105 protein-coding genes (2 of these 105 cut by a window edge) are annotated in these 113,819 nt (G+C 50.8%); 77 read left to right on the plus strand and 28 right to left on the minus strand.

Features of this window, described 5'->3' with window-relative positions; genetic code table 11:
* From C508_RS0100890 to C508_RS0100990, 21 genes are all read left to right on the plus strand, one after another.
* Nucleotides 1–489, plus strand: partial view of a GGDEF domain-containing protein gene (locus tag C508_RS0100890; protein ID WP_018701639.1) — the 3' portion only. 441 nt of this gene lie to the left of the window's left edge; 489 of the gene's 930 nt are visible here — the last part of the coding sequence; its start codon lies off the left edge, out of view; the stop codon is at nucleotides 487–489.
* 24 nt (nucleotides 490–513) lie between these two features.
* Complete coding sequence (locus C508_RS0100895; RefSeq protein WP_018701640.1) at nucleotides 514–942, plus strand: pyridoxamine 5'-phosphate oxidase family protein; 429 nt, start codon at nucleotides 514–516, stop codon at nucleotides 940–942.
* Nucleotides 943–979: 37 nt separating this feature from the next.
* A complete protein-coding gene (locus C508_RS0100900; RefSeq protein WP_018701641.1) occupies nucleotides 980–1,447 on the plus strand; it encodes a TspO/MBR family protein in 468 nt (155 codons plus the stop codon).
* A 21-nt stretch (nucleotides 1,448–1,468) separates the two neighbouring features.
* Nucleotides 1,469–4,072, plus strand: coding sequence for a cation-translocating P-type ATPase (locus C508_RS0100905; protein ID WP_018701642.1), 2,604 nt, complete (start codon nucleotides 1,469–1,471; stop codon nucleotides 4,070–4,072).
* A 319-nt stretch (nucleotides 4,073–4,391) separates the two neighbouring features.
* Entirely contained in the window at nucleotides 4,392–5,639 is a 1,248-nt protein-coding gene (locus C508_RS0100910; RefSeq protein WP_215731940.1) for an MFS transporter, read from the plus strand.
* The gene (locus C508_RS0100915; RefSeq protein ID WP_018701644.1) at nucleotides 5,639–6,781 is read left to right on the plus strand and encodes a metallo-dependent hydrolase; all 1,143 of its coding nucleotides are present in this window, start codon (nucleotides 5,639–5,641) and stop codon (nucleotides 6,779–6,781) included. The genes C508_RS0100910 and C508_RS0100915 overlap by 1 nt, the downstream gene beginning before the upstream one ends.
* Nucleotides 6,782–6,811: 30 nt before the next feature.
* On the plus strand, nucleotides 6,812–7,315 hold the full coding sequence (locus tag C508_RS17470) for an HD domain-containing protein (RefSeq protein WP_018701645.1): 504 nt from the start codon (nucleotides 6,812–6,814) through the stop codon (nucleotides 7,313–7,315).
* Between the two features lie 55 nt (nucleotides 7,316–7,370).
* Nucleotides 7,371–8,801, plus strand: coding sequence for a DASS family sodium-coupled anion symporter (locus C508_RS0100925; protein ID WP_018701646.1), 1,431 nt, complete (start codon nucleotides 7,371–7,373; stop codon nucleotides 8,799–8,801).
* A 29-nt stretch (nucleotides 8,802–8,830) separates the two neighbouring features.
* Nucleotides 8,831–9,703: an NAD(P)-dependent oxidoreductase gene (locus C508_RS0100930; protein ID WP_018701647.1), complete on the plus strand. Its 873-nt coding sequence runs from the start codon at nucleotides 8,831–8,833 to the stop codon at nucleotides 9,701–9,703.
* Nucleotides 9,704–9,739: 36 nt separating this feature from the next.
* On the plus strand, nucleotides 9,740–11,197 hold the full coding sequence (locus C508_RS0100935; protein ID WP_018701648.1) for an SLC13 family permease: 1,458 nt from the start codon (nucleotides 9,740–9,742) through the stop codon (nucleotides 11,195–11,197).
* A 16-nt stretch (nucleotides 11,198–11,213) separates the two neighbouring features.
* Complete coding sequence (locus C508_RS0100940; protein WP_018701649.1) at nucleotides 11,214–12,185, plus strand: 2-hydroxyacid dehydrogenase; 972 nt, start codon at nucleotides 11,214–11,216, stop codon at nucleotides 12,183–12,185.
* A 54-nt stretch (nucleotides 12,186–12,239) separates the two neighbouring features.
* A complete protein-coding gene (locus tag C508_RS0100945; RefSeq protein WP_018701650.1) occupies nucleotides 12,240–12,932 on the plus strand; it encodes an RraA family protein in 693 nt (230 codons plus the stop codon).
* Nucleotides 12,933–12,970: 38 nt separating this feature from the next.
* Nucleotides 12,971–13,942 carry an amidohydrolase family protein gene (locus C508_RS0100950; protein ID WP_018701651.1) on the plus strand — a complete coding sequence of 324 codons (972 nt, stop codon included), beginning with the start codon at nucleotides 12,971–12,973 and terminating at the stop codon, nucleotides 13,940–13,942.
* 42 nt (nucleotides 13,943–13,984) lie between these two features.
* Entirely contained in the window at nucleotides 13,985–14,185 is a 201-nt protein-coding gene (locus C508_RS0100955) for a 4Fe-4S binding protein (protein ID WP_018701652.1), read from the plus strand.
* A complete protein-coding gene (locus C508_RS0100960; protein ID WP_018701653.1) occupies nucleotides 14,182–15,330 on the plus strand; it encodes a 2-oxoacid:acceptor oxidoreductase subunit alpha in 1,149 nt (382 codons plus the stop codon). Before C508_RS0100955 ends, C508_RS0100960 begins: the two co-directional genes overlap by 4 nt.
* Nucleotides 15,327–16,142, plus strand: coding sequence for a 2-oxoacid:ferredoxin oxidoreductase subunit beta (locus C508_RS0100965; RefSeq protein WP_018701654.1), 816 nt, complete (start codon nucleotides 15,327–15,329; stop codon nucleotides 16,140–16,142). Before C508_RS0100960 ends, C508_RS0100965 begins: the two co-directional genes overlap by 4 nt.
* Nucleotides 16,142–16,660: a 2-oxoacid:acceptor oxidoreductase family protein gene (locus C508_RS0100970; protein WP_018701655.1), complete on the plus strand. Its 519-nt coding sequence runs from the start codon at nucleotides 16,142–16,144 to the stop codon at nucleotides 16,658–16,660. The genes C508_RS0100965 and C508_RS0100970 overlap by 1 nt, the downstream gene beginning before the upstream one ends.
* A gap of 141 nt (nucleotides 16,661–16,801) precedes the next feature.
* Nucleotides 16,802–17,656, plus strand: a complete 855-nt coding sequence (locus tag C508_RS0100975; protein ID WP_018701656.1) for a MurR/RpiR family transcriptional regulator — start codon at nucleotides 16,802–16,804, stop codon at nucleotides 17,654–17,656.
* Nucleotides 17,657–17,880: 224 nt separating this feature from the next.
* The gene (locus tag C508_RS0100980) at nucleotides 17,881–18,615 is read left to right on the plus strand and encodes a DUF6282 family protein (protein ID WP_018701657.1); all 735 of its coding nucleotides are present in this window, start codon (nucleotides 17,881–17,883) and stop codon (nucleotides 18,613–18,615) included.
* Nucleotide 18,616: 1 nt separating this feature from the next.
* Nucleotides 18,617–18,964 (plus strand): response regulator, encoded by a 348-nt coding sequence (locus C508_RS0100985; RefSeq protein ID WP_018701658.1) that lies wholly within the window; start codon nucleotides 18,617–18,619, stop codon nucleotides 18,962–18,964.
* 254 nt (nucleotides 18,965–19,218) lie between these two features.
* On the plus strand, nucleotides 19,219–20,127 hold the full coding sequence (locus C508_RS0100990) for a 5'-nucleotidase (protein WP_018701659.1): 909 nt from the start codon (nucleotides 19,219–19,221) through the stop codon (nucleotides 20,125–20,127).
* 37 nt (nucleotides 20,128–20,164) lie between these two features.
* On the opposite strand, the gene C508_RS19245 is transcribed toward C508_RS0100990, so the two are convergent.
* A complete protein-coding gene (locus C508_RS19245) occupies nucleotides 20,165–22,162 on the minus strand; it encodes a sensor domain-containing diguanylate cyclase (RefSeq protein WP_018701660.1) in 1,998 nt (665 codons plus the stop codon).
* A gap of 194 nt (nucleotides 22,163–22,356) precedes the next feature.
* Between C508_RS19245 and C508_RS0101000 the strand changes: the two genes are divergently transcribed.
* A complete protein-coding gene (locus C508_RS0101000; protein ID WP_018701661.1) occupies nucleotides 22,357–22,827 on the plus strand; it encodes a M41 family metallopeptidase in 471 nt (156 codons plus the stop codon).
* A 31-nt stretch (nucleotides 22,828–22,858) separates the two neighbouring features.
* Here C508_RS0101000 and C508_RS0101005 read toward each other — a convergent pair whose 3' ends face one another.
* The 3 genes from C508_RS0101005 to C508_RS0101015 are packed head-to-tail and all read right to left on the minus strand — an operon-like array spanning nucleotide 22,859 to nucleotide 25,973.
* The gene (locus C508_RS0101005) at nucleotides 22,859–23,839 is read right to left on the minus strand and encodes a hypothetical protein (protein ID WP_018701662.1); all 981 of its coding nucleotides are present in this window, start codon (nucleotides 23,837–23,839) and stop codon (nucleotides 22,859–22,861) included.
* Between the two features lie 12 nt (nucleotides 23,840–23,851).
* Nucleotides 23,852–25,300 carry a dipeptidase gene (locus C508_RS0101010; protein ID WP_018701663.1) on the minus strand — a complete coding sequence of 483 codons (1,449 nt, stop codon included), beginning with the start codon at nucleotides 25,298–25,300 and terminating at the stop codon, nucleotides 23,852–23,854.
* A 22-nt stretch (nucleotides 25,301–25,322) separates the two neighbouring features.
* Nucleotides 25,323–25,973, minus strand: coding sequence for a C39 family peptidase (locus C508_RS0101015; RefSeq protein WP_018701664.1), 651 nt, complete (start codon nucleotides 25,971–25,973; stop codon nucleotides 25,323–25,325).
* A gap of 120 nt (nucleotides 25,974–26,093) precedes the next feature.
* Between C508_RS0101015 and C508_RS20625 the strand changes: the two genes are divergently transcribed.
* Nucleotides 26,094–27,230: a peptidoglycan recognition protein family protein gene (locus tag C508_RS20625; protein ID WP_169342513.1), complete on the plus strand. Its 1,137-nt coding sequence runs from the start codon at nucleotides 26,094–26,096 to the stop codon at nucleotides 27,228–27,230.
* A gap of 55 nt (nucleotides 27,231–27,285) precedes the next feature.
* Here the strand turns inward: C508_RS20625 and C508_RS0101025 are convergent, their stop codons facing one another.
* The 4 genes from C508_RS0101025 to C508_RS17485 all read right to left on the minus strand — a co-directional run bounded on the left by C508_RS0101025 (nucleotide 27,286) and on the right by C508_RS17485 (nucleotide 29,353).
* Nucleotides 27,286–27,708 carry a hypothetical protein gene (locus tag C508_RS0101025; RefSeq protein WP_018701666.1) on the minus strand — a complete coding sequence of 141 codons (423 nt, stop codon included), beginning with the start codon at nucleotides 27,706–27,708 and terminating at the stop codon, nucleotides 27,286–27,288.
* Nucleotides 27,709–27,763: 55 nt separating this feature from the next.
* Complete coding sequence (locus C508_RS0101030; RefSeq protein ID WP_018701667.1) at nucleotides 27,764–28,198, minus strand: universal stress protein; 435 nt, start codon at nucleotides 28,196–28,198, stop codon at nucleotides 27,764–27,766.
* 243 nt (nucleotides 28,199–28,441) lie between these two features.
* Nucleotides 28,442–28,846 carry a DUF2680 domain-containing protein gene (locus tag C508_RS0101035; RefSeq protein WP_018701668.1) on the minus strand — a complete coding sequence of 135 codons (405 nt, stop codon included), beginning with the start codon at nucleotides 28,844–28,846 and terminating at the stop codon, nucleotides 28,442–28,444.
* A 171-nt stretch (nucleotides 28,847–29,017) separates the two neighbouring features.
* Nucleotides 29,018–29,353 carry a hypothetical protein gene (locus C508_RS17485; RefSeq protein WP_018701669.1) on the minus strand — a complete coding sequence of 112 codons (336 nt, stop codon included), beginning with the start codon at nucleotides 29,351–29,353 and terminating at the stop codon, nucleotides 29,018–29,020.
* 258 nt (nucleotides 29,354–29,611) lie between these two features.
* Here C508_RS17485 and C508_RS0101045 point away from each other — a divergent pair, with 258 nt between their 5' ends.
* From C508_RS0101045 to pseB, 14 genes are all read left to right on the plus strand, one after another.
* Nucleotides 29,612–29,848: a hypothetical protein gene (locus C508_RS0101045; protein WP_018701670.1), complete on the plus strand. Its 237-nt coding sequence runs from the start codon at nucleotides 29,612–29,614 to the stop codon at nucleotides 29,846–29,848.
* Nucleotides 29,849–29,970: 122 nt separating this feature from the next.
* Entirely contained in the window at nucleotides 29,971–30,960 is a 990-nt protein-coding gene (moaA, locus tag C508_RS0101055; protein ID WP_245553707.1) for a GTP 3',8-cyclase MoaA, read from the plus strand.
* Between the two features lie 104 nt (nucleotides 30,961–31,064).
* Nucleotides 31,065–32,786 (plus strand): aldehyde ferredoxin oxidoreductase family protein, encoded by a 1,722-nt coding sequence (locus C508_RS0101060; protein ID WP_018701673.1) that lies wholly within the window; start codon nucleotides 31,065–31,067, stop codon nucleotides 32,784–32,786.
* A gap of 83 nt (nucleotides 32,787–32,869) precedes the next feature.
* Nucleotides 32,870–34,123 carry a molybdopterin molybdotransferase MoeA gene (locus C508_RS0101065; RefSeq protein ID WP_018701674.1) on the plus strand — a complete coding sequence of 418 codons (1,254 nt, stop codon included), beginning with the start codon at nucleotides 32,870–32,872 and terminating at the stop codon, nucleotides 34,121–34,123.
* Nucleotides 34,124–34,126: 3 nt separating this feature from the next.
* Nucleotides 34,127–36,073: a molybdopterin biosynthesis protein gene (locus tag C508_RS0101070; protein WP_018701675.1), complete on the plus strand. Its 1,947-nt coding sequence runs from the start codon at nucleotides 34,127–34,129 to the stop codon at nucleotides 36,071–36,073.
* 45 nt (nucleotides 36,074–36,118) lie between these two features.
* Nucleotides 36,119–36,433 carry a MoaD/ThiS family protein gene (locus tag C508_RS0101075; protein WP_018701676.1) on the plus strand — a complete coding sequence of 105 codons (315 nt, stop codon included), beginning with the start codon at nucleotides 36,119–36,121 and terminating at the stop codon, nucleotides 36,431–36,433.
* On the plus strand, nucleotides 36,424–36,663 hold the full coding sequence (locus tag C508_RS0101080) for a MoaD/ThiS family protein (protein WP_018701677.1): 240 nt from the start codon (nucleotides 36,424–36,426) through the stop codon (nucleotides 36,661–36,663). Before C508_RS0101075 ends, C508_RS0101080 begins: the two co-directional genes overlap by 10 nt.
* Nucleotides 36,664–37,407: a HesA/MoeB/ThiF family protein gene (locus tag C508_RS0101085; RefSeq protein ID WP_018701678.1), complete on the plus strand. Its 744-nt coding sequence runs from the start codon at nucleotides 36,664–36,666 to the stop codon at nucleotides 37,405–37,407. It abuts the gene before it with no gap.
* Nucleotides 37,407–38,279 carry an ABC transporter substrate-binding protein gene (locus C508_RS0101090; RefSeq protein ID WP_018701679.1) on the plus strand — a complete coding sequence of 291 codons (873 nt, stop codon included), beginning with the start codon at nucleotides 37,407–37,409 and terminating at the stop codon, nucleotides 38,277–38,279. Before C508_RS0101085 ends, C508_RS0101090 begins: the two co-directional genes overlap by 1 nt.
* Nucleotides 38,280–38,288: 9 nt before the next feature.
* Nucleotides 38,289–38,987, plus strand: coding sequence for an ABC transporter permease (locus C508_RS0101095; protein WP_018701680.1), 699 nt, complete (start codon nucleotides 38,289–38,291; stop codon nucleotides 38,985–38,987).
* Complete coding sequence (locus C508_RS17490; protein ID WP_018701681.1) at nucleotides 38,984–40,054, plus strand: ABC transporter ATP-binding protein; 1,071 nt, start codon at nucleotides 38,984–38,986, stop codon at nucleotides 40,052–40,054. Before C508_RS0101095 ends, C508_RS17490 begins: the two co-directional genes overlap by 4 nt.
* A 215-nt stretch (nucleotides 40,055–40,269) precedes the next feature.
* Nucleotides 40,270–41,382, plus strand: a complete 1,113-nt coding sequence (locus C508_RS17495; RefSeq protein WP_018701682.1) for an LCP family protein — start codon at nucleotides 40,270–40,272, stop codon at nucleotides 41,380–41,382.
* A 155-nt stretch (nucleotides 41,383–41,537) separates the two neighbouring features.
* The gene (locus C508_RS0101110; RefSeq protein WP_018701683.1) at nucleotides 41,538–42,632 is read left to right on the plus strand and encodes an HD domain-containing phosphohydrolase; all 1,095 of its coding nucleotides are present in this window, start codon (nucleotides 41,538–41,540) and stop codon (nucleotides 42,630–42,632) included.
* A gap of 48 nt (nucleotides 42,633–42,680) precedes the next feature.
* Nucleotides 42,681–43,676, plus strand: coding sequence for a UDP-N-acetylglucosamine 4,6-dehydratase (inverting) (gene pseB, locus C508_RS0101115; protein ID WP_018701684.1), 996 nt, complete (start codon nucleotides 42,681–42,683; stop codon nucleotides 43,674–43,676).
* Nucleotides 43,677–43,746: 70 nt separating this feature from the next.
* Here the strand turns inward: pseB and C508_RS0101120 are convergent, their stop codons facing one another.
* Nucleotides 43,747–44,280 carry an N-acetylmuramoyl-L-alanine amidase family protein gene (locus C508_RS0101120; protein WP_018701685.1) on the minus strand — a complete coding sequence of 178 codons (534 nt, stop codon included), beginning with the start codon at nucleotides 44,278–44,280 and terminating at the stop codon, nucleotides 43,747–43,749.
* Between the two features lie 120 nt (nucleotides 44,281–44,400).
* On the opposite strand from C508_RS0101120, the gene C508_RS17500 reads away from it, so the two are divergent.
* From C508_RS17500 to C508_RS0101135, 3 genes are all read left to right on the plus strand, one after another.
* Nucleotides 44,401–44,892 carry a thermonuclease family protein gene (locus C508_RS17500; RefSeq protein ID WP_018701686.1) on the plus strand — a complete coding sequence of 164 codons (492 nt, stop codon included), beginning with the start codon at nucleotides 44,401–44,403 and terminating at the stop codon, nucleotides 44,890–44,892.
* A 151-nt stretch (nucleotides 44,893–45,043) separates the two neighbouring features.
* A complete protein-coding gene (gene lysA, locus C508_RS0101130) occupies nucleotides 45,044–46,294 on the plus strand; it encodes a diaminopimelate decarboxylase (protein ID WP_018701687.1) in 1,251 nt (416 codons plus the stop codon).
* Between the two features lie 64 nt (nucleotides 46,295–46,358).
* Nucleotides 46,359–48,689 (plus strand): flagellar hook-length control protein FliK, encoded by a 2,331-nt coding sequence (locus C508_RS0101135; RefSeq protein ID WP_156817550.1) that lies wholly within the window; start codon nucleotides 46,359–46,361, stop codon nucleotides 48,687–48,689.
* 150 nt (nucleotides 48,690–48,839) lie between these two features.
* Here C508_RS0101135 and C508_RS0101140 read toward each other — a convergent pair whose 3' ends face one another.
* Nucleotides 48,840–49,502 (minus strand): ferredoxin-like domain-containing protein, encoded by a 663-nt coding sequence (locus tag C508_RS0101140; protein WP_018701689.1) that lies wholly within the window; start codon nucleotides 49,500–49,502, stop codon nucleotides 48,840–48,842.
* Nucleotides 49,503–49,647: 145 nt separating this feature from the next.
* Between C508_RS0101140 and gndA the strand changes: the two genes are divergently transcribed.
* From gndA to C508_RS0101180, 8 genes are all read left to right on the plus strand, one after another.
* Nucleotides 49,648–51,048 carry an NADP-dependent phosphogluconate dehydrogenase gene (gene gndA / locus C508_RS0101145; RefSeq protein WP_018701690.1) on the plus strand — a complete coding sequence of 467 codons (1,401 nt, stop codon included), beginning with the start codon at nucleotides 49,648–49,650 and terminating at the stop codon, nucleotides 51,046–51,048.
* Nucleotides 51,049–51,128: 80 nt separating this feature from the next.
* Nucleotides 51,129–51,944 carry an NYN domain-containing protein gene (locus C508_RS0101150; protein WP_018701691.1) on the plus strand — a complete coding sequence of 272 codons (816 nt, stop codon included), beginning with the start codon at nucleotides 51,129–51,131 and terminating at the stop codon, nucleotides 51,942–51,944.
* Between the two features lie 245 nt (nucleotides 51,945–52,189).
* Complete coding sequence (locus C508_RS0101155; protein ID WP_018701692.1) at nucleotides 52,190–54,106, plus strand: sigma 54-interacting transcriptional regulator; 1,917 nt, start codon at nucleotides 52,190–52,192, stop codon at nucleotides 54,104–54,106.
* 95 nt (nucleotides 54,107–54,201) lie between these two features.
* Nucleotides 54,202–54,846: a tRNA (guanosine(46)-N7)-methyltransferase TrmB gene (gene trmB, locus C508_RS0101160; protein WP_018701693.1), complete on the plus strand. Its 645-nt coding sequence runs from the start codon at nucleotides 54,202–54,204 to the stop codon at nucleotides 54,844–54,846.
* A 281-nt stretch (nucleotides 54,847–55,127) separates the two neighbouring features.
* Nucleotides 55,128–56,333 (plus strand): FtsW/RodA/SpoVE family cell cycle protein, encoded by a 1,206-nt coding sequence (locus C508_RS0101165; protein WP_018701694.1) that lies wholly within the window; start codon nucleotides 55,128–55,130, stop codon nucleotides 56,331–56,333.
* Nucleotides 56,334–56,360: 27 nt separating this feature from the next.
* Nucleotides 56,361–57,704 (plus strand): right-handed parallel beta-helix repeat-containing protein, encoded by a 1,344-nt coding sequence (locus tag C508_RS0101170; RefSeq protein WP_018701695.1) that lies wholly within the window; start codon nucleotides 56,361–56,363, stop codon nucleotides 57,702–57,704.
* A gap of 10 nt (nucleotides 57,705–57,714) precedes the next feature.
* Nucleotides 57,715–58,104, plus strand: a complete 390-nt coding sequence (locus C508_RS0101175) for a secondary thiamine-phosphate synthase enzyme YjbQ (protein ID WP_018701696.1) — start codon at nucleotides 57,715–57,717, stop codon at nucleotides 58,102–58,104.
* A gap of 2 nt (nucleotides 58,105–58,106) precedes the next feature.
* Nucleotides 58,107–58,388: a DUF503 domain-containing protein gene (locus C508_RS0101180; protein ID WP_018701697.1), complete on the plus strand. Its 282-nt coding sequence runs from the start codon at nucleotides 58,107–58,109 to the stop codon at nucleotides 58,386–58,388.
* Nucleotides 58,389–58,480: 92 nt separating this feature from the next.
* On the opposite strand, the gene C508_RS0101185 is transcribed toward C508_RS0101180, so the two are convergent.
* Nucleotides 58,481–59,131 carry a flavodoxin family protein gene (locus C508_RS0101185; RefSeq protein ID WP_018701698.1) on the minus strand — a complete coding sequence of 217 codons (651 nt, stop codon included), beginning with the start codon at nucleotides 59,129–59,131 and terminating at the stop codon, nucleotides 58,481–58,483.
* 122 nt (nucleotides 59,132–59,253) lie between these two features.
* Between C508_RS0101185 and C508_RS0101190 the strand changes: the two genes are divergently transcribed.
* Nucleotides 59,254–59,664 carry a winged helix-turn-helix transcriptional regulator gene (locus tag C508_RS0101190; RefSeq protein ID WP_018701699.1) on the plus strand — a complete coding sequence of 137 codons (411 nt, stop codon included), beginning with the start codon at nucleotides 59,254–59,256 and terminating at the stop codon, nucleotides 59,662–59,664.
* A gap of 76 nt (nucleotides 59,665–59,740) precedes the next feature.
* Here C508_RS0101190 and sdaAA read toward each other — a convergent pair whose 3' ends face one another.
* From sdaAA to C508_RS0101205, 3 genes are all read right to left on the minus strand, one after another.
* A complete protein-coding gene (sdaAA, locus tag C508_RS0101195; protein WP_018701700.1) occupies nucleotides 59,741–60,613 on the minus strand; it encodes an L-serine ammonia-lyase, iron-sulfur-dependent, subunit alpha in 873 nt (290 codons plus the stop codon).
* 10 nt (nucleotides 60,614–60,623) lie between these two features.
* A complete protein-coding gene (sdaAB, locus tag C508_RS0101200) occupies nucleotides 60,624–61,289 on the minus strand; it encodes an L-serine ammonia-lyase, iron-sulfur-dependent subunit beta (RefSeq protein WP_018701701.1) in 666 nt (221 codons plus the stop codon).
* Between the two features lie 142 nt (nucleotides 61,290–61,431).
* Nucleotides 61,432–62,097, minus strand: coding sequence for a heparan-alpha-glucosaminide N-acetyltransferase (locus tag C508_RS0101205; protein ID WP_018701702.1), 666 nt, complete (start codon nucleotides 62,095–62,097; stop codon nucleotides 61,432–61,434).
* Nucleotides 62,098–62,269: 172 nt separating this feature from the next.
* Here C508_RS0101205 and C508_RS20220 point away from each other — a divergent pair, with 172 nt between their 5' ends.
* The 5 genes from C508_RS20220 (at nucleotide 62,270) to C508_RS0101230 (ending at nucleotide 69,321) form a co-directional block, all read left to right on the plus strand.
* Nucleotides 62,270–62,443, plus strand: a complete 174-nt coding sequence (locus C508_RS20220) for a hypothetical protein (RefSeq protein WP_018701703.1) — start codon at nucleotides 62,270–62,272, stop codon at nucleotides 62,441–62,443.
* A 159-nt stretch (nucleotides 62,444–62,602) separates the two neighbouring features.
* A complete protein-coding gene (locus C508_RS0101215) occupies nucleotides 62,603–63,364 on the plus strand; it encodes a polysaccharide deacetylase family protein (RefSeq protein ID WP_018701704.1) in 762 nt (253 codons plus the stop codon).
* Nucleotides 63,365–63,423: 59 nt separating this feature from the next.
* Nucleotides 63,424–65,154, plus strand: a complete 1,731-nt coding sequence (ade, locus tag C508_RS0101220) for an adenine deaminase (RefSeq protein ID WP_018701705.1) — start codon at nucleotides 63,424–63,426, stop codon at nucleotides 65,152–65,154.
* Nucleotides 65,155–65,311: 157 nt separating this feature from the next.
* Entirely contained in the window at nucleotides 65,312–68,374 is a 3,063-nt protein-coding gene (locus C508_RS19255; RefSeq protein ID WP_018701706.1) for a bifunctional diguanylate cyclase/phosphodiesterase, read from the plus strand.
* A gap of 98 nt (nucleotides 68,375–68,472) precedes the next feature.
* Entirely contained in the window at nucleotides 68,473–69,321 is an 849-nt protein-coding gene (locus tag C508_RS0101230; RefSeq protein ID WP_018701707.1) for a hypothetical protein, read from the plus strand.
* A 285-nt stretch (nucleotides 69,322–69,606) separates the two neighbouring features.
* Here C508_RS0101230 and C508_RS0101235 read toward each other — a convergent pair whose 3' ends face one another.
* The gene (locus C508_RS0101235) at nucleotides 69,607–71,223 is read right to left on the minus strand and encodes a putative polysaccharide biosynthesis protein (protein WP_018701708.1); all 1,617 of its coding nucleotides are present in this window, start codon (nucleotides 71,221–71,223) and stop codon (nucleotides 69,607–69,609) included.
* A gap of 266 nt (nucleotides 71,224–71,489) precedes the next feature.
* Between C508_RS0101235 and C508_RS0101240 the strand changes: the two genes are divergently transcribed.
* The 5 genes from C508_RS0101240 (at nucleotide 71,490) to C508_RS19260 (ending at nucleotide 75,402) form a co-directional block, all read left to right on the plus strand.
* Nucleotides 71,490–71,795: a DUF2325 domain-containing protein gene (locus C508_RS0101240; protein WP_018701709.1), complete on the plus strand. Its 306-nt coding sequence runs from the start codon at nucleotides 71,490–71,492 to the stop codon at nucleotides 71,793–71,795.
* Nucleotides 71,796–71,815: 20 nt separating this feature from the next.
* Nucleotides 71,816–72,067: a hypothetical protein gene (locus C508_RS0101245; RefSeq protein WP_018701710.1), complete on the plus strand. Its 252-nt coding sequence runs from the start codon at nucleotides 71,816–71,818 to the stop codon at nucleotides 72,065–72,067.
* Nucleotides 72,068–72,169: 102 nt separating this feature from the next.
* Complete coding sequence (locus tag C508_RS0101250; protein WP_018701711.1) at nucleotides 72,170–72,592, plus strand: flavodoxin; 423 nt, start codon at nucleotides 72,170–72,172, stop codon at nucleotides 72,590–72,592.
* A 107-nt stretch (nucleotides 72,593–72,699) separates the two neighbouring features.
* Complete coding sequence (locus tag C508_RS0101255) at nucleotides 72,700–73,542, plus strand: DMT family transporter (RefSeq protein ID WP_018701712.1); 843 nt, start codon at nucleotides 72,700–72,702, stop codon at nucleotides 73,540–73,542.
* Nucleotides 73,543–73,707: 165 nt separating this feature from the next.
* A complete protein-coding gene (locus tag C508_RS19260; RefSeq protein ID WP_018701713.1) occupies nucleotides 73,708–75,402 on the plus strand; it encodes a sensor domain-containing diguanylate cyclase in 1,695 nt (564 codons plus the stop codon).
* Here the strand turns inward: C508_RS19260 and C508_RS20475 are convergent.
* The 8 genes from C508_RS20475 to C508_RS0101300 all read right to left on the minus strand — a co-directional run bounded on the left by C508_RS20475 (nucleotide 75,399) and on the right by C508_RS0101300 (nucleotide 86,392).
* The gene (locus C508_RS20475) at nucleotides 75,399–75,548 is read right to left on the minus strand and encodes a hypothetical protein (protein ID WP_018701714.1); all 150 of its coding nucleotides are present in this window, start codon (nucleotides 75,546–75,548) and stop codon (nucleotides 75,399–75,401) included. The genes C508_RS19260 and C508_RS20475 overlap by 4 nt on opposite strands.
* A 213-nt stretch (nucleotides 75,549–75,761) precedes the next feature.
* Nucleotides 75,762–78,926 carry an efflux RND transporter permease subunit gene (locus C508_RS0101270; RefSeq protein WP_018701715.1) on the minus strand — a complete coding sequence of 1,055 codons (3,165 nt, stop codon included), beginning with the start codon at nucleotides 78,924–78,926 and terminating at the stop codon, nucleotides 75,762–75,764.
* Nucleotides 78,923–80,200 carry an efflux RND transporter periplasmic adaptor subunit gene (locus C508_RS0101275; protein WP_018701716.1) on the minus strand — a complete coding sequence of 426 codons (1,278 nt, stop codon included), beginning with the start codon at nucleotides 80,198–80,200 and terminating at the stop codon, nucleotides 78,923–78,925. Before C508_RS0101275 ends, C508_RS0101270 begins: the two co-directional genes overlap by 4 nt.
* 257 nt (nucleotides 80,201–80,457) lie before the next feature.
* Complete coding sequence (locus C508_RS0101280) at nucleotides 80,458–82,176, minus strand: methyl-accepting chemotaxis protein (protein WP_018701717.1); 1,719 nt, start codon at nucleotides 82,174–82,176, stop codon at nucleotides 80,458–80,460.
* 29 nt (nucleotides 82,177–82,205) lie between these two features.
* Nucleotides 82,206–83,159, minus strand: coding sequence for an HD-GYP domain-containing protein (locus tag C508_RS19265; protein WP_018701718.1), 954 nt, complete (start codon nucleotides 83,157–83,159; stop codon nucleotides 82,206–82,208).
* Nucleotides 83,160–83,365: 206 nt separating this feature from the next.
* Nucleotides 83,366–84,586 (minus strand): ABC transporter permease, encoded by a 1,221-nt coding sequence (locus tag C508_RS0101290; RefSeq protein ID WP_018701719.1) that lies wholly within the window; start codon nucleotides 84,584–84,586, stop codon nucleotides 83,366–83,368.
* 2 nt (nucleotides 84,587–84,588) lie between these two features.
* A complete protein-coding gene (locus tag C508_RS0101295; protein WP_018701720.1) occupies nucleotides 84,589–85,281 on the minus strand; it encodes an ABC transporter ATP-binding protein in 693 nt (230 codons plus the stop codon).
* Nucleotides 85,282–85,291: 10 nt separating this feature from the next.
* Nucleotides 85,292–86,392 carry an efflux RND transporter periplasmic adaptor subunit gene (locus tag C508_RS0101300; RefSeq protein WP_018701721.1) on the minus strand — a complete coding sequence of 367 codons (1,101 nt, stop codon included), beginning with the start codon at nucleotides 86,390–86,392 and terminating at the stop codon, nucleotides 85,292–85,294.
* 169 nt (nucleotides 86,393–86,561) lie between these two features.
* On the opposite strand from C508_RS0101300, the gene C508_RS0101305 reads away from it, so the two are divergent.
* Entirely contained in the window at nucleotides 86,562–87,230 is a 669-nt protein-coding gene (locus C508_RS0101305; protein WP_018701722.1) for a response regulator transcription factor, read from the plus strand.
* The gene (locus C508_RS17520; protein ID WP_018701723.1) at nucleotides 87,230–88,753 is read left to right on the plus strand and encodes a sensor histidine kinase; all 1,524 of its coding nucleotides are present in this window, start codon (nucleotides 87,230–87,232) and stop codon (nucleotides 88,751–88,753) included. The genes C508_RS0101305 and C508_RS17520 overlap by 1 nt, the downstream gene beginning before the upstream one ends.
* A 102-nt stretch (nucleotides 88,754–88,855) precedes the next feature.
* Here the strand turns inward: C508_RS17520 and C508_RS0101315 are convergent, their stop codons facing one another.
* Nucleotides 88,856–89,491, minus strand: a complete 636-nt coding sequence (locus tag C508_RS0101315) for a flavodoxin family protein (RefSeq protein ID WP_018701724.1) — start codon at nucleotides 89,489–89,491, stop codon at nucleotides 88,856–88,858.
* A 128-nt stretch (nucleotides 89,492–89,619) separates the two neighbouring features.
* On the opposite strand from C508_RS0101315, the gene C508_RS0101320 reads away from it, so the two are divergent.
* The 4 genes from C508_RS0101320 (at nucleotide 89,620) to C508_RS0101335 (ending at nucleotide 94,857) form a co-directional block, all read left to right on the plus strand.
* A complete protein-coding gene (locus C508_RS0101320) occupies nucleotides 89,620–90,078 on the plus strand; it encodes a hypothetical protein (RefSeq protein WP_018701725.1) in 459 nt (152 codons plus the stop codon).
* Between the two features lie 162 nt (nucleotides 90,079–90,240).
* The gene (locus C508_RS0101325) at nucleotides 90,241–91,404 is read left to right on the plus strand and encodes an MFS transporter (RefSeq protein ID WP_018701726.1); all 1,164 of its coding nucleotides are present in this window, start codon (nucleotides 90,241–90,243) and stop codon (nucleotides 91,402–91,404) included.
* A gap of 1 nt (nucleotide 91,405) precedes the next feature.
* On the plus strand, nucleotides 91,406–93,409 hold the full coding sequence (locus C508_RS0101330) for a molybdopterin-dependent oxidoreductase (protein ID WP_039796486.1): 2,004 nt from the start codon (nucleotides 91,406–91,408) through the stop codon (nucleotides 93,407–93,409).
* Nucleotides 93,410–93,525: 116 nt separating this feature from the next.
* On the plus strand, nucleotides 93,526–94,857 hold the full coding sequence (locus C508_RS0101335; RefSeq protein ID WP_018701728.1) for an NAD(P)-dependent oxidoreductase: 1,332 nt from the start codon (nucleotides 93,526–93,528) through the stop codon (nucleotides 94,855–94,857).
* A gap of 72 nt (nucleotides 94,858–94,929) precedes the next feature.
* Here the strand turns inward: C508_RS0101335 and C508_RS0101340 are convergent, their stop codons facing one another.
* The 3 genes from C508_RS0101340 to C508_RS0101350 form a co-directional block, all read right to left on the minus strand.
* Nucleotides 94,930–96,171 carry an Nramp family divalent metal transporter gene (locus tag C508_RS0101340; protein ID WP_018701729.1) on the minus strand — a complete coding sequence of 414 codons (1,242 nt, stop codon included), beginning with the start codon at nucleotides 96,169–96,171 and terminating at the stop codon, nucleotides 94,930–94,932.
* Between the two features lie 17 nt (nucleotides 96,172–96,188).
* The gene (locus C508_RS0101345; RefSeq protein WP_018701730.1) at nucleotides 96,189–97,100 is read right to left on the minus strand and encodes an FHA domain-containing protein; all 912 of its coding nucleotides are present in this window, start codon (nucleotides 97,098–97,100) and stop codon (nucleotides 96,189–96,191) included.
* Between the two features lie 179 nt (nucleotides 97,101–97,279).
* Nucleotides 97,280–98,485: an MFS transporter gene (locus C508_RS0101350; RefSeq protein ID WP_018701731.1), complete on the minus strand. Its 1,206-nt coding sequence runs from the start codon at nucleotides 98,483–98,485 to the stop codon at nucleotides 97,280–97,282.
* 160 nt (nucleotides 98,486–98,645) lie between these two features.
* Between C508_RS0101350 and C508_RS0101355 the strand changes: the two genes are divergently transcribed.
* The 8 genes from C508_RS0101355 (at nucleotide 98,646) to C508_RS19270 (ending at nucleotide 108,494) form a co-directional block, all read left to right on the plus strand.
* Nucleotides 98,646–100,706, plus strand: coding sequence for a penicillin-binding protein (locus tag C508_RS0101355; protein WP_018701732.1), 2,061 nt, complete (start codon nucleotides 98,646–98,648; stop codon nucleotides 100,704–100,706).
* A 93-nt stretch (nucleotides 100,707–100,799) separates the two neighbouring features.
* Nucleotides 100,800–101,144, plus strand: coding sequence for a hydrogenase maturation nickel metallochaperone HypA/HybF (locus C508_RS0101360; protein WP_018701733.1), 345 nt, complete (start codon nucleotides 100,800–100,802; stop codon nucleotides 101,142–101,144).
* Between the two features lies 1 nt (nucleotide 101,145).
* Entirely contained in the window at nucleotides 101,146–101,823 is a 678-nt protein-coding gene (gene hypB / locus C508_RS0101365) for a hydrogenase nickel incorporation protein HypB (protein WP_018701734.1), read from the plus strand.
* Between the two features lie 2 nt (nucleotides 101,824–101,825).
* Entirely contained in the window at nucleotides 101,826–102,935 is a 1,110-nt protein-coding gene (gene alr, locus C508_RS0101370) for an alanine racemase (protein WP_018701735.1), read from the plus strand.
* Between the two features lie 72 nt (nucleotides 102,936–103,007).
* Nucleotides 103,008–103,793 (plus strand): CheR family methyltransferase, encoded by a 786-nt coding sequence (locus tag C508_RS0101375; RefSeq protein WP_018701736.1) that lies wholly within the window; start codon nucleotides 103,008–103,010, stop codon nucleotides 103,791–103,793.
* A 609-nt stretch (nucleotides 103,794–104,402) separates the two neighbouring features.
* Nucleotides 104,403–107,375, plus strand: coding sequence for a helicase-related protein (locus C508_RS0101380; protein ID WP_018701737.1), 2,973 nt, complete (start codon nucleotides 104,403–104,405; stop codon nucleotides 107,373–107,375).
* Nucleotides 107,376–107,432: 57 nt separating this feature from the next.
* Nucleotides 107,433–107,576, plus strand: a complete 144-nt coding sequence (locus tag C508_RS20225; protein WP_018701738.1) for a hypothetical protein — start codon at nucleotides 107,433–107,435, stop codon at nucleotides 107,574–107,576.
* Between the two features lie 285 nt (nucleotides 107,577–107,861).
* Nucleotides 107,862–108,494 carry a hypothetical protein gene (locus C508_RS19270; protein WP_018701739.1) on the plus strand — a complete coding sequence of 211 codons (633 nt, stop codon included), beginning with the start codon at nucleotides 107,862–107,864 and terminating at the stop codon, nucleotides 108,492–108,494.
* 245 nt (nucleotides 108,495–108,739) lie between these two features.
* Here C508_RS19270 and lexA read toward each other — a convergent pair whose 3' ends face one another.
* Nucleotides 108,740–109,360: a transcriptional repressor LexA gene (gene lexA, locus C508_RS0101395; RefSeq protein WP_018701740.1), complete on the minus strand. Its 621-nt coding sequence runs from the start codon at nucleotides 109,358–109,360 to the stop codon at nucleotides 108,740–108,742.
* Between the two features lie 147 nt (nucleotides 109,361–109,507).
* On the opposite strand from lexA, the gene C508_RS0101400 reads away from it, so the two are divergent.
* The 4 genes from C508_RS0101400 to C508_RS0101415 form a co-directional block, all read left to right on the plus strand.
* Entirely contained in the window at nucleotides 109,508–110,281 is a 774-nt protein-coding gene (locus C508_RS0101400; protein WP_018701741.1) for a DUF4931 domain-containing protein, read from the plus strand.
* A 230-nt stretch (nucleotides 110,282–110,511) separates the two neighbouring features.
* Nucleotides 110,512–111,768, plus strand: a complete 1,257-nt coding sequence (locus tag C508_RS0101405) for a dicarboxylate/amino acid:cation symporter (RefSeq protein WP_018701742.1) — start codon at nucleotides 110,512–110,514, stop codon at nucleotides 111,766–111,768.
* Nucleotides 111,769–111,968: 200 nt separating this feature from the next.
* Entirely contained in the window at nucleotides 111,969–113,258 is a 1,290-nt protein-coding gene (locus tag C508_RS17530; protein WP_018701743.1) for an ATP-binding protein, read from the plus strand.
* Between the two features lie 34 nt (nucleotides 113,259–113,292).
* Nucleotides 113,293–113,819, plus strand: partial view of a response regulator gene (locus tag C508_RS0101415; RefSeq protein WP_018701744.1) — the 5' portion only. It continues 340 nt past the right edge of the window; only the first 527 of its 867 coding nucleotides appear in the window; its start codon is at nucleotides 113,293–113,295; its stop codon lies beyond the right edge, outside the window.

Genomic DNA, 113,819 nt, shown 5'->3' on the forward strand with positions numbered 1-113,819 from the left:
GGGCTAACCGGATTATATAATCGACGGTATCTAAATGAAAAATTGCCGGTTGAAATACTGCGAGCCCAAAATAGTAGAAAAGAATTATCATTAATTATGTTTGATATTGATCATTTCAAAAAAGTGAATGATGTATACGGTCATTCTGCCGGGGATATCGTTATACAATGGGTTGCGGATGAATTAGTTCAGCAAATTGCACATAACGGGTGGGTTTCTCGTTACGGCGGCGAAGAATTTACGGTCTGCTTGCCAAACTTTAACTTAGAGCAAGCTAGTGAATTGGCGGAAGCCGTACGCCTTTCAGTGGAAAAAGCCAGCATTCCTATTAGTAATGGCGAAGAGTTAAACGTCACGATCAGTGCTGGTGTCAGCTCTAGTGTGGAATCTCCGCAGGAGGCGCTACTGAAAGTGGCGGATAAACGCTTATATGCTGCGAAAAGAAATGGGAGAAACCAAGTTGTTTCAGCCTGCAATTTGTATTCATAAGAATTCGTTAAAAAGGAGGAAACTATGCTTGATTCTGCGATTATTTCGATATTGAAGACCCAGGTATGTTTCTTGGGTACTGTGCATAAAAACGTGCCACGCGTCAGGCCGATGCGTCCATTTGTTAGCGAAGAAGGAACGGTCTGGCTTGTGAGCTATAAAGACACTGAAAAAACAAGAGAAATAGAAGCTAATAATGTAGTTGAGTTATGTGCGGTTGATGAAAATAGCAATGTTCTTCGGCTGCAGGGGAAGTTACTGGGGGAAGAGGCAGTTTCTTCAGAAGAGAGGGAACGGGTGCGGCGGAAAATTTTTGAAGAGCTTGCGAGTGTTGTGGAGTTTTTTTCGGGAGCTGAAGATCCTCATATGGCGATTTATAAATTTGAGATTTCCAATGTGATCTTTCGCAGCCTGGAGAATGTTGCTCGCGCGGAACTTCACTTCCGCAGGTAAGCGCAGAGACGTTTGTTTTAAGGCAGGAGGGATTCTGGTGAAGAGCATTTCTAAATTTATAATTTCCCTGCTCAGCTGCTTTGGCGCTGGGGCGCTGGGTGGCTTGTTTACGCAAAGCTCCCTAACTACGTGGTATGCGCAGCTAGTTAAACCGGAGCTCTCGCCGCCAAATTGGGTATTTGCGCCGGTGTGGAATGTTCTATATTTCTTAATGGCCATCGCCTTGTATCGTCTTTTAATAAGCGAGGAGCGCCAAGTCCGGCGACTGGCGCTGACGCTGTTTGTTGTGCAACTGCTGTTCAATATAATCTGGTCGGCGGTGTTTTTTGGACTTCACTCGCCAGGGGGCGGGCTTGTGGTAATTGCTATGTTAGCCTTGGCCATAGGGGCGACTATGTTTTGGGGCCGTCGTGTTTCTAAAGTGGCGGCGTTGCTGTTAGTTCCTTATCTGGGGTGGGTTTGTTTTGCGGCGTATTTGAATTATCAATTCTGGCGGTTGAATTGACGCTGTGAGGAGGCGCTCAAAATGGATCGTTACTATCAAAAATCTGTGGAAGATACGCTAGCTAGCTTGAGCGTAAGCGATCAGGGGCTGACAGACGCGGAAGCAACCAGGCGGCGGCAGGAGCAAGGCTTTAATGAGCTACTGGAAACGGATAAAAAGAGCTTTGTAGAGGTGCTTTTGGAGCAGTTCAAAGACGTCTTGGTTCTGATTCTTATAGTGGCAGCGGGACTTTCTCTTTTGCTGGGGAAATGGGAGAGTTCGATTGTCATTATGATTGTGGTCTTGCTGAACGCGCTGCTGGGCGCGGTCCAATATGTTAAAACCGAACAATCCTTGCAGAGTTTAAAAGCCTTGTCATCTCCTAAGGCGAAAGTAATGCGGAACGGCGTGAAAGTCGAAATTGCCTCGCGCGAACTGTTGGCGGGAGATATTTTGTTTTTAGACGCAGGAGATTATGTAAGCGCGGATGGCCGAATCTTGGAATGCTTCAGTCTGCAAGTTAATGAAAGTTCTTTGACGGGAGAATCGGAGAGCGTTTTAAAAACGAACCAAGCAATTGCCGGAGAGCATGTTGCCTTGGGAGATCGAAAAAACATGGTTTTCTCCGGCAGCTTTGTTACTTATGGCAGAGCGGTGGTTGCCGTTACGGCAATCGGCATGGCTACGGAGATTGGTTTAATCGCTAATTTGCTGGGCGCAACGGAACGAAAAAAGACGCCGCTCCAAGTTAGCCTGGACGAGTTCGGCAAGAAGCTTGCCGTTGTGATTCTTCTTATTTCTGCTGTTATTTTGGGCTTGAATACCTTTGTGCGCGGCCACGATTTTATTGAATCTCTTATGTTTGCGGTATCACTTGCGGTTGCGGCCATTCCAGAAGCGCTAAGCGCGATTGTTACTATTGTGCTGGCTATTGGTACGCAAAAAATGGCCAAGGAAAAGGCGATTATTCGTAATCTCCATGCCGTAGAAAGCTTGGGCAGCATTAGCGTGATTTGCTCGGATAAAACAGGCACGCTTACGCAAAACAAGATGTCGGTGCAAAAGGTATTTGTCGATGAAACGATTCGTTCCTTTGATAAACTAGATCTAGGACAGCCGCTAGAAAAGAAGCTGGTTCTTATGGCGATGATTTGCAACGACGCGGTAACGATGAAGGACAAGGAAATCGGAGACCCGACGGAAGTGGCGTTGGTCAGCTTGGGAGAAATCTATGGTTTGGATGAATTGGAGGCCCGCGAGGAGTTCCCACGCGTGGGCGAGGCGCCCTTTGATTCCGAGCGCAAGCTGATGAGTACGGCCCATGATTTTGCGGGCAAACCTCTTATGATTACGAAAGGCGCTCCCGACGTGCTGCTCTCGAAAATTACGAGTATTGCCGTCTCTACTGGCGAGAGGCCCGTAAGTGAGGCGGACTTAGAAAAAATACGCGATGCGATCTATGGTTTTTCCTCGAACGGTTTGCGCGTGCTGGCGCTGGGGTATAAAGAGCTTGATGAAGGACAAGTCATTACCGCGGCAGATGAAAACGGATTGACCTTTTTAGGCCTCCTTGCGATGATGGATCCTCCAAGAGAAGAGACGTTAGGCGCAGTTGAGGAATGTGTAAGGGCCGGAGTCAAACCGGTAATGATCACAGGGGACCACAAGGGTACTGCTATGGCTATAGCGAGGCAGGTCGGTATTTTGCGGGGGAACGAGGAAGCGTTAGAGGGCGTTGAGCTGGACGGCATGAGCGAAGCGGAGCTTAAAGAGCGAGTAGAGCACGCAGCGGTTTATGCGAGGGTATCGCCGGAACATAAAATAAGAATTGTACGCGCCTGGCAAAGCCGCGGGGATGTGGTTGCCATGACGGGGGACGGCGTAAATGACGCTCCGGCTCTTAAACAGGCTGATATTGGCATTGCGATGGGGATTGCAGGCACCGAAGTAGCCAAGGATTCGGCGGCCATGGTGCTGGCGGATGATAACTTTTCTACGATTGTGAAAGCCATTGCCAATGGCAGAGCCATTTACGCCAACATAAAGAACTCGATTCGGTTTTTATTGTCCGGCAATACCGCAGGAATTCTTTCGGTCCTATATGCCTCGGTAGCGGCGCTGCCCGTGCCTTTCGCGCCCGTACACCTCTTGTTTATCAACCTTCTTACGGATAGCTTGCCGGCGATAGCCATTGGTCTTGAAGCCCATAATGAACGAATTATGGATGAAAAGCCAAGGCAGGCGCGTGAATCGATGATTAACAAAGCGTTTGCAGTTCATATTTTCGGGGAGGGCTTGCTGATTGCTATTTGCACCATGGCTGCATTTTATATAGGGCTGACGGACGGAAACGCTGCGGTTGCCAGTACGATGGCCTTTGCCACCTTGTGTCTCGCTAGGCTGTTTCACGGCTTCAACTGCAGAGGTAAAGAATCCCTTTGGGCGCTGGGCGTTTTTCGTAACCTTTATGTTTGGCTGGCTGCGGCTTGCGGTTGTTTGCTTTTGGAAATCGTATTGAACTATGCTCCGTTGGCCAGAGCCTTTGAAATTGCAGCCCTGACTTCGTCTCAACATGCTGCGATCTATGCGTTGGCGCTGACGCCGCTCGTGGTTATCCAAAGTTATCGCTTGTTTTTGCAAAGATAGGGAGTACGAGTAAGTGAGTGTACAATATCATATGGGAGCGCTATTGAATGGCTCAAATGTTGACCGCCTTGTTAGGCGGTCTTTTTTATTTGCCAATAATTAACTAATATGTTGCTTTTGAGCATTGTCGTTTATATTTTTTGATTTTAAAGAATGGTCTTGAAATTAGGAGTATGCATAAGGAATTGCATGGTATTTATCTGAAAAACTGATTATTTGAAACTTTGCATTGACAGATAATTTGTTACAATTAAAGAAATAATTTTTACAAAAAAGAAAAGAAGTAAAAATTACTACAGCGAAAAAGGGGCGAAGTGCAGTGGCTAATTCAAAAGGGCAACAGATGAAATTGGTCGGGGTTCTCTTTCTTTGTATGTTTGTAATGGGGATTGATCGAAGTGGTCTAGGAATAGCAGCTCCGGTCATCATGAAAGACTTGAACATTGATCCTGGGACGATGGGGCTTGCATTATCTGCGTTTTTTTGGACATATACCTTATTCAACCTTCCAGCGGGGAATCTGGCAGACAAATATGGGGCTAAACCGGTTCTAGGTTGGGCGGCGGCTATTTGGTCCCTTGCTTCGGCAGCAACCGGAGTTGTAACAGGCTTGTTTGGCATTATCGCGGCCCGTTTGGGGGTTGGTGTTGGCGAGGCGGCGGTATTTCCGGTGATGGCGAAAGTGGCGGCCGATAAAATTCCCTCGAAAGAGCGTGGCGCAGCCATTGGCATGTATTTGTCCGGCGCTCGCCTTGGGTATGCGGCGACGCCAATAATCATGGGTTTCTTGATTTCACAGTACAGTTGGCGCTGGGCTTTTATTATTACCGGTTTAGGAAGTTTGCTTTGGTGTGCGCTCTGGTATTTCTGGTATAAAGAAGAACGCGTACAAGTCGCTGGAGAGCAAACCGCCAGTGTTAAAACGAAGCAAAAGACACCATGGCGGCAGCTTTTAACGAATCGCTGTACTTTAGGGATTTTTATGACGAAGTTCTGCGGTGACTATCTCTACTATATGTTTTTGACCTGGGTGCCTTCGTATCTGGTTATGGAGCGCGGCTTTTCCATTCTTAAAATGGGTATTTACGCATCGCTTCCTTTCTTTACGGCTTTTCTGGTCCAGCCGCTTGCAGGCTATGCGTCGGACTGGCTGCTGCGGCGCGGCGCCAGCTTAACGGTAGCGCGAAAAGGAGTACTTGTTTTTGCGCAGCTTTGCGCCTCTACGATTATGATTGTCGGCTTTGTAGATGATCCGATGATTGCCGTTGCTATTCTTACGTTAAATGTAGCAGCTGGCTCGACGATTGGCGGTATGATGTTCACGTTAGCGACGGAGGTTTCGCCTCCAGGCATGACCGGTACGGTTGTGGGCAGTATGAATACCGTAGGCGCTGTTGCCGGCATTTTGGCCCCGTCGATAACTGGATTCATTGTTCAAGCTACAGGTAGCTTTCAGTTGGCATTGGGAGTCAGCGGCATTTTGCTTCTTTTTGCGGCGTTTGCCGTCCTTGTAATTGTCCCGGCTATTAAGCCTATGGATCTAAATCAAAGCGAAAGCAAGGTGTAATGATGCAGATTGATTTGCTGATTAAAGGCGGGAAGATCGTAGAACCGACGCGAGATGAGCTGGTAGACGGCGATGTGCTTATCAAAAACAACATTATCGTCGAGCCGATTCCGGGGGAAGAGATTATTCCTAAGAGCGTACTGGACGCCAAGGGTTGTCTTGTTATGCCTGGCTTAATTGATTACCATACGCATGTTTTTCCCGGGGGCACTCATATTGGCATTCATGCTGATTCGACGATGCTGTGCCAAGGGGTAACGGCGGTTGTCGACCAAGGCAGTGCCGGCCCTAATAATTTTGAAAGCTTCATGCAAGTGATAGCGGCGAATCAAGTGAGGACCTTTGCGTATCTTCATGTATCGCCAGCAGGCCTAGCAACCTTGCCGAAGGCCCTAGAGCCCATTGCACCGCAACTATATGACAAAGAAGCGCTGGGGCGGCTCTTGCAAAAATACAGTTCGCATCTGTTAGGTCTTAAGCTGCGGCAAAGTAAAGAAGTTGTTGGAGAGTGGGGCGTTAAGCCGTTAGCGGCAACGGTGGAAATAGCGGAAGAGTTTCGGTGTCCTGTTGTTGTGCATACGACAAACCCTCCTTGTGAAGTAGCGGAACTTCTTGCGTTGTTGCGCAAAGGCGATACGTATACTCATGTTTTCCAGGGCAAAGGACCAACTATTCTAAATGCGCAAAAGCGAGTAGAACCTAGTGTGCAGGCTGCGCGAACGCGCGGCGTTGTCTTTGACACGGCCGATGGCAGAGGGCACTACGCTTTTGCCGTAATCAAAGCGGCTTTGCAGGATGGCTTTTTTCCGGACGTGGTCAGCACGGATGTGGTGCGCAGCAGCGTTTTTGAACACTCTGTCTATGGACTTCCTTATATTATGACCAAATATTTAAATTTAGGAATGTCGTTGGCGCAAGTAGTGAGAGCCTGTACGCAGACCCCGGCACAGTTAATGGGCATGGCGGGAAAACTAGGAACTTTAAAACCTGGAGCCTTTGGGGATGTAGCTATATTCAAACTTAAAGAGACCAACTTGCAAATGGAAGATGTGTTTGGTGAAATTTTACCCTGTACTCAGATTTTGGTTCCGCAAGCCACCATTTTAAACGGGAACATTGCCTACAGAAGTCTGGATTTCTAAATGGTCCTAATTTAGCAAGGAGGAGAAAAAATGAGAGAGAAGTTGCTGGAAGTATTCCCGGAAATCAACTGGATCAAAGACGAAACAATTAAACAAGGTGTTATTGCTTGCCATGAGTATGTCATGAAGAAAAGCGGTTGGACCGTTGAGGATTACGACAAAATGCCTTTTATTAAATCCTTCACTGGTTGTCCTGTATCCTGTTTGCAGCACAATCGCATTGTAACGCGCATGTGCAAAATGCTGCTGGAAGAATACAACGCAGCCTATAAAGGAAATGGCGATTATGTACTAGATCATGACGTCGTCATTGCCAGCGCTATTTTGCATGATATTGGAAAGTTTTTAGAATGGGAGAAAGTCGAAGGCGGCCCGTCGATAAAATCGAAACAAGGAGCGCTTTTGAGGCACCCTGTTTCCGGCGCTATTGTCGCGGCTATACACGGACTGCCTGATGAAATTGTGCATTGCATCTTTGTGCATTCCACCGAAGGCAATACAGCTAAACGCAGTCCTGAAGCGGTACTGGTATGAAAAGCGGACGAGTTGAATTTTGACTGCATTCGTTCGGCCATGGGGAAACTCTAGGATGGCAGCGCAGACGATAACCGGCAAACTTGATTCTTCGTTGGGGCGGTTTCTCATTTGCATAGGCGTCGCCGTTATTCTGTTGCTGTGTCCGACGCCGCAGGGATTATCACATGAAGCCTGGACCATGTTTGCGGTATATTTGGCGACGATTATCGGCTTGGTCTTAAAGCCCTATCCGGAACCAGTCATTTTATTGATTGCCTTAGGTTCCATCGGCATTTTACTGCAGAAACAAGCTATTTTTATGACTGGTTTTTCCATTTCGGCTTCTTGGTTGATTTTGACGGCCTTTATGATTGGTTCCACCTTTCATAAGACTGGCTTAGGGGCAAGAATTGCTTATTTTTTGATTCGCAAAATGGGGCGGACGGTTTTAGGGCTAGGGTATGTGGCGGCCTTTACCGACCTGATACTGTCTCCGGCCATCCCTTCTAATATTGCGCGGACTGGCGCGATCATCACGCCGATCTATGAAAACATCGCGACGTCGCTGGGGTCGTTGCCTGGTGAAACCCGCAGACGCTGCGGCGCTTACTTTATGGTATTGCTATTTGCAATTACCAACACAACCGGGTGCATCTTTCTGACGGGAACTTCGATGAATCCGCTCCTTGTCAGCTTTGCCAATCAAATTTTAAAAGTAGATATTACCTGGCTTAGCTGGTTTCAGGCGGCCGTTGTGCCGGGAATGCTGGTCTTGCTGATTATTCCTTGGCTTTTCAATAAGCTGTATCCTTCGGAAATCAAAACAATCGACAATGTGACGTTGGCGGATGAAGCGTTGGCGAAGCTGGGGCCTATGAGCAAACAGGAAAAAATTCTTGCAGCTTTGTTTGTCATGGCTGTTTTGGGCTGGCTTACAGGCAGCATTACTAAAATTGAGGCGTCTACAGTGGCCTTGGCTTTTTTAGGGGGCAGCATACTTACAGGACTTCTTACATGGGATGATTGTTTAAATGCAAAAAGCGGCTGGAGTACCTTCTTTTGGTATAGCGGCATTATGGGGATTAGTGCGGCGCTGGCTAAAGCGAAATTTTTTGATTGGCTTGCAGCACTTGTTATGCAAAATGTCAGCTTTGAGGGCGTAAGCCCGCTGGTTCTTATGGGGGGCATGCTGCTCTTTAGTATTGTGATTCGTTATGTCTTTGCCTCAGGAGGCTCGTTTGTAGCCTCAATGATTCCGGTTTTGTTTACGATTGCGGCGGCGGCCAATTTGCCAGCGCTGCCTATTGCTTTCTTGCTGTTCTTTTCGGCGTCCTTTGCCTCGAATCTTACTCATTACACAGGCGCGGTGGGCGTGGTTCTCTTCGGGTTTGGGTATAACGAGAAAAAAGAATTTTGGGGTCTGGGAGCGGTCTTTGCGAGCCTATGTTTTGCTCTTCATATGACCGTAAGCCTGGGATATTGGAAACTAATCGGATTATGGTAAGCCGTGAAAATTCAAAGGAGGATATAATAATGAAACTAGGATTTATTGGTTTTGGCGAAGTTGGTTTTGAAATGGCCACTGGCTTTAAGGGAGAAGGCTTGGAAGGCATTTTGGCGTATGACGTTATGCAAGGACATCCGCAGTTTGGGGCGCTTTTGCAAGAGCGAGTGGCAAAGTCAGGGGTAACCCTTGTGGCGGCTCCGGAAGACGTTTTGAGCCAAGTGGATGTAGTCATTGTGGCAGTTCCTGGCGATAAGGCTCTTGAGACGGCGAAAGGACTGAAAAAAGATTTGAAAGCCGGCTTATTGTATGTGGATGTGTCGGCCTCGTCCCCGGATGTCAAAAAGAAGATTGATGCCGAAGTAAAGGATTTGGGCGTGGACTTTGTTGACGGGGCCATGCTGGGTTCGCTGCCGCTGTACAAGCATAAAGTGCCGACCTTGATTAGCGGTCAAGGCAAAGATCGCTTGGCGGAAGTGATGGCGCCATACCATATGAAGCTGGAAAAAATCAGCGACGTACCTGGTGAGGCGACGGCGATCAAGTTGATTCGCAGCATCTTTATGAAAGGGCTGCCGGCTTTGTTTGTCGAGGTGTTGGAAGCGGCGTCGCAAATGAAGGTGGATCACTTGGTGCTTCAATCGCTGGCGGGAACCATGAACGCTTGTCCCTTTGAAGAAACCTTTAACCGTTTGGTTACAGGCAGCGCGGTTCATGCGGCAAGACGGGCCCATGAAATGCTCAACGTAATGGAAATGCTTAACGGTCTTCATATTAAACCGACGATGGCTCAAGCTACTCATGAAAGATTAAATTGGCTAGCTTCGAAAAATATCAAAGAAAAATTTAACGGCAAAACGCCTGCAACTTGGCAAGAGGTAGTTACAGCTTGGCAGGAGTAAGATAAACGGGTTGGCGGAAGCGAGCGGGAGGTATCTATGGCGGAAGTTGTTCAAAAGAAATCAGGAATTGGTTATTGGCGCAAGCAAATTGGCATGCCTTTGACAATTGTGCTGTTTACGGCGGTTCTTCTTATGCCGACGCCCGAAGGCTTGACAGAGGCGGGGCAAAATGCGCTGGCCATTTTAGTAGGGCTCATGACCTTGTATCTAACAGAACCGGTGGAATTAACAGTGGCAAGCTTAATGGTACTGCCGGCGGCTGTATTGTTGAAGCTGGGGTCCACTACGCAGGTGTTGGCCGACTTTGCAACATCACCCATTTTTCTGCTCATTGGAGCGACGATGCTGGCGGCGGCCATGGAAAAGACCCGCTTAGCGGAACGCTTTACGTATTGGCTGCTGGACCGTATTGGCTGTTCGGCGCGCAATATTACGCTGGGCGTTACGATTGCCAATATTGCCTTGGCCTTTATGGTTCCGTCGACAACGGCTCGTACGGCGATACTGCTGCCGATTTGCTTGGCGATTATCGCTTTGTACAAAAAAGCAAATGAAGGGGATCTAAAGGAAGGTCGCTCTGTTTTTGCGGTCAATTTGTTGCTGACCTTGGCCTTTACGAATTCAAGTATTTCTCCGGGAATTCTCACGGCGACCGTGCCCAATCCCATTACTGTCGATTTTATCGCTAAAGCCAGCGGCGTAACCATTGGTTACATGGATTGGCTGATGTACGGCTTGCCGCCTGCACTTGTTATGACGTTTTTTACCTGGTGGTTTTTGCGTAAGGTGTTCAAGCCGGAGCATGAGACCATCCCAGGCGGTGTAGAGCACATCCGCTCCAGTTTGAAAGCGATGGGGCCAATATCCAGCGCCGAATGGCGAACCTTAAGCGTATTTGTTCTGGTAGTGGCTTTGTGGGCTACAGGCGATATTACCAAGATTGATACAACCATTGCCTGTTATCTGGGGGTTTGCCTGCTCTTTATGCCGAAGTTCGGCGTAATCACTTGGAAGGACACTAACCGAGATTCTGCTTATCACATTTTGATGATGAGCGGCGGAGCCTTGGCGATGGGGCACTTTCTGATGAAGACCGGCGCTGCGAAATGGCTGGCCTTTAAGGTCTTCAGCTCGTTGGGATTGGTTGGCGCCTCCTCGTTTGTGGTGATTGCCTTTGTAATGTTTATTGTACAGTACTCGCGTTTTGGCTTCTTTGGTACCACTGGCCTAACGGTGCTGTTTATGCCCATTATTGTCGCCTTGGCGGCAGAAGCAGGCTTGCCGGCAGCGGCGTTGGCCATGCCTACCGGTATGCTGATTGGCGGCTTTCCCTTCTTGATGTTTTACAATACCTTATCGAATATTTTGGTTTTGGGAACTGGCATGGTTACGGTAGGCGACTTTCCCAAGATTGGCGGCATGCTTTGCTTTGTAGGCGTCGTTCTCTATACCGTAGTTGCGGCAACCTACTGGCGCTGGCTGGGACTTTTTTGAGTAAGGAGGATTCAGGATGGAAATCATTGCTTTAACGGGAACCTATGACGCTGAAATACAGGATATGCTGAAGCAATTAACACCCGCAGGCTTTCAGTTGAAACTAATTTCTTCAGCCAATGAGTATGATCAATTAGCCGATGCAAACTATGTTATTCTGCGCATCTTGAGCTTGGGAGAAACCGATATAGAGCGTATTCCTAATCTGAAGTTGATTCAAAGATGGGGCGTAGGTTTTGACAAAGTAGATGTAAAAGCGGCCGGAGCGCATAACGTCCAAGTGGCAATCACGCCGGGCATGAACGCGGCTTCCGTGTCGGAGATGGCGGTACTCTTGATGCTGGCGGTATATCGGCAGTTGGTCGGGCTGCATCAAAATGTAGTGGCAGGCAAATGGCAGGAAGGCGCCTGGGGCAGCAGCTCCTATACCTTGGAAAACAAGCGCGTAGGCTTGGTAGGATTAGGGGCCATCGGCAAATTAGTGGCTAAAAAAGTACAAGGTTTTGGAGCGCAAGTGTACTATTATGATGTGTTCCGTTTGCCGGCAGAGGAAGAGAAAAAACTGGATTTGGTGTATCTGGAAAAGGAGGAGCTTCTTAAAACCTCGGATGTTATCAGCTTGCACGTGCCTTTAAATGAAGGAACGCGGCATATGATTGATAAAGCCGCCTTGGCGTTGATGAAACCGACGGCCATTTTGATTAATACAGCTCGCGGCGCCCTTATCAATGAAGCGGACTTGGTAGAAGCCCTGCAAAGCGGGGAGATTTTGGGCGCTGGCTTGGATTGTTTGGAAAAAGAACCGGCCGGGACTGATAATCCGTTGTTTTGGCAAGAGCGTGTGATTGTTACGCCTCATATGGGGGGCAGCACGAGAGATATCAATTTGGCCATGGCTAAACGCTGCATGGAAAACATCGTTAAAGTCAGCCGGGGAATTACCTTAGAGAAACCGGATTTGGTGAATGCAGAGTATTTGGCGAGATAGCTTACCGTCAATACGATAAAAACTTTTAATTTATCAAAGAAAAGAGGAATTACTATGTCAAACGTTGGTTGCAGAGTGTATTTGAAAGTAAATCGTCCGGATGCAAAGTTGGTTCGTGAATTTCAGGGCTTGCCGGTGGCGAATATTGCAGATGAAATGAACCGCTTTTTCTGCATGGACCAAAGAATCAAGCCCTTTAATACGAAACCTCTTTTAGGTACTGCCTTTACGGTAAAAGCGCGAATTGGTGATAATCTGATGCTGCATAAAGCCTTAGAATTAGCCCAACCCGGGGATGTCATTATTGTCGACGCCCAAGGTGATATTGCCAACGCCATTACCGGGGAAATCATGATGACCCAAGCGGCTGTGAATGGTTTAGCCGGCGTAGTCATTGACGGCGCTATTCGCGACTCGGAAGCCATGCAGGATCTGGACATGCCAGTCTATGCGGCAGGAGTTCAGCCCAAAGGCCCATATAAAGACGGCCCGGGAGAAATCAATGTTCCTGTCAGCTGCGGCGGCGTAGTCGTAAATCCGGGAGATATTATTGTCGGAGACCAAGACGGTATTGTTGTGATTAGCCCGGCTGATGCGCCGGTAGTATTGGAAAAAGCCAAAGCGAAACTGGCCAAAGAACAGGCGATCATTCAAGGCATTAAAGACCGCGTCCCGCGCGACAAGTCTTGGGTAGGCAAATCGCTGGAAAAAATCAGCTGTGAAATTATTGACGATTATTGCAACTAAGCGATCCTGCTGATGGAAAATAGCTGGGAGGGTGAGAAATGACTGGCAAAACGATTTCGCGAAGGTCTTTTCTGGGCGGTATGGTGGGCTGCGCCGTAGGCACGGTTTTGGGAGCGCAGGTTCCGGTGCAAGCGGCACAGCTTTTGGCTGCGGGACAAAAGGTGCCCCATTCCGCCGGTACGGCGGGGCCGAATTTTAAAATGCCCCTGCATGCCACCGATTGTCATCATCATATCTATGACGCGCGCTATCCGTTGGCGCCGGGAGCCGTACTCACGCCTCCCGATGCGACGGTAGCCGAGTATCGATTGCTGCAGCAGCGGTTGGGGATCATGCGCCACGTGATTGTGCAGCCTTCTACCTATGGCGTTGATAATAGCTTGCTGGTGGATTCTTTGAAAGAGTTTGGCCTAGAAACCGCGCGGGGCATTGCGGTGGTTGACACCAAGGTAAAGGATCAAGAACTGCATAAACTCAATGCAGCTGGAGTTAGAGGGATTCGTTTCAATTTCTCCATTGCCAAAGGGGTCACCGATGTTGGCATGGTGCTTCCTTTAGCGCGCAGAATCCATGAGTTGGGCTGGCATGTGCAAGTGGTTGCCAAAGCCGATCAAATTGTCAAAGAGCAGGCGATTTGGGAAAAGATACCTTGTCCTATTGTCTTTGATCATTTAGGACATGTCCCGCGCGTGACGCATGCTGCCTTCAATGTTATTTTGGCGATGCTGCAGCAGAAAAAATGCTGGGTCAAATTGTCAGGCGCGTATATTTTGTCGAAAACAGGGGCTCCTTCCTATATGGATCGCTACGCCGTAGCCAAGGCGTATGTAGATACGGCTCCAGATCAGGTGGTTTGGGGCAGCGATTGGCCGCACCCTACGGCAGCGGCGGACAAGAAGCCGGATGATGCTGTTTTGCTGAATTTGCTGGCGGATTGGGCTCCTGAGAAAAGCGTGAGAAAACGCATTTTAGTGGACAATCCAGCTCGGTTATATGGCTTTTCGAAATAGATGCTTTTGTAAATTGGACGTGTAGTATGTGAGGAGGATATGATGGCTGCAAATATAACCATTTTGAATGAGCGCTGCAAGGGATGTAATATTTGTGCTTCCTTTTGCCCAAAACATATCTTAGAACTTGATAGTCTGGGGAAAATATCAGTGAAAAACGAAGCTGACTGCATTCTGTGCGGTCAATGCGAACTTCGGTGCCCCGACTATGCAATTTACGTGGAAAAGAAGGTGGAAGCATGAGTAAGGCTCAGCTTATTCAAGGAAATGAAGCGTGCGCCTTAGGCGCTTTGGCGGCAGGCGTACGTTTCTTTGGCGGCTATCCCATTACTCCGTCAACGGAAATTGCGGAAAAAATGGCCAAAGACTTGCCTGCAGTAGGCGGGACTTTTATTCAGATGGAAGATGAAATTGCCGGGATGGCAGTGGTCCTCGGGGCCGCCTTGGCCGGGAAGAAAGTGCTTACGGCCACCTCGGGCCCCGGTTTTTCTTTGAAACAGGAATTGATTGGCTATGGCGTGCTGGCGGAAGTGCCGGCAGTTATTGTGAATGTGCAGCGCGTGGGCCCGTCGACAGGACAGCCGACGGCTCCCTCGCAGGGGGATGTAATGCAGGCGCGCTGGGGAACCCATGGGGATCATCCAATGATTGCCCTGTCTCCTTGGACGGTTCATGAAGCCTTTACGGTTACTGTGAAAGCGGTAAATTATGCGGAACGCTTTCGCACGCCTGTCATCGTGCTGCTTGATGAAGTGGTGGGACATATGCGGGAACGCGTGGAATTGCCGACAGAAGATGAAATTGAAATCTATCCGCGCCGCAAGCCGTCTTGCACGCGAGAGCAAGGATATCAGCCCTATCGTCCCATGGAGGATCTGGTGCCGAATCCGGCTGACTTTGGCACGGGAAATCGCATTCATGTAACCGGCTTGGTGCATGATGAGACAGGCTTTCCTTCGGGCAATGCCAAGCTGACCGAAGAAGTAACGAACCGTTTGCATCAAAAAATTATGCAGGTCCAAGACGAGATTACGCATTATGACTCGTTCTTTATGGATGATGCGGAGATCGCGGTTGTCGCCTACGGCGGCACGGCCAGAACGGCGTATGCGGCGGTAGAAGCGGCCCGTCAAAAAGGCGTAAAAGTGGGTATGGTTCGCTTGATGACAATCTGGCCTTTTGCCGATAAAATTATTCGCGAAGTCGGCGCAAACGTAAAAGCTATTCTGGTACCGGAAATGAATTACGGACAGCTTGTGCATGAAGTAGAGCGTGCTGTAGCGGGGCAAGCGCAAGTCGTATCCTTGCCAAAATATAATACGGAAATTTTCACCCCTGGCGAAATTGGCCAGGCCATTGAAAAATTGCATCAGGAGGTGGCGAAATGAGAAGCTACGAAAAATATTTTCGTGTAAACAGGCTGCCGCATATCTGGTGCCCTGGCTGTGGCAACGGCATTGCGATGAAAGCCATTGCGCGCGCCATTGAAGAAAAAGGGCTGGAACAAGACAAAACAGTCATTGTCTCGGGGATCGGCTGCTCGTCACGGGCTTCCGGCTATATGAATTTTGATACGCTGCATACGGCTCATGGCCGGGCGATTCCTTTTGCCACAGGCATTAAGCTGGCCAATCCGGAACTGAATGTCATTGTGATTACCGGCGACGGCGATTGCACGGCTATCGGAGGAAACCATTTTATTCATGGTATGCGGCGCAACATTGATTTGACGGTAGTTCTTTTCAACAATAACATCTACGGCATGACCGGAGGGCAGGCCTCGCCCTTGACTCCTTTAGACAAGAAAGCGACGACCGCGCCCTATGGCACGATCGACAAACCCTTTGATCCGTGCCTGTTGGCCCAAGCGGCTGGCGCCAGTTATGTAGCGCGGAGTACCGCGTATCATGTAAAACATTTAACAGATATGATCGGTAAAGGCATTGAAAATAAAGGTTTTTCTTTAGTTGAGGCCATAGTGCAGTGTCCTATCGGTTACGGACGACGCAATAAGCTGGGAGATGCCTCGGCGATGCTGCGCTGGATGAATGAAAAAGCACTCATGATTGGGGCTTACGAAAAAATGAAACCCGAAGAACGCGAAGATCGCTTTCCGATCGGCGTACTTCATGAAGCGCCCCGCGCAGAGTATGCAGAAGAGTATGGAAAAGTAATTTCCCGTGCAGGAGGTGTACGGTAATGCAGCAGATTCGATTATCAGGCTCCGGCGGACAAGGCGTTATCACGGCCGCCATCATATTGGCGGAAGCCGCTGTTATGGAAGGAAAAGAAGCCGTACAATCCCAGTCCTATGGTCCGGAAGCCCGCGGCGGCGCTTCGAAAGCAGAAGTGATTTTAGCGGAATCCTTTATCTATCACCCGAAAGTAACCACGCCGGACATTGTGCTGGCCATGACACAGCAAGCGGCGGATAAATATGCCGCCGATATTGAAAAGGATGGCTTGTTGATTATTGATGAGGATTTAGTACCTCAAGCGCCGAACCATCCTCGTCTCGTAAAAGTGCCGATAACCAGGCTGGCTGTCGACGAGTTGGGGAAGGACTTGTTTGCTAATATTATTGCTCTCGGCTTGCTTGTTAAAGCCTCGGGGCTGGTTTCGATGGAAACGGTGAAAGAAGCGGTTGCTAAACGCGTACCGCCGGCAACCATTGAGAAAAACATGAAAGCCTTACAAATCGGCTTTGACGGTATTTGAAAATAGGCATAGATTCTTTCTGCCGTAAGGAAATGGCAATGCACAGGCCTTGCTGTGCAGCTGTAAATGAAATAAATTTTACATTGCTAGCCATGATGCGTATAATTAAGCCAAATAGATACGTGAAATGGTGGGGTTACTATGCAGAAAAATGTGTTGAATTTACTGGAAGATCAAATAGATTCGTTTACTGCTGCACAGCGCAAGGTTGGCGATTATATTTTAAAAAATCCAACCGAAGTGGCTTTTTTAACGGTTGAGCAATTAGCTGGGGCAACCAAAGTGAGCGTGGCGACAATCATGCGTTTGGCTTATGCCTTGCAATATACAGGATACTCTCAATTTCAGAAAGATTTGCAAGAGCTGGTTCGTGATAAAGTTGCTCCTTCAAGGAGATTTGAGAAGAATTTGGAACGTGTAGGAGATAACCAGTTACTTCTTGAGTGTGCCGCGATGCAAGTGAAAAACATTAATAAAACCGCCGAGTTCTTATCGGATGAAGCTTTGGAAAAGACGGTTTCTTTCTTGCTTGCAGCAAAAAACATCTATGTCATCGGTGTGCGTGGCAGCTTTCCCATGGCGCATTATCTAAGTGACGGCTTAACTCGCTTAGGTACGGAATGCGAACTGATTTACCCTGAGTCGGTGCGGACGCAGTCCATTATGTCTAAATTGAACTCTGAGGATGTTGTGGTTGCCATTAGTCTGCCGCGCTATGCTAAACGGACCAATGAAATTAGTCGTATCGCCAGAGAAAAAGGCGCTAAAATCATCGCCATTACAGATGGCTATTCTTCGCCGCTGGTGAGTCTGGCGGATGTCTTTTTGCCTTGCTCTTTCGAAAGTTTATCGTTTCAAAACTCACATATGGGTATTATGTTTGTCGTAGAATATTTAATTACGCGCTTGGGTATTCAACGCGGGGCCGCTGCTAAACGCGGCTTGGAAGAGATTGAAAAAATTATGCCTGAACTAGATTCGAATGTATATAAATAAGCCGTTGTTGCCCAAGCCTAATCGATATTTGTGAATGATTCCCCTCAACACGAGCATGCCTGGGCTTGGCTAGGGTATTCTATGTGTTTATGATAGTGCAGTGTTTGCTGGTATCTTTTGGAAGGGAACTGGCATTTGGATTGATACACCCATGGCAACATGGGTGTCCTTTTTTTATATATGTTTTAAGAATAAATGGTGCGGTAGGTGAAGGGGATGATTTTATGCATAGATACTTAGACATGATCGAGGAAGTTGCCACTAGTGGCGAATTTGAAAAAAAATCAGATATTGAAATGCTGACGCAAGTTGTGGAGCACGCTAAAAAAATAGGCTTTGCGGGAATTGTTTTGCGAGATGAAACCGCTTCAACCGCATTCATGTTGGAGTTTTTACATCATAAAAATGCTCTTCTTCATGATGTAAAAGGAATCACGATAAATCAAAACCTAAGTGTAGAGTTTGTTAGAAAAGCTATTCTCAAGGGAGCTCAATGTGTTTGGATGGCGCCCTGCAGTGATGAGTTTCAGATTACCAATGAGATGGGAACGGTACTCCCTGAAATATATCAGCTTTTAGAGTTTATGGCCAATGCTGGCTGCATGTTGGGAATTGATTATCTTGACCCTGTAGAGGCGGAACAAATGGTGAGCTTCAGCAAAGCTAGAGGGGTGAAGCAAATCATTGTTAATGCGCATCCGCAATGTGCAGTCAAGATGCCTCTTGCTATGCAAAATCGGCTGGCTGAAGAAGGTGTGTATTTTGAACGAGATTGTTATTTTTGTGGCGATGCTGCGGAGAATGAGATCGTGGAAGAGATAATGGCTACAGGATTAGCCAACAATTTACTGCGCATAGAAGTCCGTCGAAGCCTTGACAAGGAGTTTAACAATAGCGCAGTTCTAAGTGCAATAGAAGCAATGAATAAAAGAATATCAGGCGAAAGCTGGAGGAGATGAAATGAAAAAAGCACAAGAAAAAATAGCGATGATTGATAATCTTATAGGATGCTATCAGCAGTTTCAGTTTCCTAAAGGCATTAATAAAGACACGGTTGTTGTCATTTTGCGCACTCTTGCACAATACCCTGAGAACGAGAGCGGGTCAGCAAAAGATATTAGTGATGCTTTGGGAATATCACAATCAACATTACGTAAATACTTTTCTTTTTTGGTATATGAAAAGTTTCTTGATTATGAATTGCACTATGTGAAAGTGGGACCGCCAATCAAAAAATATAGCTTGAATCTTACTTGCAATCTTTTTCTGGAGAGGCAGTCTAAGACAGTAGATAGAGCCTATTACTAATGGCCCGAAGTGCTTAGCGGAGATAGGGCGCTGTTTGTTCTCTTGTAAATCAGGGGGTATTTTAGTGTTCGACACTCCAAGGGGCGATGGTACCATCTGGACGAAGGTAGCCAAAGTCTTCGTTTTGGTTAAAAAAATACGCTGCCAAAAGATTAAACTTTTGCAGCGTGTTTTTTGTTGTCTGCAAAGGAATTGTTCAGTAGTATCTAGAAAAGCAAAGCATAGTTTTTAATAAAGAAATACGGAGGCGGAAGATGGCCGTTTCATTAGAAGGAAAATTAGTTATTGCTATATCTTCACGGGCGCTCTTTGATTTGGATGAGAGCAACCTGGTTTTTGAGAACGAGGGCGAAGCCGCTTATACGGAGTATCAAATTCAGCATGAGAACGAAGCCCTTGCTGAAGGGGTAGCTTTTCCCTTAATCAAGCGTCTATTGGATCTGCGGCATCCGAAAACAAACGAGGCGCTGGTAGAAATTATTCTGATCTCTAAAAACGATCCTAATACAGGGTTGCGCGTATTCAATGCGATTGAGACGTACGGCATGGGGATTACGCGCGCCGCCTTTACACGCGGCAGAACGCCTTATAAATACTTGCAATCCTTTGGAGCTGACTTGTTCTTATCCGCCAACGCAGAGGATGTAAAGCTGGCTCTTGAAAACGGTCATGCCAGTGCGGCGATTTACAAAGGTTCCTACCTCGAACAGCTGGATGACGCAGGGGAAATCCGGATTGCCTTTGACGGGGATGCGGTGCTCTTCAGCGATGAAGCGGAGCGGGTATTTCAAGCGGACGGTCTAGCGGCTTTTAAGCGGCACGAAACGGAAAAAAGCGAAGAGCCTTTAGGGGCGGGGCCGTTTAAGTCCTTTTTGGCGGCGTTGAACAATTTGCAAAAAATATTTGCGGACCAGAGAGAAAAACCCATTCGGACGGCTTTGGTGACGGCGAGGGACGCCCCGGCGCATAAGCGGGCCATTAAAACATTGCGCGCCTGGGGCGTCAGCGTCGATGAGGCGTTCTTTTTAGGCGGGCTGGATAAGGCGGCTGTCTTGGAAAGCTTTCGACCGCACATCTTTTTTGATGATCAACAAACGTATTGTCTCAGCGCCTCGAAGGTAGTGCCTACAGGACATGTGCCAAGCGGCGTGAAAAACGGATGAAATCTGTTTTCAAAGATAGGAATAAGGTATTGAGCCTTTATTGAGGGGCCTTGCAAACCCGGTTGCGACCATTGCTTTTAGCGACGTATAAAGCGGCGTCGGCCCGAGACAGCAGTGCTTCAAAAGTGTCGTCCGTGTCGAGCTTTTGTGCGGCTCCAATGCTGCAGGTGATGGTTGTTGTTGCATCTGAGGATACGGCGAATTGAGCGTGCTCCAATGATTTTCTGATGCGTTCTCCTAAAATCCAAGCTTGCTCTAGCGTTGTTTCCGGAAGAAGCAGGGCAAATTCTTCTCCCCCTAAGCGGCTCAAGCAATCTTGAGGACGAATGAGAGATAAGCAGTGCTGCGCAAATTTTTGCAGCAGCAAATCGCCGGCCGCATGTCCGGCAGTATCGTTTACCTGTTTGAAATAATCGATGTCAAGCATTAAAACGGAAATGGGCTTGGTGTAGCGAGCGGCGCGAGCCAATTCTTTTTTTGCAATTTCAAAAAAGTGACGGCGATTAGTAAGCCCGGTTAGCTCATCTGTTGTAGCAAGTGCGTGCAGTTTTTCTTGCAATGATTTTCTCTCGGTTATATCTTCCATGACAACAATAAAAAAACGGTTGGTATGCTTGCTGGTAACCGGAGAAATTAATATGCTTGCCCAATAAAGAGTTCCGTCTTTTTTGCGGTTTAGCAGTTCGTTTCTCCAACTTTCACCCGCTAAAACCGTGCTCCATAAATGGCGGTAGGTTGTTTGCGGCGTTTGTCCTGACTTTAAAAGGCTGATTTTTTTACCTGCAACCTCTTGAGAAGAATACCCTGTCATGGTGGTAAAACTGTCATTTGCATATTGAATTCGGCTTTGTATATCGGTAATGATGATTGCGGCTATGCTGCTGTCTACAGCGGCTTTAAACATAAGCAAATTTTGAGATAAACGATAGCGTTGGTCTACTCCGCCTAAGACTGTTAATAACAGGAAAAGCGCGAGCGCTTCAACCCACATGCTGGAAAGCGTTTGCCACCAGAGGCTGCTTAGATCTACTATGAAAATAAGGCGCCACGGCGTATCTTCAATGTCCATCGCAAAAACTTTCCAACCGGCTATATCATGGTATTGATTAGCAGGCAGTGTTAGAAGCGTACTTGCACTTGCCTGCAATGGAGGCGGCAGCAAATCTTGCAATTGAGGAACTTTCGTTTCTGCTAACCTGTCCTGAACTGGATCAGCCAAAACATTTCCGTGATTATCAACTAATAAGGGAGTGCCTATTTCTAAGCCTGGGCCGCTCAAATATTGGCGTAAGCTGCCAAGGGTGAAGTCAATGCCAACCATAGCCCTAAAGTGATCCTGTTTATCAAACACAGGGGCGACAAGGGAGGTCATCAATCCTTTGCCGGCTTCGTCTACATAAACTTCATGCCAACGCAGCAAGCGCTGGGGGTTTTTATCTGGTTTGGTTTCGGTAAACAGCGGGTGGGTCATCCAAACGTCAGACCACAAGAGAGCTTGAGGTTCAAAGGGGTACATATTAATAAAATAATTTGCGGAATAGTAGTAGATCCAAGTGGCGCTTGGCACTTGTTGCTTAATATCCTTTAATAAGGGATTAAGCCGCAAGGCAAGCTCTATTTCGTTTGCTTTGGAGCTTGCCGCCTCGGGAAGCGTACCGCCGCCAACCAAATAGCTGCAGTCTTCTTTTTTTAGTTGCGCAGGGAGCGTTTGTAGGGAGTAGCTTTTTTTATCTGGATTTTCTTTTAAAGCCAAGAATAAGGGATGCAGGGAAGAAGGTCGGTTTTCAGAAAAATTTTCCTGAGCTACATGTTGTAAAATGCGCAGATGATTGGCGGCATTCGTAGAAGCGTCGCCAATGGACGTTTGCACCGTCAGCAGGTTTCTTTCCGCAATATCCAAAGAGGAATTTATACGGAAGGCTAATAGATTATCAAAGCTAGCCACTGCTATCAAAAATAGAAGGAGGTAGACAAACAGTAACAGGCGGCGGGATATGAGCATGTACAAATCGTCTGCCATTTTCGTTGCTTTCATAGCCATACTCCTCCTGATGGTCTTTTTGCTAATGTAATACCTAGTTCGAGCCGATGCGGGGATTTTCCTTGCATAGACAATACTTATCTTTATAAAGTTACAAACACCTAAAACAGAAAGCTTGCGAAAGGAATTGCCTGGTTGTATCTAGAAGATCAATTTCCTAGACTAATGCGTGAAAGGAGCGCTGGAGCGTGGATTTATATACTATAGCTGTTCATGAAGCAGGGCATGCAGTGGCGTCAATACTATGGGGGAGGCAGGTTGAATATGTGACAATCGCGCCGAGGGGCGACCTTCTCAGTGAGTGTAATAACGGCGGGCTGCTTTTTTCTTTAGAGGATTCTCAAGAGGTAAACGGGCAGCGTTTGTTTCGGGAAGGCGTAATCTTGTTAGCTGGCCTAGCGGCGGAAAACTTGATTTTGGGGATTCAGCCAGAAGAGTCGCGCGCCCTGGAGGATATGAAGAAGTTCGAACGCCTTCTGGGTCGAATGAGCGAGCGGCAAAAAGATGAAATGCATGACAGTGTCTGTCGCATGGCTTTTAGCACGATTGGCGCGCCCATGACGCAGCGGCATATTATAGCCGTTGCGGAGGAATTGTTGAAGGTGAAAACACTTTCGGAGGAACAAATAAAAAACGTCATGGAAACCGCTTCTTGGTAAAGCGGTTTTTTCATGACGCATAGGGAGGTCTTTAAAAGGTATGGCTAAGGGTGGCGACAAGTTTGCGCTTTTTTTGTCCGGTGCTTAAATACGTTTGATTGGCATACAAAATATCCAGGGAATCGCGGTTTGTAATTTTGCGGGTGAGGGCATAGTATACGCCGCGGCAGTCGTTGTCGAATCCGGTCTGTTTGCCCATATCACCGTTTTGTTCCACGTGAAAAGTAGTAAGACAGAGTGTGTTTTTGTCATCAAGGTCATAGGCCCAGCTAGCCGCTAAGGCTTTGTTATCAGAAGCGGCATTGGACTGGGTATGCTCGGCGGAAAAGGTGCTTTTGCCAAGCTGCCAAGCGGCGTCAATCGCCCAGTGGCGGGTGCGCTCACCACTGCTGTACTGGTATTGCGCTAGGGTGCAGCCGTAGTTCAAGCCGGTGGCGGGGTGGTAGCCTGTGCGCAGGGCGTATAGTTTATTGGTTTGTCTGCCGGGGTTGTCTTCCCGCGCCGCTATGAAGTCGAATTCCCACTTTCCCGCAGAAGCGGCGGCCGTGACGCCATCGACAAAATAAGTGCGTCCGATATAGGTGGCGGGACGGCTGTAGAGTAATTCGGTCTTGCCGATGCTGGCTTCTTGACGGCCAATTTTACAGGTGAGATTCGGTGTTTTATAAAGAAGACCGAATTGATCCAACGTTGTCACGGCCTGACGGTCCGGGCCGTAGGCGTCATTGGCGGTATTGAAGTCAGCCAGGGCGGGCTGCGACGTGTACTCCCAGCCAAGACGCGTATACGCTGACCAATTTGACGACAGGTCTTTTTCGAACATAAGCCGCAAGGTATGCGTGATGCCGGAGATTGTTGGCTGGTCGCTATAGGAGTCTTTTTCATAGGTAGTGGAAACGTCCCCCGTAACTCGGAGCGGCGAAGCTTCTGCCGAGGCCAGAAGCAGGAAGCTGGCTGCCAATATTGGCAGCCAGGCTGTTTTTTTGTAGCGGTGTTTGTCGAAATATATCATAGAGTATCGCGGTTATTGACGCCGCATCGCATCGCCCAACTGTACGGACTGCGTGGCTAAGTTGTTGGTAGTTTCTGCGAGGAAGCGAATGGCTTGCTGTTTATCTTTTCCATAGAGGCGCAGGGCTTCTTGTTCCCATTGGGGCTGGGCGGCAAATTCTTTTTGCTCAAAGAGCGCTATGCGCTTATGAATGGCGCTGCTCACGCTTTGGTAACGCACATCGGCGTAACGGGAAAGATCGCGGAAAGTCCAGTAGGCGGAGTTTTCGGTATAGAGATTGGTGCCGTTTTTAAATGCTTCCGGAATGGTTGGATTTCCGTAATACCAGGGTGTAAAGACGCTGGTGCAAGGCGTGGCCATGGCTCGCCAGGTGATAGCGCCGATTTCCGCCGGCAGCCAGGAGCGTGTTTGGCAAACGACGCTGACTTCGGTGTTGGCGCTGCAAAGGGTTCGCTCGTCGGTTTGATGGGGGGATCCTTTTTTGTAGCCGTTGGTCAAGTCGTAAGGGGTTCCTTCGTAATGATCGCGCAAGACGGCGATGATCGAGGCGGGGGTCAGCTGTCTCGGCTGCTGCGCCAGCATTTCTTCCGCCCTCCATTGACGTCGGGTATTGTAGGGGTCGTTCAGTTTTTCCGGTGCGGCATAGGTTTTGGCAAAATGAAACGGCTCTCCTTCTTTGTACCAGCCCATGCTTTGGGCATAACTTACGACATCGGAGGAATACTTGAAGTTTTCGGAGTCTGCAAAATCAATTTCGCCGATGCGGAAGATGTTGGCTCTGACGCCAAAGGAATTATCCGGCACTCGCTGGGCGGCCCATTGTCCTTCCAAGGTTACTTCCACCCACCAGCCCTCATTGACGTCGGTGACGGCAAACATGGCGCCTGAATCTCCCCCTAGCTTATAGGTATGTACCAGGTCGCCGATGATTTCCACCGCTTCCCGGGCGGTTTTAGCCCGTTCCAGGGCCAACTGCGTCAACTCCGTCCAGATGATACGGCCTTCTATTGGCAATACAACTGGAGCGTCGCGGCGATAGGACATATTGTTGGCGATGGCTACTTGATGCTCGTTGACGCCGCTAGTAATATCTCCAGGAGAATAGGCTTTGTCGAAAATTTTGGTGGCGGAGTAGCCGTAGGTTTCGGCAGGCTGGGGGATGATGGTTCCGCCAAAGAGAGTTACGGTTTCGCCGGGCAGGTGTTTGGAGTGAGGCGCATACACGTAGTGGTGCGCGCAATAGTTTGCCAGGTCTTCGTTGTGGGCTAGGAGTACGGAGCCGTCCTTGGTGGCTTCTTTGCCGACGATGATAGAAGAACAACGTTCTACGACAGCCGATGGACGATCTGTTTTATCGGCTGTCGCCGCCGGATTGGCTAACACATCGGCAGGTGCAAGAAACAGGGCCAAGAGAATGGCGAACCAAAGCGCTTGGACCTGAGATAGTTTAAACTTTGGCATGGGTGGTCAGCTCCTTTTGAAATTAATCAAGCGGTGTAATTATTTCGGGATTATAGGGGGCTGTCTGCGGTTTGGTCAAAATCAGGCCGAAGCGATTGATAGGTGTATGTTCGAAGGAATCGTAATCATGCCAACGGGTGATGAATTCCGCTATAGGAATATAGGTGTAATGCCCTAGGGTAGAAGGGTCCATAAAATAGACGTTGTTTTCGTCATAGCCAACGGCGACAACATAATGACCGTCTTCACTCTGGTAAGAACCATAGCTGCCTTTGGTGTCGGACCAAGCTTGAATGGCCAGCAGTACCGGTTCTTTTTGGTCAATATGTTTTTTGAGTTCTTCTAAGGTCATTCCTGTACGCATGGAAACTTTCAAGCCCAAAGAGGCGGCATAGTTAGCCATATTTAGGTAACTTGTGCCATCTTGGGAAGTCGGTTTAATTTCCGCAGCCAGCATATCCAAACGTTTGTCAATTTGGTAGTAACCAAGAACGGATTGTAAGGCGGTGATGCCGCAGGTATAGTCGGTGTCTTGGCGCGTCAGCGGAACGCGAATCAGGTTTTTAACATTCGATAGGGATGGGGCGGAACTTGCATAAGCTAGATTGCTTGCTAAAGGTACTAGACTTAGAGATAGCAGCAGAAAAATAGTAAAAAGATAGCGTTTTTTCATGGGGGCCTCCTTTGTCGAATGAAGAATCCTTGTTTTTCCAAATATAATACATATTCTCTGGTTTCCAATAAATACCTCCAAGAAGAATTTTTTTATGATAAACTGTATGAGGAAATAGCAATGGATACTAGAGAACACGAACGGCATAGTTATAAGGAAAGGTTGGCGAGGGCAGTGATACAGGGGCTGATTCGGGGCAAAAAAATATTAGGGGTCGTGCTGATGCTCTGGACATTAATTGTTGCAGGGGTGAACAGCGCAGAAGCGGCCGCGCTGCCGCACCTTGGAGATGCTAAGGCGGCAGTAGAGGCGCAGTATGGCGCAGCCTATGTGGTGCAAGAAGATACACTCCATTTTCGGAGCGGCGAAGAGTGGCGAGAAAGCCTAAAAACCAAGCCTTCTCAGGCTAAAGCCTATGGGTATGCTATCTTGGCGCAAGATAAAAAGGGAACTCTGTGGGTGGAGTATAATGCAGATGAGCGCGTAAAAAAAGAGACGTTGCTGTTGGAAGAGAATTTGAAGATTCGCCATTTGGGAAAATATTTTCAGGAGCTGCAGGCGGCTCTCACTGTAAAAGACAGCCTGGCGGCTCTTCTTGAGAGCTATCCGCGGCCGCAGTTGGCCGTTCGGATTGGTAAAACCGCGGAGGCGGAGAGGTGGGTTCGCTTTTTTGTCGCTGGCGATGGGAAAACGCATATTAATATGCACACGGAAGTGAAAGGTTTTGAAATTACTGATATTCCTTGCGAACCGGGCGAAGTGAAAGCGCCGACCGAAGGAGCGTGGGTTAAAAGCGACAATTACTTTTTGCCGCAGCTCTATTTTTCGGAGCCTCTGGCGCCGCGCAAGAAAACGGAGTTGATTGTCATACATCATGCGGCGATGCCGCTCACGACTACGCGTGAGGATATTCAAGATTTGCATTTGACCAACGGCTGGGCTGGCATTGGCTATCATAAGCTGGTCTTTGGCGATGGGAAAATAGCCGAGGGGCGGCCAGAGAATGTAGTCGGCGCGCATGCTCTCGGCGTAAACCAGCGCAGTCTGGGCATTGTGTTGGTGGGGGATTTCAGCAAAGAACGTCCGCCCATGGCGCAGCTCCAGGGCGCGGCGGCTTTGACCCGGGAGTTGATGAAAAAGTATCATATTTCCCTGGAAAACGTGAAGCCCCATCGGGCGGTGACGGAAGGAACAGACTGCCCAGGGGCGGCGTTTCCCTGGCAGGAATTTAGAGAGCGAGTTGCCGCCGACGTATGATGCGGGTAACGATAAAAGGAGCCGCTAAAGTGCGGCTCCTTTTGCTTAGAAGAGGCTATTGGTGTTGAGAATGATCTTCTTGTGCTTGATGCTGAGAATGATCTTCTTGTGCTTGATGCTGAGAATGATCTTCTTGCACTACAGAGGCTTGCTGGGGCGGTGCTTCATGCATCATGGCCCGCATCATTTCTTTCATTTCCGGCTTGCTCATCATTTCTTTCATCATATCCATCATAAGGGGCTTCATTTCCGGCGAGGTCATCATTTCCTTCATCATCGTCATCATCATGGTTTTCATTTCCGGCGAACTCATCATTTCATGCATCATATGGGTGCGGTGTTCGGCTGTCATCATAGGACAGGCGGGAGGAGTTTCTTTAGCAGTAGTAGCAGGTGCTGCAGAAGCAGACATTGTAAATCCGATCAATAATCCAGAAATAATCAGGGAACGGGTTAGCGAAGTCCATTTTTTTCTCATCATACGCCTCCTATCATATAGTTGCTGTCTATCGAAACAGCAGAAAAACCAATGGCTACTTAACTACAACTACAGGCATTTTGGCATGGGTCACAAGCTCATGCGCTACGCTGCCCAAAAGCAGGCCTTTAAAGCCTCCGGCGCCGCGCGTGCCAGTAACCAGCAAGTCGGCCTTGCTTTCCATACTGTAATCAAGCAGGGTTTCGACGATATTGCCATTGAGAACATGAGTGGTAAATTCCTTGCCGCAGGCCGCCCACTCTTGGCGCAGCTCTTTCAATTTTTCCTCCCTCATGGCTTGCTGGTCTTGGTGAAAGGCGGTTACTTCCAACGGGAATGCTTCAGGAATCGAATAGTTTGCAATAGGTTCCACCACGGTAACAACTTCAATGGAGGCAGTTCCGGCTTCGTAGGAATATAACGCCCACTCCAGAGCTTTGCGGCTATGCTTGGAACCGTCAAAAGCAACCAGGATTTTTTTTACCGGCATAGTTAGACCCTCCTTGTAAATTATTTCCTATATTATAAATTATATGACATTTTTCAGAGTAAGAAAAGGTGAAAAGAGCTAACTTGCTGCAAACAAGGCTATGGAGAAAACTTCTTGTATTTTCCAAGGAGAAGGAGTTATTGTACTGTCGCTGAAAACGGTGCGCATGGACAGTTTATATAGGCCTTTGAATGAAAAAAGAAGTCTCAACAATAGTTGAGACTTCTTTTTTTGCCTTGTATATTAACGGCCTTGTTCCGGCGGCGCTTCGCGCGGTCCGTCCGGGATCATGCCGCGATGTTGAAAACCAGGATGCTCGCCGGGATGGGCTTTTTGCCAGTCCATGCGCTCTTGCATCCGCTTGAGATGTTGGTCCGCCCAGTCTTGGGAGATGAGGCCTTTGGCCACTTCTTCTTTAATGAATTCTTTTTGCAGTTCCATCATTTTTTCATGGTGTTTTTGCATATCTTGCTGAAACTGTGCACGCTGTTCGGCGGTCCAGTTGACGCTGTCCATCATGCAGGGGCGTTCCATGCGGGGGCCTGGGCCGGCACCTGGAACCGGTTCTGCGGGGGAAGCCGAAACCAAAGCGGCTGAGGCTAAAATGGCTCCCGTGGCCAAAGTGGCAATTAAACGTTTCTTGATCATCTGAATCCCTCCTGTTTGCTTGATGTCTTTAGTATAAGCGGCGAACATGACAGGAGATTGGCGGTTTTGTGTACGAATGGTTAAAGAAATGTGAAAAATCCGTGACAACCTTCTAGAAGAAGGAGTCACGGATTTTTATTAGGAAACGAGCTTTTTATAAGCATTCTCAGATTAATGTACAACCTCATCTGGGAACAACTGTTGTACGTCGTCGGCCAGCAGATCAAAGAAGACCAGCATAAATTTACCTTCACGGTCCTTGACTTGTTTGCCATGGGTAAAGAGCTCAAAATCTTCTACTTGGATCAAATCAGGCTCAAAAGTTTCCTCGATGAAGGAAAGAACGGCTTCTTCTCTGGCTACCGCTTGGGCTCTGTCGGCTGCGCCCTCATCATAGCCGCAGTGAAAGCTGTAGCTGTCGTAGGCGCCCTCTACAGGAGGTTTGCCTTGAGCGCCGGCATTGTATCCGGCTGCCCAGGCTTGCAGGTCCATTTCCAAACGAGTCATAGTGTCAGCCTCCCTTCTAAGTACTTATATTGTGCATGAGGGGAACTACTACCTGGCTCATTGGGCTTTTGTTTTTACATCGTTGTAATTCGACAAAAAGATAAGCACATCCTTTCAAGGAGAACGGAAAATTTACAGGAGAAAGGAATAAAAAAACGAGAAGCGAATTTTCAGTAAATTAAAGGTGTAAAACGAGGTTTTCTATTTTATAATGAAGAGTAGGGAAGGGAGGCAGGCTGTGATTGCAAGGAAATAGAAATGCTGTCGTTACAATCGCAGATACAGCGAATGAAGCGAGAATTCGGTTTGCCGGAATATAGCTGTATGGGCATTCTACTGGCCTGGATGATTACCTATGACCCAATGGATGTTACATGGCATTCGCTTTTTGCGTTTGCGGCGGCGTTGGCCTATGCGGCCTATAAAGTGGGGCAACGGTTGTGGCGAGTCATTCGAAGACCGCAGGAGGATGCTAAGAAGCGAAATGGAAAATAACAGATTTCATTTCTGGCTTTTTGGGAGAGCGGAGATGTTTGTTGCAAGGCAACTTTGGAGAAGGAATCTACCGCGGTGGCCGCGAAATAGGCAGCAACAGAGTATAAAAGAGAAGAAGAGAGGTGAGGAGCCTGCTTGATCCATATGGAAGAAACATTCACTACTTGCGTATTTCTGTCACGGACCGCTGCAATTTGCGCTGCCAATATTGCATGCCTGCCAGCGGCGTTCCTGACCTCGGTCATGCTAATATTTTGACGCTGGAAGAAATGCACCAGGTCGTGCAGGCGGCGGCAACAGTAGGTGTTGACAGTGTGCGCCTGACCGGAGGGGAACCGCTGGTACGCAAAAACGTGGTGCAGCTGATCCGGCAGATAGCGGCTACGCCCCATATTGAAGACGTGGCTCTTACCACAAATGGCATGCTATTTGCCGAACTGGCGCGAGAACTCAAACAAGCAGGCTTGCGGCGGGTTAACTTCAGTTTGGATACGTTGAACGCAGCTGTTTTTAAAGAACTTACCGGCACGGATGGCTTGCAGCGTATTTTGCAAGCTATTTCTGCGGCGCTGGATGTGGGCTTTGGACCGGTGAAAATCAACACCGTTGTCTTAAGGGGCATTAACGACCAGGAAGTGACGGAGCTGGCGTATTTGGCGAAAACCATGCCGGTCCATGTGCGCTTTATTGAATGCATGCCTGTGGGAAATTTGGAATTTTATCGGGAAGAACGTTTCGTGCCTATGCAGGAAGTAAAAGAAAGACTGGAGACTCGTTATAAGCTGGTTGCAGGGGAGGCTCCTAGGGGGAACGGTCCGGCGAAGAGTTATCAACTGCAGGGCGGCATGGGGACGATTGGTTTTATCAGCGCCATGAGCGAGCATTTTTGCGGGACGTGCAATCGCCTGCGCTTGACGGCGGACGGCAGACTGCGGAGCTGTTTGTTTGGCAAGGAAGAAGTGAACTTGAAACCGGCCCTTTCCCGCCAGGCAGGGGGCGACGAAATAGCGGCGATCTTTCGCCAGGCGATTTTGGTCAAACAGGAGAAACACTATATGCAGCAGGGATGGGGGGCGGATAATGCGCGAAAAATGTATCAAATTGGCGGTTGAGGGTTAGCCGCTAAGAGGGACGTTGTTAAGGGAAAGAAACAACTGCGAAGAAATGCGGAACTGTTGTAGGCGTAGGTGTAATAAGGAAAGAAGGCGGTGTAAGGATGTTTTATCGAATTAACATGAGTGACTTGTCGGTTAAGGAAGACGCAGGGGAGCAGTATGCGGGGCTGGGCGGGCGCGCCTTGAGTTCGCGCCTGGTGGAAACGGAAGTGGAACCGACGGCGCATCCTTTGGGTGAGAAGAACAAGCTGGTTTTTGTCAGCAGTCTGCTTTCCGGCACGGGCGCTCCTAATGGCGGCCGCATGTCCCTTGGCGGCAAGAGCCCTTTGACCGGCGGTATCAAGGAGAGCAATGTCGGCGGCGCCATGGGCACGAAGTTGGGGCGCTTGGGCGTGAGAGGCATTATTGTGGAAGGCCTGCCGGCTCAGGAAGGAACCTATGTGATTCAAGTTTCCGCCGCCGGCGTGTCTTTGGTGGAGATGCCGGAGCTCAAAGGCTTGAATATTTATGATACCGTGGCGAAGCTGCAAGGTAAGTATGGCCCGAAAACGGCTATCGGCTGTATCGGGACAGCGGGAGAAAAACGGATGGCCGCAGCTTGCGTAGGCTTTACGGATATGGAAGGGGCTCCCACCCGGCAGGCAGGGCGGGGAGGTTTGGGCGCGGTTATGGGCAGCAAAGGCATTAAAGCCATTGTGGCCGATGACAGCGGCGCCGGGAAAATGGCTTATGTTGATGAAGCGGCTTACCGGGCGGGCGCCAAAAAACTGGCTAACGCCTTGCTGACCCATCCTGTCACCAGCCAGGCCCTGCCGGCGTACGGTACTGATGTGCTTGTCAATATTTTGAGCGAAGCCGGGGGCTTGCCTACGCGCAATTTCAGCGAAGGACGCTTTGAAGGCGCCAATGATCTCGGCGGCGAGACCATGGCGGAAACCATTAAGACACGAGGCGGCAAGGTGGGGCATGGCTGTTCCCCTGGCTGCGTCATTCGCTGTTCCCAGATTTATCATGATAAAGAGGGCAAGGTGCTCACAGGCGGTTTTGAGTATGAGAGCGTCTGGTCCATGGGCGCTAATTTGGGGATCAATAATTTGGACGATGTGGCTTTGATGAACCGTTTGTGCGATGATTACGGCCTGGATACCATTGATACCGGCGTAGCCTTAGGCGTGCTGATGGAGGCTGGCCTTTTCACGCCAGGAGACAGCAAAGCGGCGATTTCCCTGATTCACGAAGTGGGGCAGGCGACGCCGTTGGGACGGATTATTGGCGCTGGAGCGGCGGTAACCGGCAAGGTGTTCGGCATGCGCCGCGTGCCTGTGGTTAAGGGGCAGGCTATTCCCGCCTACGATCCGCGCGCGGTAAAAGGCCAAGGGGTAACGTACGCCACGACGCCTATGGGCGCCGACCACACGGCTGGCTATGCGGTAGCTACGAATATCCTGAATGTCGGCGGCAAGCTGGACCCGTTGGCGGCGGAGGGGCAAGTGGATCTGTCGCGGAATTTGCAGATCGCCACGGCCTTTGTAGACAGCACCGGACTGTGTTTGTTTGTGGCCTTTGCCATTTTGGATATTCCTGCCGGTTTGGAAGGCATTGTAGAAATGTGCAACGCCCGCTACGGCTGGAACAAGAGCGTAGAGGACTATCTGGAAATGGGCAAGCAGGTGTTACGGGATGAACGGCATTTCAATAAGCAAGCCGGGATTGCCGAAGGATCCGATGATTTGCCGGATTTCTTCCGTACGGAAAAACTGCCGCCTCATGAGGTGGTTTTTGATGTGCCCAAGGATGAGTTGAACAAGGTTTTTGATTTTTAAATAAAACGAAAAACAGCCTGGCCGGATGGGTTCCGGCCAGGCCTGTTTTCAAGTTTGTCTTGGCAAGGGAAATGAGGGATACGATGGAGTTTTTAGCATGCATGGACTGGCAAAAGGCGCAGGAAATGATTGTCCGAGCGGTGACAACCGTGGCGGAAGAGGAAGGCGTGGAGCTTCTGGCGGCGACAGGGCGCGTTACGGCGGCGGCTATCCTGGCGCAAGAAGATTTGCCTCCCTTTGCCCGTTCTACCGTTGACGGCTATGCCGTGCGCAGCGCCGACACCTTTGGCGCTAGCGAGGCAGCGGCTGCGCTCTTGGAAGTAGTGGGAGACATACATATGGGCCGAGAGGCGGGCTTTTCTCTAGAACCGGGACAAGCGGCGGTCATTCCCACCGGCGGCATGCTGCCGATGGGGGCGGATGCCGTAGTGATGCTGGAATATGCCGAACAGCCCGACGGGCGGACGCTGCTTGTGCAAAAAAAAGCGGCCCCTAATGAGAATGTGCTGACCAAGGGGGAGGACGTGGCTTGCGGCGCGGTGCTTGTGGAAAAAGGCGTTCGTCTTGACGCACGGCATATCGGCCTTTTGGCGGCGTGCGGCTGCCAGGAAGTACTGGTGCGCAAACGTCTTAAGGTGGGGCTGATTTCCAGCGGCGACGAGTTGGTGGAGATGGGGGTGCAACCAACCGGCGGCCAGGTGCGCGATGTGAATTCCTACGCTCTTAGCGCGCTTTTAAGCGGCTGGGGTTGTGAAGTAGAGCGTTTTGGCATTATCAAGGATAGCTATGAACAGTTTTGCGAATGCCTGAATCGGGCGGCGGCAACATGCCAATTGGTGCTCATTTCCGGCGGCAGTTCGGTAGGGGCCAGGGATTTTACCGTGCCTGCTTTACAGGCTGTGGCCAAACCGGGAATTTTATTTCACGGTCTGGCCATTAAGCCGGGGAAGCCGACGATCTTTGCCATGGCCCAGGATGTGCCTGTTTTTGGCCTGCCTGGGCATCCGGTGGCCGCCTTTATGGTATGCGGGCAATTAGTAGCGCCCGCCGTGCGGCGTTTGGGCGGCGAACGCCAAGCCCCCGCTGTCCGCGGCGTGCCGGCGGTGTTATCGCGCAATCTGGCTTCCGCGCCGGGGAGGGATGATTTTATCAGCGTACGACTTCTAGCGCAAGACGGAGGCTATGTGGCGGAGCCCATTTTGGGCAAGTCCGGCCTTATCGGCGTCTTGGCTCAGGCTGACGGGGTGTTGCATATTCCCGCGGCGAAGAGCGGTTTGTATCAAGGAGACCCTGTAATGATCCAGCCGGTAACGGCCGGGACGGAAGGGGGCGCATGAGGCGTGGGGAAAAATAAGGCCTATTTGGACTGCCGTACAAGAGAGCAGGCCCAAGCCTTGTGGCGGGAGCGTCTGAGCGCCTGCGGCTTTTTTGACCAGCTGCCGGCGGAAGAGGTGGCTTTAGACGAGGCCCTGGGGAGAGTGTCGGCGGTTTCGGTATACGCTGCGCAGTCGGTACCGCATTATAACAGCGCCGCGATGGATGGCATTGCCGTGCGGGCGGCGGACACCTTTCGCGCGCAGGAAACGGCGCCGGTAACGCTGACCTTGCTTTCCAAGGAGCAGCCTTTTAGCGAAGGCGGCTGTTATGTGGTTGATACCGGGGATGTGCTGCCGGAAGGAACCAATGCCGTCATTATGGTGGAAGAGGTGCATTTTACCGCAGGGGAAGCGGAAATTATCGCTGCTGCTTCGCCATGGCAGCATGTGCGCATTATCGGGGAGGACATTGTAGCCAATGAGCTTGTTGTAACAGAACAACAGGTTATCTCACCAGTGGACATAGCGGCTTTATGGGCGGCGGGACTGGAAACGGCAACTGTGCTTGCAAAGCCGAAAGTGGCGATTTTACCTACCGGGGATGAACTGGTCGCCAGCCGCCAGGAACTGAAGCCTGGCAATATTTTGGACGTTAATTCTCATATGCTGGCTGCGGCGGTGCGGCAATGGGGCGGCGATCCTAGGCGCTACGACATTATCAAAGATCAGCAGGAGGCGCTGGAGACGGCGGTCCAAGAAGCGCTGCAGGGACACGATATGGTTCTTGTTAATGCAGGCACTTCCGCCGGTACGGAGGATTTTACCTTTGACGTGCTCAGTCGTCTGGGCGAAGTTTTGGTGCATGGAGTGGCCATCAAGCCAGGCAAGCCCGTGGTGCTGGCAATTTGCGCAGGCAAGCCGGTGGTCGGACTGCCTGGCTATCCGGTTTCCGCCATGCTGACGGCGGAGATGTTTGTTAAAGAGGCCCTGCTGGAGCGGCAAAAGCTTCCCTGCGCTGAGACGCCGGAAGAAGAGGCGGTGGTGGTGCGTCCCTTGGCGTCTACGGTGGGGGTGGAAGAATATGTTCGCGTATCCCTGGGGCAGGTGCAAAGCCGCATCGTGGCAGCGCCTCTCGGCAGGGGGGCGGGTTTGATTTCTTCGCTGACGCGGGCGCAGGGGCTGATTCGCGTTCCTGAAGGCAGCGCCGGTCTAAATGCCGGTTCGACGGCGGCAGTGCGCAGGCTGCGGGGCGGCAATGCAGCCCATAGTTTGCTGGCTGTGGGCAGTCATGATTTGTCCCTGGAGCTGCTGGGCATTCACTTGCGGCGGCGCAAAAAAGAGATTCATTTGTCTTGCGCCAATGTAGGCAGCACGGGCGGCTTGCTGGCCATTCGCAACAACGAAGCGCATTTGGCGGGCATTCATTTATTGAGCGAGGCTACCGGACAATACAATCTGGAGCAGGTACGGGCATATTTGTCGGCTCGCCCCTGGATGCTGGTGCATTTGGCTATGCGCCAGCAGGGGCTGATGGTGGCACCGGGAAATCCCAAGGCGATCCAGGACCTCCGCTGTTTGACACGGCCGGGAATTACCTTTGTTAATCGTCAGCGCGGGTCCGGCACGCGCATGCTCCTTGATTATGAATTGAAGAAGCTGGGCCTTTCCGGGACGGATATCGAGGGCTATGAAAAGGAAGTAGGCACTCATATGACGGTGGCCGCTTCGGTGGCCTCCGGCACGGTGGATGTTGGTTTGGGGGTCTTGGCGGCGGCCAAGGCGCTGGGCCTGGAATTTTTGCCGGTGGCGGCGGAGCAATACGACTTGCTGCTCAATTTTGAACCGCACGACGAACGCCTGGCCCTGCTGCTGGAGGTGCTGCGTTCGCAGGATTTCCGGGCGGATGTGGAGGCCTTGGGAGGCTATGACCTGAACGGCTCCGGCGAGATTCTTGGTCAGGGAAACGGTTGAGCAGAGAGCAGTAAGCACGTTGGCTGCGTCGAAGGAGGGAAGCGTATGGAAGGATTGATTGAAGTCCGCTTTTTCATGACGCTGTCCGAATTGGTCAAGAAGCGGCAGTGGGATAATCCGCTGCGCTTGGCCTTGGCGGAGGAGACTACCGGCGTTGCGCTTTTAGCGAAATTGGAAATTGAGGCGGCGCAGGTAGAAGCCTTCATGATTAATGGCAAGGCGGTTTCTCCCGGGGAGGCCCGAATTCGGCCGGGGGATCGGGTGGCCTTGCTGCCGCCGGGGACGCCTGGACCGTATCGGGTGATGCTGGGACTGCGGAAAATGGATAAAGGGGCAAAGGAGGAGGGGCGGTGCAACTAGAAGTTCGGCTGTTTGCCACTTTGCGGGCGTTTGCGCCGGCAGATGCGGTGGCGGGCGTATTTAGCGCCGACTGTCCAGAGGGTGCGACGGTGGACGATTTGGCGGAGCGTCTGGGCATCGAAGCCGCAAAGGTGCATATGCGCATGGTCAACGGCGTCGGCGTAGAGGGAACGCACGTCTTGAAGGAACGGGACCGGGTAGGTTTGTTTCCGCCGGTAGGAGGCGGTTAAATGACGCAAGAGAGAGCGTTGGAGGAACTCAAAGCAGGGCGCATGCCGGAACGGTACTGGCGCAATTTCGGAACCATCGGTCTCGCGGGGCAGCTTCGTCTGTTGCAGGCGAAGGTGGTTGTTGTGGGCGCTGGCGGTCTGGGGGGCTATGTTTTGGAATGTCTGGCTCGACAGGGTGTGGGCCAGTTGGTGGTGATTGACGGCGATCATTTTGCGGCGCACAATTTGAATCGGCAGATTTTATGTACTACTGAAAACTTGGGGTGCAGCAAGGCCCAAGAAGCGGCGCGGCGCCTTGCTGCGGTCAATCCGGAAGTGGAAGTGACGGCAGTGGCGCAGATGCTGACGGCGGACACGGCTCCAGCTTTGTTGGCGGGAGCGGATGTTGTCGTAGACGCCTTAGATAGTCTGCGGGATCGAAGCATGCTCTTTCAGGCGGCTGCTGCGCTGGGCATTCCCGTGGTGCATGGGGCGATTGCCGGTTTTACCGGTCAGGTAGCGGCCCTCTTTCCGGAAGATACGTACTTGGCGTCCTTTCTAACGCAAAAAGCGCCGGAGAAAGGAGTGGAAGCGGAACTGGGCAATCCGGCGGCGACGCCAGCGATGGCGGCGTCCTTGCAAGCCCAAGAGACGGTAAAAATGTTAACAGGTACGGGGAAATGCCTAAGGAATGAAATTCTTTATTTTGATATGGAGCAAATGGAGTTTATAAAAATTCGTATGCCTCAAGGAGGAACGGTGTGATGCGGAAACGTTTATTTTTACTTATGGGATTATTTATGTTGGTACTAGCAGTGGTCGGCTGCAGTGGTAAAGAAGCGGCCAAGTCGCAGGAACCGCCAAAACCGGCGAATCCCAATATCATTTTGGCCACCACTACCAGCACCCAAGACAGCGGCTTGCTGGATGTGCTGCTGCCGGCGTTTGAAAAGAAAACCGGCTACAAAGTAAAAACCGTAGCCGTAGGCACAGGGCAAGCCTTAGCCCTAGGGGAAAAAGGCGAAGCCGATGTATTGCTGGTACATGCTCCGGCTGCTGAAAAAAAGGTAGTGGCCAGCGGCGCGGCGGTGAATCGCCAGTTAGTTATGCACAATGATTTTGTCTTGGTTGGGCCTGCTGCAGATGTTGCTAAGATTAAAGCCAAGACAACCCAAGAGGCGCTGCAGGCGATTGCGGAGGCGAAAGCCGTCTTTGTTTCGCGAGGCGATGATTCGGGAACGCACAAAATGGAAGTGGCGCTTTGGAAAAATGCCGCTCTAAAACCTGTTGCTCCTTGGTATCAAGAAGCTGGCGCCGGAATGGGGCAGACTCTGAAAATTGCCGATGAAAAAGCCGGTTATACCCTTACGGACCGGGCTACGTATCTGGCGCAAAAGAAAAATCTCAAGCTGGAAATCTTGGTGGAAGGCGATGCCAAGCTGCTAAACATTTATCATGTTATGGAAGTCAACAGCGAAAAATTTGCTAAAGCCAACCAGGCTGGCGCGAAAGCTTTCCGCGAATTCTTACTGTCCACGGAAGGCCAGGCTCTAATTGCTGCGTTCGGCAAAGATAAATACGGTCAGCCCCTGTTCTTTGCCGATGGCGGGAAAACCGAAAAAGACTTTGGACTGTAGGCCGGCAGTATGGTTGGCGAGGGAATAACACAGGCGCTTTCCTGGCTGTTGGCGGGGGACCGCGAAGTGGCGGCGGTGGCGGCTATGACCATCCAAGTGTCCGGCGTCGCCACTTTATGTAGCGTGCTTTTAGGCATTCCCCTAGGGGTGTGGATGGCCTTAAAGGATTTTCGCGGCAAGCAGATGTGCAGTGCGCTGGTGAATTTCGGCATGGGGTTGCCGCCAGTGGCGGTGGGCCTGTTTGTCAGTCTCTGTTTATGGCGTTACGGGCCGCTGGGGGAATGGGAGCTGATGTATACGCCGGCGGCGATGATGATTGCCCAGACCATTATTGCTACGCCCATTGTGGGCGGTCTTAGTTTTGCCGCCGTTTTGAGCGTGAATCCCAAGCTGCGGCTGCAACTGCTTTCGTTGGGAGCTACTTCCTGGCAAGCCAGCCGACTGCTCATTAAAGAAGCCCGATTGGGACTCTTGGCGGCGGTAATGGCCGGCTTTGGCCGGGTTATCTCGGAAGTGGGCGCCTCCATGATGGTGGGGGGGAATATCAAGGGGCAAACCCGGGTGTTGACCACGGCTACGGTGATGGAAGTAGGCAAGGGTAACTATGACACGGCAATCGCTTTTAGCTTGATTTTACTGCTGGGAGCGTTTGGGGTGGTTTTCCTATTGACCTGGCTGCAGCATAAGAGGAAGAGTGAGCGGAAATGACGGAAATCTTGGCTTTAAATGAGGTCGCGGTGTATCGAGGAGGCAAGGAACCCGCCCTGCAGATTGACTCCTTTGCTATGAAGCGGGGGGAAATGGCGGCGCTGGTCGGTCCTAATGGCGCCGGAAAAAGCACGCTGCTGCAGGCGATTAATCTCTTGCAGCCTTATAAGGGAGAAATCCGCTTGTTTGGTGAAAAAGCCGAAGCTGACAAGGCTCGTGCGCTGCGGCGGCGCACAGCCATGGTCTTTCAAGAAACGCTGCTGCTGGAGGGCAGTGTTTTTGCGAATGTGGCCATGCCCTTGCGGTTTCGCGGCATGGCGGCCGGAGAAGTAAAAGAAAGAGTAGCGCAGGCTCTGGCTGTATTTGGCTGCGCTCATTTGTCGGAACGGCAGGCCAAACGCCTTTCTGGCGGTGAAGGGCAGCGGGTCTGCTTGGCCCGGGCGCTGGTGTCGGAGCCGGAGCTGCTGCTGCTGGACGAGCCTTTTGCGGCTTTGGATGTGGCGACGCGCAGCGCCTTGTTGGAGGAACTGCGGCAGTTGGCAAAGCAAAAAAACATGGCTGTGCTTTTGGTAAGCCACCATTTTAGTGATGTTTTGTATTTTGCCGAACGTGCGGTGGCTCTATTTGCAGGCCGCATTTTGCAAGACGACGAGCCGGAAAATTTGCTGCGGCGGCCGGTGAACGAGAAGGTGGCCCGCCTGGTCGGTATGGATAATTTGTTTTCCTGTACCTTGGAAACAATTGACGATCGGCAGTTTCTGCGGCTTTCAGAATCCCTTGCCATTCCCTATGAAGGGTTTGCAGGCAAGGTACCGTCTTTTTGCTGTTTGCCCGGAGACGGGCTGTCTCTCGCAGTGGAAGACGAAGCACTGTTGGAGGAAGGCTGGTTTTTGCTTGAAGGAAAGGTGGAACGGGTACTGCCGGGCATTGGCGTCTACTGTGTTCTAGTGCGGGCCGGGGGCTTGCTTTGGAAGGCTCGCCTGCCGCTGGCGCATGGCGGGGCGACTTTTGTGCCAGGAGATACTCTTTGCTTGCGCTTTCGTCCGGAGGAGATGCATCGATTTTAAATTTTCCCTAGGGACAGTAAGTCGTTTCCTTTATGGACTATTTGTTGTTATTGCAACTTTATATTGACGAAACCAATTTTAAAGTACTATCCTAAGCAAAGGCGCTAATTGCTGATAACGTAGTAAGTTTTTCCTAGGAAGGAACTAATTATGGAAATAAATAAACGAGAAGGATTTTCACGGCTTTCCAGGCTTTCTAAAAAAAGAAGAGAAGCATGAGCAAGTTGTGGATTGTTATAGTGGCGGTGTTGTTTTTGGTAGTTTCGGCTGGGGCGGCTTGCTTTGCGTTGTTCAGTGAAAATGATCAACCCGTGGCTAAAGCGCTGCTCCCGTTGAAAGGAAAAGTGAATATTTTGGTCCTGGGCGTTGACGAACGGGAAGACGATGTGGGACGTTCGGATACAAGTTTTGTGGTGACCATTGATAATGATGCTAAAAAAGTGACCATGCTTTCGATTCCCAGGGATTCACGGGTAAAAATTGCCGGACATGGTTGGGATAAGATAAATAATGCCTTTGCCTTTGGCGGAGCGCCTTTATCCAAGAAAACCATAGAAAATTTATTGGGAATTCCAATTGATTACACGGTGAGCGTTAATTTTCGCGGCTTTATGCGTATGGTGGACGCTGTGGGCGGCATTACGGTCGACGTAGATAAGCGGATGCGCTATTCCGATCCCTATGATGACGACGGCGGCCTTGAGATTGATTTATATTCCGGCGTACAGAAATTGAACGGGCGTACAGCAATAGAATATGTGCGCTATCGGGATGAGGAAGGCGATATTGGAAGGGTGGCACGGCAGCAGAAATTTTTGAAGGCGCTTTTCCAAGAGATAGCTACTCCGCAAATGCTCAGCAAGCTGCCTGAATTGGTCAAGGAATTTTCTACTACCGTAAAAACGGATATGCCCACAAGTAAAATGCTGCAGCTACTCCCTACTCTCAATGATGCCGTAAAGGCGGGCTTGGAGACAGAGTGGGTGACGGGTACGCCCATTTGGATACAGGATGTAAGCTATTGGCTGCCTGATATAACGGAATTGCGGGCTAAGGTGGCGCGCATTCAAGGGATTTCTATGGATGAACGATACCGCTGGGAGACGGAAAGTTTGGCGAATGAGTATAAACAATCCGTTCCCAGGGAAATTCGGGTTGCCGATCCCCCTAAAGTAGTGCAACGTGCGCCGGCCTCAGAACGGCGGGCTGCTGTTGAATGCAAGCAAAGCGTTAGTACTGGGAAAGCCAAGAACGGCAGTGGCGAAAAAACGAAAAATGGAGCTAAGAACACGTCGGACGCAAACGCCGTCAAGACGGAATCTAGGTAAAGAAAGAGCCGGCAGCAGTTGCTGCAGGCTCTTTCTTTACCTAGCGGCGCGACTTTTCTTTTTTAGTTAAGAGGAAACTGGGGAAATATGTAGAAAATAATATTAGAATTTTCTGTCTTGTGCTTCTCGTGGGTTTGCTCAGAGGAGGCGTGGAAATGAAACAAAGCAAGCTGGTTGTAATGGTTGTGGATGATGCGGCGGAATGGCGGCTGCAACTGGCGAAGCATCTTGAAGCGCAGTATTTTGTTGTGGCGGCGGCCAATGGGACGGAAGCGCTGGAATATGCAAAGCTAAAGCGCCCCGATTTGATTTTTTTGGATGTGACTATGCCGGGCCTAAATGGGTACGAAGCTTGTACTTTGTTGAAGAAAGAAGCGGTTTTGCAGAGCGTTCCCGTAGTCTTCCTGCTGGAAGCCGGCGAATTGCCGGACGGAACGGAGGGGTTGGCGCGAGGGGGTTGTGATTTTATTGATAAGAGCAGCCCTGCGTCTTTGCTGCTGGCCCGCAGCGAGATGTATATGGCCTTGAAGCTGGCGCAGAAGGAGCTGCGTGAGCGCAATTTGTATTTGGAGACGCAAGTGGAAGAACGCGTTCAGGGGGTGGGCCTGTTACAGGATGTATCCATGATGGCGATGGCGTTGTTGTCGGAAAGCAGGGATTATGAAACAGGCGCGCATTTGCAGCGCACAAGCCGATATGTGAGAGCGTTAGCTATCAATTTATACGCCAAAGCGATTTTTGCTAAAGAGCTTACATTAGACAGTATTTTTTTGCTGTCTAAATCGGCATTGCTCCACGACATTGGCAAGCTAACCATTCCGGAGACGGTTTTAGGAAAACGGGGAAAATTAACTTCCGCTGAATTTTCTCTGGTTAAACGGCATGCGCAAGCAGGACGAAAAAGCATTGAAGAAGCAGGGGAGTTTTTAGGAGTTCCTGAGCCGTTTTTGCGTTTTGCCAAGGAAATGGCTTGTTATCACCATGAACGTTGGGATGGCAATGGTTATCCGCAGGGGCTGGCGGGAGAACGAATTCCCGTTTCGGCGCGGTTGATGGCGTTGGCGGATGTATATGATGCCATTGTTAGTCGCCGCGTGTATAAAGAGCCAGCATTGCATGAGGACGCGGTGCGCATTATTAAAGCGGCTGCAGGAACGCAATTTGACCCGGTGATAGTAGAGGCCTTTTTAGAGACGTCCGATAGTTTTGCCGCTATTGCGATGCAATTTCCTGATGTCGTATTGCAGTGACCGGGCGAAGTTTTGTAGCGAAAAACGGTGCGGAGGCGAGGTGGGAGCGTGTTTAACGAAGCCTCTTTGTTGATTACCGGCGGTACGGGAACTTTTGGCCGACAATTAGTGCGGACGATTTTGAGTCGCTATCAGCCTCGGCGGATCATTGTCTTTTCCCGGGACGAACTGAAACAATCAGAAATGCAGCTGGAATTTTCGCAAAGCTGTATGCGTTATTTTATCGGTGATGTGAGGGATGCGGGGCGTTTGCATCAGGCGCTGCAAGGGGTGGATTATGTGGTGCATGCGGCGGCCCTCAAGCAAGTGCCGACCGCTGAGCGCCATCCTTCGGAATTTTTAAAAACCAATATTTTAGGGGCTCAGAACATCATTGCCGCAGCCCTCGCTAATCGAGTAAAGAAAGTGATCGATATTTCTTCCGATAAGGCGGCGAATCCCACTAGCTTTTACGGAGCGACAAAGTTAGTTTCGGATAAACTCTTTGTGGCGGCTAATGAGAGCGTAGAGGGGCAGGTAACACAGTTTTCCGTAGTGCGTTACGGTAATATGGCGGCCTCCAGGGGATCCGTGGTCCCTTTATTCCGGAGACTTCTTGCAGCGGGCTGTACTCGTCTGCCTGTTACGCATTCGGAAATGACGCGCTTTTGGCTAACGCCGGCAGAGGGGGTGGAAGCTATGTTGGCGGCATTTTCTCACATGAAAGGCGGAGAAATGTTTATCCCCAAAGTTTCTTCCTGCCGCATCGTGCAATTGGTGGAGGCTTTTTTACCAGGAAGGGAGCCGGAAATCATCGGTCTGCGTCCGGGAGAAAAGCTGCATGAAGCTATGTGGTCGGAGGACGAGGCGCATTTGGTGTTGGAATTTCCAGGCTATTATTTGCTCCGACCTCCGTTTGCGCCCCCGGCATCTTCTCTTTACGCTGTGAATTCTAAGGGGGAGATCGGCAGAACGGTGCCCGCTGGCTTTGTTTATAATTCCGCTGCCAATTCGCAATTTCTCAGCGTAGCAGATTTGCGGCGCATGCTGGAGGAGAGTCATTAAAAACAAAACAGCCCCGGCGTAATCAGAACTATTTCTGGTTGCGCCGGGGCTGTTTTTTGTTCAAAATTCATTAAACAGAGACGTTGAGTAAACTGCGAGCTAACGCTTGACCGATGGCTTGCTGCCAAGACGGAGCGCACAAGACTTGTCGGTCCTGGTATTGCGTGATAAAGCCGCACTCTACAAGTACTGCGGGCATGGAAGTTGCGGCGAGCACAGTGAAGAAGGCGTCTTTGACGCCGCGATCTAAAGAGTAGCGGAGTCCATTTAGTTCGTTTTGCACCGAACCGGCCAAGAGGCGTCCAGGGGCGGAGCCGGGGTAATAATAACTTTCGATGCCGCGGGCGGTTTCGTCCTCGGCGGCGTTACAATGGATGGAAAGAAAGGCGTCGCAACCGGCTGCGTTGGCGAACTCCGCACGCCAGGTCAGACCATCGTCGACAATATTTTCCGCCCGAGTGAGGCAGACGGAAGCTCCGCTTTGACGCAACGCGTTGGCGGTCTGCAAGGCAATCGCCAAGTTGATATCTGCTTCGTGCAGATTGTGGAAACAAGCGCCTGGTTCGGCGGGGCCGCTATGGCCGGGATCTAAGCAAATGAACATAAAAATCAACTCCTTTTCGTTTAACCCATAGCCTTGAACCCGTGACAAAGCGGCAACCTTTTGCGCAAAATAGAATGTTTGTGCTATACTAAGCGAAAGTAAGTTCGGGGAGGCATCTGGATGCGAAAAGGATGGATTTGGCTGTTGTTATTACCGGTTTGCTTGTTTTTAACGGCTTGCGGCGGAAATGGAGCAACTACAGGAGGCTTTGATGCTTCTAAATATGAAAAGGCGGTCGTGAAGCGAGTCGTTGACGGCGACACGCTGCTTTTAGCCAACGACAAGCGGGTGCGTTTGATTGGCGTTAATACGCCGGAGACGGTGAAACCTAATTCGCCGGTGGAAGCCTATGGTAAGGAAGCCAGCGAGTATACGAAGAAGATGCTTACAGGCAAAACCGTGTATTTAGAGAAGGATGCAGGCGATACGGATAAATATGGGCGCTTGCTGCGTTATGTGTATATGGACGACGGCAAGATGTTTAACGAGGTGCTGGTGCAAGAAGGCTATGCACAGGTAATGACCATCCAGCCGAATGTAAAATATCAGGAACGCTTCGTGGAAGCGCAGCGTCAAGCGCGTGAGAGTAAAAAAGGACTTTGGAAACAGTAAGGGAATGAACCGCTTAGGCGGTTCGTTTTAGTTTTAGCGGGCGTTGAAAATGTCTTTCAGGTGAGGATGATTTTTGTTATAATGAAAGTTAACTGATATGAAAAAATAAGAAAACATGGTGTTACGACCAGGTTCAGGAGGTTATATAGTAATGGCAGAGAAAAAACTACCATTTTCCCAGGCGCAGTTGGACGAAATGCTGCAAAAATATCCTACTCCCTTTCATTTATATGACGAAGCGGCCATTCGCGCGAATGTAAAGCGTTTGCTAGCGGCTTTTTCTTGGGCTCCTGCTTTTAAAGAATATTTTGCCGTCAAGGCGACGCCAAATCCGTTTTTACTGAAGATCTTGAAAGAAGAAGGGCTGGGTGCAGATTGCAGCTCTGCCGCTGAATTAGTGTTGGCGGAAAAAGTAGGAATTACTGGCGAAAATATTATGTTTTCGTCAAATGATACGCCGGCGGAAGAATATGCAAAAGCTGTCGAGCTGGGCGCGATCATCAATTTGGATGACATCAGCCATATCGAGTATTTGGAAAGGCATGTCGGCTTGCCGGAATTGCTGTCCTTCCGTTACAACCCAGGCAGCGCCCGAGCAGGAAATACGATTATCGGCAAACCGGAAGACGCTAAGTACGGTCTCACGAAAGAGCAGTTATTTGAAGCCTACCGTATTGTGCGCGACAAAGGCGTTAAACGCTTCGGTATTCACACGATGGTCATTTCCAATGAGCTAAATCCGGACTATTTCATTGAGACCGCCCGGATGATGATGACCTTGGCCAAGGAAATCTATGAAACGCTGGGCATTCGTATTGAGATGATCAATTTTGGCGGCGGTATTGGTATTCCATACCGTCCGGAAGACAGCCAAGTGGATTTGGAATATGTCGGCGCCGGCATCCGCAAGCTGTATGAGGAAATTATTGTGCCCGCCGGCCTTGCGCCGCTGAAGCTGGCTTTGGAATGCGGCCGCATGATTGCCGGACCTTACGGTTATTTGGTGTCGAAGGTGCTGCATAAGAAGGAAACTTACAAAAACTATGTGGGCTTGGATGCTTGCATGGCTAACTTAATGCGTCCGGCCTTGTACGGTTCTTATCATCATATTACGGTGGTAGGCAAAGAGAAGCAACCGCTGGACCATGTGTATGACGTAACCGGCTCGCTGTGCGAAAACAATGATAAGTTTGCTATTGACCGGGCATTGCCGCAGGTAGATATAGGCGATGTTGTTGTGATTCACGATGCCGGGGCGCATGGGCATGCTATGGGCTTCAACTATAATGGCAAACTGCGTTCCGCAGAAATTCTTCTGAAGGCGGACGGTACAACCGAACTGATCCGTCGGGCGGAAACCTTAGAGGATTATTTTGCTACCTTGGATTTTTCAAAACTATAAGGTGATTATGGTAAGAAAGGGCAAAGCCGGTTTAGGCTTTGCCCTTTTTTGTACGATATAGTTCATGAATAGTTTGCATGGTTTGCAGCAGGTCGTAGGAAAGAGAGAGATTTCCATGGAAATTCGCAATTTACAAGGACTGATGCAGCATTGGCTGCCCCAGGTCAAAGGAAATACGGAAGCTACGCCTCCCAAGGCCGCTGCGGCACTGCAAGGGAGCGGTGTTAAAGTAGGCGCTGATGGTGTGGATATGCAGGCGGATGGAGAAATGAAGGCGGCTTTACAGCGGCTGCAAGGCGTTATGCAGGAACAGTTGAAAGATGTCTCGGAGTTGCCTGCGGAAGTGCGTAAAGTAGTGGAAGCCATCCTGGAGCAGTATACGCAGGCGCAAAAAGTCGTTCCTGAAGGAATTAACGCCATGCTGACATCCCCCCGGCAGGCGGCGGATTTATTGTCGCGTTTGGCGGAGGCGTTAAGTGAAGGCGCGACGCTTAAAGAAGAAGGCGGCGAAGCCGTTAAGCAATTGGTGGATCGATTGGTGAGCGCATTTAAGGATACCTTGCCTGCCTCACCGGGAGATCTGGCGGCGAAGCTGGCGTCGTTGGTTCAAGACATTAATGGACGGCAGGGGCCGTTGGATAAAGAATTAACGCAGTTGTTGCAGCAACTGACTGCTAAAATGCTTAGGGGAAATGGAACTGCAGGAAATGCTCCGGAAATAGGAGCGCCCATTACATCGGCTGCAGCGGCAACGGACGCGCTAAAGCAAATGGCGCAAAGCAACGAAGCGTTGCTGGCAGTGATGAAAGCGCTGACGCAAGAAGAAGGTATTGGAGCCGCCCTGCAGGAGGCTGGGAAAAATTCTCCGATGGCGCTGGCTAATGGGATGGATGCCGCTATGGCCAACGGAACGGCGGGGAGGACGGTGAGTCGTTCAGGTGTTGGTGAAGGACCTAGAGCGGTGTTGCAGCAGTTGGTTCAAGCGTTTCAGAGTCAACTGCCGGAAGAATTGCAAAGTCCCGGAATGCAAGGGCAGGTGTTGGAAGGAACCCGTTTATGGGCTTTGTTGAAGACCGTTGAAAGCGGTGCGACAGCAGGCTTGAACCGGCAGGAGTTCAAGGCGTCCGGCGAAACTTTTCGCCAACTGGCCGCCTGGTTAAACGGGGGGGCGCAAGGGGAAACGCCTGATTTGGGAGAGCTTTTTGGCTTGGTGCAGTTTTTGCCGGAAAGTTCCCAACAAAGTATATGGTCTTTGGCGAGGCAGCAAGGGTTGCCGGAGGTGTTGCGGCAGTGGGCGGCTTCGCTGGGAGATGGCGGCGGGAATCAGACGGATGTTCCGAAGGAACTGTCTTCTTTGCAGCAACGTATGGGCAACAGCAGTGATGCAGTTCGCATGGCTAACCTACTAAACGAGGCGGCGGATTGGCTGGAGGGGAATAGCAATCGTTCTTTAGCGGCTATGGGCCGTATGGTCAAACTCTTGCCGCCGGAAGTAGCTCGTTTGGTGCAACAGGTTTTGGCGCAGGATGGAGCGGCGGAGCAACTGCGCAATATGGGGAATTTGTTTACGCAGTTGTCTGAAGAAGCGCCTCAAAGTCAAACTCTTTTGTTTTTGCGTCAAGCCGGAGCGCAGGCGCCGGCCGGCGGCGCAGACGGTGCGGCGCAGACGGCGCAACGGCTTTTGGCTTTGATTAGTCAATTGGCCAGCCGTCAAGGACAAGCGGAAGGCGAGTTAACGCAGATACTTCAGCAATGGCAGGCTAAGGTTCAGGGAGATCCGGCGCAAACTTTGCTCTTGGAACGGGCTGTGCGTCAATTTGGCGCACAGGTGCCGCCGGATGTGGCCCAGACGGCGCTGAAAAGCAATATGCCGGATCTGCCGAGATTTTGGGTGCTCTTAAAAACTATGGAAGCAGGAGAATGGAACGAGCTTCCCGTGCAGGTACAGCGAAAGTCAGCCGAGGTGGTCCGTGAATTGGCTTCCTCCTTGCAACGGCCTGCTGTATGGGAGGCGGATGTCAAAACAGAGCACAGTTTGTTGACTTTTACGAACACCCTGCTCTTTAATCCTCAAGGAACGCCGTATCCCATGTATTGGCATGTATATCACCAGCAGAAACAAGACGCTCAAGGTCGCGATACGGGTGAGTTCGAAACCTGGCTGCGAGTATGCTTGGAAACGGAAAACATGGGAACTGTCGACGTGGTCTTTCGCTATTACGATGAGAAGGCGCTGGACGTGCGGCTGCGTTTCGAAGGCGAAGATAGCGCGGAGGCATTCCGGGAAGTGCTGCCGGAAGTGCGACAAGCTGTGGGAGAATTGCCTTTTGAGCTGGGAGATATATGGGTGAGCCGAGGCGGCAAAAAAGAAAATAAAGGAGCGGAAACGACGTAAGTCGTTTTCGCTCCTTTTGTTTAACATGCCAGAATGTATAAGCTTTTACGGATAGAGACACTAGGGGGATTAAGAGTTAGATGGCTCTGGGAAAATGGCGGCATGATTGTATTGGAGACAAGATTTACTCCGTTACTCTGAGTTCTGTTCCTACGACTTAGAAGCTAACGGTACAGCCTCAAAGAAAGCGTCCCAACCGACGCGCTCAATGGTTTGGCGCAGGCGTTCTTTTTCTTGGCCGTGCTGTTCGAAAAAATCAAGAATAGCGGCAGTTACTTGCAGACATTCATTAGCGGAAAGATTTTTGGCGGTTTCGCGGCCTACGATGGCTTGACGCCCTCCGTTACCGCCGAGCACGAGATGGAAGCCCTGGGCGTCAGCGTAAAAGCCGATGTCTTTAACGAAAACTTCTGCGCAGCAATTCGGGCAGCCGCTCAGACCGATGCGCACCTTGCCCGGCAAGGGACGGCCAAAGTGGAGCTTGTCCATCTCTAACCCCAGGGAAGTACTATCTTGACGAGCCATGGGACAATGAGGCTTGCCGGGACAGATGGTGACGCCGCGTACGGCTTTGGCGATGAAACTTTCTCCGTCTACCTCTAAAGCAGCAATGACTTTTTCGCCGTCAGCGATTTTGACGCCCAAGAGAGTAATGCTGTTGCCGACAATTTTAAGATCGGCTTGGTGGGTTTCGGCTGCGTCGGCGATAGCGCGCAACTGTGTCGGGGTTGTCAAACCGCCAGGGATATGGGGCGTTACAGGAAATTTTACGCGATTTTTGAGAAAAGGAAGCTGGCTGAGTAATTTGGACATAGTAAACCTCCCTCGTATGGTTGAAAATAACTGTAGCATATCATGTCCTGCCAAAGCTTGCTGTGAGATCAATCACAAAAAAGGTGTTTTAGGGGAAAAGGCGAAATAGTGGGTAAGTACATGCGGCAAAAGGGGGAGTGGCAAAATGAAGTATCAAATAGGCTTGATTGGCTTAGCGGTAATGGGGCAAAATCTGGCGCTGAATTTAGCGGGCAAAGGAGTACCGGTAGCCGTGTACAATCGGACGGCGGATAAGGTAGCGGCTCTTTTGGAGAAAGGAGCGGAGCTTCCTTTAGGCGGTGCGCCTTCCTTAGAAGAACTGGTCGGCATGTTGGAGCGTCCTCGACGCATTTTGCTGATGGTTAAAGCCGGCGAAGCGGTCGACTCCATGCTGAATCAACTGGCCCCTCTTTTGGATGAGGGCGATATCTTGATTGACGGGGGAAATTCGCATTATCGAGATACCCAGCGCCGGGAAGAGCAAATGGCTGATGTCGGAATTCGCTATTTGGGTTTGGGTGTTTCCGGCGGGGAAGAAGGAGCTCTGCGAGGCCCCAGTTTAATGGCTGGCGGAGATGCGTTGGCTTATGCGGCGGTAGCGCCTCTGTTAAAGCGCATGGCGGCGCAAGCGGATGACGGCACGCCTTGTTGTGCGTATTTTGGCGGCGGCGGCGCAGGTCATTTTGTAAAAATGGTTCATAACGGCATTGAATATGCAGATATGCAGTTGATTGCGGAAAGTTATTTTTATATGAAAGAAGCTTTGCATTTAGGGGAAGCGGAGCAGGCGGCGCTATTTGAAAAGTGGAACAAGGGCATTCTGAGTTCCTATCTTATTGAAATCACGGCGGCAGTGCTGCGGCGCAAGGATAAAGACACCGGCAAAGCGCTGGTGAATTTGATTTTGGACAAAGCGGCGCAAAAGGGGACAGGCCAGTGGACGAGTCAAGCGGCCTTGGAGCTGGGCGTACCGGTGCCAGCCATTACTGAAGCGGTTTTTGCCAGGTATTTATCTCAGTTGAAGGAAGAAAGAGTAATTGCGGCGCAGGAGCTTCCCGGTACGGGGACCTGGGCCATTGGGGACGGCGAAAATGCTGGACGACGTTTAAAAGAAGCATTGTTTTTGTCTAAACTTTGCTGTTATGCACAAGGTTTTGCTCTGCTGCAAGCCGCACGTCAAGCGTATGGCTGGGAAATGGACCTGTCGAAAGTGGCGTTGGTTTGGCGGGCTGGCTGCATTGTGCGGGCGCGTATTTTAGAAGATATCGCGGCTGTTTATCGGGAGCAGCCGGATTTGAAAAATTTGCTCTTGGCGCCTCGCTTTGTGACGGCTTTTGGCAGAGGCCAGCATGAATGGCGGCTGCTGGTAAGCGATGCCGTGGAGAGAGGGTTGGCGGTTCCGGTTATGGGGGCCTCATTGGCTTACTATGACGGATACCGGCGAGCGTTTTCACCGGCGAATCTGCTGCAGGCGCAACGTGATTATTTCGGTGCGCACACGTATGAACGCGTGGATCGTCCAGGATTTTTCCATACGGAATGGTAGCCGCTTTCCAGCTCCATAGCCTCGAAGGGTGTACTCTGGTATAATAGTTCCGGAAGGCACCAAAAGAGAGGAAGGCCGAAATGGGAATTAATGTTCTAACAAGTACGCTTCAGTGGCGGCGGCATCGGCAGCAGCGGGTAGCTGTGCTGTTTGACGCAGAAAATATACATTTGGACTTAGCGCGTTTTGCTTTAACCAAAGCGGCGGAGCTGGGCGAGGTTATTCTTTGTCGCGCGTATGCGGACTGGTCGCACCTGGATTTGACTCGCAGCGAATGGCGGAATTTTACCATGGAAAACGGCGTGTCAGTTGTGCATACGCCTGCCGGAACCAGCGGCAAAAATACGGCGGATATTGCTCTGGCGATTGAAGCGATGGAACTAGTATATCTAGGCAATGTGCATGCGCTTGTTATCGTTTCGAATGACTCTGATTTTCGGTTTCTGGCGTTGCGGGTGAGGGAAAAAGGGGTGCCGATCTACGGCGCCGGGCATATGCAGGTTAAAGAGAGTCTGCGTAGTGCCTATACCGCTTTTTTTGAAGCGCCGGATAAAAAAACTAAATCCGTGGCAACGCGGACGGTGCCGGAACTGGCCGGCCGCAGCAAAGAACGGCGAGAGCTTCGCACGGCGGTAGGAGAGCTTGCCGAGGAAGTACAGCGGCCTATGGCGCAGATTATTGATATGTATCTGCGACTCAAGGAAGAGACGAAGCAGGATTGGGTGGGCGGCTCCGTGCTAGGGCAGCGCCTTAAGGAAGAACTGGATGATTTTGCTTTGCCTGCTGGTCAAGGAAAACAGCTGTCCAAGTTTTTAAAGAAATATCCGCGGCTTTTTCGGCTGGAACGGCAGGGTACCTGTTTTTTGGTGAAAGTAGAATTAGCGAAAGAAAATTAAATCATACTACAGCCTGCGCTGCTAAGCGCAGGCTGCTCTTATGTATCTTTTCTTCTAAAATGTATAGTTTGTGGGGAAAAAACTGTAGGGATTTTTCCGGAAGTTACGAACTGACCTCTAATACGCTTGTATTTTTACAAAAAGTGCTGTACAATGTAAATTGTTAGATTTTTCCGCCATAAAAAAGCGGCTGTTTGTAAAGTAAGCAGTGCGCTTCGAGGAAGGCGTGAAATGGAGGAAAAGCCATGATCCGTGAAAAACGGAGTAAAGAAAAATTAGAAACCTATTACCGTAAATTTATGGAAGAAGGTATTATGGATGCCAATGTGCATCCCTATGTGGCGGAATCCTGGCAGAAAAGCCGTGATTGGAAAGTGGGCTCAGCTCGTTTAGAGGGGCTGCCTCGCCTTGGTAAAGAGGAGTTTCGTTTGCGCCAGGGGCGTCATCAGGCGGCCATTCAGTATGTAGACGAGTATTATCAAACGGTGCGGGAATTTTTTACGAATCACAATCTAAGCTTGCTTCTTTTGGATGAAGAATGCTATGTGCTGCGCAGCTATGCCATGCCTTTCTATCAAATTTCTACGATTGATACTCCAGGTACAAGACTGTCTCCCAAGGATATCGGCACCTCCAGCATTAGCATCGCTTATGAGCACCAAGTGCCGTTTTTGCTTTTTGGACCGGAAATGTGGATTCGAGAATGCCAAAACAGCGATGCTTGTTCCGCGCCGGTTATGGCGGGCGGGCGGATGCAGTACATTTTGGCGGTGGTCGCGGCGGACCGCGAGCCTTTGCCGTATGACGCACTAGTGTCTACCGTACTGGGCTTGAAATACGCTCTGGAAAGCTATTTGCAGGTGCAATATCGCTTGGCTTCGAAAAATGCGATTTTGGATGCGGCTTCTTTTGCAGTGTATCAGATTCAAGCCGGCGGGGAAGTGACCTATGCCAACCGGTTGGGTCAAAGCCGTCTGGGCGAGTTGGGCATTCAGGCCAGAGAAGACGAGCCGCCGAATTTGGAAAATGTCTTGTTAAACTACAAACATACGCCAATCTATAAAGGATTTCAGGGGATTCCGTCTTATAACAAGGCGGTTACCTGGATTACTAACAGCAAAACCTATGAAGATATTACCACCATTGTGCCGATGGAACGAGGGGAAGAGCAAGATGTCGGCAGCGTGGTTGCGTTGTCTTTGCCGATTGAAGACTTACGGACTCTAGTAGCCCATGCAGTAGGCTTTAGCGCCAGATATAATTTGTCCAGTATGGTGGGGCAGACGGTGAACTTTACGGCCATGAAAGACCGGGCGGCGCGATTGGCGCGCAATACGTACCATGTGATGCTGCAAGGCGAGCCTGGTTCCGGTAAGGAACGTTTGGCTCATGGCATGCACCAAGCCAGCCCGCGTGCGGCAGGACCGCTTATTTCCGTAAAATGCGGCGATTTGCCTTCGGAAGTGTTGGAAAACGAGCTTTTTGGTTTTGGCTCGCCTGAAGGAGACGGTCGTCCGGGCAAATTGGAATTAGCTAACGGCGGCACGCTGTTTTTGGACGAAATCGAAAAAATGCCGATGCAGGTGGCGCAACGGTTGTTTGCCGCCATGCAAACAGGAGTCTTCCATCGCAATGGAGAAACGATTTCCCGTTCCTTTGACGTGCGTTTGATTGCTTCTTGCGACAGCGATCTTAAGCGCTTAAGCGAACGAGGAGCTTTCTTGTACGAACTGTACGAAGTGTTGGCGAAGCATACCATCCGTATTCCGCCTCTGCGTTTGCGGCGGGAGGATATTCCGCTTATCGCCAGCCATATTATTCAAGAATTGGCGGAGCAGCATCATTTGCCGGAAAAAACATTCCGCGAAGATGCGATCGAAGCGCTCCTTAATTACGAATGGCCTGGCAATATCAAGCAATTGCAGGTGGCGGTGGAGCATGCGTTCTTCCATACGGAGAGCAATGAAATTCAGCCTGGCGACATTAAGATGGTGACCGAGCCGGCTTTTGGCAACGAGTGGAAAGAGGATCGGGCGGTCTTCGTCAAGGCTTGGCAGACGGCAGGCGGCAATATCAGCCGTTTGGCGAACATGCTGGATGTTAGCCGAGTGACGTTGTATCGATACTTGAAAAAGTACGGCTTGACCAAGAGCGGCAACTAAGCGCGCTTTTAGGGCAGATCAGGGTTGACAGGAGGAGTGGGCCATGGTATCCTCCTGTCAGCTCTCTTTTATTTATAAGCAATGGAGGAACGACGTTGAGACTGCGCAGAAAATCATGGATACCGGCGGCGTTGGATAATTTTAGCGATTGGCTGGTGCGCTTTGAAACCGGAGCGACCTATAAGGGGCGATGGACGGAGGCCTTTGGCAGGACTGCGCCATTGCATGTGGAAGTGGGAACAGGCAAAGGGCGTTTTGTCAGTCAAATGGCTTTGCGCGACAGCCATGTGAATTATCTGGGAATCGAGCGGGAGCTGGAGGTAATTTACTATGCTCTCGAAAAGGCCAAAGCGGCGGAGATTGGCAACTTACGTCTGATGGAAGCCGATGTAGCCCGTTTAGAAGAACTATTTGCGCCGGGGGAAATTGATCGTTTGTTTATTAATTTTTGCGATCCTTGGCCGAAAAAACGTCATGCCAAACGGCGGTTGACCCATGTCGATTTTTTGGCGTTGTACCGTCGCGTGGTTAAAAAGGGCGGGGAAATTCATTTTAAGACGGACAATCGGGGACTCTTTGATTTTTCCCTGGAGCAATTTGCTGAAGCTGGCTTGCCGGTGAAAGAAGTTACCTTTGATTTAGGGGCCGATGCAAGGCCGGATAATATCATGACGGAATACGAAGAAAAGTTTTCCGGCAAAGGCACGCCGATTTGTCGGTGTGTGGTGGTGCTGGAATAGCAAAAAAGCGGACGCTGCGGCGGCCGCTTTTTTTTATCCTGCAATTTAGCTGCGACAGGAGGGCTGGCGGGGGCATGGATAACGAACCGCGAAAGACGCGAAAAACGCGAAAAGGGGTTTCAATATTATGTGATAACCTCTTCGTACCCTCACTCTACTCCCTCTACTCCTGTTCAATTTCTCTTTTGTTTATAAATGTAGGCCTTAGGGCCGGAAGACGCGGAGCATTGTCTCTGTTATAATAAAAAGAGTATTTTTGGCTTCTTTGAAGGGGGTTGGGCATGAATATAATAGCTCGCCTTTGGCGTAATCATAATGAGGCGCTGTTGGTAATTTTACTAATGCTCCTTACCTTGGGGACGCTGAACGTATTCAGCGCCAGCTTTGTAACAGCCGGGCAGGAAATGAAAGACAGCTACTTCTTTTTTAAACGGCACTTGCTGTCACTGGCGGTTGGTATTTTTATTTTTTTTATGATGGCCAAGGTGAAATATCAAGGTAAGATGCGCCTTGGCGCAACCTTGTTTTGGATTGTCTGTATGGTGCTTTTGTTCTTAGTGCATGTTTCCGGCGTGACGGTTAACGGTTCGCGTCGCTGGCTGCGCTTGGCCTCGTTTACATTGCAGCCTTCCGAGCTGGCTAAGCTCGCGGCTGTCTTTTTGGCAGCGGCTTCTTTAGGGATTCAAACCAGACGAGGGCGGCTGACAAGTATTTTTTCTCCCGCTTTAGTGGCGGCAGCGGCATTGGCGCTTCCGGTTTATTTCCAACCGGACATGGGGACGGCGGCTCTAATTATCGCCTTGCCTTTAGTAATGCATTTGGTGGCTGGCGTCGCTGGTTGGCAATGGCTTGTGTTGCTTTTCCTTGGCGGTGTTGGTGTTACTAAGCTTGTTATGGCTGAAGGCTATCGGGCGGAGCGGATTGCCTCGTGGCTCAATCCGTGGCAGTACGCACAAGACCAGGGCTATCAGGCTGTGCAGGCTCTTTTGGCGATTGGGTCCGGAGGCATTACCGGTACTGGTCCTGGTCAAGGCATGGGCAAATTTTTCTATTTGCCTGAAGCGCATACCGATTTTGCTTTTGCCGTTTTTGCGCAGGAATGGGGCTTGGGCGGCGCTTGGTTTTTGATTTTTCTCTTTGTTCTGCTCTTGGTTTATGGAGGGCAGATTGTACGTAAGGCGCCGGATTCCTTGAGCCAGATGTTGGCGCTGGGCTGTCTGCTATTGATTGTGGGCCAAGCGGCAGGGAACCTGTTGATGGTATTGGGGGTGCTGCCGGTTATTGGCGTGCCATTGCCTTTTATCAGCTATGGGGGGACTTCGCTGATTGTGAATATGGCGGCGATGGGCTTGCTGTTGAATATCGGGCGTCAAATCGTGGCTGCCGAACATGCAGAGGAAAGAGAAACGGAGCAGCTCGAGATAGAAGGACAAGGCTTGAAGGAAAAACTGGAGCGCAAGCGACATTTGCGATTAGTGCGGCATTGAAGATACAGTATGCGAGGAGGCGGCAGTATGTCAAAATTAGCAGTCTTAAAAAAAGCTAAGCAAGAGATATTTCATGTAGCGCATCCCTTGGCGGCGGAGGCCCTTGAGGTTCGTAAAGCGTATTTACAGGGGCTGGCAGTAGCTGGCTTGGTAGATAAGGCTTTGACTCCGCAGGAAAGTTCTTTTTTGGAGTTGTCCGCTTTAGCGTTGGGGTTGGAAAGCTCTGATCTTGTAGCTGCGCAAGAAGCGGCAGAAGCGATCGAAGGGGAAGCGCTAGCCAAGTTGTTGGGTATGCTTAGCGGTGAAGATTTGAGTACCGCTTTTTTGATTGAAGCGCATCTTTTGGCGTTTGTCGATGGAGAGCCGGTCAATGAAGAAAAGGAAGGCTTGGATTTGCTGAGCGATATGCTGCGAGTGCCCTTGCCGGTATTTCGATTTGTACAGGAATTTGCGCTAGCGGTTCAGCGTAAGCAAGGGAAACAGGCCCAGACTGCCCTGGAGAATGCGTATAAGAATGGGATGGATCCGTCTTTCTTGCTGTTGCGGTATTTTTGGCCGGAACTGGCGTACCAGGAAGAGATGGGCGGCTTTGTGGTGCCGGCAGGCGTGGTGCGACGTATTATGCGGCCTACTAAGCTGACTGGGCCGGTGCGAGTGGAAGCTGGCGGTGAACTGGTCATTGGCGCAGTACCTATTGTTCTTGATGGTCCAGGAGCGGGCTTGACCGTTCAAGGCGGCAGCCTTTCCATGAAAGGGACAACCCTGGAAGCTGGCGGCGTTTGCGAATCCAGCATGCTGGTCTTGCGTCAATGCTTGCGCATTAAGCTGGAAGGCGTTACCTTTGAAGCTAGAGGCAGAGCGCGGGCCATTTATCAGGAAGGCGGGCTATTGCATTTGTTTTCTTGCCGCATTTTGGATGGGCGAGGCGGAGACGGGGGCGCGATTCATGCGGCGCTGCAAGCGTCGGTGCGACTGAAGGATTGTCAAGTTCGTCGCTGTCGGGCCAAGGAAACGGGCGGAGCCTTATATATGCTGCGCGGTGCGCAGATGTTGCTGCAACATACGGAATTTGAAGATTGTGAAGGCCCGGAAGGCGGCGGAGCGATTGCGGTGCAAGGGTCTATGCAGCTTACGCTGGAGCATTGCCGATTCCTTGATTGTCGTACAGCGCAGCGAGGCGGCGCTGTTTGGAAGGATAATACGGAGCCTATGGAGCAGACTTTTGTGCGGCACTGTTATTTCGAGGATTGCGCTTCGGTGCAAGTGGAAAACGCTGGGGGAGCCTTGGACTTATATTATCTGGGGGCGCCTCCTGTGCTGGATTCCTTGAATTTTGTCAATTGCTGGCCGGAAACCGTGCGGCAGCGGTAAGGAGAGCGCCATGTATCAATACAGTCTGGATACGCCCCAAGAAGGCTTTGTGGATATTACCGGGCAGGTGCAAAAAGCAGTGCGTGAAAGCGGCGTAAGCGAAGGAACGGCGATGATCTTTGTGCCTCATACGACGGCGGCGGTAACCGTTAATGAAAACGCTGATCCTGATGTACTGCACGATCTGCGCTTGGCGCTAGCGGCATTGGTCCCCAAGCTGCCCTATCGTCACGGCGAAGGGAATTCTCCGGCGCATCTGAAAAGCAGTCTTTTTGGCTGCAGCCAGCTAGTGCCTATTTTTAACGGCAAGTTGGCGCTAGGTACTTGGCAGGGGATCTACTTTTGCGAATTTGACGGACCGCGGCGGCGCAACTTCCAGGTCGTCGTACAAGGGAGCTAACGATGTATGTGGCTGTATGCAGTTTGGAATTGTTCATTCCTCAAGCCGCTTCCCGCAAAGATCGTCGCCAGGCGGTAAAAAGCTTGGTGGAACGAATCCGGGCGCGCACAGGCGCTTCCGTGGCCGAAGTAGACGGCCAAGAAACCTGGCAGCGGGCAACCTTGGGCGTGGCTATGGTTAGCGGCGAAAAGGCATTTTTGGATAAGCAGGTTCAGCAGGTGCGCCGTTTGGCGGAAGATCAGCTTGAAGCGGAATTAGCTTGGTTTAGCGTAGAGTATTATTGAAACCGGATACAGTGAGCGGAAAAGGGCTGTGGAAATCGTAGCAATGCGATTTCCACAGCCCTTTTGTTTTGCAGACTAGTCTGATTCGGTCTTTATTCCTTGGTTTCAAAGGCTCGTTTGCCTAGGGCAAAGGCTTTTTTGCAGTCTCCCGGAAAAACCTCGTCGCGCTGTTTGGCTTTTGCAGTTTCGTCCCAGGCCGTAGAGACATAATTAGCATAGTCGGGAAACTGGTACGTATCATAGACATAAAGCGATTCTGTAGCGCCGAAGATTCTGGCAAAGTATTTTTCCATGGTTCCTAAGGTTTTCGAATAGCCCCATTCGGCGGCTCGTTCTTCTGTTACGTTCATCGTGTAAATAAAACTGACTTTTTTCTTCTTAGCCGCTAGGGAAGAATAGTCTTTGTCATATACTAGATACTGGAAAAGAGTGCGTTCCATGAAGGAGCGTACTTCGCCAGAGACATTGCCAAAATAAATAGGCGAGCCAAGGATGAGAGCGTCCGCCTTTTCGATTTTTTCTAAAACGGAACTTAAATCATCTTGATAAGCGCATTTGCCATAGCTCTTACCGTCTTTTCGCTTGCAGGCGAAACAGCTTATACAGCCTTTGAAGTTGAGGTCGTATAAATGGATGAGCTCGGTTTGCGCCCCCTGCGCAGCGGCTCCTTCTAAGGCGTTGTTGAGCAAGGTGGCGGTATTCCAATTTTTCCGCGGACTACCATTGATCGCCAGTACGTACATAGTTAATTCCTTCTTTCTTCTTCTTGCTTCTCTTGTTACAATTACTATAGCATAAAGGCAAAAATGAACAAGTATGCAGTTTTTTCTGTTCTAGTATAAAAAAGATACTAAAAGGAGAAAGTATGAAGAATCAGCAAGACTATGATGTGAAGCTTCCAGCCTCGAACATCTATGAAACAAAGTGTCCGATTATCTATGCGCTGGACTTAATCGGGCAGAAATGGAAGCTGCCCATTCTTTGGTATTTGTTTCAAAAGGATGTTACAAGATACAATGAGCTGAAGCGCAGTGTTAAAGGAATTACAAACATGATGCTTACCAAATCCTTGCAAGAATTGGAAGGTCATGGTCTGGTAAAGCGAGTTCAGTATGCGACCATTCCTCCGAAGGTGGAATATTCCTTAACTGAGCGGGGGCGGGCTTTGATCCCCGCGTTGGACGCCCTATACGCTTGGGGCCAAGAGCAGCTTGAACTGAACAGGCAAGATGCGGGTTTTAACGAACCAGAGAACCGGAGTGCCTGGGGGAGATGACTGAGGCTAGGGTAGATATGGAAAAAGATGCTTCCAGGTGTGGCCTGGAGGCATCTTTTTATTGTTTTATTAGTCTTCAGCGTTTTTTGCCCAAAATGGCTTCCGCCCAGGCTAGACCGCTGGGCGTAGTAGCTAAGCCGCCTTGGGCGGTTTCGCGCAGAGAACAGGGCAGCTGTGCGCCGATGCGTCCCATGGTGTCAATGACCTCGTCCGGGGGGATGACGCTGGCGATGTCCGCTAAAGCTAGCTCTGCCGCCGCTAAGGCATTGGCAGCCGCTCCGGCGTTGCGTTTGACGCAAGGTACTTCCACCAGACCGGCAACTGGATCGCAAACAAGGCCCAGCATGTTTTTTAAAGCAATGGCTACGGCGTGGCCGACTTGACGCGGAGACCCGCCGAGGGCGTCAACCGCCGCGCCTGCCGCCATGGCCGCCGCGCTGCCGCATTCGGCCTGACAGCCTCCGGTGGCTCCGGCCAAAGTGGCCCGTGAGGCGATGACCAAACCAATGCTGCCGGCTGTAATTAAGGCTTTGGCTAGCTGAGTCCTGGTAACGCCATGTTCTTCATGGAGGGTGAAAAGCAAAGCGGGAAGTACGCCGCTGGCGCCGGCGGTCGGTGCGGCGACAATGCGTCCCATGGCGGCATTAGCTTCTCCTACGGCCAAAGCGTACATCAAAGCCTTGCGTAAAGGGGCGCCAGCACAAGAAGGCGTTGGCTGCTCTAAGCGGCAGCTATCGCCGCCGACAAGCCCGCCGACGGAGCGGATACCGCTGAGACCGGTATCAATGGAGGCGCGCATGACATCCAGCAGTTCACTGCTGCGTAATAGCAAGTCTGCTTCGCTGCAGTCCAACTGCCGGCTTTGCCGGCTCAAGCACCAATCTCCAAAAGAAAGCGCGTTTTCCTCGGCTTCCATGAGCCAGGTTGTTAACGAAAGTTTTCTTGGCATAGTTATCCTCCTAAGATAAGGGATCGATGCGGCGTACGGCATCCACTAACGATAAAGCGCTTAATGCGTGAAGTACGTTGTCATTGATGGGTTGATCGGTCTCCAATACCATAAGGGCGGTAGAGCCTTTTTGCTGGCGGGAAACGCGCATGGCCGCGATATTGACATTTTGTTCAAAAAGCACCGTGGTAACCTGTGAAATAGCCCCGGGACGATCCGGATGTATGACAAGCAAAGTCGGCAATTCGCCGCCCATTTCCAGAGCGAAACCGTCGATATCGGTGATTTGCACGCGGCCGCCGCCGATAGAACAGCCGGTAACGCAAGAATGCTGGCCGGAAAGGCCGGTTAATTCCAAGCGGGCCGTATTTGGATGCGCCTGCTCGCCTAAATCAATGAGCTGAAAAGAAAAATCCAGGCCAGCTTCGCCGGCATAGCGAAAAGAATCGGGAATGCGGGCGTCATCGGGAGGCCAGTCTAACAGTCCGGCTACAAGGGCTACATCGGTGCCATGCCCCTTATGGGTCTGGGCAAAAGATCCATGCAAGCCGATCACTGCATGAGTGGCCTGCTCTCCCAATACAAGGCGGGCCAGGCGGCCCAAGCGTACGGCTCCGGCTGTATGAGAGCTGGAAGGCCCGATCATGACGGGTCCTAAAACATCAAATAAATTCATGAGGCAACCTCCTTGAAAGTCTCAAATGTAATCATTACCGCTGTAATCCTTAGTCTTGTCCTCCGATTCTCACCGCGACTCTTGTTAAAGTCAGCTTCTTCGTACCCTCCATTTACTGCCTCTACTCCTGTTCAAAATCCCGTTATTTATGCAAGAGCGTGAGCAAAGCTACCAGCAGCGGCTGATGGAGCAGATAAATTGCCAGCGTATGCCGTCCAAACCACAAAAAACGAGAGGCGCCTGGCGGCTGCGGCAGCAAGGAACGCCGTTCGATATATACTATCCGCCCGGCTACGTGGCCTGCCGCAAACAAACCATACCAGGGAAACAGCGGATAATAATCAAGAGTTGTGAATACAGGCGGCGTGATGCCGAACGGCAAAAGCCAAGACGTGGAGGCGAAAGCAGGTAAGAAGGAGGGCAATGCCGCAGCGCTCGCAGCAAGAGCTGCCGCGTAAGCGAGCGGCAACCGGCGCAGGCCGGGCGTGGTCAGTATCGAGACGCCTAAAAGGTGTAAAATGCCGAAGCGGACATAGGTGTCTGGATCCCACCACCAAGTGCCTGCGGATACGGCGGCTGCGGCTAATAAAATGCGCAGACCGTGGCGCAGAGACGAGCGGCTGAGAGTGGAAGAAACGCCTGCCAGTAAAATAAAGCTTACTGCGGCAAAAACGCCTGTAAAACGCCAAAAGCCTTGATGATAATCAATAGGGTATGAGAAAAGATCCCGCAGATCTACTGAAATATGGAAGAAAATCATGAAGCAAAGCGCGGTGGAGCGCCAAGCGTCAATTTCCCAGATGCGCATAGACACCTTCCTTGCAAAATACGACAAAAACAGACAACATGTATACAGAATAACATATAGAAATAGTTGATTTTTAGTTGAATGAATCTTATAATAAAACTAAGAAAAGTGAAACGCTTCACGTGAAGCCTTTCACTATAAGGAGCGGTAACAAGAGGAAGGAGTGTTCGGTATGAAACTACTGTTGAGAGTGTTCGCAACGTTGTTTTTCGCCATTATTAGCCCTCTTTACGTTCTCTATCTGTTCGTTAGTTTCCTGCTTTCGCCGGTCATGTATGTTCTTTCCGGGCTAGGACACCTGCTGCGCGGGCATCATGGTCCTAAGCACAGCGTTAAAGAATGCTGAGGAACGGGGCGCGGCTGAAAAAGCGCTCAGACGAAGGCTGAACGGAGTCTCAGAGAAAATGAGGCTCCGTTTTGCATTTGCAGAGAGCCATTGCGCCGCAAGGGGAAGCAGTGGTAAAATAAAAGGAAACTATGATTTCAAAATAAAGAGGTGTCCCGCATGCTTTCACGCCGCCGCTTTTTGCAGATGTGTGGTGTATCATTAGCCGCCATGGCGGTAGGAGTTCCTGTTGTTGCCGCCGCAGGCTCCATACCGGTGCTTTTGTATCATCGGATTGGAGATTCGGACGATAAGATTACGGCGAAGACGCAACGCTTTGTTGAAGATCTTGATTTTCTGCAAAAACAGGGATTTAACACCATTAGTTTAAAACAATTTGATCAGGCGGTTTCCGGCAAACGAGATCAATTGCCGGATAATCCTGTGCTGATTACCTTTGACGACGGCTATGCAGATAATTACGAGCATGCGTTTCCAGAATTGCAAAAGAGGGGTATGACAGCTGCCTTCTTTATTATCAGCGATTTTGTCGGGCAAACGGAACGTGTTACTTGGCCGCAAATTCAGGAAATGAAAAAGTATGGTATGGGTATTGGCTCGCATACCTTAAGTCATCGTTTCCTCAATGAACTTCCAGAAAAAGAAGCTATTTTGGAAGTGGAAAAGTCCAAATTCCATATTGAAAATTGGCTGGGCTCTCCCGTGCGTTTCATCGCCTTTCCTGGAGGCTTTTATACGTCGCCTATTTTGGATGCGGTAAAACGCGCTGGTTACTGCGGCGCCTTTTCCGTGCATTACGGGCTTTATCAAGAAGGGGATGTTCCCTATACGATTAAACGCATACCGGTCTTTGCCAAGGATCAGCCGTTATGGTACATTTTGGCGAAACGAGGTCTGCTGCCGCAGATTCTGCCGGTTTAATGTTGAGTTTTCCACCCGCGGGCTTTTGGTCTCGGGTGGTTTTTTTATAAGGAGGGTATATGGACGAAAAAAATATGCAGCGGCTGCTGGCGGCGGCATCTGGACGAGAAGACGCGGATGTCGTTTTAAAGAGTGCGCAAGTTTTCAATGTATTTACCGGTGAGTTTGAAGCTGGCGACGTAGCTCTTTGCGGTGCGTATATTGCCGGTGTTGGAAAGTATAAGGGCAAACGGGAGATCGACTTGGCTGGAAGGTATGTTACCCCTGGTTTTATTGACGGGCATATGCACTTGGAAAGCTCGATGGTGACACCAGGCGAGTTTGCCAGGGCGGTAGTGCCTCAAGGGACGACGGCAGTTGTTGCGGATCCTCACGAAATCGCCAATGTGAGCGGCTTGGCGGGTATTGAATACTTACTGGCGGCTTCAGAGGGATTGCCTTGCAGTGTTTATGTAATGCTACCGTCTTGCGTGCCGGCGACGCACTTGGAGACAGCGGGGGCGAGGCTGGAAGCGGAGGACCTGGCCACGTTGGCCAAGCATCCGCGGGTACTGGGGCTGGGGGAAGTGATGAACTATCCGGCAGTGGTGCAAGGCGAAGAGTCTATGCTGCGCAAACTGCGGCTTTTCGAAGGCAGACCCGTGGACGGACATGCGCCCGGCTTAAGCGGTTTGGCGCTCAATGCCTATGCGGCGGCAGGCATCCATTCGGATCATGAGTGCGCTACAGCGGAGGAAGGCAAAGCTCGTTTGGCTCGTGGGCTGCATTTAATGTTGCGTGAAGGCTCGGCAGCGCATAATTTACTGGATTTATTGCCGGCAGTGAACGCGCAGACGCTATCGCGCTGTCTTTTTGTTACGGATGATCGGCATCCGGCGGATTTGCTCCAGCAGGGTCATGTCAATCATTTGGTGCGCCTAGCGGTGGAGGCGGGAATTAAACCTGCCTGGGCTTTGCAAATGGCGTCGTGGAATGTGGCGCAATATTTTCGTCTGCCCCGCCTTGGGGCGGTGGCTCCAGGGTACCAGGCGGATTTGCTGGTTTTCGAAGATCTCGTTTCCTGGCGGCCTGCGCAGGTGTGGAAACAAGGGCGGATGGCGGCGGAAAAAGGAAAGCCTTTGTTTACCGCAGTTCAGACAGAGGCTGCGGCGGTGCGGCAAACAGTGCGGTTGGCGTCGCTGGAGTCGGCAAATTTGCAGGTGCCAGCGTACGGGAAAAAAGCTCGGGTCATTGACTTAGTGCCGGGGCAAATTGTAACCGGAGGCAGTGAAGTGGCTCTTCCGGTAAAAGAGGGCTGTTTTACGGCCGATACTGCGCAAGATGTGGTGAGGCTTTCTGTATGGGAACGGCATCAGGGCAGTGGTCGTATTGGCTCGGGCTTTCTGCGCGGTTTAGGGCTTCGCAAGGGGGCGCTGGCATCGACGGTGGCTCATGATTCGCACAACTTGATTGTGACGGGCGTTAGCGAAAGGGATATGCTGGTCGCAGCTCGGGAAGTGCAGCGCTTGGGCGGCGGCTTAGCGGCTGTAGCGGACGGAGAGGTAGTGGCCTCTTTGGCTTTGCCCTTGGGGGGCTTGCTGTCGGAGCAGCCGTTAGAGGAAGTACAACGGCAGTTGGAGACGCTGCACGAGGCGGCTCGTTCGCTAGGAGTAAAGCAGGAGCATGATCCCTTTATGACCCTCGCGTTCTTGAGCCTGCCTGTGATTCCCCGTTGGAAGTTAACTGATCTAGGATTGGTTGATGTAGATCGTTTTCAAATTGTGCCTGTTTCTCTTACGGCTGCGGAGTAAGTATTCCATATTCTTTTTGAGCTCCTGCTTTATTTGTAAAAATAAAGCAGGAGCTTTTTTGTTATAACTGGAATAGTATGAAGAAATTATAGTATGAGAAAATCGATGAGAAACAAGCACAACGGTCCAGCATTTTGCGGCGGGAGTTGATGGTGTTATGTGGAATCGAATTTCGTATCGTAATAAATTGTTGCTATGGGTCATGCCGGTGCTGCTTCTGGGTTTAGTCGGCTTGGCCTCTGGCGCCTATTGGTACAATCACAAAGTGGTGGAAGAAAAACTGACTCAAAGTATGCTGGCGACAGCGGAAAAAGCGGCCGCTGGTCTTGAGTTGTGGTGTCGCACGTTGGTCGTGGAACCGGAGACCATTGCAGCGACGCCTGCAGCGAAAGCAATTAATGAAAGTTTTGCACGAATTGATGCGCAGAACTTGAATCGAAAGAAATTTTTACAAGCCCACTACCCAGATTTGTTTTTGGATATTTACGCGGCGAATCGGGAAGGCATATACCACTCCTTGTATTTAGAAGGGACTGAAGGGCGTATCTATGTCGGCAATGTTTGGAGTCGAGAGTATTTTCAGTCCATTATGGCAGGCGGCGGGACGCAGTTAACACCGCCGCTGCTTTCAAGGACGACAGGGAAACCAACTATCTTTGCGGTTGCGCCTATTTTGGATGAGAATGACAAGCCCCAAGGCTTGGTGGGAGCCGGAATCTCATTGGATTATGTAGAAAAAATGGCGCAAAGCATGCGCGTTGGTGAAACCGGCTATGGAATTATTGTCGCGAAAGACGGCACCTTTCTTTATCATCCGCGCCGTGATTTTATCATGGCTAAGCGTATTAGCGAATTCCCTGATGAAACGATTCAAGAGCTGGGACGGCGGATGCTAAGCGGCGGTTCCGGCGTATATCGTTATGAGTTTGAAGGACAGAAAAAGGTCGCTTTTTACGCGGCTGTACCCTTTGCCGGCTGGTCGGTGGCGACTACTATTGAAGAAGCGGAGCTGCTGGCGCCGCTACGGCAGATGCTGCAATTTTTATTGGGCATTACGACGTTGCTATTGGGCGTTGTGGCTCTTATTTTGTGGCTGGCAGCTGGGCGCTTGACGCAGCCGTTGCGGCAGTTGGACCAACAGGCTCGGCGTATTGGCGAAGGAGATTTGGAGACGCCTTTGCTGCGACTGGATTCGGAAGATGAAGTGGGGCGTTTAGCTGCAGCTTTTCGTTATATGGTGGATATGCTGCGGCAGATGATGCGGGAATTAGAGCTAAAAAATCAAGACCTAGCAGAGGCGCGCAATCGTTTAGAGCAGAAGGTTGCGGAAAAGACGCAGGACCTCATGGCTTCCAATGAAGAATTGACGGCCATGAATGAGGCGCAGGAAGATGCTAATAGCCGCTTGGAAGAGGAAGTGGAAATGCGGCGTCAGACCAGCGAACGACTGCAATTGCGAGAACGGCAATATTTGGCGGCGATGGATTTAGTGACGCGTCCTGTCAGCGAAAGCAGTCAGTGTTTGGAGATCATTTTGCGCAATGCCTTAGAATTGGTTGAAGCGCCAAGCGGTTATATCGGCCTTTATGACGCCAATGCGCAGGAATTTGTGCTGCATCATGCCAAAGGCCTGCATGCTCAGCGAATTCAAAAAGCCTTTCCCATGGGAATTGGCATGCAAGGACAGGTCTATGCGAGCGGGGAGCTTTTATATGTAGAGGATTACCGGGTGTACCCAAAGCGCATCAGCGATATGTATTTGTCCAATATGACGAATATTATCATGCTGCCCCTAAAAAACGGTTCTGGCGTCTGCGGCGTATTTGCCGCCAGTTGGGAAGATGAAGTGCACCATATTCAAGAGGAAGATGTGGAAACGCTTCGGCAATTTGCCGACTTGGCCTCGGTGCTGTTGGAACGGGTGCAAGCGCAGGAAGTCATTCGGCATATGGCTTTTCATGATTCGCTTACAGGCTTGCCGAATCGGGCCGGGCTGCAGGAAAAATTGAGAGAGGAGCTTATCCTTAACAATGAAGGAAAGAAAGGAGCGCTTTTCTTTATTGACATGGATGATCTAAAAGCAATTAATGATAATTTTGGACATTCCAGCGGGGATCATGTAATTATTACTGCCGGGAACATTCTGTGTCGGGTTTTGGGCAAGGAAGCTTTTGTTTCGCGATTGGGCGGGGATGAGTTTATCGCTTTGGTTCCTGGCTTGGGACGAAGCGAAGCTGGCTCTGTAGCGGAGCAGGTTATTCGTGAATTAGGTTGTGAGTATGCAGTGGCGGGAAGAAAGGTGCATTTGTCGGCTAGTTTGGGTGTTGTTTTATATCCGGAAGACGGAGAAACCGCGGAAGAACTTCTTAAACGGTCGGACAGCGCCATGTACGCCGCTAAACGGGCTGGAAGAAACTGCTGGCGCTTTTACGAAACCGCCCTGTCGGATGAGGCGTATGAGCGGATGGCCCTGACCAACAGCTTGCGACGGGCTCTGGAAAACAAAGAGCTGTTTTTGCAGTACCAGCCGCAGCTTGATTTGGTTTCAGGCCGTGTGAGCGGTTTTGAAGCGCTGCTGCGTTGGCGAAGTGAAGAGCATGGATTTGTTTCACCAGCTAAATTTATACCTATTGCTGAAGAATGCGGTTTGATTTTGCCGATAGGCGCATGGGTATTGGGAGAAGCGGCTCGTTTTGCGAAACGTTTGGAGGCGAGAGGCTTTGGGGCGGTTCATGTTGCGGTCAATATATCGCCAAAGCAATTGCTGGCTGCGGATTTTGTCGAACAAGTACAGGAGGCCTTGGCGCGTGAAGAGGTTGCTATGGAGCAAATCGTTTTAGAAGTAACCGAGGGGATTATGATTGAATCTATGGAAGAAAGTATCGGCAAGCTGTGGGAATTGCGGAAAATGGGATTGCTGTTAGCCTTGGACGATTTTGGTACAGGTTACTCTTCCTTGACCTATCTGAAACATCTGCCGATCAACATTCTAAAGATGGATAAATCGTTTATTAATGTCGAAGAAATGGAAGGAACCCAGGAAGAAATGATTGCTTCCATTATCTCTTTAGGCCATACGTTAGGCATGGTTTTAGTGGCGGAGGGCGTGGAAACCGAGGTGCAGAAAGAGGTATTAAAGCGGCGCGGCTGCGACTGTTTGCAAGGGTATATTTTCAGCCGCCCTGTAGATGCCGAAGAAGCTTTAAAATTTTTAATGTAAAATATTGCCATGGAAGTTGTTTTCAAAGAAGAAATAAAGGTACATCGCCGATAATAGTCAATAAGGATTTCTATATTGACGCATAAGGAGGCGAAACCATGAATGTTTCTTCAGTAACAAGCAATTGGTGGCAATATCTGCAACGGTTGCAGAATAGCGCTACTGCCGATCAAGAGACCGCTACGCAAACCGCAACTACCACTACAGAAACAAAATCTCGGTATGAAGGTCAGGACAGTGAGACGGCTGCGGCATTCTTCAGCGGACTCATGAGTCAAGGGTTAGTGCCGGTAGCGAACACCACCAGTTCAGACACAACTGGAACCAGCAGCGATAGCAGTTCTTCAGCTACTGTGTCGGCGGTGACATCGGCTTCTAGCACAGGAAGTTCTTCTGATCTGGATTCAATTTTGTCCTCTTTTCTGGATAAGGTTAAATCGGGAACTGTGACGGAGGATGACTTGACTGCGCTGCAGAGCGCGCTAAATGCATCCGGCGACGCCAGTGCGGTAGCTGTACAGCCGCCGCCACCGCCGCAACGTGATAATAGTGATGAATTGGAAGCACTACAAAACCTTCTGGCAAGTTTGAGCGAGTCAAACGAAGAAAGTGATTCTACAGCAGCGGTATCTGGTACAACGGCATCGTCAACTGATTCGACGACGTCTTCTTCTGACTCAACGACATCGACCGATTCGACCAGCAGTACGAGCAGTAACACGTTCAGCTTGGCTTCGTTTTTGCAAAAAGTGGAAGACGGCACCGTCACGGATGATGATTTGAGTGAATTGGCGGACCTTCTTAAAGAGATTGAAGCCGAGAGCCAAGCGGCTTTTATGCCTCCGCCGCCTCCGCCGCCGATGCAAGTGGCGGCCAGCGCCTATGACACCAATCAAAGCTACAGCGTAGCTAGCACGGATAGTACTACTGCTGCGCAGAGCGTATAGCCTTTCGGGGAACGCAGAACGAACAAGAGAACCAGAGTGACCGGAGGGTACGCAAGAGGAATACGAAACAAAGTAGGCATAATAAAAAGCCGCCTTCTGGCGGCTTTTTATTATGCTTTTTTGCTATACCAGGATTTATAAACGAACCGCGAAATACACGAAATACGCGAAATGGTTTAATAGTGTATACTCACAAATCCTCACTCTACTCACTTTACTCCTGTTAAAATTTCCGTACTCCGCAACCCTCAGTCGAACCCTCTGTGACTCCTGTGCGATTTTTCGTTACTTCACTCCCATGCGCAGCAAGATGGTTGCCAGGCGACGCCCCAGAAAGGGAACCTGCTCGGCGTCGGCCAAAGTAAGGCCGCCGCAGGCCAGCAGAATAACGGCATATAAGACTGTCGCTAGGAGAATCAAGGGGAGCAGAAGCCAAGCAAGGGGGATATTATAGGACAGTAAAAAGACGAGAACTTCATAGATTGCAGCAGACATAAGCAGCGTAGCTAGTATGGTTTTTCCCAATTCCGCCCAATCCGTGCGAAACCCGGTGTGACGGGAAATCCAATAGTAGTTGAGCAGGGCGGCAACGCCGAAATCTGCATTCGTAGCCCAGGCGGCGCCGCAGATGCCCAGCGAAGGTATGGCAGTGAGCACATAGTTAAGGACGACCTTTACTACGGCGGCTAGGCCCATGTTGATAACAGGCAGTGTCGGGCGGCCCAGTCCCTGCAGGACGCCGGTAGTGACCTGGTGTACGCCCAAAAGGTAAACGCCAAAGGCCAGCACTTGAATGACGTCTCCGGCTTGTGGCGCGCCATAGACAACCGTGGCTACCGGTACTGCTAAAACGTACAGAGCGCCGGAGGCGGGGAATATAACGAGATTGGTCATGCGTATGGCCGTGGTAATGCGGTTCTGCACTTCCTGCCGTTGCCCCAAGGCAGCGACGGCAGAGACGGAAGGTACAATACTAGTAGCCAGAGCGGCGGTCATCATGGTAGCTAGATTTACCAAAGGGACGCCCATGCCCGTAAGATAGCCAAACAGTTCGGTAGCTTGAGTGATGCTGTAACCGGCCGCTTCCAGACGAACCGGTACGATGAGCAAATCCAAGTTGGCAACGACAGGCAACATTAAGCTGGCTAAGGATACTGGCAAAGCTAATTTGAAAAGACGTTTAAACAATCGCCCCAGGGATTCAGCGGGTGTTGTTGTAGACGAAATAGCTGTCGAGATGGTTTTTTCTTGGCGGCGTAAGCGGGCGTAATAGTAGAGCAATACCGCCAACCCGGCAGCGGCGCCGGCGGCAGCGCCCAAGCTGGCCCCGCCAGCGGCAAAGGCAAGGCCTTGGGGCAACAGCAGGCTGGCAAAAAAAAGCATGGCTAAAACTCGGAAAAGCTGCTCGACGATTTGCGAAACCGCAGTAGGCGTCATGTGTTGCCAGCCTTGCAGATAGCCGCGCAAGCCGGCAATGAGAGTGACCAGAAAGACGGCTGGGGATAAGGCTAGTAGAGAATAATAAGCGCGTCCGTCGCGGATAAAGCCGGCGTCAATGAGCCAGGCGGCCCCCCAGTACATCGCCAAACTCAAAATAAGACCAGTGGCGGTGAGAAAACAAAAAGAAGCTCGGAAAAGCTGCCGTCGTCCCAGAACGTCATTTTTAGCGATTTTTTCGGCGGTGAGGATGGAAATGGCAACAGGGATGCCTGCCGTGGAAAGGCTCAGGGCCAGCAGGTAAAGGGGAAAAGCCATTTGATAGAGGCCGATTCCTTCGCCGCCGAGGACCCGAGAAAGAATAATCCAGTTGAGAGAACCGATGACCTTAACAACCATACCTGCTGCAGTAAGGATCAAAGTACCCTTAAGAAGTCGGTTGCTGGTACTTTTTTCTTGTGTCATGAAGTGCAATCATCCTTTTTGGAAGTCGTTTGAACGCGATTTTTTTGTATAGGTAACATACAGAAAGCAGTATCTGCCGATGCTATATATATAAAACCATGTTTTGGGCGCAATAGGAAGTCTTTTTTTTATTTTCGAGGTTGACTCGATCAAAAGGATGAAGTAATATAAAAACAACGACAATGATAATCAATCTCAAATATGAAATTAAATTATAAACTATGCAGTACTTCGAACAAGAAAAACGAGTAGAAGGAGGAAACAAGATGTCGGTAATGGTGGTTGGAGGCGATTATTTAGGGGTAATTGAAAAAAATCTTTATTCTTTGGGAGTCACTAAGCTAGTTCATATCGATGGGCGCAAACCTATGAAAAGAAACCGCTTAAACATTCCCAAACAAATTTCCTGTGTTTTGGTGTTTACTGATTATGTGAATCATAATATCGTGAAAATTGTTAAAGATGCAGCTAAAACACAAGGAATCCCTTCTTTCTTTACAAAACGCTCTTGGGGAGCGATGGAGGCGGCTTCTATGCACGATGAATTGCTAAAGCTGCAAGAGGCGAATTAAATTACGAAGGAGGCTTTGACATGTCCTTATGGATTCATACGGATTGGCGTGAAGCGGTGGTTCAGATTCACGGCTTAGTGAAGCCTGAGCATGTGGAGGAATTTCGGCAGCGCTTGCTGGCCTGCGTGGCCCAAGGCTATCGCCGCATTGTGTTGCATGCAGAGCAGACCGTATCCAGGGAATGCGAAAAAATGTTAGATGAAGTAGATCATCAATTGATTTGGCTTGGCGGCGCTTTGATTCGAACCTGGGAGGAGCCGGATTTTGCATAAGCCGGAAAAAGATAATGATGAGAACTGCTAGAGAAAGTCTTTGAACTTCGTTTCATGAGTGCATGATACGGAGTTTATTTTATTTGCAGAGGAGTAAAACATATGAAAAAAATTGCAGTAATTTATTGGAGCGGTACCGGGAATACGCAAGCGATGGCGCAGGCTGTAGCAGATGGGGCCAAGCACGACGGAGCGGACGTAGTTCTTTTAGAAGCGTCGGCCGCATCTGCGGCCGACGTTGCTACTGCCGATGCGGTGGCGTTCGGGTGCCCGTCTATGGGGGCGGAAGAATTAGAAGAAACGATAATGGAGCCCTTGGTAGCCGAATGTGAATCGGCGCTTTCCGGCAAATCATTGGCATTGTTTGGCTCTTATGGTTGGGGAAATGGAGAATGGATGCAAGAATGGGAAAGCCGTATGCAAAAAGCAGGTGCGCAAATCGTAGCGGAAGGATTGATTGTTAATGGCGCCCCGGATGCAACTTCTTTAGCACAATGTGAGGCGTTGGGAAGGCAATTGCGCTAACGCCAGATATAGTTATTGGAAGCGTTATTCCTATCAAGGAATAACGCTTTTTTCTTTGCTTCTATGCTACAATAAAAAAACAGTGTATAAAGGCGGAGGAAAAGACAGTGAGTAGTGTAACGCGCTTGCAGGGGTTGGCTTTGTTATTTGCGACAGCGGTGTTGTGGAGCACCAGCGGTATAGGAATAAAATGGGTGGATTGGCATCCCTTGGCGATTGCCGGAGCGCGTAGCGGTATTGCGGCTATCGTAGTTTGGGCGGCGTTTCGCAAAACGGAGCTATATTGGAACCGGTCGTTAGTTATCGGCGGTATTGCCAATGCGCTTACGGTTCTTCTTTTTGTGTCCGCTACCAAGATGACAACGGCAGCTAACGCTATTTTGTTGCAGTATACCTATCCCGTATTTGTCGCCGTGCTGGGAATGATGTTTTTGCAGGAGAAGCCGCGCCGGGCGGATTGGCTGACTATGGGAACTATCTGCGCCGGTATGGTGCTGTTTTTTCAGGAGCAAATGTCCCCGGGACGCTTAGAGGGAAATGTACTGGCTATTGGCAGCGGCGTGACTATGGCCGTAATGGTGGTAGCGCTGCGCAGGCAGAAGGAAGGATCTCCCTGGGGGTCGGTGGTGTTGGGGAACGTGCTGGCTGCGTTATGCGGCTTGCCTTTTTTCTTTGACGGCGGGCCTGGGAAGGAAGGCTGGCTGGTGCTAATCGCCTTAGGCGTGGTACAGCTTGGCTTGTCCCATGTGTTGTATTCTATCGCGATTAAGCAGGTAACCGCCTTAGAGGCGTCCATTGTTACCATGATAGAACCTTTGCTCAATCCCATCTGGGTATTTTTACTCTTAGGAGAGCAGCCTGGCATGTGGTCATTAGGAGGCGGCGGCATTATATTGACGGCAGTGGCGGTGCGATACGCGCTGCCGGAGTTGAGACGAAAGCTGCGCTAAAATTGAGCGTATTCTTAGTGGTTTTTTGGTTTTTGTTTTGCAAAAATGTGCTTGAAAAATCAGAATAAATCCCTTGAAAGAAAGGATTTGTAAAAATAAAGCGAATTAGTATATAGATATACACTTTGCCTGAAAATAGCTTTTGCCAGCCAGGAGGATACTTGTGTGAGCAAAAAGTGGCGGCGCCTGCCAAGCCGGGTTTGGCAGGGTCTGAGTATGCGGAAAAAATTAGGCTTGGTCTTTGCTGTTTTGACGGTAGCGCCCTTGCTGTTGACCACTTTTTTGACATGGCAATCGTATGGGAAAGCTATGCAGGAAACGGTAGTGGAACGGAATCGCCAGTTAGCGGAGCAGATAGGTTCTGATCTGGAGTGGGTTTTTGCGGAAAAAATGCGCTTACTGCGGATGATGGCAAAAACCGCTGCGGTTCGCTCCATGGATGCGGAGCGGCAAAATGAAGCGCTGCGTCAAATGGTGCTGCAGTATCCGGATATACAGCTGGCTGTGGTGGCGGATGCCCAGGGCCATCAGATCGCACGTTGGGATGGACGGATGGAAGAAGCGCAGACCATTTCCTATTGGGATCGGCCTTATTACACAGAAGTTTTGAATACGGGAAATACAGCCATTTCCGATGTGCTGCTGGCGAAAAGTACGCAGAAAATGGGAATTGTTGTAGCAGAGCCTATCATGGTAAATGGTCGTATTGAGGGAGTATTGATCGTTAATATCGAGCTTCGCTCGCTGCTGAACCGTATTGGAGCGACAACGGTAGGAGATTCAGGCTACGCCTATGTGGTAAACCGCCACGGGCGTATGATCATGCATCCCGATTTGGGCCTGATAGCCGAAGGGGTGGACGCATCGGCTTTGCGGCCCGTGCAAGAAGTGTTGGCGGAGCATAATGGTTCCCTTGAATATGAGGATGCAAAAGGCACTGTGTTGTTGGCCAGCTATCGATTTGCACCGACGACCCGCATGGGAGTTGTGGTGCAGCAACCGTTGCAGGAGGCGATGGAGCCGGTTGCCGTCTTGAAATGGGTAGTCTTGGTCATTGCCTTGCTTTCATCCGCATTGGCAGCGGCAGGAGCGCTTGAGTTGGCGCGCACCATGGCTAAGCCGCTGGTGCGTATTTCCGAGGCTACGCGCCGTTTGGCAGCTGGCGATTTGAGCTTTCGCTTGCCGGTAACAAGCAAGGATGAAATCGGGCAATTGGCGGCTAATTTTAACGACATGACCGAGCAGCTATTGCATCGTGACGAGGCTTTAAGTCATATTCAAGGAGAATTGGAGCGGAAGGTAGCGCTGCGTACACGAGAATTGCAAGCGTTAAATGAAGAGTTACGGCGCATTTCCCGGGCTGACGGCTTGACGGGCTTGGCTAATCGACGCTATTTTGATGAGTTTCTACAGCGTGAATGGCTGCGGGCCAGACGAAGCCAAGAATGCATGGCGTTAATCATGATCGATGTGGATGAGTTCAAAAGCTATAATGATTATTATGGACATTTGCGCGGTGATGACTGCTTGCGTTGCATCGGGGCGGCGTTGGTGCAAACCGTCAAACGCAGCAGTGACTTGGTAGCGCGTTATGGCGGCGAGGAGTTTGCCGTGGTTTTACCAGAAACGACAGAAGAGGGGGCCTTGGAGGTGGCGGTGCAGATTCAACAGGCTGTGGCCGCTGCCTGCATTCGCCACGAACGTTCCCATAGCGGCGATTTCATTACCGTTAGTATGGGCATCGCCACGTTTACGCCGCAAGGAGATACAACGCATCAAGAGCTTGTTGCTGTGGCGGACCAGGCCCTGTACCAGGCTAAGCGGCAGGGGCGAAATTGTATTTGCATCGGGAGCCACTAGGCAGGAGCCGATAATTTATGAGCATCTCGCGGCAGCGGGGTGCTTTTTCCGCTATACGTCGTCAGAAAGCCTCGGCAGAGCGCCGCTATGCCTGCGTTTTCTTCCTCGTCTGGCGAAAAAATCTCCCCCGATGCCGGAGCGCTCATTCAATTAGCGGCTTCCTAGAAATGGGGCTTAGTATTTTGGAAAATGATAAGTTAATATGCAAAAGCAGGCTGCGATCGTTCTTTATGTGAACGGTTACAGCCTGCTTTTTTATAAAGACAGTATTTGAAAATTTTATCTCATAACCCTCATGCGTACCCTCTCTTTAAATACCAAAGACGTCGGTTGCCATGCCATCCATGGCGCAACCGACCCTAGCTGCGTCCGGCGCCGTCGTACTCTTGTTTAATTTCTGTTCCTCGTCTTCCCTTCAGCAGCGATAACACAAATTGCTTGAATCTGGCGAATGGGTGATGGGTTTCCAGATGCAAGAAGATGATGGGAATAATGATCAGCGTAAAGACGGTTGAGGATAGCAGGCCGCCGATAAGTACCCAGGCCATGCTGACGCGGGTTTCCGAACCGGCGGTCATGGCTAGCGCCGTGGGCAGCATGCCGACTACCATAGTCAAGGTGGTCATAAATATGGGCTTGAGTCTGGTTTTGCCGGCTTCAATGATGGCGTCCTTGGCGGTGAAGCCTCGTTCCATCAAGGTTAAAGTATAGTCTAAGAGTAACGTGCCGTTTTTAGCGACAAGGCCGTCCATAACCAAAATACCAATCAGCGAATACAGGTTAATGGTATTGCGGGTAAAGGCCAAGAACAGCAGGGAGCCGATCATGCCTAAGGGCAGAGAAAACATGCGGATAAAAGGCGTAGAAAGCGATTCGTAGAGAACCGCTAATAGCATGTAGACCAGCAGTAGCGAGAGGAAGAGGGCTTGCGCCATTTCGCCAAAAGTAGTTTTCATATTATCAGCCTGGCCGGTAAAACGGTAGGTGACGCCGTTGCCCAGTTCATTAGGCGTCAGTTGACGACTGATGTCGTTGAGCACTTCTTGAAGGGCCCGATCAGTGATGTTGGCGGCGATGTTGATAGATTCTTGCTTATCAACGCGGCGCAACATAACCGGGCCAACGCCGTCTTCGATACGGGCTACGTCACTGAGGCGGATAAGCCCTTTGCCTCCTTGGACGGGGATAGAACGGATGTCAGAGGCTCGGAAGCCGTCGCTGCCAGCCAAACGGACGTAGATTTTAGTGTCTTGGCCGTTGTTGTTGGGATCATTGACAAAATACCCGGCTTGAATGCCGGAAATGGCCCCGCTAAAGACGGAGTTGACGTCATTAACCGTCGTATTATAGAAACGCAAGCGTTCTCGGTCGGGAAGAATGCGCAGTTCCGGCGCTCCTTCGCTGTAGGAACTGCGGACATCCTTGATTCCGTTAACTTGGCCTAGCAATTCTTGGACGCGGTAAGAGGCTTTGACTAGGTTATCCAGGTTGCTGCCGCGCAATTCGATTTGGACCGGAGAGCTATTGCCGCCCCCGCCGCCGGTGCCTGTGCCGCCGGAAACGCCAGCGATGGATGATTGAGTCTCACTGACTTGAACGATGGCTTCCGGGTATTTGCTGCGCAGCTCTTTGCGTACCTGGTCCGTGATTTGCCAGACGGTACGGCTGCGATTCTGGCGATCGGAAAGTTGTACGCTGACACTGCCGTAATTGCCGGCGGGAGAGCCGACATTGGAAAGGTAATGAGTGATTTCAGGGATGGTATTTAGGTAGGCTTCGACCACAGCCAGGCGTTGGTTGGTCTGATCGATGTTCTGACCAGTGGGAAACTGCATGTTGACGCGAAAGCTGCCTTCATCGGTTTTAGGCATGTATTCCGCGCCGATGACTCCTAAGGGGATAAGGGAGACGGTAAAGATAAATAAAACTAGGATGGCGGTCAATAGGGTTTTAGGGCGTTCCAGGCTGCGACGCAGCGCTTTTTCGTAGAAGTTGATGACTTTGGCCTCCCAGCGGTCCAGCCGTTCCCAAATGCGCCCGGTAGGCTCTTGCAGGCCGTGGCGGAAGAGGCGAGAGGCCATCATGGGTGTTAATGTGAAGGAGATGAACAGCGAGCAAAGGGTGGCGAAGACGATGGTCAAGCCAAACTGGCGGAAATATTGTCCAGTCATGCCGTTCATAAAAGCAATAGGCATAAAGACAACGACGTCGCACAAGGTAATGGCGATCGCGGCCATGCCGATTTCCGTACGACCGTCCTCAGCGGCTTGAAACGAGTCTTTTTTCATAGCTAAATGCCTATGTATATTTTCAAGGACCACGATGGAATCATCCACAAGGATGCCGATGCAAAGCGCCATGCCCATGAGGGACATCATATTGAAGGTAAAGCCGGCGATGTACATGACGAAGAACGTGGAAATGAGCGAAGTAGGAATGGCCACCAGTACGGCGACGGTAGAGCGCCAGCCTCGCAAAAAGAAGTACAGCACAAGACTGGTGGTGATCAGGCCTTCGATCAAAGCCTCCAAGGTATTGGTTAATGAGTTTTCCACAAAGCGCGATGAGTCGGTAACCATGACGAATCGGTAGTCAGGGTATTCCTTTTCTAGCGACTTTAGCTGCTCCTTAGCGGCTTTGGCGGTGTCGACTAAATTGGCGTCACTGTTCTTATAAACGGCCATGGAAATGACATCTTGGCCATCCGTGCGGGCGTAGCGCGTAACGCGAGCGTCTTGCTCTCTAACAGTAGCCAGGCTGCTTAGAGGAATACTGACGCCGGCGTTATTGCTAACATGAATGCGGGAGAGTTCTTCGGGCGTTGCGTATTGCGCCATCAAACGAACGCTGGTTTCCTGGCGATCATTAAATACGGAGCCTGCAGGAGTGAGAAGATTTTCCTGTTCGATGCGTTTGGCGATCTGCGATAGAGAAATGTTGAAAAAATTGAGCTTGTCCTTCTGGATTTCTACGGCAACTTCCTTATCGCGGCCGCCAAAAAGTTGTACGTCGGAAACGCCGCCGGCGCGCTGCATACGTTCCAGAAAGACATCGTTGGCCAGGCTGTAGATATCGGCCAAGGGCTTATCGGCGATGACGGAGATTTCCATGATTGGCGCCGCGTTGACGTCGCGCTTCATGACCACTGGCTGGTTAATGCCTGTTGGCAGGCGGTTTAATGCGGAATTGACATATTCTGAAGCGTTAATGGCGGCGGTATCCGTATTGGTCCAAAACTCAAATTCTAAGATGATCTGGGCTTTTTCCGGACGGGACACCGAGGTCATGTGCTTGAGATTGGACAAACCGGAAAGAGAGTTTTCCAGAGGCTTAATGACAGTCTGCTCAATTTCCTCCGTGCCGGCGCCGGGATAGTTTACCGTTACGGTGACATAAGGAATATTGAGGGCCGGCAGTAACTCCACGCCGATGCGCCAAAAGCTGAACAGGCCCAGTACGACTAAGAGCATGACGATCATGGAAATGCCGATCGGCTTTTGAATAGAAAAGCGGGTCAGGTTCATGACGCGTCACCTGCCGCGTTTAGAGTTACCGGATGCGGCGAGATTACCATATCCGGGCGCAGACGGGAAAGGTTGGAAACGGCAATATTGTCTCCTTCTTGTAAGCCCTGAAGGATTTCTAGCTGCCGGTCGCCGCGGGCGCCTACCTGCACCGTGCGCTGTTCGATTTTGTTATTGCCGTTGATGACAAACACATAGGTTTGGCCGTTCTTTTCTAATAGAGCTTCCTTGGGAATGACCAAAGCCTGTTGGCGAAGGGGTAATTGTAAAACTACGCGGGAAAAGAGACCGCCGCGCAGAGTGGCCGGCAAGGGGGGCAAAAGGGAAATGCGCAAAGAAAACGCCAGTGTCTGGGTATCAATAGACGGGCTGATGTAGGTAATGGTCCCCGGCAGAGATTGGCCCAGCGCTTCTAGCTGCACTTGTACCGGCATGCCCAGGGAAAGGGCGGCTAAATCGCTTTCAGCTACTTGGCAGTCGACATACATTTGGCTGTTGTCAACAATGCTCAGCAGTTTTTGGCCTGCAGCTGCCAGATTGCCCACTTCCGCCTGACGATAGCCGATGGTGCCGGAGCGAGGCGCGCGCAGCAGCAGATCAGAACGCTGTTTTTCCATGGCTTGTACGGTATGTTGCGCTTTTTGAGCTGCCGCCTGGGAGGACTGAATAGAGGCGGCCTGGCCGTTTTGCATTTGGTTAGCAAGGGCGTCTAAGGCGCCTTTGGCGTCGGCGGTTTGCTGCTGGATAGATTCCAACTGTTCCAGAGAAATGCCGCCTACATTGTAGAGGCGTTGGGAACGTTGTTCTGTTGCTGCCGCTTTGCGGTAATCCGCCTGGGCCTTTTCGTAGTTGGCATAGAAAGAGGCTTGGGTTGTAATGGCGTCTGCAGAGGCTTGGCTGTAAGCCGCTTGGTTCTGGGCAATCGAAATATCCGCATCTTGCGTATCTTGAACCAGTAAAATATCTCCTTCCGCGACTTGCTGCCCTAGCTCCACATTAACCGCTAGAATCCGTCCTTGGTATTTTGCGGCTAAATCGACTTGGGAGAGAGGAACCGTTTGTCCGGTTAAGGAAATGCGCTTGTAAAGATCAGCGCGGCTGATGGTGAGCATGTCAACGGTGGTCTGCTGTTTGCCGCTGGTGTCGCGCGGCGCGTCTTTGGCGGTAAGTAGGTAAATTCCTCCGGCCAATACCAGTAACAGCAGAAAAAAGCCAAGGCCTTTTTGGGCCTGTTTATTTGTATGTAAGATGGTTTTTAGTTTTGCTACGTTCATGGGATCATTGCTCCTCTCCGGTGATTTTCATTTTTATCATAGCATTGAATAGAGACGCAAACAATAAGTTGCTTAAGCAACTAAAATCAAAAACTAACATAGAACTGGAGATTAATGGTAAATTATTGATTTTACGCTTATCTTACCACAAAAACGTGACGGTTTTGTGACAATGCGTAGACAGAAAAACGAAAAACCGATCTTATTACCGGCAAGCGGCAATAAGATCGGTTTCATTCTTTAAAGCAAGCGAGAAGTTAGACTTTAAACTCGTGTACTCTGGCGGAAAGCTGCTCCGCCAGTTGGGCTAATTCACGTCCGGCCGAGGCCACTTCATCCATCGAAGAAGCTTGCTCTTCCATGGCGGAGGATACCTGCTGGATTTCGCTGTTAATATGGTGAGTCGCTTCGTCAATTTGCGCTGCCGAATCGACGATGCTTTGGGATCCCTTAGCGGTTTCATCGACGGCGCGGCTGATTTCCTGCATTTCTGCAGCTAGGTTTTCAATGGAGGCGACAATTTCGGAGAATTGTCTGCCTGCGGCGTCAACGCTAGTGGCGCCATCCAACAGAACGGAACTTGCATTATTCGTAGTAGCAAGCGCTTGGGTCATGCTGCGTTCGTTTTCGGCAATCAATTCACCGATATTACCGGCTGCTTTGGCGCTGTCTTCGGCTAATTTGCGTACTTCTTCGGCAACGACGGCAAAGCCGCGTCCGGCTTCGCCGGCCCGGGCCGCTTCAATTGCTGCGTTTAGCGCCAAGAGATTAGTCTGGTCGGCAATGGCGGTAATGACGCCGACAATTTCCGCGATCTTTTTAGAGCCTGCTTCTAGCTGGGTCATTGTTTCTTTGACGGCTGCGGAATTTTGAGCGGCGTCTTGGATTTTATGTACGGCTTCCCGAACGGCGGCGCCGCCGTCTTCGGCCGTTTTGGCGGCTGCGGCCGCTTCTTGAGCTAGATTTTCTACGGTAGCCGAAACTTCCTGGGTGCTGGCGGAAATTTCTTGAATGGCTGCCGAGGTTTTTTCTACGTGCCGCTGCTGGCATTGGGCCGCTTCGGCGACAATGGACAGAGAGGCTGTAATTTGCTGCGCTGCTTCAGCGCATTGCGCTTCGTTAGCGGTTAATTCTTCCGCCGCAGCGGCAACTTGATCCGCGGAAGTGATGGAAGTGCTCACTAAATGACGCAGTTTTCCTTGCATACCGTTAAAAGAATGGGTTAGCTGGCCGATTTCGTCTTGCCCTTCAATAGCGAGGTCTTTACCGGATAAATCGCCTGCAGCTACATCGCCGGCGCGGCGAGTAACCGCTTGCAGGGAAGAAGAAATATGTCCTGCTAACCAGAAGGAAAAACAAGCGCCGCAGAAAAGAGCGGCCAGGGAAAAGCCCAACAGCAGCCAACGGCTGCGCGAAGTCATGGCTTCGGCGCGTTCTTTGGCGATAAGAGCGCTTTGTTCGGCGTGATCATTTAAAGTGAGCAGCAGTTCATTAGCTTTATCTAGATTAGGCTGCGCTTGAGAAAAGTAAGTAGACCAAGCGGCTGCGTGTTGTCCTGAGTTTCGCAGCTCAAAAGCGTTCTGGCGGGCGGTAAGCGCTTTTTGATTGGCCTCTTTTGCTTGTGTCAGCAAATTTCGGTCTTCCGGACTTAAGTCGACTTTTTCCAAACGAGCGATAAGCTCTGTACGGGTTTGCGAATATTTCTCCGATTTTTTTAGTAAGTCCGTCTGCTGTTCTTGGTTTAAGGGCGCTAACAAATAGGTGGTAATCGATACTTCAATGCCGCGGGTATAGGTGCGAATGGCGTTGACCAAGGACGCTTGCTGCATTTCCTTGGCGTGCAGTGAATTCAATTCCTCCGTCAACTGATTCGTTACATAGAGTCCTACCGCGCTGCTTAAAACCAGAAATAGTCCCAACAGTCCAGCGACGCTAAGCACTTTTAAACGTATGTTCCAATCGTGAAAAGCTGACATAGTTGAACACCTCCAGGCGTAAAGCCAATTTAATGAATATCGGGTAACGAGAGCAGGCAGTCAACTATTTGTCCATCAAATTGGCTGTCGCGTCCCTGTTGGATAATGGAAAGAGCCTGTTCCGTTGACAGGGCTGTACGGTAGACTCGGTGTGCGGTGAGCGCTTCAAAAACATCGGCTACACTAAGAATGCGCGCTAGAAAAGGAATTTCGTCACCGCTGCGTTTGGTAGGATAGCCGTTGCCGTTCATCCACTCGTGATGGTAGAGAACATAGTCGGCAAGGTGTGCAAAACGGTTCACTTTGCACAGCACATCGTAGCCGATGCGCGGGTGTTCCTGAATTTGCAAGCGTTCTGTTTCGGTAAGACGGCCTGGCTTTAAGAGAACAGACTCCGGGATGCCGATTTTCCCGATGTCGTGCAAAAGAGCGGCCGTAGAAAGATCATCCAACTGAGAGGAAGATAAGCCTAACTGTTGTCCCAACTTAAGGGCGATGGCGCAGGTATTGGCGGAATGACGTCCTGTATAGGCATCACGTTTTTCAATGAGTTCTGCAAAAGCGAAAATGGTTTGTGTAAAGGTCGTTTCGTTATCTTGCTGCAAGGTCAAAGTAGCGGTAGTATCTAGATCTACCTCAAGCACATAGGCAATTTCACCGTTGCCGGCAAAGACGGGAATGGCTGTTTGCTCCAGCCGGACTAAACGCTGGTCTTCTGTAAAGTTCAGCTTTTCTTGCTTTTCCACGCGTCCGCTGGCAAATGCCTGCGCAACGGCGCACTGCGGACACGGTTCGGGACGTCCGATCCATTCGTAGCAGCGCCGGGCGTACGCTTCCGGCGGTGTTGGACCGTTGCTGCGGACAGCCGCGGCGTTGCGGTATAGTATGTAATAATTACGGTCTATTTTTGAGACCGGACAAGGAAATTGATCGAGGAGGCTTTCCGCTATGGGCAGCGGTAAGGACATAAAAGAAGCGGGCATACCTATTTCTCCTGCTGAAATGTGTAGAATCATTAAAAAAATGTTGAAAAAAGAAGCTCGTATTGTGTGCCACAATAAGAGCTTCGCAGAGTATAAATTAGTAAATATATGTTCAGTATAGCATACATAGGATGATTGAACTAGAAAACAGAGGCGAAAATACCAAAGAAGTACTATTCGGAATTAACAGAAAAGATGGCGGGCGCTTATTCATAACGCAAAGCGTCAATGGGATCTAAGAGCGCGGCTTTTCTAGCGGGATAGATACCGAAGAAAAGGCCGATCAAGACCGTAATACCGAAAGAGGCGCCGATGGAGAGGGGCGAAATAACGGTTTGCCAGCCGACAACGGAAGTAATGACATACGCAGCGCCGATGCCTAAAAAGATACCGACTAAGCCGCCGCTAACGCTGACCACCATAGCTTCAATGAGAAATTGCAACAAAATATTGCCATAGGTGGCGCCAATGGCTTTACGAATACCAATTTCCCGTGTGCGTTCGGTGACCGATACCAACATGATGTTCATAATGCCAATGCCGCCGACCAGTAGGGAAATGGCCGCAATAGCTCCTAGGAAAATAGTAATGGTGCCGGTTGTTTCCTGCATGGTGCTCATTAATGCCGTCAAATTACGTACCGTAAAGTCATTTTCCGCGGCTGCCGTTAAGCGATGGCGCGAACGCAAAAGAGCGGTAATATCTTCTTGGGCTTTGTCTAATAAATCTTCACTTTCCATTTGAACGCTGATCGAGTGGATATAGGTAATGCCCAGCAGTCGTTCCTGGGCGGTTGTAATAGGAATGATGGCAATGTCATCTTGATCTTGTCCCATGGAAGACTGGCCCTTGGCGTCTAGGACGCCGATGACGCGGAAAGGGGCCTTGTCAATGCGAATCATCTTGCCAACGGCGGAAGCGTTGCCAAAAAGATTGGTGGCAACTGTATTGCCCAGCACCACTACCCGGGCCCGGTCAGCTTCGTCTCGGCTGCTGATGAAGGAGCCCGAGGCCAGTGTATAGCTGCGGATGGCTTGTTGGTCCGGCGTCGTGCCTTGCACCGAGGTTTTCCAGTTTTGATTGCCGTAAACCAATTGATAGGAGGAACTGACTGCCGGCGCAACATTGGCGATACCGCTGACCGATTTTCCAATGGCTTTGGCGTCGCTGTAAGTAAGGGTGATGTTGGAACCAGCTGCTTGGCGTACGCCGCCGCCGGCGGAAGAACTGGCGCCAGGCATGACGACAAGAAGATTGCTGCCTAGGCTGGAAATCGAAGATTGGACTTTTTGCTGCACTCCAAGACCAATGGAAATCATGGCAATAACGGCGCCGACGCCAATGATAATGCCCAGCATGGTCAGGGCGGTGCGCAGTTTATTGGCAATTAGGCCTTCCCAGGCAATGAGTATGCTTTCCCAAAACATAGTTAGGCCTCCTTTCCGCGCTGTGTGTCTTGCACGACTTGGCCGTCGCGCATTTGAACGGTGCGCAGCGCATAGGCGGCAATATCCGGCTCATGAGTGACCATGATTAGTGTTCGGCCTTGCTGATGCAAGGCGGTGAAAATATCCATAATTTCCAAGCTGGATTTGGTATCTAAGTTGCCGGTGGGCTCGTCGGCAATGAGAATGGGCGGATCGTTAACAAGAGCCCTGGCGATGGCGACCCGCTGGCGTTGGCCGCCGGAGAGCTCATTCGGCCGATGGTGCATGCGATCGGCGAGGCCGACTTTTTCCAAATGATGTGCTGCGCGCGCTAGTCTTTCTTTTTTTGGCGCATTAGCATACACCAAAGGCAGGGCCACATTTTGCAGGGCCGACATGCGCGGCAGCAGATTGAAGTTTTGGAAAACAAAGCCCAATTTGGCGTTGCGCACAGCGGCAAGAGCGGATTCGTCCAATGTGGCTACTTCCTTGCCTTCCAACTGATAAGAGCCGCTCGTGGGGCGGTCCAGGCAGCCGACAATATTCATTAGCGTGGACTTGCCGGAGCCGGAAGAACCGATAATGGCGACAAATTCGCCTGTATCAATTTGCAAGCTGACATGGTTTAGGGCATGAACGGAGGTATCGCCCATATGATACGTTTTGGTGATGTCCTTCAAAACAATAATACTCATGACGCGCTCCTTAAATGCGAGGCGGCGGTCCCTGATTGCCGCTGGCGGTTTTGGCCTTGACCGTGGGCAAGACGACTTGCATTCCTTCTTCCAAACCGCTAATGATTTCAATTTTCTCGTCGTTGCTCAGGCCGGTTTCAACGGCTAAAGTGACTATTTTCCCGTCTTGCAGCACTTGCACGGTTTTGCGGCCGTTTTCTTCTTTGATAGCGCCGGACGGAACGGCAAGTACTTGCTCACGTTGCGAAATAAGAATGGTTACCCGCGCGGTCATGGTGGGGAATAACAGGCCTTCAGCCGAGTCTACATCTACATAGACCGGATAGTAAATGACATTGGATGACGTAGTGGCGCTGCGGGAAATATTGCTTACAACGCCAGTAAAGGTTCGGTTGGGGTAAGCGTCAACGGTAAAAGACACCTGTTGTCCGTTTTGCACCTTGCCGATGTCGGTTTCGTCCACCATAACCTTGATTTGCATTTTAGACATGTCGGCAATGGTCATGATAACTTGAGGCGTAGAAATACCTTGAGCCACTGTTTGACCTGCCGGCGTAGGCTTGCCGACAACCAGGCCGGTAATAGGGGAGGTAATAACATAGTAGCCGAGCTGGGAAGCGTAGTTGTCGTAGTTAGCTTTAGCTACAAGATAATTGGTGCGGTCCGCATCAAGCTGTTGTTCTGATTCGCCCCCCCCTGAGGCGAGCTGGCGGCTGCGGGCGTAAATGGATTCGTAGTTGGCAAGCTGCGCCCGGTATTGAGCCACTTGCGCTTGGAGGCTGCTGTCGTCAAGAACGACCAACACCTGTCCGGCGGAGACCCAGTCATTTTCTTTTACCCGCAGTTCCCGGATCAAGCCGGTTACGCGCGAAGAAATATCGACAGAGTTGACAGCGGAAATGGTGCCTGTAGCGGATACTGCGCTTTGAATGGTTTCGCGGCTGACGGATATTGTGTTGACGCTGGGAACGGAGGCCGCTTTTTGGCGCTCTTGATACCACCAGGCGCCGCCTGCTGCAAAAACGACAATAAGGGCCAAGGCAATAAATTTTTTAGGAACGGCGTGAAGCGGATTTTTAATGATGGCCACCTCCTGATAAAATGGCCGCATAGCGGCAGGGTACTTATGTATATCTTGAATTATGAATCTTCATTGTTACAGTTTTGTGTCTGTTCTGTGTCGGTCCTCTGATATTTCGCGCTAAGCCTTCGAGATGGTTGATTTTGCCTGCTGAGAACCGTATGCTAAGTAGTAGAAGATGCAAAAGGAGCGTTGTCATATGGAACGAACCATCTTGGTAGTGGATGATGAAGAGCGGATGCGCAAGCTAATCGGAGATTTTTTGCGGCGCGAAGGCTATCAGATAGTAGAAGCTGGCGATGGCCGACAGGCTCTGGAACGGTTGAGCACGGAAAAAGTGGATTTGGTGATTTTAGATGTAATGATGCCGGAACAGGACGGTTGGACCGTGTGCCGCGAGCTTCGCCGTACCAGCGACATCCCGGTAATTATGCTGACAGCGCGCAGCGAAGAGATGGACCAGCTCTTTGCCTTTGAACTGGGAGCGGACGAATATGTGACGAAGCCCTTTAGCCCCAAAATTTTGACGGCTCGCGTTAATGCGCTGTTTCGCCGCTTGGATGGCGGCGGGAGAGCTATGCTGCCGGGCGGCCTTAGTATTGACGCGGCGGCTAGACAGGTATTTGTTGACGGACAGCCGTTGGAACTTAGTCCCAAGGAATATGAGCTGCTCAACTATTTAGTGGAACATCGGGGGAAAGCGCTCAGTCGTCAACAGATTTTAAACCAAGTTTGGAATTATGACTACTATGGAGACTTGCGTACCGTTGATACTCATATTACCCGTTTGCGAGGCAAGCTGGGCGATCAAGCCGCCTTGGTGCAAACCATTCGCGGCTATGGCTATCGTTTTGAGGGGGAACGCTAATGGTTTCCATACGTACAAAGCTTTTTGTTTCCTTATTAGCGCTGGTGTCTTTTTTTGGAATTCTTGTTTGGATTGTTATTGACTTTGGCTTGGAGCGTTACTACTTATGGCAAAAAGAGTCGGTTCTGTTAGTCAGCAGCCGGGCGGTGGCGGACCAATATGACGGCGATCCGGAACATATTGAACTGGAGCTAGAGCGTTTGGCAAGTACCTTGGGCGCTGGCGTCGTTATTTTGGACAAGGATAAAAATGTAAAATATACTTCCTTTGGTCCTCTGCGCGTGCGGCGCATGACCGGAAGCATAGGACCCAATGCCAATGAGGAACTGCATGGACCGCCTAAGCATATCGATAAAGATCGACATTGGGTGGATGAGCATACCGTGGTGGAAACACAGCAGGATTTAGATCTAAAGATTGACTTTCTTGTATGGCGTCATTGGCTGCCTAACGGCGATTCGTTTATTGTGAGACAGCCGCTGGCTCCTATATCGGAAAGCGCAAATTTGGCAGCGCAGTTTATGATTTTTGCAGGCTTGATTGCGCTTTTAGCGGGAAGCTGCTGGGCGTTTCTTTTTTCCCGCCGTTTTACGGCTCCTATTTTAGAGCTGAATCGTATTGCTCAGAGCATGGCTAGACTCGATTTTTCCCAAAAGTGGACAACCCAGCGCCGAGATGAGCTGGGGGAATTGGGAAGCAGCATTAATCACTTGTCAAAACAGTTGGGGGAATCAATGGATCGATTGCAGGAGCAAAACCGTCAATTACAGGAAGATGTGGAAAAAGAACGACGCTTGGATCGGATGCGCAAGGATTTTGTTTCTGCAGTATCCCATGAGTTGAAGACTCCTTTGGCTTTGATTCTGGGTTATGCTGAGGGCTTGCAGGAACATGTGGTTATCGACGAGGAAAGTCAGCGTTACTATTGCTCCGTTATTGCCGATGAGGCGCAGAAGATGGATAAGCTGGTCAAGAGCTTGCTGAATCTGTCGCAATTGGAGAGCGGCGCCGGACATTTGCAATGGGAAGAGTTTGATCTGGCCGGTTTGGCGGTGGATGTGGCTCAAAAATATAAAGCCTTGTTAGCGGAAAAAGAGATTGATTTGACCGTGGATGCGGCAGTCCCTTGCTTTGTGTATGGAGACGTCTTGGGGGCCGAGCAAATTATAACTAATTTCCTTACTAACGCTTTTTCTCATGCTGATGGCGAGCGTAAAGTTCGTCTTTGGCTGGAGCCGACGGAGCGGCATTGGAGGCTCCAGGTGGAGAATACGGGGAAGTCTATCCCGGAAGATAGTCTGGATAAAATTTGGACCAGCTTTTATAAGGTAGATAAGGCTCGCACCCGTCAATACGGCGGCCACGGTCTAGGGTTGTCCATTGTCCGCGCCATCCAGGAAGCCCATGGCAACGCCTTTGGTGCAGAGAACACGCCGCAAGGAGTGCTCTTCTGGGCTGATTTCGACGAAATCGAGCAGATACCTGCAGATGAGGAGATTTCTTCCGGTGAGGAGAAGCAATAAAAGCAGGTTCACAGCGCCTTTTGACGCTGTGAACCTGCTGATTTATGGAGACCTTCGCTTACTCCATTTGCTTGCTCAACATTTCGTTCTCCGTAACTCGTGTTAGCGGATAAAATTAGTGAAGATTTTCTTTTCTGCACTTGGCGGCGGAACCAATTCTTTGGAGGCGTCCAACGCTTTGAGCAGCCAGGCCATGTTGCGGCCAAGAACGCGCAGTAGTTGCAAGCCTTCTTCATCCTGCAACACTTCGCCGGGCGTTGTGCCGTGAGCGATGTTCCAATAATTGGAGCCGGGGAGCAGCATTTCAGAATAGGTGATATAGTGGTTTAAGGCGTCAAAGGTGCTGCTACCGCCGCTGCGGCGTACGGCGACAACGCTGGCGCCTACCTTGTGGCGCAGCAGACCGCCGTTGACACCGGCCACATAGAAGGCTCGATCCAGAAAGCATTTCATGGTGGCGCCGATGCCAGCGTAATGAACCGGCGAGCCTAAGAGGATGCCATCAGCTTCTTTCATCTTTTGAATCCAACTGTTGAGCTCATCTCCAGGCAAAACGCATTGTTCGTTTTTGTTTCTGGCGCAGCCGTTACAGGCCGTACAGCCTCGGAGGCTACTGCTTCCGACCTGGACGATTTCAAACTCGATGCCGGCGGCACTAAGCTCTTGGCCTACAACTTGCAGAGAATGAAAGGTATTTCCTTCTTTGTGGGGGCTGCCGTTAAAGGCGACTACTTTCATGAGAAAACCTCCTTGGCCGGCCTTTTTTGGAAGGACCTGGCGTTTTCTTTTTTACAGTCTTACTTTATAATAAGAAGATATGAGGTGCAAGAACGCACTTTTTGGTGACCTAAGGAGGTAATGGTAACATGGGAACGTTAATTTACTTCGCCGCGGTGACGGTGATGTTGTATTTGGGAGAATGGCTGGGCAGCCGGGGAGGGCAGTTGGCCCTGCGTATGGCCATGAACCGGGAAGAGGCTTCCTGGCGACCGACGCTGGTGCGCACCGCGATGAGCGCGCCGCCGCTTTCCACTTTTGAACGGGGTTTGTTTATTGTGTTGATTATGGCGGTCTTGTTCGCCATTCCCTCGGAAACCTTAATTGAGAGGGTCTTTCTCTTTTTCTTCTGCGGTTTGGCGTATTCGCTGCTGCAATTGGGCTTTAGCCTGCTCAAAGGATATTGGTCGGTGAAAGACGCCGGCGATAACATGACCGAAGAAGAGCAGCGCTACTACGCCACGCAGATGGTCATGGAGAGGGGCATGCAGGCGATCGAAGAAGAAAAGAAAAAAGAAAAACTGCAAAACTCCGCTAAAGAAGAATAACCAAGGCCGCGCTAAAAGCGCGGCCCTTTTTTACGGAAGGGATGATTATACCCCTCCATTTACTCCCTCTACTCTTGTTCAAAAATTCGCGCCTTTGTCATTCTGCAGGGATGGCGCGGAACTATGTCGAAAAACAGCAAAGAAAGCAAAGGAGGCGGGCGCATGCAGGATGACGGATTCCGTTATTTGTCGAGAAACTTCATTTGCCTTTGGGCGGCGAATTTTCTCTATTTCGGCAGCTTTTATCTGCTGTTGCCTACCTTATCTCCGTATGCTGCCGCCTTGGGGGCTTCGACCTTTCAAGTGGGCTTGGTAATGGGTTTTTTTACGTTTGCATCGGTTACGATTCGGCCGCAATGCGGCGTGTTGGCCGGGACCTACGGGCGGCGGCCGGTAATGCTGGCGGGGGCAGGCTTCTTTTCTTTAGTCTTTTTTCTTTATGCCTTAGTGGATAACGTATATGTTCTCTATGCCGTGCGGGCTTTGCACGGTTTAGGACATGCCGCTTTTTTAGCGGCTGCCGCCGCGTATATCGCCGATTTAGCGCCGGTAGAAAGGCGGGGCGAGGTCATTGGCTATTACAGCCTGTCTAATATTATCTCGATGGCGGTGTTTCCTGCAGCAGGCGTTGCCTGGATGAAATACAGCCAAGATGATTTTGCCGGTTTGGTTTGGGGAGGCGGTGCAATTGCGCTGGTGGCCTGGGCGTTTGTGGCGGGGCTGCGGGAGTGTTCCACCCAAGAGTCGCGCCGGCCCGGAGCGCCCCTGAAGCAGGTGGCTGCTCGCAGGGAGGTATGGGCGTCTTCGTTAGCTTTATGGAGCGGCGCTTTGTGTTACGGCGTAGTGATTACTTTTTTACCGCTTTTCGCGCCGGCGCGAGGCATTGAAGATTTTGGCGTTTTTTTCAGCGTCTATGCTGTCAGTACCGTCGTCAGCCGAGCCGTGGCCGGCAAGCTCTCTGACCGGATCGGGCGCAAGAAGGTGATTGTGCCGTTTATGCTGGTTATGGCGGCGGCGATGCTCTTTTTGGCGCAAGTGACCAGCGTGTGGGATCTGGCCGTGGCGGGTGCGCTGTTTGGCTTTGGCTTGGGGGCGTACTTCCCTGTGCTGAACGCCTTGGTCGTGGATCATACTCCGATGCGAGATCGGGGGACGGCGCTAGGTTTTTTTACATCCTTCATGGATGTAGGTATTGCCAGCGGTGCGGTGGTGTTGGGCTTTGCCGGAGAATATCTGGGGTATGATGCCATGTTTTTCTGGGGGGCGGGGATTCTGTTTTTGACGGTTTTTGTGTTCGCCAATGCGGTAAAAAGCGAGAGGAAGTGAAATGATGCAAGAATATAAGCGTTCTGTTTGCCCTTACGATTGTCCCGATGCCTGCTCTCTGCTGGTGAAGGTGGAAAACGGACGGGCAATAGAAGTGGTTGGTGAGCCGCAGCATCCGATTACGCAGGGGAAACTCTGTCCGAAAATGCGGGATTATCCGGCGACTGTATATTCGCCAGAACGGATTTTGACGCCATTGCGGCGCACTGGCGCTAAGGGGAGCGGCGCCTTTACCCCGATTTCCTGGGAAGAGGCGATAGCGAGTATTGCCGAACAGTGGCGCGGCTTGGTGGCGCAGTACGGCGGCGAAGCTATTTTGCCGTTTTCTTACGCCGGGACGATGGGCGTGGTGCAGCGAAACGCCGGACATGCTTTCTTTCATCGCTTGGGGGCGTCGCAATTGGAGCGCACTCTGTGCTCGCCGGCCAAGGATTACGGTTGGCGGGCTATTATGGGCGGTACCAAAGGGATGCGGGTGCAGGAGACGGCGCATAGTGATTTGATTGTCATTTGGGGCGCTAACGCCGCGGCTACGTCTGTGCATTTTCTTCATTTTGTCCAACAGGCTAAGAAAAAAGGCGCTAAGGTCTGGCTGATCGATACGTATGAAACGCCGACGGCGGCGGTGGCGGATCGGGTCATTCGGCTGCAGCCTGGCAGTGATGCCGCGTTGGCTTTGGGGCTGGTGCGGCTGCTTGACGAGGAAGGCTTGAGCGATGAAGCTTTTTTAGAAGAGCATGTTCAAGGATATGAGAAGCTGCGCCAGGAGACGCTGCCGGATTATACGGCGGAGAAGGTGGCGGCTTTAACCGGCGTGACGCCGCAAGAACAGCTGGAGCTGGCGCAGGCTTTAGGGCGGGCGAAAGCGCCTTTAATCCGCATGGGCAGCGGCATGACGCGCTATGGCAACGGCGCCATGACTATACGGGCTATTCTTTGCGTGCCTGCCTGGCTGGGCGCTTGGCGGCATTTGGGCGGCGGCGCTTATGGCGATCTCAGTACAGGCGCTGCTGTCGATAAAGACGTAGTTTTGAGACCGGATCTTTTAAACCCGGCGACGCGCAGCATCAACATTAATCAATTGGGAGACGCTCTGACCAAAATGGAGCCGCCGGTTCGTTCCTTGTACGTCTACCACTGCAATCCTGCAGCGGTGGTGGCGGATCAAAATAAGGTGCTGGCCGGTTTGCGGCGAGACGATTTATTTACGGTGGTGCATGAACGCTTTTTGACGGATACCGCTCTTTTTGCGGACATTGTTCTGCCGGCGACAACGTCGTTGGAGCAGGACGATTTGTTTACCTGTTACGGGCATTACTTTGTACAGCGTTCGCCGGCGGCCATTGATCCTGTAGGCGAAGCAAAATCGAACTGGGATGTTTTTCGACTGCTTGCGGAAGCCATGGGCTTTGCCGATTTGTATGAGAAAACAGCGGTACAGATGGTGGACGCCGTTTTGGAACGGCCTACTCCTTGGCTGGAAGCGGCGGGAGTAGAAAAAATCCGCCAGGGAGAATTTGCGGAGCTGCCGCTTCCTGCGGAGTACAAGCTGCAATATTTTACTCCCTCTGGAAAAATCGAAGTGTGGAATCCTTTGGAACAAGAACCGTTGCCCCGCTGGCTGCCGCCTCATAGCGACGAGGGAGATTTATGGCTGATGACGGCGCCGAGCGTGTATGGACTCAATTCTTCTTTTCGCGAACAGCCGCGGTTGATGCAGCTGCGGGGGAAGATGAGCCTTTTGATGCATCCGGCGGATGCTGCGAAAAGAAAGCTGCAGGACGGGATGCTGGTGGAAGCTTGGAATGAACGCGGGAAGGTTTTGTTTACGCTGGCGGTGACGGACAAAGCGCAGCCAGGGGTGGTGGTGGCCGAAGGCGTGTGGAAGCTGGCGGATGCGCCCGGTTCGAATACGGTGAACGCCTTGACCTCGCAGCGCTTGACAGATCGAGCGGCGGGAAGCACGTTCTATGATACGAAAGTGTTTGTGCGCCAAGGCATGTGAAATGGTTCTTTTAAACATAAATACTTATTTTTTCTAGGCATAGCAGTTGCTTTCGGTATACTGAAAAGCATGGACAAAGGTTTTTGCAAGTAGAAAACGGAAGGAGCAGAACCTCTATGCAGAAAAATGAGGAATGGAGTTCCCCAAAATCTTTGGATTTTGAAGAGATTGACGCGGGGCTGGGAACCCGAGAAGCCATCGCGGAAGCGCGGCGTTGTTTGAACTGCCCCAAGCCGTTATGTCGCACAGGATGTCCGATTGAAAATGATATTCCTGGATTTATTCAGGCGTTATCCAAAGGAAACATAGGCGATGCTAGGGATATTTTGGCGCTGAGGAGCAATTTGCCTGCCGTTTGCGGCCGCGTTTGTCCGCATGAGAAGCAGTGCGAGGCGCATTGTGTGCTGATGAAAAAAGGCCAGGGCATCGCTATTGGCAAATTAGAACGCTTTGTGGCCGATTTTGACGCGGAAATGAATCTGGAACGTCGCCAAATACCGCTGAAAACAGAAGGTAAAGTAGCGGTGATTGGTTCCGGTCCTGCGGGACTGACCGTCGCCGGCGATTTGGCTAAGGAAGGCTTTCATGTGGTGGTGTACGAAGCTGAAGGAGAAGCTGGCGGGGTGCTGCTATACGGCATTCCTCAGTTTCGTTTACCAAAGCAGGTAGTGCGTCGCGAGGTGGAGCGCATTGCTTCGTTGGGAGTTACCTTTATTACTCGCTGCTTGGTGGGCGTTGATGTGACCGTAGACCAGCTTTTTGCGCAGGGATTTGATGCTATCTTTATCGGTACCGGTACGGCTTTGGCGAAGGAATTGGATTTGCCGGGCAAGGAGCTCCAAGGCATTGTGCAGTCCAGCTATTTCTTGCGGACTGCTACTTTGTGCCATGAAGGGGAGCTTCCAGAAAGAGAAGTCCCCGTGACCAAGGGAGAGCAAGTGCTGGTAATTGGCGCTGGCAATGTGGCTATGGATGCGGCGCGGACGGCGTTGCGTCTAGGGGCGGCTCGGGTAGGCGTTGTTTATCGGCGAACCGTAGCGGAAATGACAGCCCTCCAGGCGGAGTATGAGGCTGCGCTGGCGGAAGGGGTGGAATTTTCCTGGCAAACAGCTCCTAAAGCCTATGTGGGAGAAGCGGGACGTCTGACCGGCCTTGAGGTGGAACAGGATGGTGGGGTGAAAATTCTGTCGGCGGACAAGGTGCTCTTGGCGATCGGATCTCGTCCGGCGGCGCGCATTGTGTCTTCGACAACCGGTATTGAGGTTCAGCCGTCTGGGTATGTTATCACTAAGGAAAAGCCCTACGGCATGACCACGCGCCAAGGCGTTTTTGCCGGCGGTGACGTGGTGCATCAGCCGGCAACCGTGGTGCTAGCTATGAAAGAGGCCAAAAAAGTGGCGCAAGGCATCGCCGCCTATGTGCGAGCGGTGAAGCTGCTGCAGCCGTGAGATTGAAAAAGAGCGCTTCGATGCATTGCATCGGAGCGCTCTTTTTTATGAGATGCATCTACTCTTGTTTCCTTACAAATAGCTGTACAACAGCATGATGTTGAGGACGCTGACAATAGCGCCCACGAGCAGCAGCAGCCATTTAGTGGTAGGGCGGTTGGCGTAGTCGCCCATTACCTTTTTGGAAGAGGTTAGATAGATCTGCAGAAAAATCGTCCAGGGCAGTTGGATGCTCAGCAGCATCTGGGAATAAATAAGGCCTTGGAAGGGATCGGAAACGAAAAAGATGATGATTAGCGCTGCGATCAGTGTCAGTAAGACGCCAGCGCGGGTTTGGTTGCTGGCAGTGTCGTAGGCTTCGCCGAAAATGCCAGCGAAAATGGAGCCGCCAGCCATGCCGGCGGTAATGCTTGAGGAAAAACCGGCAAAGAGCAAAGCTACTGCAAAGACGAGGGCGGCGTGGCTTCCTAAGAGCGGTTCTAGCATAACCTGGGCTTGCTCAAGAGCGTCAACAGCGACTCCTGCCTGAAAAAAGGTGGTGGCGGCGACCAAAATCATGGCGCTGTTAATAGCCCAACCTAAGATCATGGAAAAGAGCGTGTCCAAGAACTCGAAACGAAGCTGCTTGCGGATGATTACCGGATTTTCCAGGTTCCATTGTCGGCTTTGGATGATCTCAGAATGTAAAAAAAGGTTATGCGGCATGACTACGGCGCCGAGGACACTCATGACTACCGGCAAGGAGCCTTCGGGAATGACGGGAGTAACCCAGCCGGCGGCGGCGCTGGACCAAGAAATATCTACCAGGCTGAGCTCAAAGAGAAAAGACAGGCCAATGATGGAGACAAAGCCGATAATCCACTTTTCCAGCCGTCTGTAGGAATTGGTGCCCAGCATGAACAAAACTCCCAATGTGGAAAGAATCGCGCCGTCGCGAATGCTGAGGCCGAAGAGCATGTTAAAAGCGATAGCAGCGCCTAAAATTTCCGCCATGGCGGTGGAAATGGACGCCAATACGGCGGAAGAAAGAAGCGGTCGAGAGAGCCAGGGCGGCAGGTGTTTTGTAGCCGCTTCGGAGAGGCAGAGACCTGTGGCAATGCCTAAATGAGCGACATTATGCTGCAATAGGATGAGCATGATGGTGGAGAGTGTGACCATCCAAAGCAGCAGATAACCGTAGTCAGCGCCGGCGGCGACATTAGAGGCCCAATTGCCGGGGTCAATAAAGCCAACGGTAACTAAAATTCCAGGGCCTAGGTAGCGCAGCAGCTCACGGGCGTGCTGCAGGGATGTGCGTGAAAATGAGTTGTTCATTGAAATACCTCGGATTTTCAAAGAGTAGATTCATTTGCTTTTTTTGCTAGCGCAGCTTCTTGGTCTGCAGTTAAAGCTTGGTTTTGTCCGGGAAGCAGCAAAAAGACGCTTTCGCCGATGCGAATCTTGCTTTTAAAAGGGAGCAGCACCTTTAGGTGCGGTACGGCCTTGTACCAGTGCTGACTGTCTGGCCGCTGGTAATACGTGCCATTTTTTGATTTCAAGTCTTCCAGCAATATCGGCGCGCCGTCCCCTAGGTTGGGCAACAGACGGGCATGAACTTTGGAGACTTGAAGATCGTCAAGCAGTATTTGCGCCGCTTGCGGATCTCGGCCCAAGGCTAAGCCTTCTAAGGGCAGCAGCCAAGGCGGTTTCTGATTGTCCGGCACTAGAAGCTGTATTTGAATGGAGACTGGCAGTTCAGGCGGTTTGGCCTGTGCAAGGGAAGGAGAAGAGGCGCCGCTAAGGGCCGCCTCGGCGGGAGCTTCCGGTGGCGTGGATAGAGGCGGCGTGGTTGTGAAGGCTTCCGCTGTTTCTTCGTCAAATTCGTGCGCCGCTTGCGGTTCTTCTCCGGGGAGCGAATCGTCTAAAGCCGGAAAGACAAAAAGCGGCGGCAAAAGCGTCAAACTCAGGGACCATAGCCAATAGGGACGCTTGTAAAGCGTTTTAGCCAGACGGTAAAAGAGATAGGGAGCGAAGAAGGGGTAACTTATAGGGAAAAATAAGCCCAACGCCAGCCAGGGCGACAGTCCCAATTGGCGGCAAAGAAGTACCAGGGCATAACCTGGAATCAGGTGCGGCACCCAGTCCGCATCGGTGTTGAATTTTAAGGATAAGCGGTATAACAACCAAGATTGAAAAAAATAAGCGCTAATAAAAGAAACGGAGGAACCATAAAATACCAGCTGAAAATAATCGCTTTCTTCCATGGAAGCTGTCCTCCTGTCAATATCAGTCTTTTAACGTACGAGGAATGTTTATGTTGCGTGGATATACTTTTGCAATTCTACACAGGACTACGTTTCCCTGCTCGGAATGACCGAGAACCTGGTTGTATTTTATGAAAAAAGTCTCGCTTTTTTGCCGTAGCGAGACTTTAAAAGGATTGCTAATTTCTTTGCCGTAAGCGGTCTTTTTGTACGTAGATCCAACTAGTCAATAGCAGGAAAAGCAGCGCTGTTGTCCAAAAGACGGAACTGGAGCCTAGGGTGATGGCGAGAAAGCCGCCGACTACGGGGCCGATCATGTTGCCGACGAGAGCGGCGGAGCTTGTGACGCCAAAGGCTAGGCCGCGCTGGTCCGGAGGGATGAGTAGATACGCCAGAGCGTTGACTGTTGGGAGCATAGCTCCCATGAAGAGACCGCCCAGAGCTCGGGCCAGGCCTAAAGAAAGTACGCTTCCAGCTAAGCCTTGCAGGACAAAAGAGAATGCGCTTAGAAGGCTGGCGGCCAGCAGTGTTGTTTCATAGCGCCAATACTGACTGAGGCGTCCCATGGCGGCGGAGGAAATCGCGCTGGCCAGCGCGGCGGCTGCCACAACCGCGCCGACGGCACTGGCTACATAGGCGGGGTCTACAGCCATGCGCTGCACATATAACGGCAAAATGGGGGAAATGACCTGAATTGCAAATTGAATGAGGAACATAATTACCAGCATAGCTCGCAGTCCGGGGATGGCAATCATGGCGCGAATTTGGCTGCCTATGGAAGGGCGTTTGGCGGAGCTTTGCGGCTGAAAGTCTTCCTGTACGCCTAGATGAATAATAATCAGAGACAAGATGGATAAGGCGGCAAAGGACATGAAGGATTCGGAATAGCCGAGCGTATCAGCGATAAAGCCTCCAAAAAGAGGACCAAAGGCGGCCCCGGCAATCATGGCGGTTTGATATACGCTCATGGTAAAATCAATGTGTTCCTTCGGGGTGATGCTGGTGACCAAAGCCAGTACGGCTGCGGTGAAGCCGCCGAATAGTCCCTGCAAGGCTCGCAGTACGAGCATTTCATAGACAGAGCTGGCGTAGGCCATTGCTAGCATGACTAGAAAGAAAGCGACAGTTACGCGCTCTAGCATGAGCTTGCGGCCTTTGCGGTCTGCGTAGGAGCCCCAATGGGGGCCGGAAATAGCGGCAAATAGCGGCGCGATCCCTAAAAGAAGCCCGGCCCACCATTCTTGAGCGGCCGGATCGCTAATGCCTAATTGTTCAACATATAAAGGGAGAAAGGCCAGAACGCCGGTAATGGCTCCCATGCCGCTGAATTGGGCGAACCACAGGGCGGCTAGATTTTTTTTCCACTGGGGCCAGGCGAAAAACATAGTAATACCTCCATGAGGGGCTTATTCATCGTTAGTATAGCAGACAAAAGACGGTCTGTCGCGGGAAGAAGCCAAAGCGCTAAGCAGGTAAGAAGCTCTTAGAGGGAGAATATTATAAAAGTTAGGCAACTTTTCAAAGGACATAGGAGAGAAACAGTGCATGGTAGAACGTGAACGAAGATATAGAAGACAGGGAACGCAAAACGGTTATGGCCAAACAACAGGCGGGCCGCCGCAGCGGCCTAGGAAAAAACCGTTGCAATTGCGTTTGGCGGTATGCTTGCTGCTGCTGTTGCTGTTGTTGATAGTAGCGGCAGGGCGTGTAGCCTGGATTCAAGTGGTTCAAGGCGGCGATATGAAGGAAAAGGCGATAGCCCAGTTGGAGGTCAGTCGCGATATGCAGTCGCCGCGAGGTTCGATTTGCGACCGAAACGGCAATGAGCTGGCAGTCAGCGTAGTAACGAAATCATTATATGCAAACCCGGATGAATTGCGCAAAAATCAAGCTGACATCGACAGTATTGTAGGCGGTTTGGCGCCTATTTTAGGCATTGACCCTAAAGAAATGAAAGAGGATTTGCTGCTGCCGGAACGCAAATTTGTTTGGCTAAAGCGGCGGATGGATGCGCCGGTAGCCACCCAAGCGGCGGCGTTTATCAAGCAGTACCAATTGCCTGGTTTTGGTTTTCTGGAAGAAAATAAGCGTTATTATCCCAATGATAAGCTAGCGGCGCAGCTCTTGGGTTTTGTGGGCAGCGATGATCAAGGCTTGGAAGGTTTAGAAGCGAAACTGGATACATTGCTGAAAGGAAATAAGAAAAAGCAAAATATCTTTACAGATAATCAGGGGCGGCCTATTTTTCAATCGGTATTTTCTTTGAAAACACCGGAAGAAGGTCGTAAAGTGCTGCTGACGATTGACCAAAACATCCAGTTTATTGTGGAACAGAGCTTGGATAAGGCCATGGCGGCCACCGGATCGGCCGCAGCCACCGCTATTGTTATGGACCCGAAGACCGGCGATGTGTTGGCCATGGTCAGCCGGCCTACGTACAATCCCAATCAATTTTGGAAGGGCGGGCCGGGAGAGTGGCGCAATCGGGCTGTTGCCAACGTATATGAACCGGGATCAACCTTTAAGAGCATTGTTGTGGCGGCCGCCCTGAATGAAGGAACCGTCCATCCCGGGCAATGGTTTCAGGATAATGGCATGATTGAAGTATCCGGGAGGCGCATTCAAAACTGGAGCGGCGAGTCGTATGGGGCGGTTTCGCTAGAGGAAGTTATTAAGCAATCCTTGAATACAGGATTTGTGCAAATTGGGTTGGGCCTTGGCGGCGAGAGACTGACGCGCTACGCGCGGGAGTTCGGTTTTGGACGTCCTACCGGCATTGGTTTGGCTGGTGAAGAAGAGGGAATTTTATTTGAACCTAAAGATATGCGTGATTCTGATATTGCTACTATGGCCATCGGTCAAAGTATTGCGGTGACGCCGCTGCAATTGGTGACGGCAGTAAGTGCGCTGGCCAATGACGGCGTGCTGTTAAAGCCGCATATTATCAAAGAGGTGCAAAATGGCGACGGCTCGGTGCAGCAAGCATACGCTACCGAAGTTGTGCGCCGCGTGATTCGTTCCGAAACAGCCCAAACGCTCAAAGGGCTTTTGGAAAAAGTCGTTTCTGAAGGCGGCGGCAGCAAAGCCGCTGTTAAAGGGTACCGCATTGCCGGGAAAACAGGAACGGCGGAAAAATTGCGTGAAGATGGCGGCGGTTATTACCAAGGTCGATATATCGCTTCTTTTGCGGGCTTTGCGCCAGTCGAAGATCCGCGTATCGCGGTGTTGGTAGTGCTGGACGATCCCCGGGGTATTTATTACGGAGGGCAGATTGCCGCACCGGTGGCTGGTGAAATTTTTAGCCAAATTTTTCGGTACTTGAATATTTTGCCCAGCGGCGTATTGCTTCCTGAAGAAAAGAAGAAGCCGTCTTCTGCGCCGCAGCCGGCGAGGCCGCCGGCCGCGCCTTTACCGCCGTTGCCGGCGGGACAGGTGCGCATGCCCAATTTACAAGGAAAAACGATGCGGCAAGCAGCGGCGTTGCTGCATAAGGAAGGTCTCTTTTTCAGACCCGCCGGAGGCGGTTTAGCGGTTAGTCAGGATGTGCCGCCGGGAACGCCTGTGCCTGTGGGCACTGAGATTGGCGTTTCCTTTAGCGAAAATTGATGACCAACCGCAAACAAGCGGGTATAATGGAGAATCATAGCAAGTGACTGTAGCAGGCCGAAATTACGGCAGATGGGAAAGAAGAGGAAGAAGATGCACGAGGTCAGTTTGGCTCAAGGAATTCTAGATGTGGTGCGGCGGCATGCGGAGGCTTCCGAAAGCCAAGGAAGCATTCGTCGGATTAAGCTGCGAATCGGAGCCTATACGCAGGTGGATGTACCGTCGCTTCTAACGGCGTTTCAAGCGGTGGCGGACCAGACGCCGGCGGCGGAGGCTGAACTTTTGATAGAACGCGTTCCGGTTCGGCTGCGCTGTCGAGAGTGCGGCGGAGAATGTGAAATACAGGGACGAGGGCTTGTATGCGCTCATTGTTCTTCTCTGGCGGTGGATATGTTGAGCGGCAGAGAAATGCAAGTGGAATATCTGGAGGTGGATTAAAATGGAAATCAAAGTTATGAGCAATATCTTGGAAAAAAATGAAGCCGTTGCGACCCGCATGCGGCAACGCTTTGCGGAAAAAGGTATTCTGGTGTTGAATTTGATGGGGTCTCCCGGCTGCGGCAAAACGACGCTGCTGGAAAATACCATTGCCGCCCTTAAGGCGCGTTTGCGCGTGGCGGTTATTGAAGGCGATTTATTTACCGATAAAGATGCTATGCGCATAGAACAGCTGCATGTGCCGGTAATTCAAATTAACACCGAAGGCGGCTGCCATTTGGAAGCGTCGATGGTGGAAGAGGCGGTTAATTCTCTTAACCTCGACGAACTGGACTTGGTGCTGGTGGAGAATGTGGGGAATTTAGTTTGCCCTGCGGAGTTTGATATCGGCGAAGATGCTAAGATCGTAGTTCTCAGCGTGACGGAAGGCGACGACAAACCGGCGAAATACCCGATTGCCTTTAATGTGTCGAAGGCGGCGGTTATTAATAAAATGGATTTATTGCCGCATACGTCGTTTGATATGGAACTGGCGGAGCATGATATTAAAAGCGCCAATAGCGACATCCTTCTTTTTAAAACCTCCTGCCGCGGCGGGCAAACAACCGGGTTGAGTTCTTGGCTCAATTGGGTCAAGGACGAAGTGCGCCGGAAAAAGCAGCAGGTCAAGGGGGAGTAGTCATGACGCGCCAGGCGGTTTGGGCGGAAGTGGATTTGGGAGCTATCAAAGAGAATGTGCGGCAGATTCGCAGTACGTTACGCACGGGAGTGCAGTTTTGCGCCGTTGTGAAGGCTGATGCCTACGGGCATGGCGCTGTCCCTGTGGCAAAAGCAGTGCTGGAAGCCGGGGCGGATCGCCTGGCGGTAGCGATGCTACAAGAGGCGGTCGAATTGCGGCAGGCCGGTATTGAAGTTCCCATTCTGATTCTAGGCTATACGCCGCCGGAGGAAGCGGCGCAGGTCGTGGCGCAAAAGGTTACCGCCGCTGTATATTCGTTAGAAACAGCGCAGGCATTGTCGTGCGCTGCGCAAAAACTAGGCTGCAAGGCAGTGGTGCATCTGAAAGTCGATACCGGCATGGGACGCATCGGCGTTCAGCCGGAAGAAGCCGGATCTTTTGCGGCGCAAGTAGCTGCGCTTCCTGGCATTGAAGTGGAGGGCGTTTTTTCGCATTTTGCAACGGCGGATTGTGAAGATAAGAGCTACGCCCATGAGCAATTTCGGCGCTTTCAAGAGGCGCTGCAAAATATAGACGCTTACGGTGTCAAGGTAGCCGTCCGCCATATCGCTAACAGCGCGGCTACGCTGGAATTGCCGGAGTATCACTTGGATATGGTACGGCCGGGGATCATTCTGTATGGAATTTGGCCGTCGGAAGAAGTAAAGCGTTCCCTGCCGCTAAGACCGGCAATGTCCTGGAAAGCCTGCGTCAGTCATGTGAAGTGCATAGCGCCGGGAAGTCCCGTTAGCTACGGCTGCACCTATAAGGCCTCTCGGGAGACTTGCATTGCCACCTTGCCTGTAGGCTATGCGGATGGCTGGACGAGACTTTTAGCCGGCAAGGCGGCGGTTTCTTTAGGCGGGCTGAGGGCGCCGATAGTAGGGCGGATTTGTATGGACCAGTGCATGGTGGCCTTGCCCGCAGAGTCGAAGATAGCGGTCGGAGAAACCGCGCTGCTTTTTGGGGCGGCAGGGCCGACCGTGGAAGAAGTAGCCGCCTGGTTGGGGACGATCCCTTATGAAATTGTGTGCATGGTTGGGAAACGGGTGCCGAGACGCTATCAAGCTTGACTGCTTCTTGCGGCAATGAAAAGCTCATGGTACGATAAACTAAATGATTGCAATACGAACGGAGGCGGCAGGATGGACCAAATGGAACAGGATTGGGAAGCGTTTAAACAGAAATTTAATGCCAAAGCCGGTATTGATTTGAATTATTACAAACGGGCGCAGATGCAACGGCGCATTACGAACTTGATGACTCGTCACGGTCATAGCAGCTATACCGCTTTTTTTTCTCAGTTGGAAAAAGATCCGAAAGCTTACAAAGAATTTGTTGAGTACATCACTATTAACGTGACGGAATTTTTTCGGACGCCGGAGAAGTTTGAGGAATTGGAGAAAAAGGTGCTCGCAGACTTGCTGCAGCGCAGTCCGAAACTCAATATCTGGAGCGCCGGTTGTTCTATGGGGGCGGAACCTTACTCGCTATCCATGATCTTAGCCGATTTAACGCCTAATGCGCGGCATCGCATTTTGGCAACGGATTTGGATGAAGAGGTGTTGGGTAAGGCCAGGGAAGGCAAGTTCAGCGCGAACGAATACAAGAATATTTCCACCCATCGAGCTTCTAAATATTTTACGAAAGAAGGCGACCGCTATGTAGTGGTCCCTGATATCCGTTCGAGAGTGGAATTTAAGAAACACAATTTGCTGCTGGATAAATTTGAGAGCGGCTTTGATCTTATTCTTTGCCGTAATGTAGTAATTTATTTTACGGAAGAAGCCAAGGACGCTCTATATCGACGTTTCCTAGAAGCGTTGAAGCCGGGCGGCGTTCTTTTCGTCGGCGGTACGGAAGCTATCTTGAATTTCCGCGACATCGGCTATCAAAGCTATATGCCTTTCTTCTACCAAAAGCCGTTTTAAGCGGAACGAGAGATTTACGAACAAGAGAACCAGAGTGACCAGAGGGTTACGCTGAGGGATTGAAAACAGTAAAGACACACAGGCTCTGGCGCAAGCTGGGGCCTGTGTCTTTTGATATGCCAGAATTTATAAGATGAATTGGCGGGGCGTTAGTAACGAACCGCGAAATACACGAAATACGCGAAAGGGTTTTTCAAGGGACAGGAGCTTCTGTATAAATGGCGGCATAACTTTATTTTCCGTAACTCTTCGTCGTACCCTCCGCGACTCCCGCGACTCTTATTTAATCTTAGTACTCTCTGGCTTTTCTCTGCTGCTGAGTGGCGTATCCTTCGCTATGCCCTCAGATTCTCCGGTTCTCTTATGTATTTCTTGCGGGCGTGTTTTGTACAGTTTGTCTGCCATTTTCAGACTGCCTGTTTTTTTCCGCCGTGGGAGTTGTTTCGCCCTCGGGGGAGTAGTATAATGGGAAAACCGGGCAAATCGTCCTGAACGATGACAAGTCGTAATGGGTCCACGGCAGTGGGCCTTTTTTCTATCTATACGTGACTGGTAAAAAATGAAAGGGGTCGAAGGCGTGGCAGCAGTAAGTAGGAGGAATAGAAATATATGAGCGTGAAGGAGATGCAGGCGCTAAAAAAGGGGTATTTTGTCAAGGAAGCCGGCAATGTTCTGGGGACTGGGAAAATCAAGGATATACGAGCAGGCAGCGTGGTGGTGGAGTTCTTTTCTTCGCCTGTTAGTCGCCAGGATGTAGAAATCCCTTTTGAGTCGCTTCGTCCATTAGGACGGTTGCAGCCTAAAACGCGTTGCTTTGTATACATAGAAGCGCTGGGGCGTTGGTACGCAGGCAGGGTAGAACAATTTGACGCAGCCAGCGGCGAATATCAAGTGAAATTTCCGGAAGGGACGCTGCCGGGCAATTTGCGCATGTTGCCTGTGCCGACGGAAGATGTGTATGTGCGCTGGAACCGGCCTCTTGGAGACGCAGTCTCCATGCTGGCGGAAACGCTGCAAGAGACGGCTTTTTTGCGTGAAACCAGGGCGTCTTTTGTGAGAGGGCTTTTAGAACAGAGAGCGGCGACACGAGGCGTTACAGGTCTTTTGTCCGCCAAAGTACAGGTAGTTCCAGAACAGATTGAAGCGGTGTGGGAGCTTGTTAGCGGCGTTTCTCAGCGGCGGGTGCTGGCAGCGCCTCCTGGCTGGGGGAAAACGATAGCTGCCGGTGCGGTGGTGCGCCAATTTTTGCTGGATGACCCTGCAGGCAAAGTGTTGTTGGTGGTGCCTCCGCTGATGGTTGCTTTCTGGGAAGAAATGCTGCGTAAACATTTTTACTTGCAACCGAACGACCCGCGCTTAAAGCTGATTGCCGCTGATCGGGCGGTGACGGCTAAAGACTTTGTTTTGAAGCAGCGCCCAGGCTTGGTCGTTTTTGATGACGCGCAACTTGTGGCCGCGGATGTATTAACGAAAGACGAAGCGGCGCAGCGGCGTTACCGTTTTTATGCGGCTGTCGCGCAACAGGCCGAGCGGGTGCTCTTGACAACACCATTGGCCTCGCAAGAACAGGAAGCTTTATATTGGGCGATGTTTCACTTGGTGGATCGAGACGCCTATCCGTTGGAACAGTTACCGGAGGCGGCAGCGCTCTGGGGGAAAAAGGCAGAGCCGCGCTTGTTGGAAATTGGCGGGGTCGAATTGCCGCTAGGCCGACAGACCGGGAAGGTAAAAGTGCTGCAAGTGGCGGGAGAAGCCGCGGAAGAACTGGAAGAAACGCTGGAACAATGGCGTTTGCTCATGAAAAAAGCGATGGAGAGCGATGCGGATCTGGCGCAGCATCGCCAATTGGTGGAAGTTCTATATTTGGCGTTTGCGGAATGCGCCGGCAGCAGCTACAAGTTGTTAAAAGAATTAGTAGGATGCCGTTTGGGACGGCAGACGCCGGCGCAGCTGGAAGAAGAGCTGCCGAAAACTTGGCTGCATTTGTGTCGGAAGATGCCCTTGTTAGAGGGAGAAGAAGCTCTCTTGCAGCGCCTTGACGCATTGACGCCCGACTCTGACGAAGCTGAACCTAGATTGGCTTCATTGGCTGCCTATATCAAGACGCTGCCGAAGGCTCGCAAGGTGGCCATCTTTACGCGTTTTGCCGCCACTTGTCAGACGGTAACTGAAGAATTGAGCAAGCTTTTGGGGGCTAAAGCCGTGGCGCAAGTGCACCGGGCGCAAACGGTTCGCGAGGTCCAAGCGGCGCAAGTGCGCTTTCGGGATGAGGCTTCCTGCCAAGTGCTGGTGTTGGATCCGCGGGGCGAAGACTATTGCGACTTGGGTCACGCCCAGATGGTGGTGCATTTTGATTTGCCCTTTGATTTGCGTCGTCTAGAACGGCGCATGTCGCGAGTGGAACGGCGTAATCGTTCGGAAACTTTGCAAACCGTAGTTGTTCTCGGTTCGGGCGGCGATTATTCTCTGGCCAATGTTTGGTGCGAGGTACTGGAAGAAGAGTTGTCTTTTTTTCGCCAGTCTCTTCACAACATAGATGGCTGGGCGAGAAAGGTAGCTACGCCGTTGGTGCGTAAGTCGCTTCTTGAAGAAGGCTATGAAGGTCTTTTAGATGCCGCCGCAAACTTGGAAGAGGCTTTTGGTCAATGGCAAGCCTCTCGTCCGGCTGCGCAAGCGACGGCTGGTTGGGGCGAAGCGGCCCTCGCGTATGATAATGATTGCGATGGTCAGCGTCAAGCCTTTGAACCTTGGATTGCCATGGCGCTGGGGCTAGGTCGTCAAGGGCCTCGTTATACCGCAACAAGCGATACGGTGTTGATGCCCTTTGATTGGCTCAGCCGCATGCAAGAAGATTTGCAGCGGCCGCTGCCGTATGACCGGAGCGAGTCTTTGCAGATTCCAGAAGCTGCGGTAGTTCGTTCAGGTCAGTCTTTTTTGGATACGGTGTCGCGCTACTTGGATTGGGATGACCGAGGGCAAACTTTTGCTTTTTGGCGTCCGGAGGCGCGGTGGAGCGAGGAAAAAGGCGATGAATGGGCTGGGTTTTGCTATGAATATACGCTGGAAGCGGATATGAAGCTTGTTAAAGGCTTTTTAAAGAAGTTGGGCCTGCCGGAACGTTTGTGGAAAACGCTCCGTCGCCGTGCGGATGGCTTTTTGGCGCCGTTGACGGTGCGGTTATATTTGGATCAGCAAGGACGGCGTGTGCGCCATCCGGAGCTTTTGGAAATTTTAGATCAGCCCTTTAGCAAGGCCCGTGATATTAACTTGATTAAGGGGCGGGTCAAACAGCTTCATGAGGTAATTGGCGTTGAGGATTGGAAGGATGCTTGCGGTAAAACCTACGAAGCTTCCTTGAAACTGTTGGAAAAAGACGCCTGGTATCAGGAGTTGGTACCGGCTGCGTGTGAAGCGCTGGAAAAAGACACGGCTCAGCGAGCTAAAGCTTGGAATGAAGCAGGCCGAACAGACTTGGCGGAGCAGGAAATTGCTCTTTCCCGGGCGCTGGCGGCGGGTATGAAGAAGCCGGCTGTGCGCCTCTTGGCGGCAGGCTGCATTATTGTCTCTGGCCGCAAACCTTAAATCGAAAAATCTCCTTGCTCGCAGTTTCAAAAACTGCAGGCAAGGAGATTTTTTACTATGGCTGAAAGTATAAGCTGTTGTGCTTGGAAAGGCAATGACGTTAAGGGGGGAGCGAGCCTGAATAAAAAGGCGGCGGCCATTGTGTTTGATACAAGATTTGCGCGCACCTCGAAAAAACTGGCTAAGTCGGCAGTTTCTTAACTCGCTGTGCTCAAACAGGCGAAACTGTGATCCCCCTTAGCCGGTTTTTCCGTCCTGCGGACCGGCTTACTCCAATAAAAGTCTCAAACACAATGGCAGCCGCCGTCGCAGCCCTCAGTCGTACCCTCCCTTGACTCCCTCTACTCTTGTTTAAAAAGTGCTTCGTTGTTTTTGAACCATCGTCATGGCGCAAAATGAATATTTTGTAAAAAATGGAAAAGCGGCTTAAAAAGCCGCTTTTCTTGTAGTATAGTGAAAGTATGAAATCAAAAAGGGGGCGGACCGATGAAAAAATGGTGGCGGCTGGCGATTTTGCTTGTAGGCTTTGCGATTTTGGGCGGCAGTGTTTTCGTAGTTCAGGCGGCGGTGGCAGTAGAAAATGACTGGTTGTGTCTGCCCTATGAACGATTAGGGCCGATCAGAGCTTCGGCTAAAGAGGAAGATTTGCTGCAGTTGTTTGGCGCTGAGCAGGTGCAGCGCAGGACCATTTATGTGGCGGAAGGAACTGAAAAACGGGATGTATCGGTCATTTATCCTTATAGTGTTAACGAAATAATCTTGTTTTGGCGGAACAATCAATACGGGCAGGTGTTGTCGCACGCTTGGGTGAAAAAAGAGGGAACGTCTTGGCGGACGGCGGAAAATATTACCGTCGGTACGCCCTTGGAAGAGCTGAATCGTTTGAACGGCCAGCCTTTCCGTATTGTCGGTTTCGGCTGGGACTACGGCGGCTATATTCCGGTGCGTCAGGAAGGAAGGCTGATTCAGCAAAAAGGCTTGTGCCTGCGCTTGGCCCCGGTGCGGCAGCTGCCACGCGGGTATTACGGCGACGGAGTGAAAGTATCTTCTGAGGACCCGGAATTATTGCCGGATGCGGTGAGAGTAGTATCCTTTGAAGTGACCCTGAACGAAAAATAACGAGGAACGAACAAGAGGACCGGAGTAATCGGAGGGCGTGCTGAGGGTACGGACTTTAAGCACTTGCTCCAATAAAAAATCTCCTTGCTCGCAGGTGAAAAACTGCAGGCAAGGAGATTTTTGTAATTTCAAATACAAATTTCTAAAACCCTCTGTGGTGTCCTCTGGTATTCTCGCGACTTTTGTTCAATCCGTATTCTCTGGCTTTTCTCTGTTCCTCAGTTACTCTGAGTTCCGTTCCCTCCTCAGAATTTACGGAACAGGCCGACTACATGGCCGAGAATGTCCACATGCTCTGGACGGATGGGCTCCATGGCGTCGTTTTCCGGTTTGAGTAGAATCTGCTTGCCGTCTTTCCAGAAGCGCTTGACGGTGGCTTCTTCGCCGTCGACTAAGGCCACGACAATATCGCCGTTTTTGGCGCTGTCACAGGGGCGGACGAGGAGGAAGTCACCGTCATGAATACCGACATTGATCATACTCTCGCCGCTGACGGTGAGCATGAACAGGTCCTCGTTGCCTCGGCCTAATAAGGATGCGGGCAAGGGAAACGTATCTTCAATATTTTCTTCCGCCAGAACGGGCAAGCCAGCGGTAACACGGCCTACTAAAGGAACGGGAATCATTTCCTTTTGCCGCCAGGGAGATTCGGCAACAAGTTCAATAGCGCGGGGCTTGGTAGGATCCCGGCGGATGAGGCCGTCTTCTTCCAGACGGTTTAAGTAGCCATGGACTGTGGAACTGGAGCTGAGTCCGACAGCGGAGCCGATCTCGCGGATGGAAGGGGGATAGCCGTTGGTCCGCAGTCGTTCGCGGATAAAGCTGAGAATTTCAGCCGGCTTGTCGCCGGTGCGCTTGCGTGGCATCAGGCTCACCTCGTTATTCTTGAATTTTTTTTCAGTATATCAGAAAATGCCTTGCTTTTCAAACTCTTGTTCGCATTACACCTGCAGGTAAGAAGCATGACAGCGGCGAATTGGCAATAGTAGGCAGTTAATGAAGGAGGACTTATTATGGTCCATACGCATCTTGTTTTTGATACAGGCATTGGGCGGCGGAAGCCGGAAAATATTGTGCATAAGGAAGCGTCTTGTCCGTTTTGCGATCGCCGCGGCCTAAGTGGCATTTTGGCGGAAGAGGGCCCGGTCCTTTGGCTTAAAAACAAATATCCTGTTTTTCCGGATGCTTACCAGACGGTGCTGGTGGAAAGCTATACTTGCGAAGAAGAGTTATCAACCTATGCACCGGATCATTTACAGGCAGTGGTCGGCTTTGGCCTTGAAAAGTGGCGCGAATTGTCTCGGAGCGGGCAATTTCGGTCCGTTTTGTTTTTCAAGAATCATGGTCCTTGCTCCGGGGGGTCTATGCGGCATCCCCATATGCAGATTGTCGGTTTGGATCATATTGACTATCAGCACAGCATGGAGGAGGAAGCGTTTCATGGCATTCCTATCTGGCAGAATGGCGAGGTAGAAGTGAATCTGTCTACACGTCCGAGGGTAGGTTTCTTTGAATTTAATATTTTGTTGCAGAAAGAAGGGGCGATTGCTCCGTTTGCCCATGGTATTCAGTCTGTGGCGCATTATATTTTGAATCATTTTCATCGACATTGCAGCAGCTATAATTTGTTCTTTTATGAATGCGGCGGTGCGGTGCGGGCGAAAATGATGCCGCGTTTTGTCTTGTCGCCAGTTTATGTAGGTTACGGAATTCCGCAGGTTTCCAGTCAGGTGGAAGAGGTGGCGGAATTTGTGCGTACCCTGTATTTTGCCAAAAAAACATATTGAACTTGCTTTTGAGGCGCTTTTTGCAAAGAGGTCTTTCTGGCGCGAAGAAGAAAGCTGCTAAGCCGTTTGTATACGTGTTGTATATTAAATGCAAAATTCTTGAAAAATAGTTTTGTCGTATTATGTAGTTTTTTGATTAGGCTCCTTTCATACTAGAAGCAGAAACTGGAACGGGCGTACCTGGCAGAAGCACGGCTGGTTTCCCAACTATTTTATAAGGGGGCGTACGCATGGCAGAAGAAAAGAAATCTGGCGGTATTGGTCTTACTACACAAATCTTCATCGGTCTCATTTTAGGCGTTCTTTTCGGCTATCTCTTTCCTTCCTACGGTGAACAGCTTAAACCCATTGGCGACATCTTTATTCGTATGATTAAGATGATCGTGGTGCCGTTGATCTTCAGTTCGTTGATCATGGGCATTGCGGGCACAGGCGACTTCAAAAAATTGGGTCGTTTGGGCGCGAAATCCATTTTGTGGTTTGAATTGGCAACCACGGTGGCTCTTTTTGTAGGTCTGCTGGTAGTTAACGTCTTTGAACCCGGCGTAGGCGTGCAGATCGTTTCGAGCGATGCTGCATCAGCTGCGGCTGCTGCAAAAAAATCCATCGATATGACGGACATGCTGATTAAATTGGTTCCTACTAATGCGGTAGATGCGGCGGCGCGCGGCGATATGCTGCAAATTATCGTGTTTTCCTGTTTCTTTGGCGTAGCAACAGCTGCAATGGGCGAAAAGGGCAAACCGGTTTTGCAAGTCGCCACCAGCATTGCGGAAGTTATGTTCAAATTTACCCACTACGTCATGTGCTTGGCGCCGATCGGTATTTTTGCCATGATCGCGTTCACGGTTGGCAAATTCGGCCTGGGCATGCTGATTCCGTTGATGAAACTGATCGGCTCCTTGTATTTCGCTCTGATCTTCTTCCTCTTCTTGGTCTTCTTGATGGCGACGATTATCTTCCGGATCAACTTCTTCCAGTTGCTGCGGGCCATTAAAGATCCTCTCATGTTGGCCTTCTCAACAGCTTCCAGCGAAGCGGCTTTGCCGTCGGCGATGGAAAAACTGGAGAAATTCGGTGTTCCACGTCATATCATCACCTTTGTGTTGCCTACAGGTTATACCTTTAACTTGGACGGCTCCACTCTCTACAGCGCTTTGGCAGTTGTTTTTATTGCCCAGGTGTACGGTATTCACTTCCCGATTGAAACCCAGTTGCTGATGGTTATCACCTTGATGCTTTCCACTAAAGGTATCGCTGCTGTTCCGGGGGCATCCCTCATCGTTATCGCCGGTACTGCTGCTGCTTTCGGATTGCCTGTTGAAGGTATCGCCATTATCCTCGGCGTGGACCGCATTCTCGACATGGCTCGTACCGCCTGCAACTTGGTTGGTAACTGCGTAGCTGCTGTTGTTGTGGCCCGTTGGGAAAACGAACTGCCTGACGAAGTGCTGAAGGTAGCTTACACGAAAGATTATAGTGACTAAATTCCTGTAAAAAAGGAATTTACCAACTTTATCACGAAAAGATGTGGACAGGGGACCTCTAAGGCGCCCCTGGCCACATCTTTTTTCATGCACAGGGGACGCAGATTTAAAATCGTTCGAAGCTTTTTGACAATGCCTGGCGGAAAAAGCTCCGTTTTGGCGTGAGATGTGAATAATTAGTAGTCCCTGTAGGAGGAAGAATGTTAGGATCGTCATATCTGTCCTTGTGGCAAACAATGCTGCTTGTGACAACTTTCTTTGCCCTTGGCGGCATGATCACCGTACATCCTTTCAACAGCCCCTTTCAGCTGTCCTTTGCCCCGGTGATTTTTAGCTCTTTGTTAATGTACTTTCGCCGTCTTTCGGTGGAATATACCGCTTTTTTCGGCAGCATTGTCATGGTCATTTTGCGGGTAGTAACGGATGTATCCACCTCCAATATGGAACTCATGGAAATTTTGCTGGAGCGGGCGCCGACCTTTTTCTTTTATATTATCTACTCTATTGGTTTTAATTTGACTCGAGTAAGAGATCAGCGGGACAATGTGCTGATGACCGTCATGCTGCTGACTCTTTGTGATGGCTTTTCCAATGCAGCGGAGCTGGCTATGCGGGGCGAACTTTTCAGTCGTCCCGTTGATGTGACCTTTGGCATTTTGGCGGGCGTGGCTATTGCCAGGGCGGTGATGGCGGTCTTCATCTGCTACGGCCTGCGGGAAGCTCAGGCGGTGGCGTTGGCGGAAGAACAAGTGGCTCATTACAATGAGTTGACCCTGCTGATTGCCCAGCTCAAGGCGGAGTTGTTTTATTTGCGCAAATCCTCCCGGGATATTGAGCAGGTTATGGTGGATAGTTACGGCTTGTATCAGGAGATGCAGAATTGCCAGTGCCGGGAGCAAGAACGCCAATTGTTGGTAGCGGATCAGGCTCTGGCGATTGCTCGTAATATTCACGAAGTAAAAAAAGATTACCAGAGAGTTGTCGCTGGCATTGAAAAGGTACTGGAACCATCCGAAGGCGATCGCAAGAGCTTATTATCCGGCATCTTTCAGCTGATTGAGCAAAACGCCAGGCGGGTGCTGGCGCAGCGTGGGGCTGACGTCTCGTTGCAGTTTGAATGTCGTCAGGATTTTTGGACGGATCAGCACTATGTTATTGTGTCGATTTTGAACAATTTACTGATTAACGCCATTGAAGCCTGCGGCGATAAAGGGGCGATTCAAGTCAGTGAATCCATAGAAAAGGATACGGTTATTTTTGAAGTGCAAGACAGCGGCTGCGGTATTGCGGAGGCGGACCGGGAGCTTATTTTTCAGCCGGGTTATTCGACCAAGTTTGATCGCCGTACTGGCGCTATGTCTACCGGCTTGGGCTTGTCTCATGTACAGAATCTGACCAAGCTTCTGGGGGGGCAAGTGGTGGTGACATCCGGCGAGACCGGAGGAGCTCATTTTTATATTTCAATCCCAACTGTTCGGTTGATTGCCTGATGGTTGCGACAAAAAGGACAAAGGTGGCGAAACGATGACATTGCGTTTGGTGATTGTAGACGACGATGCAGGGGTGCGCCGGATTTTGAAAAACATTATTGCCGAGTACCGCCTGGGAACGGTGCTGGGCGAGTGTAGCGACGGACTTTCGGCGGAAAGAGTCATTGCAGACTTTCAACCGGACTTGGCTTTGGTGGACTTGCTGCTTCCAGGGCAAGACGGTTTGACCTTGATTGATCATGTAAGCCCTTCCTTGCCCAATACGACCTTTATTATGATTTCTCAAAGCGAAAGCCAGCAAATGATTACGAAGGCATACGAACGAGGCGTTAGCTTTTTCATTCGCAAACCCATCAATGTGGTGGAAGTAGTAAAGGTTATTGAGCGGGTAGGGGAAAGTCAACGTTTGCGGCAAGCCTTGTCGTTGATTTCTGAAACGGCGACCCGAATTACCGGGCCGGTGCAGGGCGGACATGGAGAAAATGCGGAAAACACCCTGCGCTCTCGCGTTTATCGCAGTTTTTCCGATGTAGGTATTTTGGGAGAGACCGGCGCAAAAAC

This window comes from Anaeromusa acidaminophila DSM 3853 (genome assembly GCF_000374545.1).
Classification (GTDB): Bacteria; Bacillota; Negativicutes; order Anaeromusales; family Anaeromusaceae; genus Anaeromusa; species Anaeromusa acidaminophila.

What these genes read in the sequence shown, in the direction of transcription:
- C508_RS0101405 (WP_018701742.1), top strand. Translation starts at nt 110,512, where the DNA reads ATGGCAGAAGAAAAGAAATCTGGCGGTATTGGTCTTACTACACAAATC.
- C508_RS0101280 (WP_018701717.1), bottom strand. Translation starts at nt 82,176, where the DNA reads ATGTCAGCTTTTCACGATTGGAACATACGTTTAAAAGTGCTTAGCGTC.
- C508_RS0100950 (WP_018701651.1), top strand. Translation starts at nt 12,971, where the DNA reads ATGACTGGCAAAACGATTTCGCGAAGGTCTTTTCTGGGCGGTATGGTG.
- C508_RS0101155 (WP_018701692.1), top strand. Translation starts at nt 52,190, where the DNA reads ATGATCCGTGAAAAACGGAGTAAAGAAAAATTAGAAACCTATTACCGT.
- C508_RS0100915 (WP_018701644.1), top strand. Translation starts at nt 5,639, where the DNA reads ATGATGCAGATTGATTTGCTGATTAAAGGCGGGAAGATCGTAGAACCG.
- C508_RS17495 (WP_018701682.1), top strand. Translation starts at nt 40,270, where the DNA reads ATGAGCAAGTTGTGGATTGTTATAGTGGCGGTGTTGTTTTTGGTAGTT.
- C508_RS20220 (WP_018701703.1), top strand. Translation starts at nt 62,270, where the DNA reads ATGAAACTACTGTTGAGAGTGTTCGCAACGTTGTTTTTCGCCATTATT.
- C508_RS0101380 (WP_018701737.1), top strand. Translation starts at nt 104,403, where the DNA reads ATGAGCGTGAAGGAGATGCAGGCGCTAAAAAAGGGGTATTTTGTCAAG.
- C508_RS0101150 (WP_018701691.1), top strand. Translation starts at nt 51,129, where the DNA reads ATGGGAATTAATGTTCTAACAAGTACGCTTCAGTGGCGGCGGCATCGG.
- C508_RS0100935 (WP_018701648.1), top strand. Translation starts at nt 9,740, where the DNA reads ATGGCGGAAGTTGTTCAAAAGAAATCAGGAATTGGTTATTGGCGCAAG.
- C508_RS0101120 (WP_018701685.1), bottom strand. Translation starts at nt 44,280, where the DNA reads ATGTTCATTTGCTTAGATCCCGGCCATAGCGGCCCCGCCGAACCAGGC.
- C508_RS0101360 (WP_018701733.1), top strand. Translation starts at nt 100,800, where the DNA reads ATGCACGAGGTCAGTTTGGCTCAAGGAATTCTAGATGTGGTGCGGCGG.
- C508_RS0100970 (WP_018701655.1), top strand. Translation starts at nt 16,142, where the DNA reads ATGCAGCAGATTCGATTATCAGGCTCCGGCGGACAAGGCGTTATCACG.
- C508_RS17520 (WP_018701723.1), top strand. Translation starts at nt 87,230, where the DNA reads ATGGTTTCCATACGTACAAAGCTTTTTGTTTCCTTATTAGCGCTGGTG.
- C508_RS20225 (WP_018701738.1), top strand. Translation starts at nt 107,433, where the DNA reads ATGGCTGAAAGTATAAGCTGTTGTGCTTGGAAAGGCAATGACGTTAAG.
- C508_RS19245 (WP_018701660.1), bottom strand. Translation starts at nt 22,162, where the DNA reads ATGAAAGCAACGAAAATGGCAGACGATTTGTACATGCTCATATCCCGC.
- C508_RS0100945 (WP_018701650.1), top strand. Translation starts at nt 12,240, where the DNA reads ATGTCAAACGTTGGTTGCAGAGTGTATTTGAAAGTAAATCGTCCGGAT.
- C508_RS0101180 (WP_018701697.1), top strand. Translation starts at nt 58,107, where the DNA reads ATGTATGTGGCTGTATGCAGTTTGGAATTGTTCATTCCTCAAGCCGCT.
- alr (WP_018701735.1), top strand. Translation starts at nt 101,826, where the DNA reads ATGACGCGCCAGGCGGTTTGGGCGGAAGTGGATTTGGGAGCTATCAAA.
- C508_RS0101270 (WP_018701715.1), bottom strand. Translation starts at nt 78,926, where the DNA reads ATGAACCTGACCCGCTTTTCTATTCAAAAGCCGATCGGCATTTCCATG.
- C508_RS0101030 (WP_018701667.1), bottom strand. Translation starts at nt 28,198, where the DNA reads ATGCCGGTAAAAAAAATCCTGGTTGCTTTTGACGGTTCCAAGCATAGC.
- C508_RS17490 (WP_018701681.1), top strand. Translation starts at nt 38,984, where the DNA reads ATGACGGAAATCTTGGCTTTAAATGAGGTCGCGGTGTATCGAGGAGGC.
- C508_RS0101075 (WP_018701676.1), top strand. Translation starts at nt 36,119, where the DNA reads ATGGAAGGATTGATTGAAGTCCGCTTTTTCATGACGCTGTCCGAATTG.
- C508_RS17485 (WP_018701669.1), bottom strand. Translation starts at nt 29,353, where the DNA reads ATGACTCGTTTGGAAATGGACCTGCAAGCCTGGGCAGCCGGATACAAT.
- C508_RS0100905 (WP_018701642.1), top strand. Translation starts at nt 1,469, where the DNA reads ATGGATCGTTACTATCAAAAATCTGTGGAAGATACGCTAGCTAGCTTG.
- C508_RS0101010 (WP_018701663.1), bottom strand. Translation starts at nt 25,300, where the DNA reads ATGCCAAAGTTTAAACTATCTCAGGTCCAAGCGCTTTGGTTCGCCATT.
- C508_RS0100925 (WP_018701646.1), top strand. Translation starts at nt 7,371, where the DNA reads ATGGCAGCGCAGACGATAACCGGCAAACTTGATTCTTCGTTGGGGCGG.
- C508_RS0101245 (WP_018701710.1), top strand. Translation starts at nt 71,816, where the DNA reads ATGTCCTTATGGATTCATACGGATTGGCGTGAAGCGGTGGTTCAGATT.
- C508_RS0101340 (WP_018701729.1), bottom strand. Translation starts at nt 96,171, where the DNA reads ATGAACAACTCATTTTCACGCACATCCCTGCAGCACGCCCGTGAGCTG.
- C508_RS0100940 (WP_018701649.1), top strand. Translation starts at nt 11,214, where the DNA reads ATGGAAATCATTGCTTTAACGGGAACCTATGACGCTGAAATACAGGAT.
- C508_RS0101330 (WP_039796486.1), top strand. Translation starts at nt 91,406, where the DNA reads ATGATGCAAGAATATAAGCGTTCTGTTTGCCCTTACGATTGTCCCGAT.
- C508_RS0101290 (WP_018701719.1), bottom strand. Translation starts at nt 84,586, where the DNA reads ATGTTTTGGGAAAGCATACTCATTGCCTGGGAAGGCCTAATTGCCAAT.
- C508_RS0101275 (WP_018701716.1), bottom strand. Translation starts at nt 80,200, where the DNA reads ATGAACGTAGCAAAACTAAAAACCATCTTACATACAAATAAACAGGCC.
- C508_RS0101065 (WP_018701674.1), top strand. Translation starts at nt 32,870, where the DNA reads ATGGAGTTTTTAGCATGCATGGACTGGCAAAAGGCGCAGGAAATGATT.
- C508_RS0101335 (WP_018701728.1), top strand. Translation starts at nt 93,526, where the DNA reads ATGCAGAAAAATGAGGAATGGAGTTCCCCAAAATCTTTGGATTTTGAA.
- C508_RS0101015 (WP_018701664.1), bottom strand. Translation starts at nt 25,973, where the DNA reads ATGAAAAAACGCTATCTTTTTACTATTTTTCTGCTGCTATCTCTAAGT.
- C508_RS19265 (WP_018701718.1), bottom strand. Translation starts at nt 83,159, where the DNA reads ATGCCCGCTTCTTTTATGTCCTTACCGCTGCCCATAGCGGAAAGCCTC.
- C508_RS0100965 (WP_018701654.1), top strand. Translation starts at nt 15,327, where the DNA reads ATGAGAAGCTACGAAAAATATTTTCGTGTAAACAGGCTGCCGCATATC.
- C508_RS0101095 (WP_018701680.1), top strand. Translation starts at nt 38,289, where the DNA reads ATGGTTGGCGAGGGAATAACACAGGCGCTTTCCTGGCTGTTGGCGGGG.
- C508_RS0101305 (WP_018701722.1), top strand. Translation starts at nt 86,562, where the DNA reads ATGGAACGAACCATCTTGGTAGTGGATGATGAAGAGCGGATGCGCAAG.
- C508_RS0101185 (WP_018701698.1), bottom strand. Translation starts at nt 59,131, where the DNA reads ATGTACGTACTGGCGATCAATGGTAGTCCGCGGAAAAATTGGAATACC.
- C508_RS0101090 (WP_018701679.1), top strand. Translation starts at nt 37,407, where the DNA reads ATGCGGAAACGTTTATTTTTACTTATGGGATTATTTATGTTGGTACTA.
- C508_RS0101320 (WP_018701725.1), top strand. Translation starts at nt 89,620, where the DNA reads ATGGGAACGTTAATTTACTTCGCCGCGGTGACGGTGATGTTGTATTTG.
- C508_RS0100975 (WP_018701656.1), top strand. Translation starts at nt 16,802, where the DNA reads ATGCAGAAAAATGTGTTGAATTTACTGGAAGATCAAATAGATTCGTTT.
- C508_RS0101025 (WP_018701666.1), bottom strand. Translation starts at nt 27,708, where the DNA reads ATGAGAAAAAAATGGACTTCGCTAACCCGTTCCCTGATTATTTCTGGA.
- C508_RS0101300 (WP_018701721.1), bottom strand. Translation starts at nt 86,392, where the DNA reads ATGCGGCCATTTTATCAGGAGGTGGCCATCATTAAAAATCCGCTTCAC.
- C508_RS0101345 (WP_018701730.1), bottom strand. Translation starts at nt 97,100, where the DNA reads ATGGAAGAAAGCGATTATTTTCAGCTGGTATTTTATGGTTCCTCCGTT.
- C508_RS0101400 (WP_018701741.1), top strand. Translation starts at nt 109,508, where the DNA reads ATGGTCCATACGCATCTTGTTTTTGATACAGGCATTGGGCGGCGGAAG.
- C508_RS0101165 (WP_018701694.1), top strand. Translation starts at nt 55,128, where the DNA reads ATGAATATAATAGCTCGCCTTTGGCGTAATCATAATGAGGCGCTGTTG.
- lysA (WP_018701687.1), top strand. Translation starts at nt 45,044, where the DNA reads ATGGCAGAGAAAAAACTACCATTTTCCCAGGCGCAGTTGGACGAAATG.
- C508_RS17470 (WP_018701645.1), top strand. Translation starts at nt 6,812, where the DNA reads ATGAGAGAGAAGTTGCTGGAAGTATTCCCGGAAATCAACTGGATCAAA.
- C508_RS0100960 (WP_018701653.1), top strand. Translation starts at nt 14,182, where the DNA reads ATGAGTAAGGCTCAGCTTATTCAAGGAAATGAAGCGTGCGCCTTAGGC.
- C508_RS0101005 (WP_018701662.1), bottom strand. Translation starts at nt 23,839, where the DNA reads ATGATATATTTCGACAAACACCGCTACAAAAAAACAGCCTGGCTGCCA.
- C508_RS0100980 (WP_018701657.1), top strand. Translation starts at nt 17,881, where the DNA reads ATGCATAGATACTTAGACATGATCGAGGAAGTTGCCACTAGTGGCGAA.
- C508_RS0101190 (WP_018701699.1), top strand. Translation starts at nt 59,254, where the DNA reads ATGAAGAATCAGCAAGACTATGATGTGAAGCTTCCAGCCTCGAACATC.
- lexA (WP_018701740.1), bottom strand. Translation starts at nt 109,360, where the DNA reads ATGCCACGCAAGCGCACCGGCGACAAGCCGGCTGAAATTCTCAGCTTT.
- C508_RS19270 (WP_018701739.1), top strand. Translation starts at nt 107,862, where the DNA reads ATGAAAAAATGGTGGCGGCTGGCGATTTTGCTTGTAGGCTTTGCGATT.
- C508_RS17500 (WP_018701686.1), top strand. Translation starts at nt 44,401, where the DNA reads ATGCGAAAAGGATGGATTTGGCTGTTGTTATTACCGGTTTGCTTGTTT.
- C508_RS0101355 (WP_018701732.1), top strand. Translation starts at nt 98,646, where the DNA reads ATGGTAGAACGTGAACGAAGATATAGAAGACAGGGAACGCAAAACGGT.
- C508_RS17530 (WP_018701743.1), top strand. Translation starts at nt 111,969, where the DNA reads ATGTTAGGATCGTCATATCTGTCCTTGTGGCAAACAATGCTGCTTGTG.
- C508_RS0101295 (WP_018701720.1), bottom strand. Translation starts at nt 85,281, where the DNA reads ATGAGTATTATTGTTTTGAAGGACATCACCAAAACGTATCATATGGGC.
- C508_RS0101230 (WP_018701707.1), top strand. Translation starts at nt 68,473, where the DNA reads ATGAATGTTTCTTCAGTAACAAGCAATTGGTGGCAATATCTGCAACGG.
- C508_RS0100955 (WP_018701652.1), top strand. Translation starts at nt 13,985, where the DNA reads ATGGCTGCAAATATAACCATTTTGAATGAGCGCTGCAAGGGATGTAAT.
- C508_RS0101060 (WP_018701673.1), top strand. Translation starts at nt 31,065, where the DNA reads ATGTTTTATCGAATTAACATGAGTGACTTGTCGGTTAAGGAAGACGCA.
- C508_RS0101135 (WP_156817550.1), top strand. Translation starts at nt 46,359, where the DNA reads ATGAATAGTTTGCATGGTTTGCAGCAGGTCGTAGGAAAGAGAGAGATT.
- C508_RS0100990 (WP_018701659.1), top strand. Translation starts at nt 19,219, where the DNA reads ATGGCCGTTTCATTAGAAGGAAAATTAGTTATTGCTATATCTTCACGG.
- C508_RS19255 (WP_018701706.1), top strand. Translation starts at nt 65,312, where the DNA reads ATGTGGAATCGAATTTCGTATCGTAATAAATTGTTGCTATGGGTCATG.
- C508_RS0101175 (WP_018701696.1), top strand. Translation starts at nt 57,715, where the DNA reads ATGTATCAATACAGTCTGGATACGCCCCAAGAAGGCTTTGTGGATATT.
- C508_RS0101240 (WP_018701709.1), top strand. Translation starts at nt 71,490, where the DNA reads ATGTCGGTAATGGTGGTTGGAGGCGATTATTTAGGGGTAATTGAAAAA.
- C508_RS20475 (WP_018701714.1), bottom strand. Translation starts at nt 75,548, where the DNA reads ATGAGCGCTCCGGCATCGGGGGAGATTTTTTCGCCAGACGAGGAAGAA.
- C508_RS0101085 (WP_018701678.1), top strand. Translation starts at nt 36,664, where the DNA reads ATGACGCAAGAGAGAGCGTTGGAGGAACTCAAAGCAGGGCGCATGCCG.
- hypB (WP_018701734.1), top strand. Translation starts at nt 101,146, where the DNA reads ATGGAAATCAAAGTTATGAGCAATATCTTGGAAAAAAATGAAGCCGTT.
- C508_RS0100930 (WP_018701647.1), top strand. Translation starts at nt 8,831, where the DNA reads ATGAAACTAGGATTTATTGGTTTTGGCGAAGTTGGTTTTGAAATGGCC.
- C508_RS0101325 (WP_018701726.1), top strand. Translation starts at nt 90,241, where the DNA reads ATGCAGGATGACGGATTCCGTTATTTGTCGAGAAACTTCATTTGCCTT.
- C508_RS0100985 (WP_018701658.1), top strand. Translation starts at nt 18,617, where the DNA reads ATGAAAAAAGCACAAGAAAAAATAGCGATGATTGATAATCTTATAGGA.
- C508_RS0101235 (WP_018701708.1), bottom strand. Translation starts at nt 71,223, where the DNA reads ATGACACAAGAAAAAAGTACCAGCAACCGACTTCTTAAGGGTACTTTG.
- C508_RS0101350 (WP_018701731.1), bottom strand. Translation starts at nt 98,485, where the DNA reads ATGTTTTTCGCCTGGCCCCAGTGGAAAAAAAATCTAGCCGCCCTGTGG.
- sdaAA (WP_018701700.1), bottom strand. Translation starts at nt 60,613, where the DNA reads ATGCCAAGAAAACTTTCGTTAACAACCTGGCTCATGGAAGCCGAGGAA.
- gndA (WP_018701690.1), top strand. Translation starts at nt 49,648, where the DNA reads ATGAAGTATCAAATAGGCTTGATTGGCTTAGCGGTAATGGGGCAAAAT.
- C508_RS0101170 (WP_018701695.1), top strand. Translation starts at nt 56,361, where the DNA reads ATGTCAAAATTAGCAGTCTTAAAAAAAGCTAAGCAAGAGATATTTCAT.
- C508_RS0101110 (WP_018701683.1), top strand. Translation starts at nt 41,538, where the DNA reads ATGAAACAAAGCAAGCTGGTTGTAATGGTTGTGGATGATGCGGCGGAA.
- ade (WP_018701705.1), top strand. Translation starts at nt 63,424, where the DNA reads ATGGACGAAAAAAATATGCAGCGGCTGCTGGCGGCGGCATCTGGACGA.
- C508_RS0101250 (WP_018701711.1), top strand. Translation starts at nt 72,170, where the DNA reads ATGAAAAAAATTGCAGTAATTTATTGGAGCGGTACCGGGAATACGCAA.
- C508_RS0101375 (WP_018701736.1), top strand. Translation starts at nt 103,008, where the DNA reads ATGGACCAAATGGAACAGGATTGGGAAGCGTTTAAACAGAAATTTAAT.
- C508_RS20625 (WP_169342513.1), top strand. Translation starts at nt 26,094, where the DNA reads ATGGATACTAGAGAACACGAACGGCATAGTTATAAGGAAAGGTTGGCG.
- C508_RS0101045 (WP_018701670.1), top strand. Translation starts at nt 29,612, where the DNA reads ATGCTGTCGTTACAATCGCAGATACAGCGAATGAAGCGAGAATTCGGT.
- C508_RS0101035 (WP_018701668.1), bottom strand. Translation starts at nt 28,846, where the DNA reads ATGATCAAGAAACGTTTAATTGCCACTTTGGCCACGGGAGCCATTTTA.
- C508_RS0101140 (WP_018701689.1), bottom strand. Translation starts at nt 49,502, where the DNA reads ATGTCCAAATTACTCAGCCAGCTTCCTTTTCTCAAAAATCGCGTAAAA.
- C508_RS0101315 (WP_018701724.1), bottom strand. Translation starts at nt 89,491, where the DNA reads ATGAAAGTAGTCGCCTTTAACGGCAGCCCCCACAAAGAAGGAAATACC.
- C508_RS0101205 (WP_018701702.1), bottom strand. Translation starts at nt 62,097, where the DNA reads ATGCGCATCTGGGAAATTGACGCTTGGCGCTCCACCGCGCTTTGCTTC.
- C508_RS0101215 (WP_018701704.1), top strand. Translation starts at nt 62,603, where the DNA reads ATGCTTTCACGCCGCCGCTTTTTGCAGATGTGTGGTGTATCATTAGCC.
- sdaAB (WP_018701701.1), bottom strand. Translation starts at nt 61,289, where the DNA reads ATGAATTTATTTGATGTTTTAGGACCCGTCATGATCGGGCCTTCCAGC.
- C508_RS0100895 (WP_018701640.1), top strand. Translation starts at nt 514, where the DNA reads ATGCTTGATTCTGCGATTATTTCGATATTGAAGACCCAGGTATGTTTC.